Origin of the sequence: Pseudomonas sp. A014 (genome assembly GCF_052378495.1) — a bacterium.
In the GTDB taxonomy this organism is placed as follows: domain Bacteria; phylum Pseudomonadota; class Gammaproteobacteria; order Pseudomonadales; family Pseudomonadaceae; genus Aquipseudomonas; species Aquipseudomonas machongensis.
This window is the reverse complement of sequence record NZ_CP199001.1, coordinates 3,282,797-3,394,210: the sequence shown is the minus strand read 5'-3', so window position 1 is coordinate 3,394,210 and position 111,414 is coordinate 3,282,797. Positions and strand designations below refer to the sequence as shown.

Below are 111,414 nucleotides of genomic sequence, written 5' to 3'. Positions count from 1 at the left end.
GACCTGAAAATCTCTCGAATTGTTTCCGTGTTACCCGATTTTTTGCTGGGTGGACGGGGCCGGGTAACACTTTTGGCACAGTCGTGTGGTCGGGCGCGGCTTACCCCTGTGCGAATGCCTTCAGGCGCTCGCCGTCCAGGCGATAACGTACCCATTCATCTTGCGCTTCTGCGCCCAGCGCCTGGTAAAAACCGATAGCCGGTTCATTCCAGTCCAGTACGCTCCATTCCAGGCGGCCGCAACCTTTGGCTACGGCCTCGCGCGCGATGTGCCGCAGTACCTGGCGACCAGCACCGCCGCCGCGTTGTTCGGGGGTGATGTACAGGTCTTCGAGGTAAATGCCGTTGCGGCCCAGCCAGGTTGAGTAGCTATAGAAGTACACGGCAAAGCCGATGGCCGTGCCGTCGCGCTCGCACATCAGGCTGTGCACGGTGCTGCCTTCATCGAACAGGCTGTGCTCGATATCGGCCAGGGTCGCTACCACTTCGTGGCGCGCGCGCTCGTAGTCGGCAAGCTCGGTGATGAAGTCGAGGATCTTGGCGGCGTCGGCGCGACGGGCAGGGCGGATGGTCAGACTCATGAAGGCTTCCTTGTGGTTGGCGGGCACCATGGTAATGGGCCTGGGCCGGCTTGCCGAGATGTAAAGCAAGCTTGACATGATGCGCGGCCTCGCCTTCAATGTAAAACACACTTTACATCCGAGGCTGTTGGCATGCTGCACAAACGTCATGTGATTTCATTCGTCCTGTTCCTCGTCGCCTATATGGCCTGTGTGCTGGTCAGCAGCCATTTCCTCGCGTCCATGGCGCCAGGCGTTGCCAAGACCCTGGTGGCGCTGGTGCCGGTGCCGGCCATGATCGGTATGGCCTGGGCTGTGGTGCAGCAACTGCGCAGCCTCGATGAAATGGTCCGGCGCATCCAACTGGAGGCGTTGGGGCTGGCATTCGTCGCGACGGCGCTGTTGACCTTCAGCTACGGTTTTCTGGAGACCGCTGGCTTCCCACGTTTGTCGATGTTCATGGTCTGGAGCCTGATGGGGCCGTTGTGGGCGCTGGGGACCTTCATCGGGGTGAGGCGTTACCGTTGAACAACCGCATCCGTGAATTGCGAAGTGGGCGTGGCTGGTCGCAGGCCGAACTGGCCGAGCGGCTCGGTGTTTCGCGCCAGACCGTCAATGCCATCGAGACCGGCCGCTACGATCCGAGCCTGCCGCTGGCCTTCAGCATTGCCGGGGTTTTCGAGTTGAGTATCGAAGAGATCTTCGATCCCTCTGCGGCGGTACAGTGATGTGTACAGGTTTAATTTAAGGTAACTGTACCGGTCTGCGCGAGAGGGGTTCCGCTAGTGTGGCAGGACACGATAATCAGTACCTGACGGAAGTCCCTGCCATGCTCGGCTCATACGATCTGCTCACCGCATTCATCCTGTTCGCCTTCGTTTCTTCGATCACCCCAGGGCCGAACAACACCATGTTGCTGGCGTCCGGCGTCAACTTCGGTGTGCGCCGTTCGATCCCCCATGCAATGGGCATCAGCATCGGCTTCATGCTGATGGTGCTGGGCGTGGGGTTCGGGCTGGGCGAACTGTTCAAGGCCTGGCCGCCGCTGTACAGCATCCTGCGCTACGTGGGGGCCGCTTACCTGCTGTACCTGGCGTGGAAGATCGCAACTTCCGGGCCGATCTCCGGGGATGCCGCAGGGACGCGCAAGCCCCTGAGCTTCTGGGGAGCGGCTGCTTTCCAGTGGGTCAATCCGAAGGCCTGGGTCATGGCGGTCGGTGCGATCACCACCTACACCCCGGCCCAGGGCTATGTGCTCAACGTGATTGTCATCGCCGCGCTGTTCGCCTTGGTCAACCTGCCCAGCGTGGGGATCTGGGTCATGTTTGGCAGCGCCTTGCGCAACCTTCTGCAAAATCCGCGCTGGCTGATGCTGTTCAATGTCCTGATGGCCTTGCTGCTGGTGATTTCGTTGTATCCGCTGCTGTTTGTAGAATCGTCGTTTTCCTAGTTCGATGAGTGCGGTACACGATGCAGCTGATTCCCTGGTCCCATGATTGCTCGGAAGGTTTCACGCTACGGGGTTGGCATTCCGAGCCGAGCGGCAAACCGTTGCTGCATTTTCTGCACGGCAACGGTTTCTGCTGCCTGGCATACGAGCCCATGCTGATGCGCCTGGGGGAACACTTCGACCTGTGGTTGTGCGACGTCCAGGGGCACGGCGACAGCGATCACGGCGGCGCCTTTCGTGGCTGGAACCGCACTGCGGAGTTGGTCCTGGAAGCATTCGAGGCGGGACGCCAGGTGTTTGGCGATGTGCCGCGCCATGCGCTCGGACACAGTTTTGGTGGGGTGCTGACCGGGCTGATCCTCGCCAGCAGGCCTGGGTTGTTCGAGCGTGCAGTACTGCTCGATCCGGTGTTGTTCAGCCGACGCATGATCGGGGTGATGGGCGCGGCGGCACTGGTGGGCCTGCACCGGCGTCATGCCCTGGCGCGCAAGGCCGCAACCCGGCGCAGCCATTGGCCGGACCGCGAGGCGGCGCTGGCGTCGCTGCAGGGGCGGGGGATCTTCAAGGGTTGGAGCGACGCGGCGCTGCACGCGTATATCGGGCATGCCATCGGCGATTGCGGCGAAGGCGTGGTGCTCAAGTGCCGACCCGGCCGTGAGGTTGAGATTTTCAGCACCTTCCCGGCGCGCATGTGGCCAAGTCTGCAGCGCATCACCACGCCGACGCTGATCCTGCATGGTGAAACCACCTACCCATTCGTGCCGCATTCGGTGCGGCGCCTGGTGGCGCTCAATGCCAATGTCAGCGAGCGACAGGTGGCGGGTGGTCATTGCTTCATGCAGGAAGATCCGGTGAGCGCCGCGCAGGCGGTCGAGGCGTTCCTGCGCGGTTGAGTCCGATGGCCTGCGCCGTCAGGCCAGTTCCAGCCAGATGGGGGCGTGGTCCGAGGGCTTCTCCATCGCCCGCAGTTCATAGTCGACGCCCGCCGCCTTCAGGCGTGGAAGCAGTGCCTGCGACGCCATGATCAGGTCGATGCGCAGGCCACGCTTGGGTTCGTCCTCGAAACCGCGGCTGCGGTAGTCGAACCAGCTGAAGCGGTCCGCTACCTCCGGGTGCAGGTGACGGAAGCTGTCCACCAGGCCCCAGCCTTTGAGGCGCTCCATCCATTCACGTTCTTCGGGCAGGAAGCTGCATTTGCCGGTCTTGAGCCAGCGCTTGGCGTTATCGGCACCGATGCCGATGTCGCAGTCCTGGGGCGAGATGTTCACATCGCCCATCACCACCAATGGCTGGTCATTGCGGAACTGACCTTCGAGCAGGGTCTGCAGGTCGCTGTAGAAGCGTTGCTTGGCCGGGAACTTGGTGGGGTGGTCGCGGCTTTCGCCCTGGGGGAAGTAGCCGTTCATGATGGTGATCGGGGTGCCGTCGGCATCGGCGAAGGTGCCCCAGATGAAGCGGCGTTGAGCGTCCTCTTCATCGGTGCTGAAGCCCTTGACCAGCGACAATGGCGCCTGGCGCGAGAGCAGGGCAACCCCGTAGTGGCCCTTCTGGCCATGGAAATGCACGTGATAGCCCAATGCTTGTACTTCGGCCAGCGGGAACTGATCGTCACTGACCTTGGTTTCCTGCAGGCCGATGACGTCTGGCTGGTGCTTCTCGATCAGCGCAGCCAGCTGGTGCGGGCGGGCGCGCAGGCCATTGATGTTGAACGAGACGATCTTCATGGAAAGACGATCCTGGTAAAAGCCTCGGATGCTAGCCGACATCGGCCGTCATCACCAGCGTGGCAGCGTCGCTGGGGCGCTGCTAACGTGCTGGAGGGGGAACGATGTGCGACACGACGCCTCCAAGGCTCTGCTACGTACATTCCAGGAGGATCATCGCAATGTCCGACGCCCCGGCGCATATCAGCCTGCTCGACGATGGCTACAGCCGCGAAGTGCGTTCGCTGCTCTACCATGCGTATCGCCACGAGCCGACCTTCGCCTATCTGTTCGATGCACAGCGGCGGGGTTATGAGCGGCGCCTGCGGGTGATGGTGCGCGAATGGGTGCGCCAGCACTTCTACCTGCAGTTGCCGGCAATCGGTGTGCTGGTCAACGACCGCCTGGTCGGTGCCGCGCTGATCGTGCCGCCGCAACGTCGCCTTGGAGTGGCCGACAGTTGGGCCTGGCGCCTGCGCATGCTGCTGGGGACAGGCCGGCGCTGCACGCGTCGATACCTCGAGTATCAAGCGGCACTGGCGGCGTGCCTGCCCAGTCAGCAAGTCCATGTGTTGCCTCTGCTGGGGGTGCACCCGCAGTTTCAGGGGCAACACTATGGTGAGCAATTGTTACAGGCGGTGCACGACTGGTGCGCCGACGATCCCGATACCCAAGGCGTGATCCTCGACACCGGCAATGCCCATTACCTGGCCTTCTACGAGCGCCAGGGCTATCAGGAGATTGGTGAGGTCGCGGTCGGGCCAATCCGAGAGAGAGTGTTCTTTCATCCGAATCCGCTGTCCTCCAACCCGGCAATTGCTTGATCGCAACCTCCTGCGGCTTACGCTGCCGCTTCGCTCTGGTAGCATGCCCCGCATGACGTATTCAGGAAGACTTGGTTGGGGCGTGCTGTTGCTCGCCGCCAGCTGCACAGCATGGGGCCAGAGCGAACTGTTGGTACGGGTCAAACCGTCCAACAAGACGTTGCAGGCCAATATCGAAGGCTACATCGGCAGCCTGGGCGATCGCGACGAGGAGGCCTTGCTGCGGTTCAGCCGCGGGGCTGAGGAGCAGGCGCGCAAGGCGGCCCAGGCGCTGGGCTACTACCAGGCGCAGATCGATACCGAGGTCAAGCCGCCGAGCAAGGCCGATCAACCCGTACAACTGATCATTCGGGTCGACCCGGGCGAGCCGGTGCGTCTGCGCAATGTGACCGTGCGCATCGAAGGCCCGGCGAGCGAGATGAAGGCCTTTCGCATTCCGGACAGCAAGGCATTGCGCCCGGGCGAGCAGCTCAATCATGGTGTCTACGAGGACGCCAAGCGGCTGATCCAGAACCAGGCTTCGCGCTATGGCTTCTTCGACGGGCGCTTTTCCCGTCAGCGCCTTGCGGTAGACCCGCAAGCAGGCGTTGCGGATATCGAACTGGTGTACCAGAGTGGCCCGCGTTATCGCCTGGGCAAGGTGACCTTCGGTGGCGACGCACCGCTGGACGACGACCTGCTGCAACGCATGGTCGGCTTCAAGCCGGGAACACCCTACGATTCCGAACTGGTGGCCGAACTCAATAACGACCTGCAGTCCAGTGGCTATTTCGAAGGAGTACGTGTCGATGCGGCGCCGACGGCGGCGGTCGATGACGTGGTGCCGGTGGACGTGCGCCTGGATACCCGTAAACCGCGGACGCTGGGGCTGGGCCTGGGGTTCTCGACCGACGTGGGGCCACGGGGCAAGGCCAACTGGACACGGCACTGGGTCAATCCCCAAGGCCACAGTTATGGCTGGGAGACCGAGCTCTCGGCGCCCCGGCAGAACGTCGGCCTGTGGTATGACATCCCGCTGGACCCTCCACTGACCGACAAGCTGCGCTTTGCCGGTGGTTACCAGAACGAAGAGATCGCCGGCACCGACACCCTCAGCAAGCTGCTGACTGTCGGCCCCGAATGGCACAGCAAACTGCCCAGCGGCTGGCAGCGGGTGATCTCGCTGAAGTACCAGCGCGAGGAGTACCGCCTGGGCGACGACTCCGGGCTGAGCAACCTGCTGATGCCTGGGGTGAGCTTTTCCTATTTGCGCAGTGACAACCGCATCGACCCGCACAATGGCTATCGCCTGCAGTTCGACCTGCAGGCGGCCAAGGAAGGGCTGGGCTCGGACACCAACCTGGTGCATGGCAATGTCCTGCTCAAGGGCCTCACCACCCTGGGGCAGAACCATCGCTTCCTCGGGCGCGTGCAGTTCGGTGGCAGCGCTACCAACGGCTACCAGCAGAACGTCCCGCCCTCACTACGCTTCTTCGCCGGTGGCGACCAGAGCGTAAGGGGCTATGACTACCAGACGCTGTCGCCGAAGAACAACAAGGGCGACCGTATCGGTGGCCGCTACCTGGTGGCCGGCAGTGCCGAGTACCAGTATTCGCTCACGGAGAAATGGCGCGTGGCGACCTTCATCGACCAGGGCAATTCGTTCAATTCGCTGGAACTGCCCAGCCTCAAGACCGGGGTCGGCATCGGCGTGCGCTGGGTCTCGCCAGTCGGGCCGCTGCGTCTGGACCTGGCGCGCGCGCTGGACGACGACGGTGGTATCCGGCTGCATTTCTCCATGGGGCCTGAACTGTGATGCGCCTGCTCAAACCTGTGTTGTCGATCGTATTGGGCTTGCTGGTGCTGGTGGGACTTTGCGCAACTTTGGTACTGGGAACGCAAGCGGGCAGCCGCTGGGCCCTGAGCCGGGTGCCGGGGCTTGAGGTCGAAGACTTCCAAGGCCATCTGGGAGGCCAATGGCAGGCCGCCCGTGTGGTCTGGGCCCAGGATGGCAGCCGGGTCGAGCTGCAGGCACCGCAACTGCAATGGTCACCATCGTGCCTGTTGCGCGCCACGCTGTGCGTGCAGCGGTTGCAAGCCGAGCGCATCGACATGGCGTTCGCTGCGAGTGAGTCGCAGCCAGAAACTGGGCCGTTGCAACTGCCCGAACTGCGTTTGCCGATCGCAATCGAGCTGGGTGAGGTCAAGATCGGTCAGTTACGCCTGGATGGCAGTGACCTGCTCGGCGACCTGCAACTGGCCGCCCACTGGACCACCGAAGGCCTGCGTATCGACGCCCTGCAATTGCAGCGTGACGACCTGCACCTGAGCCTGCAGGGCAATCTGCTGCCCCAAGGTGATTGGCCGCTTCAGGCCGATGCCACCCTGCAACTGCCGGCAGTGGATGGTCAGGCCTGGCAATTGGTGCTCAATGCCAAGGGCGACCTGCAGAAGACCTTGGCCCTCGAGGGCACCAGCACGGGTTATCTCGAGGCGAAGCTCGAGGGTGAGCTGCAAGCGCTGGCCGATCACTTGCCCGCGACACTGCAGATCCGCGCCGAGACGTTCCGGCCCTCTGCCTCGTTACCCGACCCGCTGCAACTGAACCAGCTCAACCTTCAGGCCAAGGGTGATCTGCTCAAGGGATACCTGCTCAAGGGTACGGCCAGCCTTCCGGCCGAGCAGGGGCCAGTGGCCCTGGCCCTGAGCGGCAAGGTCGATGCCAAGGGTGCCCGACTCGAGACACTGGACCTCAGCGCCAGTGAGACCCAGCGCCTCACGTTGCAGGCCAGTGCCGACTGGCAGCAAGGGCTGACGGCCGATGCCCGGATCGACTGGCTCGATTTTCCCTGGCTGCGTCTGTACCCGATGGACGAAGCACCGCAAGTCACGCTCAAACGCTTCAACGCCCAGGTGCACTATCGCGACGGTACCTACACCGGTGATTTCAAAGGAGACCTCGATGGCCCGGCCGGTGCGTTCAGCCTGGCCAGCCCGTTCGATGGCGACCTGACCCAGGTGCGCCTGCCACAGTTGGCACTCGTGGCCGGGCAGGGCAGGGCATCGGGTGCCGTGGCGCTGGGCTTTGCTGACGCGATTACCTGGGATGTCGATCTGCAACTGTCGGCGCTCGACCCCGCCTATTGGCTGGCGGAGCTGCCGGGCACCCTGGCAGGGCCGCTGCGCAGCAAGGGTGAATTGAAGAACGAGCGTCTGCAGCTCGATGCCCAACTTGACCTCAAAGGGCGCCTGCGTGGTCAGCCGGCGGTGCTCAAGGCGGATGCCAAGGGTGCAGGTGAGGCCTGGACGCTCGGTGCGCTGGCGATCCAGTTGGGTGACAACCGGATCAATGGCAGTGGCAGCCTTCAGCAGCGCCTTGCCGGTCGCCTCGATCTCGACTTGCCGCGCCTTGGCCAGCTCTGGCCGCGCTTGCAGGGGCAGGTCAAAGGTCGCCTCGATCTGGCTGGCACGCTGGCTGCGCCGCAGGGTGCCTTTAGTCTTCAGGGGCAACAGCTGGCCCAGGCCGACAACCGCATACAGCGCCTGGATCTCGACGCACGCCTGGACAGCGCCCAGCGTGGACTGATCACCCTCAAGGCCGGCAATATCCGCCTGGGCGAAACGGCCTTGGGCAATCTTGATGCCACGGGCAAAGGTGATATCCGTCAGCAGGCGCTGACACTGGCGCTGAATGGCCCCCAGCTCAAGCTCGACCTTGCATTGGACGGCACGCTCGGCAAGGGTGATTGGCGTGGCCGCCTGGCCAGCGGGCGCATCCAGGCGGGCGGTCAGGACTGGCAATTGCAAGCCCCCGCCCGCCTGCAGCGCCTGGCCAACGGCCAGCTCGACTTCGGTGCACATTGCTGGCGCTCCGGCGCTGCCAGCCTGTGTGGCGAGGATCAGCGCCTGGCGCCGGATCCACGTTTGCGCTACCACCTCAAGCAGTTCCCCATCGACAGTCTGGCCCAGTGGCTGCCGAAGGATTTCGCCTGGCAAGGCATGCTCAATGCCGACATCAACCTGGATATGCCGGCCAGCGGCCCCAAAGGCACGGTGCGCATCGATGCCAGCGGCGGCACGCTGCGGGTCCGCGATAACGGGCGCTGGATCGACTTCCCCTACCAGACGCTCCGCCTGGACAGTACCTTGGCACCGCGGCGGGTAGACACGTCGCTGGCGTTTCGTGGCGACCGGTTGGGGGAGTTTAACCTGTCGACACGCATCGATCCCCTGGGCCGGGACAAACCGCTTTCCGGTGAATTTCGCCTTTCCGGGCTGGACCTGTCGATCGCCCGGCCTTTCGTGCCGATGGTCGAGCGCCTGGCCGGGCAACTCAACGGCGACGGGCGTTTGTCGGGTACCTTGCTGGCGCCCCAGGTCAACGGCAACCTGACGCTTAGCGGCGGGCATGTCAGTGGCGCCGAGTTGCCGGTCAGCCTGGAAGACTTGTCGTTGCGAGCGCTCGTCGCCGGGGAGCAGATCCGGATCAGCGGTGACTGGCGAAGTGGCGAGGCCGGTCGCGGGCAATTGGCCGGCGAGCTGGCTTGGGGGCAGGCGTTGGCTGTCGACTTGCGTTTGCAAGGCCAGCAGCTTCCAGTGAACGTCGAGCCCTATGCCGCGCTGGAGGTCGCGCCGGATCTCAATATCCGCCTGTCCGGCGACAAGCTGGCGGTGACGGGCAAAGTTCAGGTACCCAAGGGCAAGATCACCGTGCGCGAGCTGCCGCCTTCGACGGTGAAGGTCTCCGACGACACGGTGATTGTCGGCCACCAGACCGAAGAGGGTACGCCGCCGATGGCGGTCGCGATGGACATCGATGTCGAAGTCGGTCGTGACAAGTTGTCCTTCAGCGGCTTTGGCCTGACCGCCAATCTGCTGGGTCATGTGCACATAGGTGACAACCTGGACACGCGTGGTGAGTTGAGCCTGGCTGACGGTCGTTATCGAGCCTACGGCCAGCGCCTGACCATCCGTCGTGCGCGGCTGTTGTTCGCAGGCCCCCTCGATCAGCCATACCTGGATATCGAAGCGATCCGCAAGGTCGATGACGTGATTGCGGGTATTCGCCTGAGCGGCAGTGCCGAGCAGCCGACTACCCAAGTGTTCTCGGAGCCGGCCATGAGCCAGGAGCAGGCGTTGTCGTATCTCGTGTTGGGACGTCCCCTGGGCAATTCTGGCGAGGATAACAACATGCTGGCTGAAGCGGCCTTGGGCCTGGGCCTTGCCGGTAGCGCCGGGATTACCGGGAGCCTGGCCTCGAGCCTGGGAATCGATGATTTTCAGCTCGACACCGAAGGTTCGGGCAACAAGACCAACGTGGTGGCCAGCGGCAACCTGACCGAACGCCTCAGCCTGCGTTATGGGGTCGGTGTGTTCGAGCCAGCCAACACCATTGCCTTGCGCTACAAACTGAGCAAGAAGGTCTATCTGGAGGCCGCCAGCGGGCTGGCGAGCTCGCTGGACATCTTCTACAAACGCGACTTCTGATCTGATCGGCGGACAGTGGCGGCTTCGATGAACTCGTTGCCGTCTGCGCCTGGCTCCGGGGCGGGCATGGGCGGTGTGCGCACAGGCATGATCAGGTTGGTGTACTCCTCGATCAGCCGGTTGATCGCTTCGGGCGGCTCGCAGGCCTGGAACTGCATGCGGATCTGTACTTCGTCGGGGTCGCGTCCTTCGCCACGGCGCGTTTGGGCGCCGACGGTGACCTTGAAGTGCGAGCACGAGGTGGTGTCGTTGGCCTGCTGCAGCAAATCCTGTCGGGCCTGAGCGTTCTTCACGTGAACCGACAGGTCGACCTGCATGCGCTCCAGGGCCAGGCCCTTGGTGGACACCAGGGCAATCAGCGGGATGCGCAAGGTGTGCGTGTCGTCCATCGCCACTTCTACCATCTTGGCGCGCATCGGCATGCCGGGCTGCTCGGCGTCCACGTCGAAGAACTGATCGAAGAGTCTGAGGTATTGCTGGGCAATCAGGGTATTGGTTGCCGCGGCGGCTTCCTGGAGCCCGCGTGTGATGTCGCGCAGGTCGGTGGATGTCATGGGCGTTGGTTGAGCGTGTTCGCAGGGCTGATCCAATCAACGGTCTCCGGTGCGGATGCCGCAGGTGCCCGGGTGGAGACCTGCGGCAGGTGGGCGCGAGCTAGGCTATAGCGCATCAAGGTGTTGCTGTGGATTTTTCGGCGGCGGGCAGGGTGTCCTCATTCGAGATGCTGTCGCTGCTGCGCAGCTGTTCACTGGCGAGCACGGTAGGTTTGGTTGCGGCATCAGTGAGGAAATCCATCACGCGCATGAGGGCTTCCGGTGGTTGCTGACGGCGCACGGTAGTGTTGAAGGCGTAGCGCGCGCGGGTATCGGTCTTGCGGGTCTGTTCCGACTTGTGGCTTACACTGCCTTTCACATTCAGCTTGAAAGGTCCCCAGCCGAGCGAGGCCTCCATGCTGCCTTCCGCCTCCTTGGAGGATCGGTCCTCGGCCATCTGGTTGATGGTCATCTCGAACTCGATCTTGCCTTCGTCGATGGCAATGTTCGGGTGGGTGATGGCCGCCAGCAGTGGCACCTTCATGCTCTTGGCGACGATACCTTTGTATTCGCCATCCTCACCGACGATGGTCTCGTCGTAGTCGAACTGGATGGCGACTGCCTTGCCATCCTGGATGCAGACATTCATGAGGAAGTCGGCGTACGACTTGCTCGCGGTGACCTGCGCCTGGACCATGGCCTGCAAGGGGCCGGCAATCATTCGGTCCATGGGTAGAGAGTTGATGACAGAACCGATCAGGCTGTTGTCAATGGACATGGGTGATACTCCTTCGGGGGCGGTGAAAGCTCAGGCCCGGTTTTCAGTGGGGGTGGTTGTCCTGGCGCCGGATGTTGCCGATCTGACGCAGGCTCAGTCCGTACTTGTCCGCGAGCAGGCTGCGCGACAGCCCGCTGGCACTTTCTTTCTGGATTTGCAGGTTGCGCAACTGGCGCTGGAAGTGGTCGGCCTTGGGAATCTCCAGGGCAATGCCGGCATAGCGCTTGATCAGTGCGTCCAGCGCGTCGGCTGGCAGAAGATCGGCCAGCCGTGTGCGGTCACGGTGTTTGGGGATGTACTTGGGGCGGCCGCCGTAGGCGCAGGTCAGCCGGTACGCATTTTCAAGGCCGATGCACTCGATCAGCGATTGCAGTGAATGAGGTAGCTGGGCGACATCGATTGCAGTCAGATCTGGCAGTTCCATATTCGATTTCCCTGTGTCTTAGAGGCCAGCACGATGGGTGCCCAGGGATTCTCAGTCACCTCTCCCGATCATTCCTAGGCGCCAAGTGGCCCATGCTCTGTAGTTCCTGTAGAGCGTTTGTTGCAGGCAGATGAGAGCTCTTGCGTAGGAAGTTGAACCGTGATTTTGCAGCAGGTCTTGTTCTTTATCGGTCGACTTCTTAGGTGTGTTCCAAGGATGTCGGTACCCATTTCAATCGCAGGGGTAGGCTTTGCGCAGGCTTGCCAAGCCTAGGTAGCTTTGAGGGCTGGACACCGCTGCGGCGGGCAATGCGCGCCAGTCCACGTCCACGCACAGTGCTTCGAGCGCTTGGCTACCGCGATAGCCGATGACTTGCGGGCTGAATACCCGGCGGTAGCGCGCGTGGGTAATGGAGAAGGGTTCTACATGCTGCGCCTGTGCCAGGGTCAATCTGACCATGGCCGGCAGTTTCGAGGGGGGAGGGACGAAGCGCAACTGGCCTGGCTGGGCCTGTAACAAGCCGTTGCCACGAACCTGTTGCCACAACTGCTGCCATTGGTTGCTGCCGCTGGAGGCTTCGAGGCGGGTGCCGAGCTCGAGCAGTTGTTCGCGGGGCAGGGTGCTGGTATCGATGGCGTGGGCGCAGGTGAGCGGGAGAAACAGCAAGGTGCAAAGCACGAGGGGTTTTGGCATGGTCGCTCCGGGGCACGAGTCGGGCGTCCATGTTTTCAATCTTGAGCGGCGAAGCTCAGCAGGAAATGCATCGCGTGTGGATCTGGCCATGTATCATGTGGCCGGCTCGTGACGAGCTTCTTTTGTCCCTGATGCTCCAAGGAATTGCCGATGACACACATGCAGCGCTTCAAATATTCGATCCTCATCATCGTGGTGATGATGGGTGTGATGTTCGGCCTGAGCTACCTGCAGAAACAGGGCACGATCAGCGAGCAGACCTTCCAGTACCTGGCCATCGGTATCGCCGTGGTCGTCGTGGTGATCAACGGCATCCTGCGGCGCAAGGTCAAGTCCTGACGCAGGCCAGCCGGCCATCCTGGCCGGCCGGGGAATCAGCGCAGGGCGTTCTGCTCCAGTACGGCGCGGGCTGCGGGCTGAAGGCTGTAGCACTTGTCATCGCCCAGGCTGATGACGCCCTCGGTGCAGAGTCGCTTGAGCACTTCGCGCACGCTCAGGAATGACAGCGGGATGTCCAGTTGCTCCAGCTGCGCATGCACGCCGCGTACGCCGATGCTACGGCCACTGCGATCGGCCGAATGCAGCGCATCGATGACTTTCAGGCGAATCAGGCTGGTGCGCAGACCGTAGGCGCGCAACAGTTCGCGGATCTGTTCGTTGCCGATCCGTTCCTGCGCGCCAGTGCTGTCTTGCGGCGATGTGCGCTCAGCGGTGCGCTGGTGCTGCGCCTGCAGTTGCGGGTTGTACATGTGAATGCTCCTTTTCGTGGACTGTCCCGAAATCATGAGTGCCTAACTATTAGGACGAATGAGCGCGGGAAAACTGCAGTTCTGACTGAAAAAAAACTGCCACGTCCTTTTCAAGACGTTCCCGCGTAGCGCAATACGTAAAATTTTCATCCGGCCGCTCGTCTGATCGGGATGACCTCTCATACCCCAGGAGTGCCCGTGATCCCACTATCGCGACCCTTATCCTGCCTTGGCCTGGCCATCGTGCTTGCCACCGTTGCTGCCGGCGCGCAGGCGCTGGAAGCCGCCGGCGATGCTTCGGCGCAGATTCGCCGTACCAGCTTCGGTGTGCCGCACATCCTGGCCAGCAATGAGCGTGGCCTGGGCTATGGCATCGGCTACGCCTATGCCCAGGACAACCTGTGCCTGCTGGCTGACGAAGTGCTCACGGTCAATGGTGAGCGGTCGAAATATTTGGGTGCCGAAGGCAAGACGGTCGAGCAGCGCGACAACCTCGACAGCGATCTGTTCTTTACCTGGCTGAACGACAATGCGGCAGTCAACGGATTCCTCCAGGCGCAGTCGGCACCCATTCGCGATCGCCTGGAGGGCTACGCTGCCGGCTACAACCGAGCGCTTGCCGAACGCAAGGCCCAGGGGCTGCCGGTGGAGTGCGGGGCGGGCGACTGGGTCAGGCCAATCACCAGCCTGGACCTGGTGAAGCTGACCCGCCGACTGCTGGCTGAAGGGGGCATCGGTCAGTTCGCCGAAGCGGTGGTTGCGGCGACGCCGCCGGGGCTGGCCATGCACAGGCCAAAGGCCGACTACAGCGTGGCCCTGGCACGCCAGCAGGCGTTCGCCAGCGAGCGTGGCAGCAACGCCGTGGCCGTCGGTGCGCAGCGCTCGGCCAATGGGCGTGGCTTGTTGCTCGCCAACCCGCACTTCCCCTGGATTGGCGGCCTGCGGTTCTATCAGATGCAGTTGACCATTCCCGGGCAACTGGATGTGATGGGGGCGGCGCTGCCGGGGTTGCCAGTGATCAACATCGGTTTCAACCGTGATCTGGCCTGGACCCATACCGTCGACACCTCCAAGCACTTCACCCTGTACCGTCTGCAGCTCGACCCGAAGGATCCCACCCGTTACCTGCTGGATGGCCAGTCGCTGCCGCTCCAACAGCAGGCAATCACTGTTGCGGTGAAGGGGGCAGACGGAACGCTCAGCCAGGTGCAGCGCCAGATCCACGTCTCCAGGTTCGGCCCTGTGGTGCAGTGGCCGGGGCGTCTGGACTGGGATGGCAAATATGCCTACAGCCTGCGCGATGCCAATCTCGACAACACGCGAGTGCTTGAGCAGTGGTACGGGATCAATCGCGCCAAGGACATCGATGCTGTCAAGACCTCGGTGGCCAAGCTTCAGGGCATTCCTTGGGTCAACACCCTGGCGGTGGATGCCGGTGGCCGCGCGCTGTACCTGAATCAGTCGGTGGTGCCGTATGTCGACAAGGCCATGCTTGCCCAGTGCAGCGATCCATCGCTGGTCGGGCCGTTGGTCGTACTGGACGGCTCGCGCAGCGCCTGCCAGTGGAAGGTCGACCCCGACGCTGCGCAACCTGGAATCTTCCCCGCGCGCCTGCAGCCAAGCCTTGAGCGTGCGGACTTCGTGCAGAACTCCAATGACTCGGCCTGGCAGGTCAACCCGGCCCAGCCGCTGACAGGCTTCTCGCCGCTGATCAGCCGTGAAGACCAACCCTTGGGGATGCGTACCCGCTTTGCCTTGCAGCGCCTGCAAGGTCGCGCCAAGCTCGGCGTAGCTGAGCTGCAGCACATGGTGCTGGACGACGAGGTGTATCTGGCCAGCCAACTGCTGCCAGAGCTGCTGGACTGGTGCAAAGGCACCGAACGCGATCTGCAGGCTGTTTGCGCCAGCCTCGAGGCCTGGAACGGCAAGGCCGGCACCGACAGCGGCATGGGGCTTGTGCATTTTGCCAACATCATGGAAGCGCTGGGCGACCAGCCGCAAATCTGGCGTGTGGCGTTCGATCCGGCAGATCCGCAGCACACGCCGCGTGGTCTTGCAGTAGAGCAAGCAGCAGTACGCGCGCTGCTGCGTGAGGCGGCGCTGGCTTCTTTGGCGCAGGTGCAGGAAGGCGGCATGGCGCAAGAACAGCAGTGGGGGCAGGTACAGCAAGCGCTGGACGGCACGCCGGTGCCGGGTGGCCCGCAGGAGTTGGGGGTCTACAACGCCATGGTCAGTGTGCCCAATGGGGCAGGGAAGCGTCTGGTAGTCAGCGGTACCAGCTACCTGCAGTTGGTCAGCTTCACCGAGCAGGGGCCTCAGGCCAAGGGGTTGCTGGCGTTTTCACTGTCCAGCGAGTCGGCCTCGGTACACGCATTTGACCAGACGCGTGCCTTTGCGGTCGGACAATTGGCGCCCATTCCGTTTACCGAAGCGCAGATCACCTCCGATCCTCAGTATCGCCAGTATGTGGTGAGCGAGCGGGATGAGCAGCCACTGGTCAGCGCGGGGAAATAGTCGAAATCAGTGGCCCTGTGGTGGCACGAGCCACCTCAGGGCCTGCGCGTCAGGAAAATTCGAACGGCGCCAGGTGCATGCCCTGGTCGTCCACCTGCAGCGCCCAGCCTCGGCGATCCCAGTCCCCCAGTACGATGCGCCGAGCCGGCTGGCCCTCGACCACCAGCTTGTGCAGGGCAGGGCGGTGAGTATGGCCATGGATCAGCGTGCGCACACTGTGCTCGCTCATCACCTTGGGCACTTCGTCGGGGGTGACATCGACGATTTCAGTGTTCTTCATCCGCACCTGCGCCTGGCTTTCACTGCGCAGCTTGCGCGCCAGTTTCTGGCGCGTGGATCGCGGCAAGTGACGCAGAATCCAGAGGCTCAGCGGGTTGCGCAGGTAGCGGCGCAGCTTCATGTAGGCCACGTCGCGGGTGCACAGGGTGTCGCCATGCATCAGCAGTACCGGCTCGCCACCCAGCTCAACCACGCTAGGGTCGGTCAGCAGGGTGCAGCCAGCGGCCTTGCAGAAGTCCTGGCCGATGAGAAAGTCGCGGTTGCCGTGCATCAGGTAGATCGCCGTGCCGCTGTCGGACAGCGTGCGCAACGCCTGGCAGATCGATTGCTGGAACGGCGTCATGGCATCGTCGCCGATCCAGGCATCGAAGAAGTCGCCAAGAATGTACAGCGCCTTGGCGTGTCGCGCCCGCCCATCGAGCAGATCAAGAAACGCCCGGGTAATGTCCGGGCGTTCTTCTTGCAGGTGCAGATCGGAGATCAGCAGGATCACTCAATGATCTCGGCTTTCTCGATGATCACGTCGTCCTTCGGCACGTCCTGGTGGCCAGCCTTGGAACCGGTGGCGACTTTCTCGATGGCATCGACCACTTCACGGCCTTCGGTCACTTCGCCGAATACCGCGTAGCCCCAGCCCTGCACGTTCTTGCCGCTGTGGTTGAGGAAGTCGTTGTCGGAAGCGTTGATGAAGAACTGCGCCGAGGCGGAGTGCGGCTCCATGGTGCGGGCCATGGCGATGCTGTACTTGGTGTTCTTCAGGCCGTTGTCGGCTTCGTTCTGGATGCTGGCGCGGGTTTTCTTCTGGTTCATGCCAGGCTCGAAGCCGCCGCCCTGGATCATGAAGCCCTTGATCACACGGTGGAACACGGTGCCGTCGAAGTGGCCGTCCTTGACGTATTGAACGAAGTTCTCGACGGTTTGCGGGGCTTTTTCGGCGTTCAGTTGCAGAACGATGTCGCCGTGGTTGGTGCTCAGTTTGACTTTGGACATGCTGAAATTCGCTCTTTCAAGGCATTCGGAAATAGGGTGCACAGGTCGCGTACTGTACCTGACGCAGGATCTGGCGGCGGCGACACAAGGCGCGCGGCGGCCATTTTGCCAGCTGGCGACAAAACGCTGCGAGAAATCGCGCCAGTTTGTCGGTGCCCGGCTGTCAGCAGCTTGACTGCTTCGGCTATGATAGGCCCTTTGATTCAATCGGCCTACCCGGACCGGACATCTGCATTCAAGGATCCTATGAGCAAGCCCACCGACAACGCGACCAACGCCGCTGCCAAAGGCGCCCCCGCCGTCCCTGCGAACTTCCTGCGACCGATCGTCCAGGCTGACCTGGACTCGGGCAAGCACAGCAGTATCGTCACCCGCTTCCCGCCGGAACCGAACGGTTATCTGCACATCGGCCACGCCAAGTCGATCTGCGTCAACTTCGGTCTGGCCCAGGAGTTCGGTGGCGCCTGCCACTTGCGTTTCGACGACACCAACCCGGCCAAGGAGGATCAGGAGTACATCGACGCCATCCAGCGTGATGTCAAGTGGCTGGGCTTCGAGTGGACCGGTCCGGTGCGCTTTGCTTCCGATTATTTCGACCAGTTGCACGACTGGGCGGTCGAGCTGATCAAGCGCGGCAAGGCCTACGTCTGCGACCTGACCCCCGAGCAGGCCAAGGAGTATCGCGGCACCCTGACCCAGCCCGGCAAGAACAGCCCGTTCCGCGAGCGCAGCGTCGAGGAGAACCTCGACCTGTTCGCCCGCATGAAGGCTGGCGAGTTCAAGGACGGTGAGCGTGTGTTGCGTGCCAAGATCGACATGGCTTCGCCCAACATGAACCTGCGCGACCCCATTCTTTACCGCATCCGCCATGCCCACCACCACCAGACCGGTGACAAGTGGTGCATCTACCCCAACTACGACTTCACCCACGGCCAGTCGGACGCCATCGAGGGCATTACCCACTCGATCTGCACCCTGGAGTTCGAGGGCCATCGTCCACTGTATGACTGGTTCCTCGACAACCTGCCGGTCCCGGCGCATCCGCGCCAGTACGAGTTCAGCCGCCTGAACCTGAACTACACCATCACCTCCAAGCGCAAGCTCAAGCAGTTGGTGGACGAGCAGCACGTCGAGGGCTGGGACGATCCGCGCATGTCCACGCTCTCGGGCTACCGCCGTCGTGGCTACACCCCGGCCTCGATCCGCAACTTCTGCGACATGGTCGGCACCAACCGCTCCGATGGCGTGGTCGACATGTCGATGCTCGAGTTCAGCATTCGGGACGACCTCGACCGCACCGCGCCGCGCGCCATGTGCGTACTGCGTCCGCTGAAGGTGGTGATCACCAACTACCCTGAAGGCCAGGTCGAGCAGCTCGAACTGCCGCGCCACCCGAAGGAAGACATGGGCGTGCGCGTCCTGCCGTTCGCCCGTGAGCTGTACATCGACCGCGATGACTTCATGGAAGAGCCGCCCAAGGGATACAAGCGCCTGGAGCCAGCCGGTGAAGTGCGCCTGCGCGGCAGCTATGTAATTCGTGCCGACGAGGCGATCAAGGATGCCGAGGGCAATATCGTCGAGCTGCGCTGCTCGTACGATCCGGACACGCTGGGCAAGAACCCCGAGGGTCGCAAGGTCAAGGGCGTGATCCACTGGGTGCCGGCCGCCGCCAGCATCGAGTGCGAGGTGCGCCTGTACGACCGCCTGTTCCGCTCGCCCAATCCGGAGAAAACCGATGAGGGCGGCAGCTTCCTTGAAAATATCAATCCGCAATCGCTGCAGGTGCTGACGGGTTGTCGTGCCGAACCTTCGCTGGGCCAGGCCCAGCCAGAAGATCGCTTCCAGTTCGAGCGTGAAGGCTACTTCTGCGCCGACCTGAAAGACAGCCAGCCGGGTCGCCCGGTGTTCAACCGCACCGTGACCCTGCGCGATTCGTGGGGCAGCTAAGGAATCCTCGTGCTTAACATCTACAACACCCTGAGCAAGACCAAGGAAGTCTTCAAACCCCTGGATGGCAACAACGTGCGCATGTACGTCTGCGGCATGACCGTGTACGACTACTGCCACCTGGGCCATGGTCGCAGCATGGTGGCGTTCGACCTGATCACCCGTTGGCTGCGCAAGAGTGGCTACGCGCTCACGTACGTGCGCAACATCACCGACATCGACGACAAGATCATCAACCGCGCCAACGAAAACGGCGAGCGCTTCGATGAGCTGACTGCGCGCATGATCGATGCCATGCATGAGGATGAGCGTCGTCTCAACATCCTCAAGCCGGACCTGGAACCGCGCGCCACCGATCACATCCCCGGCATGCACGCGATGATCCAGACCCTGATCGACAAGGGCTATGCCTACGCGCCGGGCAATGGCGACGTGTACTACCGCGTCGGCAAGTTCGTCGGCTACGGCAAGCTGTCGCGACGCAAGATCGAAGACCTGCGTATCGGCGCGCGGATCGAGGTCGACGAGGCCAAGCAGGATCCGCTGGACTTCGTCCTGTGGAAGGGCGCCAAGCCGGGCGAGCCGAGCTGGGATTCGCCCTGGGGCCCGGGCCGTCCGGGCTGGCACATCGAGTGCTCGGTGATGTCCACCTGCTGCCTGGGCGAGAGCTTCGACATCCACGGTGGTGGCAGCGACCTCGAGTTCCCGCACCACGAGAACGAGATCGCCCAGAGCGAGGCAGCCACCGGCAAGCCTTATGCGGCGGCCTGGATGCACTGCGGCATGATCCGTATCAATGGCGAGAAGATGTCGAAGTCGCTGAACAACTTCTTCACCATTCGCGACGTGCTCGAGAAGTACCACCCGGAGGTGGTGCGTTATCTGCTGGTGGCCAGCCACTACCGCAGCGCCATCAATTACTCCGAAGACAGCTTGCGCGATGCCAAGGGCGCCCTGGAGCGTTTCTATCACGCACTGCGTGGCCTGCCGCGCGTCGCCGCCAAGGGTGGCGAGGCGTTCGTCGAACGGTTCAGCGTGGCGATGAACGATGACTTCGGCACCCCTGAAGCCTGCGCCGTGCTGTTCGACCTGGTCCGCGAGATCAACCGCCTGCGCGACAGCGACGCTGACGCAGCGGCAGGCCTTGCCGGTCGCCTGCGTGAGCTGGGTGATGTGCTGGGTGTGCTGCAGCTCGATGCCGACGACTTTTTGCGTGCCGGTGCTGAAGGCAAGGTCGATGCTGCCGAGGTCGAAGCCTTGATCCAGGCGCGCTTGCAGGCGCGTACGGACAAGAACTGGGCAGAGTCCGATCGCATTCGCGATCAACTGGCTGCCATGGGCGTGGTGCTTGAAGACAGCAAAGGCACCACCACCTGGCGTCTGGCTGACTGATACGACTCGAGGGCTGCCCAGCAGCCCTGTTGCGGGACAAGTCGGGGCACCGAACCGACTTGTCCCGTGATGCTTTTCAGGCCGTCGAGCAGTGCAGCACCAGCTTCGCTCCACCCAGCTCGCTACTGCCCACTTCCAGTCTGAACCCATGCAGGTCGACGATCGCTGCGACGATCGACAAGCCTAGCCCGAACCCTGGGTGACGATGTCCTTCCTCGCTGCGATAGAAGCGCTTGAGCACCGCAGCACGCTCCTGTTCAGGAATCCCCGGTCCGCTGTCCTCGATGGCGATATGCACGCCATCGTCGTCGTGCAGTGCCTGGATCCGTACCTGCCCACCCTCCGGGGTGAACTTGATGCCGTTGCCGACCAGGTTGGCCAAAGCCTCGAATAGCAGTTCGCGGTCGCCGTGCAGCGCGGGCAGATGCGCAGGCTGCTCCAGTTGCAGGCGAATGCTGCCATCCTCTGCGAGCGGCAGGTAGAAGTCGTGCAACTCCACCAGCAAATTGTGCGGATCAAGCTCGACGAAACCTGCGCGGCGCTGGCGGTCTTCCAGCTCGCTGATGCGCAGCAGGCCGCGGAAACGTGCCATCAGGGTGTCGGTCTCGCTAATGGCTTGATCCAGCGCTTCGGCTTCCGGCGAGTTCGCTCCGCTCTGCTGGCGAATGCGGTAGAGCTGGGCGCGCAGGCGGGTCAGCGGTGTACGCAGGTCGTGGGCAATGTTGTCGCAGACACCCTTGACCTCGTGCATCAGCCGTTCGATGCGGTCGAGCATGGCGTTGACGATCGCGGCCAGCATGTCCAGCTCGTCTCGTCGTGCCGACAGCGGCAAGCGGTGGGTGAGATCGCCGGCCACGATCAGCTCGGCGCTCGCCTGTACGGCGCGGATACGCTTGAGCGGGCGCCTGCGTAGCAGGTACCAGCCGGCGAAACCGGGAATCAGCGTCAGCGAAATGCCCCAGAGCAGCGCGTGCAGAATGATTCGGGTCACCACGAACAGCGAGCCGTTGTCGCGCACCAGCACCAGCCAGCGCCCATCGGGGATGCGGATCGCCACCGCATCACAGCTGTCGCGCGGCAGGTGCGGATCGTCGGCATCCAGGCAACGCTTGAGTTCGTGAACCTTGCCGTCCAGGCCCAATTCCGACGGAATCGAGCGGATACGACCGCCGATGGGGTTGAGCTGCGGGTCGAACAGGCCGTACGCGTCGAAGCTGCGTTCCTCGAAGGCCTGGCTGGCGATCAACGCATCGTCCAGCTGCTTGCCGGTCATGTGCGCGAAGAGGTGCTGGCGTTGCAGCATGGAGTGGCGGGTCAGCTTGTTGAGGTAGCTGGTGACCTCGAAGTACAGCACCCCCATGAGGATGCTGCTCCAGGCCACGAACAGGAAGCTGTACAGCGCCAGCAGGCGGCTGGTCGAGGAGCTCCAGCCCTTAGATGGGTTCAGCAATGGCATAACCGGAGCCCCGTACGGTTCGGATCAGCGGTGTCTGGCCGGGTGGGTCGATCTTCTTGCGCAGACGACCGATGTGGACGTCGATCAGGTTGGTGCCGGGATCGAAGTGATAACCCCACACTTCCTCGAAGATCATCATGCGAGTGATGACCTGCCCGGAGTGACGCATCAGGTATTCGAGCAGTTTGTATTCGGTTGGCAGCAGGTTCAGGCTGCTCTCGCCGCGTCGGGCCTCATGGCTGATCAAGTCCAGCTCCAGGTCGGCGACCTGGAGGCGGGTCTGGGTCATGGGCACGCTGTTGCGCCGCAGCAGCACCTCGACGCGGGCCGCCATCTCGTCGGAGGCGAAAGGCTTGGTGAGGTAGTCGTCGCCGCCTGCACGCAGACCGCGCACGCGCTCGTCGACATCCGACAGGGCACTGATCATCAGGATGGGCGTGGCGATCTTCAGACTGCGCAGGGTGGTGACGATGGTCAGGCCGTCGACTTCCGGGAGCATCCGGTCCACGGTGATCAGGTCGTAGCCGCCGGCAATGGCCTTGGCCAGGCCTTCGCGGCCATTGTCTGCCCAGTCGACCTCCAGCCCGTGGCTGGAAAGTTCGGCGACGATTTCCTGGGCGGTGACGGCGTCGTCTTCGATAGTCAGTACGCGGGGCATGCTAATACCTGGGCGGCGATTGGATGGCTGATTGTGCCAAAGAATAGACAAACGGCGATTTAAGAAAAATTCATCTATCAGAGGCAGGGTGCCAGTATCGGTGTTTTCACGCGTTTGGCGTTCAGCGCGACTCCGTTGGGGAGCAGGCTCGCCTGCAAAGAAACCGGCCCTGACAGCAATGAAAACGGGGCGTGCCATTGCTGGCACGCCCCGTTTTCATTGCAAGGCGATGCCTCAGGCGACCTTGATGATCCAGCCCGCCGGTGCTTCGACGTCACCGCTCTGGATGCCGGTCAGCTCGTTGTAGAGCTTCTGGGTGACCGGGCCGACCTTTTCCAGGTCGTGGAACACGTGCAGTTTGCCGTTGTACTCGATGCCGCCGATCGGGGTGATGACTGCGGCGGTACCGCAAGCGCCCGCTTCGATGAAGCGGTCAAGCTTGCTGATTTCGACGTCGCCTTCGATCACGGTCAGGCCCAGGCGCGATTGCGCCAGTTCCATCAGCGACAGGCGAGTGATACCGGGCAGGACCGAGGCCGATTTCGGCGTGACGAACTCGTTGTTGGCGGTAATGCCGAAGAAGTTGGCCGACCCGACCTCCTCGATCTTGGTGTGGGTCAGCGGATCCAGGTAGATGGCGTCGGCGAAGTTGGCTTTCTTCGCTTCGGAACCCGGTTGCAGGCTGGCGGCATAGTTGCCCCCGACCTTGGCTGCACCGGTGCCCTGCGGGGCGGCGCGGTCGAAGCTGGAGATCTGGAAGTTGTGCGGCTTCATGCCGCCCTTGAAGTACGAGCCAACCGGGATGGCGAACACCGAGAAGATGAACTCCGGCGCGGTGCGCACGCCGATGTTGTCACCGGTGCCGATCACGAACGGACGCAGGTACAGGGCACCCTTGCCATGCGGCGGGACGAACTTCTCGTTGGCCTTGACCACCTGCTTGCACGCCTCGATGAACACATCGGTCGGCACGTGTGGCATCAGCAGGCGGGCGCAGCTGCGCTGCATGCGTGCGGCGTTCTGGTCCGGGCGGAACAGATTGATCGAGCCGTCCTTGCAGCGGTAGGCCTTCAGGCCCTCGAAGCATTGCTGGCCGTAGTGCAGGGCAGTCGAGCCTTCGCTGATGTGCAGCACGTTGTCGTCGGTCAGGGTGCCTTTGTCCCACTCGCCGTTGCGCCACACGGACAGGTAGCGCTTGTCGGTCTTGATGTAGTCGAAGCCCAGCTTGTCCCAGTTGATCTCGTTGCTCATGACACCCTCTATTGTCTTGCAGAGGCCCGATCGCTCGGGCTGCTTTTAAATGCGCACCTCGCCACGATAATACATCCGCAGAGGATGGGGAACGGCCAGTCATGAATTGGTTGACTGGCTGTCGGATGATCTGCAGTACAGTGCTGGTGGGGGCTCTGGTCGGGTGTGAGGTATTTTGCGTAGCCGTGTGGCCTGTCCGCAACGCTCGCTATGTGCCGCTGCGCTCCGAGCCCTTTCCCTGATCGGCATCGGAACAATGTTTCGTCTGATTGGCAAGCAAGTGGATTCCTGTGGCGGCCAGAAATATCGGCCATAGGAAATTTGGGGTGCCCAACAATGTTCCATGTCCAAGAAAGAAAAGACTTGCAATGGCACATGACATTAGCGCGATGCCCGTCCACTTGCGCATGTTTGGGTGACGAAGGATTCGGTCTGCTAAGAACGCAATCAGTGACAAGCAGGCGATGCTGGTCAGGTCGTTCATCATGCTGCTCGGCTGTTGATGATCAGGCTATTGATGGTGCGCTCGTGATGACTGACGACTCTATATCTACTTGTAACCTGCAAGCGAAGTTCCTTATTGGTGTCGAATCCATTTCAGGTTCGCGCACAATGCAGAACTTTCGCTGCTGAGCCTATTCACTTGCTTCTAAGTAGTGTGTAGGAGATTTCAGTAATGCTATGCATCCCCTATCTGCTGACAAAACCGCAGCAAATTGCCGAACGGATCACGGATCTGCATTTGCAGCCCCCAGTCCACCCGCTCGGCTTCGGGGCGTGAATAACCGTACTTTTTGGCCTGCAGTTCGCTTTCGAGCGCCTTGAGGTCTTCGACCCGGGCAAACACGGTGGAGCCTGGCGTGGCGTCGCCATAGTGTTCGGACAGGTGCAGGATCAGCCCGTCGCGGTGAATCTGCACATACAGCGGCAGGTCCGGGGCGAAGCGGTGTTCCCAGTCGATGGTGAAGCCCAGGAAATCGAGGTAGAACTCCTTGGCCTTGTCGACCGAGAATATGCGCAGCACGGGAATGGCGGGGGCGAATTGCATGGAGGCATCCTTACCGGGTGGGAGGTCGCCACTCTAGCGCATCGCGGTGGGCCATGGCGATTGGCTGGCTCACAGCCCCACGCTGGCGCGCACCATGGCATAGGCCTGGCGCACCAGCGGGTTGACCGTGTTGGCCCGCACCCACAGGTGGTAGGTGACGTCCGGCAGTGGCGGCAGGCCGTCGCTCTGGCCGAGCACGCGCATGTCCGGGCCGACCATCTCCTGGCTGCGCGCGGTGATGCCCAATCCTGCGCGGACTGCGGCCTTGATGCCGATCAGGTTGGACGCCAGGTAGGCCTGGCGCCACGGTATGCCGGCCTGTTCCAGGGCGTCCAGGGCCAGTCGGCGGTACAGGCTGGGTTCGTCCACCAGCACCAACGGTAGCGGTTCGCCGGGGATGTGCTGGTACTGCGCTGCACAGATCCACCACACCGGCGAGGTGCGCAAGGCGAAACCCTCCACGCCGGGGGCGGTGACGGTGGAAATGACCATGTCGACCTTGCCACGCTGCAGGTCGTCCATCAGGAACGGGCTGCGGCCGACGTTTATCTCCAGGCGCAGGTTCGGCGCCGAACGGGCGATATGGCCGAGCAGAGGTGGCAGGATGGTGTCGGCGATGTCATGCGGCGAACCGATCCGCAGCACGCCGCTCAGGCCGTCCTGACGCAGGCCGGCGAGGGCTTCGTCATTGAGTGCGAGCATCTGCCGGGCATGGCGCAACAACTGGCGGCCGGCATCGGTGAGGGCTTTGTGTCGGCCCTGCTTGCGCAGCAGCGCTACGCCCACCTGCTGTTCCAGCCGTTGCATGTGCTGGGTGACCGAGGCCTGGGTGCGGGCCAGGTGGCGACCGGCTTCGGCGAAGCTTGTGTGATCGACGATGGCGACGAAGGTGCGTAGCAGATCGAGGTCCAGGGCGGGTGCGGTCATCGGCGGGCCTGCGGTTGGAGTGGGGGAGGCGGATCGCCCGTTTTTACATTACTGTCAGTCAATAAACGATAAAGAAGTATTATGTTTTGTTGGCCTAGATTTGCAACGCCTTGATGCAAAACCCATATTTTACGCTGCTTATGCCAAATCAAGCTCCTACTCATTCGATCCAAGTTATAACGATAGTCAATATTTGCATTTCCCCTGATCCCACCAAGTTTCTAGGATGCGCCCTCATTGGCCGGATGTTCCGGCTGCCGGGATGAGGAGCCCCACCATGTCGCTGTCCACCGTTGCCCGTCGCGGCCTGTTTGCCGCGTTGCTCGCCACCACCGGCCTTGCCGCCAGCGGCCTTGCCCAGGCCGATGCCACCCTGGACAAGATCCAGCAGCGCCACAAGCTGGCGGTGGGGGTGGTGCTTTCCGGCGGTCCCTTCGGTGCCATCGACCCGAACACCCGCGAGCCGATCGGTTTCAGCGTCGATCTGGCCCGCGACCTGGCGCGCCAGTTGGGTGTCGAGGTCGATCTGGTCGCGGTACAGCCGGCCAACCGCGTGCAGTTTTTGCAGCAAGGCAAGGTCGATCTGCTGATTGCCAACATGGAATGGACACCTGAGCGCGACAAGCTGCTGGGCCATGTGCCCACGCCGTTCTACCGGGTTGGCGGCACCGCCGCGCTGGCCAAGGACAGCCCGGTCAAGACCTGGGCCGACCTCAAGGGCCAGCCGGTGTGCACCTCCCAGGGCAGCAGCTACACCCAGGCACTGATCGACCTGGGCGCCGACCTCAAGGCCTTCAAGACCTCCGCCGAATCCCTGCTGGCCCTGCGCGGTAACAACTGCGTGGCCGCCGTGCATGACGCCACGCTGATCAATCCGCTGTTGGCCAAGGGGGGAGAGTGGAGCGGCTATCGTGCCCTGACCCCGGAGCTGAACCCCGCGCCCTCGGTGATCTGGACCCGCCTGGGCGAAACCGACACCCAGCAGCGCCTGGACCCCTTCGTCAAGCAATGGCACCGCAGTGGCTGGCTGATCGAACGTGAGCAGGCCAACCACATCACCCCGGCCTCGCCGGCGCTGGTGGAGTTGCGTGCCAAGCTGCAGGGCGAAGGCGCCTGATGAGCGACAGCCTGCACTGGCTGGTGGGGCAGCTTGCCCATCTCGGCCTGAACTATGCGTTCCTGCTCGACGCCTACGCCAGCGGCAAGCTGCTCGACGGTGCGCTGACCACGCTCGGTCTGTGCCTGTTCAGCATCCTCGGCAGCTTGCTGGTGGGTGTGCTGCTGGCTGCTGCGGTCACGTCCGGGCAGCGCTGGCTGGCCTGGCCGGCGCGGGCCTTCATCGAGGTGACGCGTAACACGCCGACCCTGGTGCAGCTGTACTGCGCCTTCCTGGTGTTGAACATGCTGATCAACCAGAGCCTGGGCAGTGCCAACCCCATGACCCCCTTCGCCTGGGTGGTGCTGGTGATCTCCCTGCACAAGGGCGCCTTTCACGCCGAAGCCCTGCGCGCAGGGATCGAGGCGGTGCCGGCAGTGACCCTCGAAGCGGCCAGCTCGCTGGCCTTCAGCCGTCGCCAGCAACTGCTGCAGGTGCAGTTGCCAATGGCCGTGCGCTTCGCCTTGCCGGCGCTGGTCAACAACCTGATCGACCTGGTGAAGATGACCGCCGTGGCCTCGGCCATCGCCGTCAACGACATCACCTATGCGTCGATCATGATCTGGACCCAGGGCGACAACGTCATCGAACTGATGCTGCTGATCCTGGCCTTTTTCGGACTGCTCAGCTTTGCAGTCAACTGTATCGGCCGCGCCCTGGAAGCGCGCCTGAGGATGCCCGGTTATGGCCATTGAGCATTTCGCCACGCTCTGGCAGTGGTCGCCCACCCTGGGCGCGGGCCTGTTGCAGAACATCCAGATCAGCGTCGGAGCCATCGCCCTGGGTACGCTGCTGGGCCTGTTGGTGGGGATGCTGCTGCTGTCGCCGCTGCGCCCCCTGCGCGGCGTGGCGCGGTTGTGGGTGCAGGTGTTTCGCAATGCGCCCTGGTTGGTGCTGATCTACTTTACTTCCTATGTATTCCCGTTCGATGTGCAGATTGCCGGTACCTGGGTGGCCTTTCCCGACTGGCTCAAGGTCACTGTGGGCCTTGCACTGCCAGCCAGCGCCAACGTTGCCGAGATCTTCCGCGGCGCGGTCGCCTCGATTCCGGCGACTCAGTGGGAGGCTGCGCGTTCGCTGGCCTTCAGCCGTGGTCAGATTTTCTGCTCGATCATTCTGCCGCAGTGCCTGCGGCGCATGTTGCCGCCGTGGATGAACCTGTACGCGGTGGTGACCATGGGCACCGCACTGGCTTCGCTGGTGGGCGTGCACGACCTGATCGACAGCGCGCAAATCGCTGCCAACACCGTCAACCGTAGCGGTTTCACGGTGCTGGTGTATTTCAGTGTGCTGGCGCTGTTCTTCGTCTACTGCTACCCGATTGCCCGCCTGACCCAACGCCTGGAGCGTCGCTATGCCTTCTGAACCTTTGATCCAGCTTCGCGATGTGCACCTGGCCTTTGGCGACAATCCGGTGCTGCGCGGTATCGACCTGGACGTGCAGGCCGGGCAGGCGGTGTCGATCATCGGCCCGTCCGGCTCAGGCAAATCGACCATCCTGCGTTGCATGACCGGGCTGTTGCGCCCGCAGCGCGGCAGCATCCGCATAGGCGATACCGCGGTGGAGCAACTGCAGGGCGAAGCCGGGCTGATCGCCCTGCGCAAGCAGGTCGGTTTCGTCTTCCAGCAGTACAACCTGTTTCCCCACCTGAGTGTGCTCGACAACCTGCTGATCGCCCCGACCAAGGTGCTCGGTCGCCCGCGTCAGGAGGTACGTGACGAGGCCCTGGCACTGCTCGACAAGGTTCGCCTGGGCCACAAGGCCACGGCATTTCCCGGTGAGCTCTCCGGCGGCCAGCAGCAGCGCGTGGCGATTGCCCGAGCCCTGGCCATGCGGCCCAAGCTGATCCTGTTCGATGAGGTGACCTCGGCGCTCGACCCAGAGATGGTCGGCGAGGTGCTGGCGGTGATCCGCGAGTTGACCGAGGAGGGCATGACCTGCGTGCTGGTCACCCACGAGATGCGCTTTGCCGAAGAGATCAGCGACCAGGTGTACTTCACCGAGCATGGCCGCATCGTCGAGCACGGCAGCGCCGAGCAGGTGTTCCGTGCCCCGACCCATGCGCGCACCCAGGCCTTCCTCCAGCACGCGCTGGGCGAGAGCAGTCAGCGCCCGAGCCGCCCGGCGCCCGATGTATTGACCAACCTGGGGCGTTACAGCCTCAGCGTGTGATTTCAGCCTCCAGCCAAGAGAGACCGACCATGTCCCGTGATTCCGTGATCCAGCCGTTCCTTGCGCAAGTGCGCGCCATCCATGCGCGCGGCGTCGACCGTGCAGCCCTGCAGCAGATCGTCAAGCTGCTCGAGGGCCTGGCCGAGCGCCGCGAATTGTTCAACTTCGAGCGTTTTCCGGCCCCGGATGCCGCCACCGGCGAAACCCAGTTTCGCTATCGCCTGAATGACGACGGCGAGTCGCCGACCCTGTACGTCAATTCGCTGTTGCCGGGCAAGGCGACCCTGCCGCACAACCATGAGACCTGGGCGATCATCGTCGCCGTCGAGGGCCAGGAGCTCAACCGCGTGTACCGCCGCGAAGACGACGGCAGCGATCCGGCCCGTGCCACCCTGGCGCTGGAGCGCGAGATCGTGGTGCAGCCGGGAACCTCGGTGGCCTTCCTGGGCGAGGACCTGCATGGCATCCGCGTCGAGGGCGATAGCCCGACGCTGCACTTCCACCTCTATGGCCGCCCGCTGGAGTCTCTGGAACACCGCTACGGCGTCAAGGATGACGGCAGCGTGGTGAACTACAACAAATCACAGATGGCGCCTTCGATCGAGGCTTACGGGCTTTGAGATCGGTGTCGCGCTTTTCGCGGGCAAGCCCGCTCCTACAGGTGCCTTACTGGGCAGGAGCGGGCTTGCCCGCGAAAAGCGCGACACCATCTGCCAGCCCTGCACCCCACCAACGACCACGGACTGCGTCCCATGATCCCCAGCATCACCCCCGAGCTCCTGCACACCTGGCTGTTCGACGGCCAGGAAATCGCCCTGTTCGACCTGCGCGAGCACGGTCAATACGGCGAGGCCCACCTGTTCTACGCCGTCAATCTGCCCTACAGCCGCCTTGAGCTCGAAGCGCAGCGCCTGGCGCCCAATCCTGCGGTACGCGTGGTGGTCTACGACGAGGACGGCGGTGCGTTGGCCCAACGCGGGGCCCAGCGTCTGCAAGCGTTGGGCTACACCTGCGTGCAGTGCCTGGAGGGCGGCAGCCTGGGCTGGCAGCGCGCCGGTTTCGAGCTGTTCGCCGGTGTGCACTTGCCCTCGAAGGCCTTCGGCGAGCTGGTCGAGCATGCCTGCCACACCCCGCGCATCAGTGCCCAGGAGCTGGCCGAGTGGCAGCGCCAAGGCAAGCCGTTGGTGCTGCTCGATGGTCGCCCGCTGGAGGAGTTCGCCAAGATGAGCATCCCCGGCGCCACCTGCTGCCCGAATGGCGAGCTGGGCTATCGTCTGGAAGACCTGGTGAGCGACCCGCACACCCCCGTGGTGATCAATTGCGCCGGCCGCACCCGCAGCATCATCGGTGCGCAGACGCTGATCAACCTGGGCATAGACAACCCGGTCTATGCCTTGGAGAACGGCACCCAAGGCTGGTACCTGGTGGACCTGCCGCTGGATCACGGCAGCCAACGCGCGTATCCCGAACACAGCGGCGCCGCACTGCCCAGGCAGCGTGCGCGAGCGCGGCAGCTGGCCCAGCAGGCGGGGGTTGCCTGGGTGGACGCACAGCAGGTCCGGCAGTGGGCCGCCGACGCCGGGCGCAGCCTGTTTCTCTGCGACGTGCGCACCCCTGAAGAATTCGCCGCCGGCAGCCTGCCGGGCGCACAGCATTGCCCAGGCGGCCAGCTGATTCAGGGCACCGACCTGTATATCGGTGTGCGCAAGGCCCGCGTGGTGCTGTTCGACACCGATGGCGTGCGTGCGCCGGTGGTCGCCAGTTGGCTGCGCCAGATGGGCCACGAGGCCCATGTGCTCGAAGGCGGCCTGGACAGCGGCCTGGCTCTGGACGTTGCTGCGCCATTGCCGGTGACCCTCGCCGAAGCTCGCGCCGATGAGCTTGCAGAGGCGTTACTGATCGACCTGCGCTCCAGCACCGCCTACCGCAAGCGCCACCTGCAAGGCGCCCGGTGGTCGATCCGTCCGCAATTGGCGCAGCAGGTGGGCGGAGCTGGGCAGCGCCTGGTGTTCATCGCCGACGATCCGCGCGTGGCACAGTTGGCGCTCGCCGAGCTGACACCTGCCCAGCAACAGGCTGCGCGGCTGTTCCCCCGTGCATCGCTGGACGACTGGCCGCAGGTGGACAACGACCTGTCGTTGCCGGATGCGGACTGTATCGATTTCCTGTTCTTCGTCCATGACCGGCACAGCGGCAACAAGGACGCGGCGCGCCAGTACCTGGCCTGGGAAACCGGCCTGATTGCCCAGATGAACGAGGCCGAAACCCGTAGCTTCAGCCCATTGACCGCTGTCGACCCGGTGGCCACGCGCCTGGTGCACGGTGGGCGAGGCGAGCAGGGCGTGGGTGCCCATGGCGTCAATCCGCCGGTCAGTCGCCTGAGCACGGTGTTGTTCGACAGCGTCGCCGACATGCGCCAGGCCCGTAGCCGTCGCGACCAGGAGCGCGTGCTCAGCTATGGTGCCCGTGGCAACCCCACGGCCTTTGCCCTGGAAGACCTGGTCAGCGAACTGGAAGGGGGGTATCGCACCCGGCTGTTTGCCACCGGCCTGCAGGCAATCGCCCAGACGTTCCTGGCCTACTTGCGTCCGGGAGATCATCTGCTGATCAGCGATGGTGTCTACGATCCGGTGCGGCGCCTGGCGCGTGAGCTGCTCGAACCCTTCGGCGTGCAGGTGCAGTACTTCGCCGCCGACGGTCGTGACCTGGAGCAGGCGCTGCGCGCCGAAACACGCATGGTCTACAGCGAAAGCCCCAGCTCGTTGCTCTACGAGCTCAACGACCTGCCGGCCATGGCTGCCCTGTGCAAGGCCCGCGGCGTGCTGCTGGCCGTCGACAACACCTGGGGCTCGGGCTACCTGCACCGGCCGCTGACCTTGGGCGCCGACATTTCGGTCATGGCCTTGACCAAGTACCTGAGCGGACACAGCGACGTGATGATGGGCAGTGTCTGCACCACCCGCGAAGCCTTTGCCGCGCTCTCGCGCATGAGCGACAACTGCGGCTGCACCGTAAGCCCCGACGATGCCTGGCTGGTGTTGCGTGGTGCGCGCAGTCTGGCCAGCCGCATGGCCGTGCACGAGCGTCAGGGGTTGGACATCGCGCGCTGGTTGCAACAGCGCGAGGACGTGGCGCAGGTGTTCCATCCAGCCTTGCCGGAGCACCCTGGGCACGCCTTGTGGCAGCGCGATTTCAGCGGTAGCAATGGCTTGCTCAGTTTCACCCTGGCGAATCCATCGCTGGCGAGTGCCGAGGCCTTTGTCAATGGCCTGCGCCTGTTCGGGATCGGTGCATCCTGGGGCGGCTACGAAAGCCTGGTGACCTTGGCCGGCACACGCGAGCGCCAGTTTGCGCCGACCCTGGGCGGGCCCCTGGTGCGCCTGCACGTGGGGCTGGAGGACGTGCGTTCGTTGCAACGCGATCTGGACCAGGCCCTGCGCCAGGCGTATTGAGTCAGAGCGTCGGCGGTCCCTCACGCCGATGCTGCGCCCACAGGCATGCCGCAGCACACAACCCGCCGCCGCAGGCGGCGGTGACCATCAGCGCGATGAACATGCTGCCGGGCATGCCTGTCCCCAGCAGGTAGCCGCACAGTACCGGGCTCAGTGCGCCGCCGACTGCCGCCAGGTTCTGGAATCCGTAGTAACTGCCCTTGAGGTGTTCAGGGGCAATGCTGTCGATGAACAGGAATTCGCTGGGCAGCAGGATCATCTCGCCCAGGGTGAAGACGAACATTGCCAGGCACCAACTGATCAGGTTGTCGGCATACAGGAACCCCGCCAGCCCGCCGATGAACAGCACCGCACCGATGCTCATCCAGCGCCCCAGGTTGTCACGGCTGAGCAACCGGCCGAACTGGAATTGCAGCACGATCACCACCAGGGCGTTGCAGGCCAGCAGCGCCGAGAGGGTGGTCATGGCTTGCGCGGGTGGGTATTTCACCAGCAGGTACTGCGACAGGTAGATGGTGAAGCGTCCGTGCACCAGTGCGTTGAGCAAGCTGCCCGCGGTGAACAGCAACAGGATGCGGTCGGTGCGCACAGCCGCCAGTACCGCCATGAAGCGGGTTGGCGGCTGCGCGGACGGGGCGCTGCTCGCCGTGCTCGCGGGAACCGCGCTCATCACCCACAGGCTCAGCAGTGCCACCGCACTGGCGGTCCAGAAGGGCGCCAGCGGGTGCACCCCGACCAGCACCACGCCGAGCATCGGGCCGGTCGCATAGCCGATATTGGTAAGGGTGTAGCGCAAGGAGAAGGCCTTGGCGCGCTGCTCGACGGCCAGGTACTCGCCGAGCATGGCCTTGGAACCGATGACGAACAGCGCCGAGGCCGATTCGGTCAGCACCAGGGTCAGCACGGCCTGCCAGGCGTCCTGGGCGAAGGTCAGCAGGAGGAAACCGATCGCGGTCGAAAGCATCGCCAGGCCCAGCAGGCGACGCTTGTCGAAGCGGTCGATCACGTAGCCGCCGTAGAGGCCGAACACCGTGCCCGACAGTGCGGCGACACTGATCAGCAAGCCGACGTCATGCTGGGCCATGCCCAGTTGTGTCGTGAGGAACAAGGCCAACAGGGGGCTGGTGAGCGAGCGGCTGATTACCAGGGTCAGCGAGCTCAGCATCAGGCGGCGGATGACGGGGGAGTAAGTGGCCACAGTCCATTCTCGGGCATTGGGAAATGTCGGTATGGGCCTTTTCGCGGTTTCACCCGCGAAAAGTACGCCGCAATTTCAACCGGTCGAATCACTTCCCGCCGTTGATGGTGATCGGGTTCAGCACGCCATCGGCTGCGCCCCATTTCTCCAGGATCTTGCGGTAGCTGCCATCGTCGACCATCGCCTGCAGTTCGCTGCGAATCGCAGCCGACAGCGCAGCGTTATCCTTGGCCACGCCCAGTCCGGTGAGCTGGGTGGTCAGCGGCGTGCCAAGGCTCTTGAAGGTACCTTTCTCCAGGTCCTGGATATACGGCAGCGTTTCGCTGCCTTGCACGGCGGCATCAAGGCGCCCTTGGCGCAGTTGCGCACGCGCGTCGGCACTGCCTTCGGAGCCGAGCACGATCACTGCCGGCTTGCCGTTGGCCTCGCAGTTGGCCTTGCTCCAGGTAGCGACATCGTTGGGCCAGGTGGTGCGGCGGCTGGTGCCGACTTTCTTGCCGCACAGGTCGGTCATCTCGTTGATCTCGCCGCGGCTTTGCAGGGTGTAGAACTGTGGGCCGCTGGTGAAGTAGTCGACGAAGGTCACCACTTGCTGGCGTTCCTTGGTGTCGGTCATGCCCGAAAGGATGATGTCGACGCGCTTGGTGACCAGGGCGCTGATCATCTGCTCGAAGGCGGTCTCCTGCCACTTGATCTTCACCCCCAGGCGTTCGGCCAGGGCGTTGCCCAGGTCGACATCGACGCCGGTCAGCTGGTTGGTGGCCGGGTCCTTGAAATCCATCGGTGGGTAGTTGGGGACGATTGCGGCGACGATTTCGCCCTTGGCCTTGATCGAGGCCGGAAGTTCCGTGGCGGCCTGGACGTTGAAGGCCAAGGCGGTCAGTACGCTGCACGCAAGAAGGGTTTTTTTCATGCCTAGGGTTCTCTTTATGGTTGTGGGCGGCAGTCAGGTACGAACCGCGGAAATGAAGTTCTGGGTCCGCGGGTTCTGGGGGGCCAGGAGCACCTCTTCGGGGCTTCCTGCTTCTACGATCTGTCCGGCGTCCATGAATACCACTCGATTGGACACCTCGCGGGCAAAGCCCAGCTCATGGGTGACCACGACCATGGTCATGCCGGACTTGGCCAGGTCACGCATGACCGATAGCACCTCGCCGACCAGCTCGGGGTCCAGCGCGGAGGTGGGTTCGTCGAACAGCATCAGTTTCGGACGCATGGCCAGGGCGCGGGCGATGGCCACACGCTGTTGCTGGCCACCGGAAAGCTGGATCGGGTAATGGTCGCGCTTGTCGCTCAGGCCGACCCGGGCCAGCAGTTCGAGGGCATCCTCGGTAGCTTCCTTGGGCGAGCGGCGCAGCACCTGGCAGGGGCCTTCGATGATGTTCTGCAGCACCGTCAGGTGCGGGAACAGGTTGAAACGCTGGAACACCATGCCGGTGGCCAGGCGCTGGCGGGCGATCTGCGATTCGGTCAGTTCGTGCAGCTTGTTGCCGGCCATGCGGTAGCCGACCAGCTCCCCGTCGACCCACAGGCCGCCGCCATCGACTTTTTCCAGCTGGTTGATGCAGCGCAGGAAGGTGCTCTTGCCGGAGCCCGAAGGGCCGATCACGCAGAGCACTTCGCCTTGCTCGATTTCCAGGTTGATGTCGTTCAGCGCGTGGTAGTCGCCGTAGTATTTCTGCAGGCCGACGGCCTTGACGATGCTTCTCATGGGCATGTTCTCTCTATGGCCGATCAGGAGCGCTTGCCAGCGCCCTTGGCGAAGTGACGTTCCAGGCGGCTCTGGCCGAACGACAGCAGGGTGACCACTGCCAGGTACCAGATGCCGGCAACGATCAGCAGCTCCATCACTCGGGCGTTGGCGTAGTAGATGTTCTGCGCGTTGTGCAGCAGCTCCGAATACTGGATGACGCTGGCCAGGCTGGTCATCTTGACCATGCCGATGAACTCGTTGCCCACCGGCGGGATGATGATGCGCATGGCCTGGGGCAGGATGATCCGGCGCAGCGCCTGCAGGCGCGGCATGCCGATCGACTTGGCCGCTTCGTACTGGCCAGTGTCCACCGACAGCAAACCGGCACGCACCACTTCGGCGGTATAGGCGCCCTGGTTGATGCTCAGGCCCAGCAGCGCGGCAACGAAGGGGGTCATCAGCGTCACGGTGTCGAACTGGAACAGGCCAGGAATGCCGATGGTGGGGAAGATCAGCGCCAGGTTGAACCACAGCAACAGTTGCAGGATCAGCGGCGTACCCCGGAACAGCCAGGTGTAGGCCAGCGCCACGTACTGCAGGATCGGGTTCTGCGACATGCGCATCACCGCCGTGATGACGCCGAAGACGATGCCCAGGGCCATGGCGATCACCGACATGACGATGGTATTGCCCAAGCCCCAGAGGATCGCCTCGGAGGTCAGGAACTGGCCGACGAAGGCCCATTCGATCTTGCCATTGGCAAAGGCATTGGCCAGCCCCAGCAACAGCACGACGATCAGCGTGGCGAAGAACATGCGCCCGTAATAACGGCGCGGGACATGCTCGTAGCGGCTGATGTCGAACTCGTTTTCCTGTTGCCTGCGCTCATCGGCGAGGCGTTTGGCGTGTATCTGACTCATGGTGTGGCTCCGCAGTCGGCGCAGGGCGCCTGGGCGTGTCGATCGGTGGCGGGCAGCAGGTCCTTGCGAAACCGCTGCCCACAGGTCTTCAGGTGCGCGGCCCTTGGTAATGGGCAGCCCAGGCCTGCTGTGCTTCAAGGGCGACTTTCAGGCGCGCGATCTGCTCGCGCACGCGTTGTGGGGCGGTACCTCCGTGGCCGCTGCGCATGGCGATGGCAGCTTCCAGGGTGAGGCTCTCGCGCACCTCGGGTGTCAGGCGCGGGTCGATGTCGGCGAGCATCGCCGGGCTCGCCTGCCACAGCTCCATGTCCTGCGCCTCACACGCGCGCACCAAGGCCCCGGTGATCTCGTGGGCTTCCTTGAACGGTACGCCGCGCATGGCCAGCCAGTCGGCGACCTCGGTGGCCAGGGTGAAGCCCAGCGGCGCCTGGCGGCGCAGTTCGTCCACGCGCACCTGCATGGTCCGCACCATGCCGGCCATGGCCGGGAGCACCAGGCCCAGCGTGTCGAGCGTGTCCATCACCTCGCTCTTGTCCTCGGCCAGGTCGCGGTTGTACGACAGCGGCAGGGCCTTGAGGGTGGACAGCAGGCCGGTCAGGTTGCCGATCAGGCGCCCGGCCTTGCCGCGAGTGAGCTCGGCGATGTCCGGGTTCTTCTTCTGCGGCATGATCGAACTGCCGGTGGCATAGGCATCGTCCAGCTCGACCCAGCGGAACTGGCGCGACGACCACAGGCAGAATTCCTCGGACAGGCGCGACAGGTTGATGCCGAGCATGCTGGCGATGAACAGGAACTCGGCGACATGGTCGCGGCTGGCCACGGCGTCGATGGAGTTCTCGCACGGGCCGCTGTAGCCCATCTCCAGCGCCGACTGCTGTGGCTGGCGGGCGATGGCCGAGCCCGCCATGGCCGCGGCGCCCAAGGGCGACAGGGCCGTGCGTGCATCCCAGTCGACCAGGCGTTGCACGTCACGCAGCATGGCTTGCGCATGGGCCAGCAACTGGTGGGCGAAGCTGATCGGCTGCGCCTGTTGCAGGTGGGTGAAGCCTGGGCACAGTGTGTCGACGTGCTGTTCGGCCTGGCTCACCAGGGCGTCCTGCAGGGCCAGCACCTGCTCGGCGAGCTTGCGTGCGTGATCGCGCAGGAACAGCCGCAGGTCGTTGGCCGCCTGGTCATTGCGCGAGCGCCCGGCGCGCAGCTTGCCGCCCAGCGCGCCAAGACGCTCGGTCAACACGCGCTCGAGGAAGGTGTGCACGTCCTCGTCGTCCTCGATCGGCTGCACGCGGCCGGCACGAAAGTCGGCGTCGAGGGTGTCGATGGCGGCCAGCATGCGCGTGGTCTCGTCGCTGTCCAGCAGCCCTGCGCGCTGCAGCTCACGGGTATGGGCACGGGAGCCTGCGAGGTCGTACGGTGCCATCTGGAAATAGCGTTGCGGCGAGCGCGACAGGGCGGCGAGGGCGGCTGCAGGGCCTGAGGCGAAGCGGGCGCCCCAGAGGCGATCGGTGGGCTGAGTCATTGTTGTCGTTCCTCGAAGGAGAATCTTCTGTCAGCAGGTTCGGGCCGTCATGAGGCCTGCGAAAGCAGGTTTCACATAGCTTGGGGCAGGGTATAAAAATGAATTAAATCAATCGCTTGCGACTGAAATGGGGATTGCGGAGAGTCTTGCAATATGCCGTTGCATAAGGTCATGATGGCGAGGCCGGCTGATTTCTTGTTGTGCTATCCAGCCTGTTGAAAGCCGAGCGCGAGGTAAATACTTACAATGGAAACCTCACTTTCCACTGCGGGAAACCTGCCGGAAAAAACCCGCATTCGTGCGCCACTGGCCTTGAGTGGCCAGGACTTCAAACTGCTCAAGGTGTTCAAGGCAGTGGTCGAGGCAGGAGGCTTCAGCGCGGCGCAGAACGAATTGAACGTGGGCCTGGCAGCCATCAGCAAGCAGATTTCCGATCTGGAAATCCGTATCGGCATGCGGTTGTGCAGCCGCGGGCGCGAAGGTTTCAGCCTGACCGAAGAAGGGCAGGTGGTGTACCAGGCCTCGATCGAGCTGTTCAACTCGGTCGACAACTTCCGCGACCGCATCAGCAGTGCCCAGAACGAGCTGATTGGCGAACTGGGCGTAGGCGCCATCGACAACACCCTGTCCGATCGCGGCTCGCCGCTGATCGCTGCGATCCGGCAAATTTCCAGCGATCACCCGAAGGTGCGTGTCCGCCTGAACGTGGCACAGCTGGACGAGGTGGAGCGCGGCGTCATCGAAGGTCGGTTCATCGCCGGCATTGTCCCGCTGTACCAGCGCCGGGAAGAGTTCGACTACTTCGAGATGTATCAGGAAGCCTCGGCGTTGTATTGCGGCGAAGGCCATCCATTGTTCGCCCGAAGCGATGCGGACATCCCCCTCGACAGCCTGCGCGAACACAACTTCGTGCACCATCGCTATGCCATGCACACGGTCAAATGGCAGTTCTTCGAACAGGAGAACAACCAGACGTCGGCCACCCAGGTCGAGGCGGTGGCCATGCTGCTGCTCACGGGCAATTTCATCGGTTTTCTGCCCTGTCACTTTGCGCAATCGCTGGTCAGCCAGGGCCGCTTGCGTGCGATCCATCCCGAGATGGTGCGTTTTCATACACCGTTCTGCCTGATCCTGCGGCACAACACCCCACGCAGCCCACTGGTGAAAACCTTCGCCCAGGCCATGGGGGTGGATCTGCGTTTGCCCGGCACTTGAGACATAGCTACCACGTGCGCTTCTGCACTCGCTGGCTTCATGCGCGTTTTCAATGCGATGGAGCAGTATCATGTCGACCCAACCCCTTCCCGATGAAACGATCGATACACTGATCGCCAGCCGTCTGCCCAATTGGTTGAGCGCAGCCAAGCCCGAACAACTGGACGCTCTGCATCGGGCGTTGCGCGCCCAGCAGCGTACGCAGCATGAGGTGCGCGCCTTGCTTGGGCAGATCCAACCGCTGGACGAATTCGCCGCGCCCCTGCTGAGCGAAGCGTTGGACAAACGGGTGCAACCCTCGCTGGATGTGCGTCGCAGCATGCTGCGGCGCGAAGTCCAGATCCGCTTCCCGTCAGGCGTCGGCTGGGTCCCGGATGGCATCGTCACTCGCAGTTTCGAAAACAGTCTGCTGGCCTCGGCACTGCATAATTTCGATCGTGCCGAAACATCGAAGGTCGCCTGGCAGGCAGCGTCGGCAGTGGTCGATGCGCAAGGCAACAGGCTTGCCCTACAGCCCCGGGCCTTTGCGGGCCTGTGTCGCTCCCTGGATCTGGGGGGGCTTTACCAGCAGCATCTCAAGGGCGTGCTGTTTGGCAACGATGCCGTACGCCGAAACAATGAAGCCTTGCTCGAGCGGGGCTGGCGAGAGGGGCTGGAGGCTGCAGCATGGCTGGCGCGGCTCAAGGGCGATATCGACGAGCACATGCTGGCGGAGCTGCAAAAGGTCTGCGCTGCGACGCCCCAGTCAGCCACGTTGACGGCACTGGACATGCGCCTGCTTGGCCGCAAGATCCAGGGGGTGGTGGTGTTCCAGATGCCCGTAAAAGAGGGCGCAGATGCTCAGCTTGCGCAGTTGATTGCCTGGATACCGGACGATCCGCAGGGCGTACTGAGTGTCCACCGCTCCTGGTCCGAGCTGTTCAAAGCGTTGGGCAAGCGTTTTCGTAAGGCTGATTACTGGTCGTTCTTCCAGCGCTTCGTCAGCGCAAAGGATCGCGTGCATTTTGCTCAGGTGCTGAAACGGTTGCTGGCCGAAGGCGGCCCGCAGGATACCATCGAGCTGGATGGTCGGTGGCAGTCTGTCGGCGGCGCGCTGTTCGCCCACCTGCGCCAGGTGCAGGTCGATACCCTGCTGGACGATGCAAAGGTGCTGGCCGTACCGACCAGCCTGGTCGACAGCGTCGAGCGTGATCGTCGCCTGCACTGGCTCAAGGGCCTGGGTCTCGACATTCTGGGCATTGCCAGTTTCTTCGTTCCAGAACTTGGCTTGCCACTGCTGGCGATCACCGCCGAGCAGCTGACCGAAGAAGTGTATGAGGGCTACCGTGACTGGGGGCTCGGTGATCGCGAGGCTGCGCTTGGCCATCTGGTGGCCGTGGCGCAGAACGTTGCGATGCTCGGCCTCACGGTCGGCGCCAGCAAGGTGCTTGAGCGGGTAGCGCAGGTCGACGAGCTGGCACCCATACAGAGTGCCGATGGTGAACTGCGCCTGGCGCGTGCCGATCTTCCGGGTTATGCCACGCAAGAGTTGGCGCTGGCGCCCGGTGAGCGTGCAATCCACGAAGGACACGCGTATCAAGGGGTCGAGGAGATGACCTACCGGTTGGGCGACGACCCGGATGTAGCCGCAGTGGCGCATCCGAACCGGCCCGAGGCGCCGACCATCGCACTTGAGGACAACGGCGCCGGTGGCGTGCGTCATGCCCTGGAGCCTGCCCAACAATGGCAGGGGGAAGGCATGCTGATACGCCGCCTGGGCAGAGGGTTGCGTCAGGTGAGTGACGATATGGCCGGTCCGCTGCTGCGCAGCATTGGCATGGATGAGTCGCAGCTACGGCGCCTGCACCTTGAAAATGCACCTGCGCCAGCGCGCCTGTACGATGCGGCGCAGCGTTATCAGCTGCACGCCAGCTTCCCCAAATTGCGTGGCGCCGCCTTCGAAGCTCACGTCCAGGAGCAGCAGGCCACACCCGTCCCGGCGGCGCAGCCCTTGCACCGTGATTTTCCCTCCCTCACGACGCGTGCCGGGCAGGAGCTGCTGGACCAGGCCAATGCTGACCAGCTCCAGCAACTGCTGGAGCAAGGGCGGGTGCCACTGGGGGTGGCCGAGCGTGCGCGATGGCAGTTGCGTGACGCCCGTCTTGATCGGGCCTGTGCAGGTTTCGAGCAGGCCGCCGCGGTGGTTCAGGATACCGAACAACTGGCGTTGGGACTGTTGCAGGCCTGGTCGCCCTGGGACAGCTCTGTATGTATCGAGGTGCGTGACGGACAGTTCGACGGCCAGGTGCTGGCACAGGTAGGCGATTCGCTTGCCAGCCAGACGCGTCGAATGATCAAGACCGCGAAAGGCTACCTGGCAGTCGATGCGCAAGGGACGCCCATGCCGGGTGCCTACGCCACGGACGATCTGTTCCAGGCCCTGCTGTGGCATCTGGATGCCCCGCAACGCCTGCAGTTGGGCGAGGCGGCCAGTTCTGCCCGGCACCTGGCCAGTGCCCTGGCCGAGCGCGCCTTTGCCCAGCGCGAGCAGGCGGCCCGCCTCATTGGCATGGCGCCCATCGGTACAGGGCTGCGCCCTCCACAACGGTTGGGCGACGGACGCATCGGTTACCCGTTGAGCGGCCGGCCCGAAGGGTCACGTCTTGCGCTGCTGCGGGGCTACCAGCAAGTCTTTCCGACCCTGTCGGACGTCGAGGTGGAAGCCTACCTGGAGACTGTGCGTCAACGCGGCGATGGCCTGTGGGATCACCTGCGCAACCTGCAACAGCTAATGACTCGCCTCAACCAAAGCCTGGGCACCTGGCGTCGCGAGGCAACCCGGGTGCCCATGCTCGAGCGGCGTCGCCTGGTCGCCCGGCGCATCCGCCATTGCTGGCGGCGCAAGCGTGCCGAGCAGGATGGCCAATACCGGCTGATCATCGACAGCGAACGGCTCGACAGCCTGCCCATACTCCCCGAGGGCGTGACGTTCGAGCATGTCACCCAACTGACGTTGCGCCGCTTGAACCTGGCGACAATCGGCGCAGATTTTCTCTCGCGCTTTGCCAACCTGCGCAGCCTCGATCTGCGTGACAACCTGATCAACAGTATTCCTGACGGGCTGCAGGTGCTGACGCAGCTCACCGAACTGCGCCTGGCCGGCAACCAGATCGTCATCGACGAAGCCGGCATGGCCAGGCTGAGCGTGTTGACGCAGCTGCGTACCCTGGACCTTGCGCACAATCCTATCGGTCGACTGCCGCCGCTTGGCCCCCTGGAGAACCTGCAGCGTCTGTCATTGCGTGGTACTGGTCTGGCCGAGCTGCCGGTCGAGGTGTACATGCATCCGCAGCTCGAGGATATCGACCTGCGCGACAACAATATCAACGACATGAGCCCGTCGCTTGCCCGTTCGCGTCGTCGCCTGGCAGGCCTGAGCCTGCATGACAATCCGTTGCCGGAAGCAACGCAGGCCGCACTGCGTACCACAATCGGAGAGGATGCTGCGGTGGCTTTGCCCCTGCGTCGACATGTCCCGGGAGGGCAGGAGTCGCTCGAACTCTGGCTGGCAGGCTCCACCGATGTGGAGAGAACGGTACGAGAGGTCCAATGGACTGGACTGGTGCATGAACCGGGCAGCAGTGACCTGATGCGCTTTCTTCATGATCTTGGCCGTTCCCGTGACTACGCACTGCAGGGATTGGACCTGCGGCGCAGGGTCTGGCAAGTGATCGACGCCTGCGTACAGAACAGCGAGGTTCGCGAGGCGATCTTCCAGCAGGCTGCCGGGCCACGAACCTGCTCGGACCAGATGCTGCTGATTCTCAGCCTGCTGGAAGTCCGCGCGCTGGTCGCCACACGCACTGCCGGGCTGGCCCCCGCTGCGGTCGGCCCCGCATTGACACAATTGGGCCGCGAGCTGTATCGGCTGGACGAGGTCGACAGAATCGCCGCGCAGCACATTCAAAAGGCGCGTGCCACCAACCCCTATGGTTTGCTCGACGAGGTAGAGGTGCATCTCGCATACCGGGCCGGGTTGGTCAGGCCGCTCGGGCTGCCGGCCCAGTCACGCTACATGTACCACCGGATGTTCTCGGATGTAGGGGACACGCAACTGCGTGCGGCGAGCACGGCGATCCTGCAGGCGGAAACGGATACTCGCATTGCCGCATCGTTGGTACAGCGCAGCTTCTGGCAGGACTATTTGCGCAACACGCAGCCCGACGCATTCGAAACGCTCAACCAGCCCTACCATGATCGCCTCGAAACACTGATGGCCGAGGTCGAGTCCGCGCCAGAGCAGAGTGTGCTGGAAAATATCGAGGCGTTGGCCGAGGAGCGCAGTGCTGCCGAGCACGAGTTAGTCCTGGCGTTCACCCTGAGCATGCTGGACGCGCATCCGTGGGTTAAAGGCTAAAGGTTCAATGCGCCATGAGCTGCTCGAGCAGGCGCTGTTTCAGGATCTGAAGGGCGGGATGGGTGCGCTCGCGTGGATGTGCCAAGTCGATAGGCAGGTCTTCGCGGATACGCCCCGGGTGGGCATCCATCACGATCACGCGGTCACCCAGGTACAGCGCTTCTTCGATGTCATGGGTGACCATCACCACGGTGCAGCGCTCGCGCTCGCGGATGCGCTGCAGCTCCTGCTGCAGGCGTACCCGGGTCAAGGCATCGAGCGCGCCCAGGGGTTCGTCGAGCAGCAGCACCTTGGGTTTGTTCACCAACGCCCGGGCAATCGCCGCGCGCTGGGCCATGCCGCCGGACAACTGGTGTGGATAGGCCTGCTCGAAACCGTGCAGGCCAACCAGCTCGATATGCTCGGCAACCAGGCGCTGCTTTTCATCGGCAGGCAGCGCGTGGTTCTTCAGGGCCAGGGCGATGTTTTGCTGCAGGGTCATCCAGGGAAACAGGCGGTGGTCCTGGAACACGATGCCGCGCTCAAGGCCCGGGCCGCGTACCGGTTGGCCGTCGAGCACGATCGTGCCCTGGTGATCGGTGTCCAGGCCGACGATCAGCCGCAGCAGGGTCGATTTGCCGCAGCCGCTGACACCGAGGATGCTGATGAACTCGCCGGGGCGAATGTCCAGGTCGATGTCCTGCAGTACCTGGAGGGTCTGGCCCTTGAGCCGATAGGCCTTGCTCAGGCGGCGGATCTGCAGGGCGCCAGCCTGCACGGCAGGCGGGTGGGGATGGGCGATGGCATTCATGGTCGCGGCCTTCAATCAGTGGTGCGCCAGCGCAGCAGGCGCCGGCAGAAACGGGTGCACAGCCAGGTCATCAGGTAGCCGCACAGGCCGATGCACAGTACACAGACGATGATCACTTCCATCCGTGCGCCGGCTTCGGCGTTCATCATCAGGTTGCCAAGGCCGGCGCCAGAGGCGAGGAACAGCTCGCTGCCAACGGCCGTGACCCAGGCGAAGGCCAGGGCCTGCAGCACGCCGGTGGCGATGCTTGGCAGGGCACCGGGCAGCAGGATCAGGCGCAGTTGCTGCCAGCGATCGAGCATCAGCACCTGACCGACCTCACGCTGGCGGATGTCGACCTGGCGCAGGCCTTCGTAGGTGTTGAGCACCATCGGATAGAACGCCGCCACACTCACGATCAGCAACTTGGCCGGCTCGCCATTGCCGAACCACAGGGCGATCAGCGGAATCCAGCCGAGCATCGGGACCTGGCGCAGGGCATGGAACAGCGGTGCGGTCAGGCGGTTGGCCAGCGGCGACAAGGCCATCAGTGCGCCGAGGGCGATGCCGGCCAGCATGCCCAGGGCGAGGCCGCTGCTGGTGCGCGCCAGGCTCGCCAGCAGGTTGACCGGCAGCTCGCCGTTGCCAAGCAGCTCGAGCAGTGCCGAGCCGACCTTGGACAAGGACACGAAGGCATAGGCGCCGGCTGCATCCTGGCGCGAGGCATACTCCCAGGCCGCGAGCAGCAGCAGCGGCAGTAACAGGCCACGCAAGTGTCGGACAGTCATCATTCGCTCCTCAACTGCGCTGCCAGGCGGACAGGCGCCGCTCCACACGTCGCAGCGAACAGTCCAGGGTGAAACCGATCACCCCGGTGATCACCACGCCGACCATCACCACATCGATGCGCAACATCTGGCGCCCCATTTCGATCATCTGCCCCAGGCCGCTGTCGGCGGCGAGCAGTTCGCAGGCCACCAGCACCACCCAGGCGCGGGTCAGCGCCACGCGTACGCCGGTGACGATGGCCGGTACGGCGGCGGGCAGGGCGATGCGTGCGACCAGGGTCGGCCAACCCAGGCGATATACCGCCGCCACCTCGAAATGGCTGCGCGGGATGGCACGGATACCGTCGCCGGTGGCCAGGGCCACGGGGAAGAACGCGGTCTTGGCGACGATGACGATCTTGAAGGTCTCGTCGATACCGAACAGCAACACGAACATCGGGATCAAGGCGATGCTGGGGACCTGGCGCAGTGTATGGAACAGCGGTGCGCAATAGGCCTCGACAGTTTTCGACAGGGCCATGGCCGTGCCCAGGGCCAGGCCCGACAGAGCGCCGAAGGCAAAGCCAAGCCCCAGCCGCGAGAGGCTGCCGGCCAGGTGCTCCTGAAGCTCGCCGGTGTCCAGCAGCTCCTGGAAGCTGCGCCAGACCTCCAGCGGCGATACCAGCAGGTTGGCCGGAAACACCCCGGCAGCGGCCACCGAGGCCCACAACGCGAGCAGGGCCAGGGGTGAGATCAACCAGGAAAGAGGAACGAGCAGGGCGCGCATGGAAGGCCTTGAGTGATCGGTGATACGGGGATATCGCAAGACCTGTGCCAGTGTGCCGAGCCCCGTGTTTTCGGGGCTCGGCCATGGGCGCTGATGATGACGCAGCAGTACGCTGCTGCTGGGGCAGCAGTCGATCAGCAGTGGGGCGCGCGCCGATTCAGAAGTCGTAACTCAGGCTGGTGTAGTAGAACGCCCCCTGTGCGCCCTCGGGGCTGGTGATCGAATACTTCGGCACACCATACAGCTGCGCGCCTTCGAGCTTGTCCGGGTGGCTGTCGAACAGATTGATCGCACCGACCGACAGGGTCAGCCCCAGGTCAAGGCGGTACGACACGTCCAGGTCGGTCACCCACTGCGGGCTGAACGTCTGGTCCAGCGTCGGGTTGCTGGCGTTCAGGCTCTTCCATTCACCATAGCGACGCTGGGCCAGGGTGATGCTCCAGCCGTCGTACAGCCAGTTGGCGCTCAGGGTCAGCTTGTCCTTGGGCGTGCCGTCTTCGATCAGGCCCTGGGTGTTGCGACCGATGATCTGGTTGCCGGGAATGCCGCCGACACTGTCCAGGCCGGTGATGCGGGTGTTATTGCGCGCATAGCCACCGTTGAGGTTGACCCGGCCCCAGGCACCCAGGTCCAGGTCGTAGTGCCCGGCCAGCTCGATGCCATCGGTGCGGGTGTCGGCGATGTTGCTGTAGAACGCAGCGCTCTGGATATTGGCGTAGGGCGTACCGGCGAAGATCGGCGAGACCACCGAGGCCGGCAACTGGTCCGACAGGGTGATGCGGTTGTCGATGTCGATGCGATAGGCATCGAGGGTCAGCGAGGCGTTGGGCAGCGGGCGCCAGACCAGCCCCACGGAGAAGTTGGTCGACTCCTCGGGCTTGAGCGCCTTGCCCCCGAGCAGCTGTGCCTCAGGGCTGTCGGCACGCAGGGTACGTTGCTGCACCTCGACCCAGTTGCCGCTGCCAGGCGGCTGTTCGACGACTTGTACGCTGAACGACGACAGCCCGCTCTGCACCAGGGACGGTGCTCGATAACCGGTGCTGGCGCTGGCCCGCGCGGCGATCTGCGGCGTGAAGTCATAGCGTAGCGACAGCTTGCCGTTGGTGGTGTCACCGAAGTCCGAATAATGCTCGCTGCGCACGGCCAGTCCGGCCTGGAATTTCTCGGTGATCTGCCCTTCGAGGTCGAAGTAGGCGCCGATCACCCGACGATCCAGCGAAGCGGCATCGACCTGGGTGATCCCCGAGTAGTAGCCCGGCAGGCGACGGCCGGTGATCGGGTCGAGGGTGTTGAACAGCGGGCCGTTGGACCAGCCGGCGGCGTCGCCAGCGGTTAGCTCGTAGTTCTCCTTGCGCCAGGCCAGGCCTGCAGAGACCGTCAGCGGCTTGAACAGCAGGTCCGTGGCGAAATCGCGGGTCCAGTCCAGGGTCAGGTTGGTCTGGTCGGCTTCACGTCGGCCGGTATGGATGGTCGACGGGCTGGCCGCGCCCCAGCTGGGGTTGATGGCGTCGCGGTCGGTGGAGTCGAGGCGGTTGTTGCCGTAGTTCAAGGCCAGGTCGAAGTTGCCCAGGGTGGCGTCTTCGAAGCGCAGGCCACCGGTGGCGGCGTAGTCCTCCAGGCCGTAGCGAGTGATCGGCAGGCGACCATCGGGATAGCGGGCCAGGGCTGTGCTGCCGTAGTTGTTGCGCAGGGTGGTGGGCGGGTCGAAGAAGCCCTCGGCATCGGTGTTCTTGTGCGCGTAGCTGGCAAAACCGTAGGCCGTCAGCCCGGCGCCAAGGCCGGTCTCGGCGTTGGCCGTGAAATTGTACTGATCGGACACATTGCCTGAGCCCCAACGCCAGTTACGGTAGCGGTTGTTCTGCTCGCGCGGGGTGTTGATGCTGGTGTCGCCGGGGTAGAAGATCCGGTTGTCATCGCGGGTGTCGCTGGCCGGGTCCTGGCTGCCGGCATCGAAGGCCAGGGTGAGGAAACCATCGTTGGGCAGGGCAAAGCCTTTCCAGCCGCTGAGCTTGCGCTGCAGGCCGTCGCCCTTGTCGTAGCCGCCGAAGCGATAGCCGATGTTGCCGCCGTCGTCGCGTTCCTTGAGCACGATGTTGATCACCCCGGCGATGGCGTCCGAGCCGTACTGGGCGGCGGCGCCATCGCGCAGGATCTCGACCCGCTCGATAGCGCTCAGCGGGATCAGGCTCAGGTCCACGGCGGCGGCGCCACGGCCATTGACCAGGCCCTGGCGGGTGACGTTGGCGCTGGTATGGCGGCGTTTGCCGTTGACCAGCACCAGCACCTGGTCGGAGGCCAGCCCGCGCAGCGAGGCGCCTTGGGCGATGGAGCCGGCGAAGGCACCCTGTGGCGATTGCGGGAAGCTGAACGACGGCGACAACGCGGTCAGCGCGCCAGACAGGTCGCTGGCGCCGGTCTCGCGCAGTTTCTCGCCGCTGAGCACGTCGACCGGGGCGGCGCTTTGCAGGGCGGTCACATCGCTTCTATGGGTGCCGACGACGACCACGGTGTCGAGTCGGTCGTTGGGTTCGGCAGCGAAAGCGGGCACGGCGAAGCCGGCGATGGCCACGGCGATGGCGCGTGCCAAGGGGGTGTGGTGGGGCATCTGGGGTTCCTGCTGGAAGTGTGTGTTGGTTGTGCTGACCCTATCGCTTGTGGGAGCGGGCTTGCCCGCGATAGGGCCCGCAAGAGCGACCTAGAACCGGCTGGTGACACTAAGCCCTACGGTGCGCGGATCGCCGTAGGTGATCACGTACTGCCCGGCGGTGCCGTTGGGCCGGCCGTGCACCTGGTAGCGGCGGTCGGTGAGGTTGTTGACGAAGCCGGTGACGCTGAGCTTGTCGTCGGCGCTGAACCAGCTCAGGCGCGCGTTGGCCAGGGTGTAGTGGGGCTGGCTGAGGGTTTCGTCGGCGCCGCTGCTCTGGCGGTCGGCCAGGAAATATTCCTTGTCGCGAAAGCTCACGTCGCCGCCGGCCACCACGCGCCCTGGCACATCCAGGGGCAGCGTGTAGTCGGCGCCCAGCGAGACCACGTTGCGTGGCGAACGCACGAAGCTGTTGCCGCTGTAGTCGGCAGTCACCGCGCCGGTGGCGGGGTTGACGTTCTTGAAGTCGGTGTACTCGGTGTCCAGGAACGACAGCGCTGCGCGCAGGTGCAGGCGTTCGGTGGGCTGGCCCTCGATCTCCAGCTCCGCACCCTTGACCTTGCCCTTGGCGCCGTTGGTCAAGGCGGTGGTCAGCACGCCGTTGTTGACCGTCAGCAGGTTCACCTGGATATCCGAGTAGTCGTAGTAAAAGACGTTGGCGTTGACCGTCAGGCGCCGGTCGAACCACTCGGATTTCAGGCCCAGCTCGTAGGCGTCGAGCTCCTCCGGATCCACCGTGGTCAACTGCGCCAGGCTGGTGGACAGCCCGGTGTTGAAGCCACCAGAACGGAAGCCATGGGCATAGCGGAAGAACACCCGCAGGTTGTCGTTGATGCGGTACTCGGGCGTGAGGTCGTAGGTCCAGGCCTCCCAGGTCTTGTCCTGCTGGCGATTGCCATTGCTGCCAGCGCCTGCGATGGGGATCAGCGGTCCATTGGCGGTGGCGCGAGTCAGTTGCACCAGGTCCAGGTCGATATCCTTTTTCTCCTGGGTCCAGCGCAGGCCGCCGGTCAGGCTGAAGGCATCGGTGAAGTCATAGGTGACGTTGCCGAACAGCGCATAGCTGTCGGTGCGGTGGTCGAAGTCCTGGTTGCGATAGGCGGTGCTGCCGACCTGGTTGGAACCGGTGCCGTTGGGCGTCGGGCCAGGCGCGACTATACGCTGGGCCGAGCTGTCGAGGTTCTCGTGGAAATAATGCGCGCCGGCCAGCCAGTGCAGGGGGCGGTCCTGCGGCGAGGCCAGGCGCAGCTCCTGCGACCACTGGCGATAGGCGTTGTCGGTGATCGAGGCGCCGTTGACTTCATAGGGGGTGTAGTCGGCGTCGGTGGTGGAGCGGTTGCGGATGTAGTCGTAGGCGCTGATCGAGGTCAGGGTGTAGTCGCCCAGGTACCAGTTGAAGGTCAGCGAGGCGCCATCGTGGTCGAGGCGATAGTCCTCGTTGACGTTGAGCGAAATGTCGCGGCCATTGGGGCGCTGGTAGCCGACGTTGTAGTAACGGCCCACTGGCAGCGAGCCGTTGCTGCCATCGCCCTTGAACTGGCGACTGTGCAGCTTCAGCAGGGCATCCAGATCGGGGTTGAGCTGGGCGAGGAACTGCAGGCGAATGGCCTTCTTGTTCACGTCGCCATAGGTATTGCCATCGAAGTCGTTCTTCTGGAAGCCGTCGCGCTCCTCGGAATACAGCGACACCCGGCCGGCGAGCTTTTCATCCACCAGGGTGCCGCCCAGTGCACCGTTGAGAATGCGCTCGTTCTTGCTGCCGAAACCGACGGTGCCGTAGCCGTCGGTGTCGAAGGTCGGCTTCTTGGAAATGACGTTCACGGCGCCGGCCGTGGTGTTCTTGCCGTACAGCGTGCCCTGTGGCCCGCGCAGGATTTCGATGCGTTCCAGGTCGAACAGCGGCCCGCCGCCAGCAATGGGCGCGTTGAGGTAGACGTCGTCGGCATAGATGCCCACTGGATAGACCGTCGCCGCACCGGTGTCGCCGGTGCCCAGGCCACGGATGTACCAGCGTGGGCGGCCGTCGCCATCGGGGTTCTTGGCCGAGGCGTTGGGCACGAAGGTGGTGATGTCACCCATCGAGCGAACGCCGTCGGCGGTGAGCTGGGTGCCCTTGATCGCCGAGACCGCGACGGGCACTTCCTGCAGCGTCTGTTCGCGGTGCTGGGCAGTGACGGTGACGGTTTCGAGGGCGGGTTCGGTTTTCTTTTCTTCGCTGGTTTCGGTGGCGGCGTAGGCCTGGTTGCCGGCACCGGCCAGCAGCAGGGCCAGGCCTATCTGGCGGGCCAGAGGATTGAGCTGGTGCATGTGGTTCTCCCCGTGTTTCAAGTGTTGTTGGGGAGGGGTAGAGCAGGGACTGTGCCAGTATCTGCAAGTGATTGATTTATATTGATTTTCTTTGATTGAAAGAACGCTTTTCGGCGCGGTTGCGGGCGGGGCAGCAAGGGGCTGTTTGCGGGGTGCTGCTGGGGCAGCAATGGGGCGGGGGGATGTTGCTTGGGCAGCAGGTCGGCGTGGCCCTTGTAGGAGCGGGCTTGTCCCGCGAACACGGGCGTAGCCCGTGCCAGGCAGCGCGGTGTCTTTTTCGCGGGCAAGCCCGCTCCCACAGAGGGTGGGCTGGCCTTTAGATTTTGAACAAGACAGGCACAGCCCCCGGTGCTCAGGGCCGTTACGCCCTATGTGGACCTACGCTCAGACCGCCAGCCGCGACGTCGAGCCGATCACCTTCTCCAGCACACTGAAATCGATCCACTCGCGCACGTCGAAGCGCTGCGGGATGAACCCCCAGCGGTGGAGGAATTCGGTGAAGTCCTGCAGCGCCTCGATCGAGCGATTGTCCAGGGTGGTGCGCAATCGCCGGTGGGCATCCTCGCCATAGGCGGCTGCCACCCAGTACTCGCTGGTGTTCAGCTCACGGGCCAGAAAACGCCGGGTCTCCTCGGGGTTGGCCCAGGCCCATTGCTCGGTGCGCAGCACCGTATCGACCAGGGTCACGCTGGCGTCGAAATGCTCGTGCAGCAAGTGCGTATCGACCGTCAGGGTCCGCGCCGTGCCGTTGTTGCTGCGAATCAGCGGATCGGGATGGCTGCCAGTATCGACCACCACGCGCAGGCCGAACTCGTGGGCCAGGCTGACCGCGTGCGCACCCTTGAGGAAGATGGCGTCGATATCGCCGCGCAGCAGGCCGATCAGTTCGTTGTTGCGCCGACTGAAGCGGCTGGTGCCCAGGCTGACGGCGGAGCCGTGCAGGTGGTGTTTGGGGTCGTCGCTGTAGGTGCCGCCGTAGGGATAGTCGACCAGCTCGACATCGGCCACCGACAGGCCTTCGAGCTTGAGTGCGTTTTCCAGGCCGCGCAGGGCCTGGGCGCGGGTGAAGTCGATCTGCACGTTGGCCCATTTCGGCAGGCCGAAGCGGCGATTCTTCAGGTCGCGGATTGTGCGCACGCTGCTTTCTTCGGTGGTGAGAATCAGCTGGACCTCGTCGATCCACGACAGCCCCAACACCCGGGTCTGGACGCCGCTGGCATAGGCCCAGATCGCCGGGATGCTACCGCCGTGGCGCACCGAGTTCTGCAGGTGATGGTCGTAGTGGGCTTCGCGTACCTCCCGTTCGCTGGACTCGCGCAGTGATTGGATATTGGTGCCGAACGGTTGAAACGCCTGGGCCAGGCGTCCGGACTGCACGGCGATGCCGAGCCCGGTGGGCACCGGGCTGTGGGTGTACCAGAGGGTTTCCAGTGGCTTGCTCATAGGGCGACGGAGGTCCTTTCCATGGCAGGGGTGTTGGCCAGCAACGCGTCCAGTGGGCCGCGGTCGATCCAGTCGCTGACCGTGAAACTGGCGGGGATGAAGCGCCAGCGCTTGAGGAAGTGGACGAAGTCCTGCAGGGCGGCGAGGGCCTGCTCGTCCAGGGCTGTACGCAGGCGCAGGTGGGCATCGTTGCCATAGGCGACGCTGACCCAGTACTCGCTGCTGTTGGTTTCGCGGGCCAGGTAGCGGCGGGTTTCGTCAGGGTGTCGCTGGGCCCAGTCTTCGGCGCGCAACACGGCGGCGAGGATCGTACGGGCGACCTGCGGATGCTGGGCGAGCAGGTGGCTGTCCACCGCCAGGGTGCGCGGGGTGCCGTTATTGCTGCGCACCAGCGGGTCGGGATGGGCACCGGTGTCGATCACCGTGTGCAGGCCAAAGGCATGGGCCAACTGTACGGCGCTGGCACCCTTGAGGAAGATCGCGTCGACCTCGCCACGCAGTAGCCCGGCCAACTCCAGATTGCGTCCGGCCGTCTGGGTGGTGGAGACCGGCGTGCCGGCCACGTTACGCACCGGGCGGTCGCTGAAGGTGCCGTCGTAGCGGTAGTTGACCAACTGTACATCCCCCACCTGCAGGCCCTCGAGGCGCAAGGCGTTTTCCAGCCCGCGCAGGGCCTGGGCGCGGGTGAAGTCGATCTGTGCCGCGGCCCAGTCGGGCAGGCCGAAGCGCCGCCCGGCAAGGTCCTTGACCGTGCGGATGCCACTGCCCGGAAGGCTCAGGATCAACTGCGCCTCGTCTGCCCACGACAGGCCGATCACGCGGGTTTCGCGGCCTTGGGCGCGGGCCCAGATCGCCGGGATGCTGCCGCCATGGCGCACCGAGTTGCGCAGGCTGTGGTCGAAGTGCGATTCGCGCACGGCCTGGTCGTCGGCTTCGCGCAGCGACTGGACCTGGGTGCCGAGGGCAGACAGGTCGGCCTGCAGCCAGCCTTGCTGGACGGCGATGCCAAGCCCGGTGGGAACCGGACAGCGGGTGTACCAGAGGGTGTCGAGGGGATGGCTCATGGTGGGGTCTCTGCAAGGATTCAGGCGCGGGCCTTGAAAGGGGTGGAGGCCGGTTGCTGCACCAGCGGCAGCACTTCCTGGCCGATGCGCAGCGCCTCTTCAAGGTGCGGGTTGGCGGCCAGGATGAAGGTGGAGAAACCGGCATCGCGGTATTCGGCCAGGCGTTCTGCAATGTTCTGGTGGCTGCCGACCAGGCCTACGGTCGGGCCGGGCTTGGCCTTGGCGAAACCGGCCCAGAGGTTGCGGGCCAGGATCAACTCGTCGAAGCCTTCCAGGTGCTGGTGATAAGCGGCCTGGCGTGCGCCGCCGACAGAATCGGAGCCGGTGATGAAGCGTTTCGCCGTGCTGCTGGCCGTGCCCTCCAGGCGCTCGAACTGCTGACGCAGCTCGCGCCAGGCCTGGTCTTCGGTCTCGCGGGCGAACAGGTCGACACGCAGGCCGAAGCGCACACTGCGCCCTTGCTTGTCGGCCAGTTCGCGAACCCGCTCAAGGTGCGGCTTGAGCTTGTCGATCGGCTCGGCCCAGTTCAGGTACACGTCGGCGTGACGCGCGGCGACCTCCAGTGCCGCGTCGGAGAACCCGGAGAAATACACCCCCGGCTTGCGCTCGTGCTGCAGGCCCGGCGGCAGGCTGCCGTGCTCCAGGCGGTAGATGTCACCCTGGTAGGAGAAGCTGTCGTTGGACCACAGGCCCTGGATCACGTCGAGGAATTCGCCAGTGCGCTTGTAGCGCAGGTCGTGCTCGAGGAAGTCGCCATTGGCGCGCTGGCTGGCGGGATTGCCGCCGGTGATGATGTTCCAGTCCAGCCGCCCACCGCTGAGGTTCTGCAGGATCGCAGCCTGTTGCGCAGCGTAGGCGGGCAGGGTCCAGGTGGCCTGGAAGGCGATCAGGAAGCGAATGCGTCGGGTCTCGCGCGCCAATGCCGCCGCCGCGATCCACGGCTCCGGCCCCGTGGGCAGCAGCGCCCCTTCGAAACCGGCCAGTTCGGCGGCCTTGGCCACCTGGGCGATGTAGTCGATGTAGCTGAAACCGTCGGCCTCGCCACTGTGCAGGCGCCCCGGCGCGATGTTGCCGGGGCGGTGCCGGGGGGCGCCACGGTTGTGGCGGTCGGTGGACAACTGCGGGCCGTCGGTGCCCAGCGGCAGGCGCCAGAAGAATTCGGTGGACATGGGGGCTCCTGTGAGCAATGAGCGAATGGATGCAGCGGTGCAACGGCTGTGCCATTGCCGCGGCGCACCCCGTGGGGCGCGGGCTCGGGCGATGCGAGGGGCGCGGGGTGCGTCTGTGGCAACACCCCGCCAGCAATGGTTGCTGGGGGAGCAGCAGGGCGCTGCGGTGCGCCGTTGCCATCCCCCGAGGCCCTGCACGTGCGACTTCAGGGTTGCGAGGGTGTTTCGAGCGCTGCGGCGCTGCGCATGTAGGCGTCATGCAGCGCTGTATAAGCACCATCCAAGGCTAGCAACTGGCCGTGCGATCCGTGCTCCACAACCCGTCCATGGCGCACCACGGCAATCCGGTCGGCATCGCGGATGGTCGCCAGGCGGTGGGCGATGACGATCGCCGTGCGCCCTTCGCACAGGCGTCGCAGCGCCTGCTGGATGCGCCGCTCGGTATGCACATCCACCGCCGAAGTGGCTTCGTCCAGCACCAGTACCGCCGGGTCGGCCAGGTAGGCCCGCACCAGGCACACCAGTTGGCGCTGGCCATGGCTCAGGTGAGAGCCCAATGCGCCGACTTCGGTGTGGTATTGCTGCGCCAGGCGCTCCAGCACCTCGTCAGCGCCCAGCTCGCGCGCCGCGGCAATCAGCTGGGCGTCATCAGCCTGCGGTGCGGCCAGGCGCAGGTTGTCGAGAATGCTGCCGCTGAACAGTACGTTGTCCTGCAGCACCACCCCGACATTGCGCCGCAGGTCGTGCTGCGACAGGTGGCGCAGGTCGATGCCGTCCAGCTTCACCGCGCCAGCGTGCACGTCGTAGAAGCGCGTCAGCAACTGCACCAGGGTGCTCTTGCCATGTCCGGAGGGGCCGACGATGGCCAGCACCTGGCCTGCGGGCACGTGCAGGTCCAGGCGGTCGATCACCGGCCTTGTGGCCTGGGGGTGATAGGCGAATTCGACCTGCTCGAAATCCACTTGCCCGCGCGCCCGGCCCAGCGGTCGAGGGCGGTCCGGGTCGAGCAGTTGCGGGCGGGTGTCGAGCAGCAGAAAGATTCGCTGGGCCGAGGCGGAGCCTGTGGCGTAGCGTTCGAACAGGTCCGACAGCTCCTGCAGCGGGCCGAGGAACAGGAACACATAGAACAGGCTCTCGGCCACCTGGCCGACGCTGACCGTGCCTTGCGCCAGGCCATGGGCGCCGACCAGCAACAGAACGGCCATGCCGGCGGTGCTGAGCAGCGCGGTGAAGGGGGCGAACCAGCCCGCGCGCAAACTCCCGCGGATCAGCGCCTGGTTGAAGTCTTCCAGCAGGCGCCGGTAACGCTGCGCATTGGCCGTTTCCTGACCGCACTGCTGGATCAGCCGCACGCCGTTGACGCTCTCGACCAGGTGCGCCGTGAAGCGGCTTCGCTGCTCGGCAACCTTTGCCCAGTTGCGCTGGGAGATGCGCTTGAAGCGCCAGGTCGCCAGCACCAGCAGCGGCACCGTACCTGCCAGGCTGAAGAAGAAGCTTGGCTCGATGCGCCACAGCATCACCGAGGCCAGGCCGCAGCGCAGCAGGGCGCCGAGCAGCTCCGGCGGACCTTGTACCAGCAACGGCTCCAGGGCATCCACGTCACGGTCGGCGCGGGAGATGATGCGCCCGGCGCGGGTCTGGTCGAAGTAGCTCACCGACAGTGCCTGGACATGGCTGAACACCTTCACCCGCAGATCGTTCAGCACGCGTATCGCCGCGGAGCCTGCGATGAACTGCGACACCCCCGCGAGCAGGAAACGCACCAGCCAGCTGGCCGCCAGGGCCAGGCCCAGCCACAGCACCAGGCGTTCGTCCAGCAGCCAGTGGTCGCCGTCGTGGATCAGCCCACGGTCGAGCAGCTCGCGCACGAACCAGGGCCGCAGAAACACGGTGAACACCAGCAGCAGCTCGATACCGATCACGGTCAGGATCGCGCTGCGGATCGGCTGCATCAGCGGCAGCAGGCGGTGCAGCATGCCGCGGTCCAGGGCCTGGCGGGCGAGGGTCTGTTCGATCTCGAGGTCGCTCGGGGTCTTGCGTGGCTCAGTCATGCTCGATCCCCAGCAGGTCGCGGTAATGGGCGTTGTGCGCGCTGAGTTCGGCGTGGCTGCCGCTGGCGGCGATACGGCCGTTGTCCAGCACCAGCACGCGGTCGGCGAGCAGCAGGGTGGAGAGGCGGCTGGTGATCAGCAGCAGGGTGGGGGCGTGGCCCTGATCGCCGCGCAGGCGGCGGATGTTGTCCAAGACCCGGCGCTCGGCGTGGGCGTCGAGGGCGCTGGTGGCGTCGTCCAGGCAGAGGATGTCCGGGGTGCCGAGCAGCGAGCGGGCCAGGCACAGGCGCTGGCGCTGGCCGCCGGAGAGCGTTACACCACGGTCGCCCAGCGGTGTATCCAGGCCATGGGGCAGACGCTCCAGGATGTCCTCTGCCGCAGCCAGTCGCAGGCCCTCGCGCAGTTGCTGGTCGCTGGCGTGGGGGGCTGCCAGTCGCAGGTTGGCCGCCAGGCTGTCGGAGAACAGGAAGCTTTCCTGGGGCAGCACCTGCACGCGACGACGCAGTTCTGCCAGGTCCAACCCACGCACATCCTGCCAGCCGTGGTGCTCGGAGCCGATCAGCACGGCACCGCCCTGAACATCGGCCAGGCGTGGCAACAGGCTGGCCAGCAGGCTTTTGCCGGTGCCGGTGGCGCCCACCAGCGCGACCACTTCGCCGGGCTGAAGGGTGAGCGAGCAGTCGTGCAGGATGTCACGTCCGCCGTTCGGCGCGCCGACCCGTACCTTCTCGAACTTCAGGCCCAACGGCCCTCGGGGCAAGGCCTGAGGGCCGCTGCTGATCGCTGGCGGTTCGTCGAGCAGTTGCCAGATGCGCTCGGCGCTGGCACGGGCGTCGGCGAAGGTCTGCATGACCCGGCCGATGCCCTCGATGCGAAATACCAAGGTCGTGGCCAGCAGCAGCGAGGTCACCAGCTCGCCGATTCCCAGCCGCCCGTTCGCCACCAGGTGAGCGCCATGGACCAACACCCAGGCGTGCCCCAGCGCCACCACCGCCTGCGGCAGGGGAATGCGCGAGGCGGCGTAGGCGAGGGCGGCACGGGCATGCCCGGAGAACACCGCCACCTGCGCGGCAAAGCGTTCGATGCGTGTCTGTTCCAGGCCGAAGGCCTTGATCACCCGCACGCCGCCGATGCCTTCGGCGAGGTCCTGGCTGACCTGGTCATAGGCGGCACCTACGGCGCGGTCGAGGGTGACCAGGCGCTCGGTCTGTACCACGAACAACCACAGGCCGACACCGGTCAGCAGCAGCGGTACCAGGCCCAGCAGTGGGTCGTACCAGGCCAGCAGGCCGACCACCGCCAGCACCACCAGGGGTGTTTCGACGATCTGCCGCCAGAAGGTGATCAGCGCATCGCGGACCTTGTCGGCATCGCGGGTGGTACGGGTCACCAGTTCGCCCATGCCGTGCTGCCAGTGGTAGCCCAGGTGCAGGGCCTGTACCTGTTCGAGGATACGTTCGCGCAGGCGCGTGAGCAGCGCCTGGCTGAGCACCAGCGACAGGACGGCAGCCGCGTACTGCAGCAGGCCACGGCCGAGGGCGATGGCCAGCAACAGGCATAGCCAGTACCAGGCGACACTGGCGTCGAGGCTGCCGTCGGCCTGGCGAACCACGGCCTGACCGGCGCTGACGTCGTTGACGGCATGGCCGATCAGCCATTGCTGCCAGACCAGGCCGAGGTTGCCGGCGATGTAGAGCAGGGCGACCAGAAGAAAGCGCCAGGGCATCTCGCGGTAGATGGCCAGGGCGCGCAGCAGAGGGTGGGGCATACAGGTGTCCGAAGGGAGTGGATGTGCCGGCCACGGCACGGGCTTGCCCAGCGACGTGGCCGCTGCGGATTCAGCGGCGCGTCGCGCCCTGGGCCTCCTTGGCATTGAGAATGGCGGTGTACTCGCCGGGATCCGCGCCATTGAGGTAGTAATTGCCGACGTTGTGCAGGCGCCAGCGGATCGGATCGTGAGTGGTGTGCACCCGCGCGTTGCGCCAGAAGCGATCGAGGTTCCACTTGCTCAGGCTGGCGCTGGCACCCAGCAGCGAGAACAGGTCGCTGGCGATTTTCAGCGAGGCGCTGTCGGCGTGGGCGCGGGCGGTGGCCACCGAGAGGATCAGTTCGTCCTGCAACGCCTTGTTCTCCGGGTCGCGCTCGTGTTCGTCGAACACCCGTGCGGCATCGCGCAGCACCGACTCTGCCCCGCGCAGGGCCACGGCGTATTCGCCAATCTGGCGGATCACATGGGGCTCGTCACTGGCCCGTTCGACGCCGCTTTCAACCCAGGCCCGGGCATGCTCGCGCAGGTAGGCGGTGGCCGCCTGCAGGGCGCCGGCGGCGATGCCGGTGTCGATGGCCGCGTGGAGGATCTGCGGGAAGGTCAGGCCGGTGCGCTTCATCGGCCCGTTACGGCGCGAGAGATAGCGCTCGTCGAGGACGATGTCTTCGAAGTTGACGGTGCCGCTGACCGAGTTCTGCTGACCGAAAGCGTCCCAATCGTCGATCAGTGTCAGGCCTGGCGTATCGCGCTGCAGCAGCACGCCAACGCCGCCGTCGTCGCTGGCGGCGGTCAGCGAGATCCACTCGGCCAGATAGGCGCCGGTGGAGTAGAACTTGCTGCCGTTGAGCACCAGCTTGCCGTCTGCGCGGCGCTCGACGCGGGTCTTGAGGGCGAACTTGTTCTTGCCGCCGACCTCGGCCAGGGCATTGCCCAGGCGCTTTCCAGCCAGCAGGTCGGCGACCAGGCGATCGCGTACTTCATCCGGATAGCCGCTGACGACGCCGCGCAGCATGACGTTGTGAATCTGCAGCAATTGGCCCACGCCACCGTCGGCGACCGAGATCAGGCGCACGGTTTCGACAAGGGTGGCGACGGAGACACCGAGCCCGCCGAGTGCCGCAGGCACGCCGATGGCGGTGAGGCCGCTGCTGGACAGCAGCTCAGCCTGGCGGCGAGGGAGTTGGCCGTTGTTGCGTGGGTCGGCAGCGATGGCGGCGATTTCCTCGGCAACCTGGCGGGCGACTTCGATGGCCTCGGTTTCGCTGGTGAGGCGGCGGTGGGTGGGCGTTGTCATGGGGTTTCCTCGATGGGGGTCTGGGGGCCGCTGCGCAGTTCATCGCGGGACAAGCCCGCTCCCACAGGTACGGCGCCGCTTCCAACGACGCTGGGGTTCCTGTGGGAGCGGGCTTGTCCCGCGATGGGTCGCGCAGCGGCCCCACGCTCTGCCAGACCTAGAGCAACTTCTTTGCCACACCGCTGAAACCCCTGCGGCACAAGGCTTACAGCTCTACTCACAACGTCTGTTGCTGCCCCAGCAACACCTCTATCCCGGCCACTGCTGATCTGGCAGCACTCACCCCGCAATCCTGCCCGCCAACCAGCACCCGTCCCCCCGACGCCCTGGCCTGGGCCCCGAGATTCGCGGCCTGCAGCCGTTGGCACGGGCGCTGCAATAGCGCTGTCACGACCCTCAAGGAGCGACCCCATGACCCTCGCCACTGCCCCTGTACTGCCAGCCGCCGACACGCGTCTGGAGCGCATCTGGTTCACGCGCTGCCCCGTCCCGACCGCTTCGGGTATCGCCTACAAGCTCGGCTGGCTAAACGAAGAATTCGCCGCCGACGGCCTGCCGGTGGAAACCCTGCAGGAGGCCCGTCAGCTCGGCCAGCATCACTATGATCACCAACTCCCCGGGCTGTTTCGCGAAGGCGGCAACCTGCCGGCGCTGGCGGCTCGTGCTGCCGGTGCACCGAGCCGGCTGATCGGCCTGACCTGGATCGAGGAATGGCAGACCATCCTGGTACGCCCCGACTCGGGCATTCGCAGCGCCGCCGACCTGCGCGGCAAGCGCCTGGCACTGCCGGCCTGGGGCGACAATCGCCCCGGCAGCATCGCTCGGGCCATGAGCCTGCATGGCTACAAGGGGGCCCTGGCCTCGGCCGGCCTGAGCCTGGACGACGTACACCTCAAAGAGGTGGCGCTGCTCGACCAGACTCGGGCCGAAACTCCGCAACTGGGCCTGCAGCGCCTGTGGTCGGGCCTTGATTACCTGGCCCGCGGCGAGGTGGATGCGGTGTACGTCAAGGGCGCAGCCGCCGCTGATGCCGCGCGGCGCCTGGGCCTGGTAGTCGGTGTCGACCTCGACGCACTGCCTGATCCGCGCCACCGCATCAACAACGGCACGCCAAGGCCGATCACCGTGCACCAGAGCCTGCTCGACGATCACTTCGATCTGGTGGTGCGCTTTCTCGCCCAGACCCTGCGTGCCGCCCAATGGGCTGCAGGCAACCGCGATGCGCTCAACGCCATTCTCGAGGAGGAAACCCGCGCCGGCAGCCAGGGCGTGGCCGAGGCGTACCGCGGCGATTTCCACACCACCCTGGCGCCGGACCTCTCGGCGCAACGCCTGGACTACCTGGACGTGCAGAAGACCTTTCTCAACCTGCATGGCTTCCTCGAACGCGACTTCGACCTCGCCGACTGGGTCGACCATCGCCCCCTGCAAGCTGCCCATGAATTGCTGGCCCAGCGCCGCGCCTGATACCGGAGACCTGAGATGACCGTACTGATCAACGAGCAAATCGACCTGGACACCTTCGTCGACCAAGTGGTGGCCGAGGCCGAAGCGGCCTTCACCGTGTTCCGTGAAACCCACACCATCACCGCCAATGGCACCGTCGGCTTCATCGAGCGGGTGCCTGGCCAGGAGCTGCTGGTGTCGGTGAACTATGGCGGGCCGTGGAAGCGCCACCAGCCGCTGCAGGCCAGTGTCAGCGACTTCGCCGGCAATGTGGTTCGCGGCAAGGCCAAGGGCGGGCTGGGCCGCTACACCAAGCTGTTCCAGACCCACGCCGATGTCACCACCGTGTCTCACGTGCACAGCCCCTACCTCGGCGCCTGGGCCCAGACCCACCGCACCTTGCCGTTCCACTACGTGCCGGTGCAGCGCTACCAGTTGGCCCGCGAGCTGCCGGTCTACATCGACCGGCGCCAGGCCGAGGTGGACTTCATCCTCGACAAGATCGCCGAGAACCCCTTCAACCTGGCGATCCTGGAGGCCAACGGCGGCGCTACGGTATGGGGCAAGCAGGGCCTGCGCGCCACCGCCGAGTTCATCCTGCTGCTGGAGGAGGGCGCGCAGATCCAGTTGCTGGCCGACGCGCTCGGTGGCTCACGTCCCTATGGGCCAGGGGTGCTGACCCAGCAGTGGAAGATGAGCGGTCTGTACGAGCGCGCCACCGAGCTGGGCCTGGTGCCGGGCATCGATCGTCGCAACTGAGCCCTTCACTTTCTCGCAAGGAGCACGCCCATGGCGGTCAAGATCCTCTGGTACCTCACCACCCCCGACGGCCCCTATCCCTGGGAGCCCCAGGGGCGCTGGAACACCGATTTCCAGCACCTCAAGCAACTGGCCGTGGCGGCCGACCGTCTTGGCTACTATGGCGCGTTGCTGGGCTCGAGCCCGAACGAAAGCCTGGCGGTGTCGGCTGCGCTGATCGATGCCACCGAGCGCTTGCGTTTTCTGGTGGCCCAGCACCCCGGCGAGCTGTCGCCTGCGGTGTTGGCCAAGTGGGCGCTGACCTTCGACCAGTTTTCCAATGGCCGTCTGCTGTTCAACGTGGTCAATGGCAACGATGCGGGCCTGGCGACCTTGGGCGTGCATTACCCGCACGATGAGCGCTACGACTTCAGCCTGGAGTACTGGCGCGCGTTCCAGGGTTTCTATGCGGGCGAAACGGCAGGCTACCAAGGGCGTTACGTCAAGCTCTCGCCGCGCTCGCCGGCAGCGGCCAGCCACCCGCTGGGCGGCTGGCATCCACCCAAGCAAAAACCGGGCATCCCGCTGTGGGGCGCTGGCACCTCGTCGCCTGGAGTGGCCCATTCGGTGCAGTTGCTCGACGTCTACCTGAGCTTTGCCGATACCCCGCAAAGGCTGGGGGACAAGTTCCGCCGCGTGGCCGCCGAAGCGGCGAAGATCGGCCGCGAACTCACCTATGGCACGCGCCTGCAGGTGATCGTGCGCGAAACCGAGGAAGAGGCCTGGGCCCACGCCGAACGACTGCTGCAACGCACGTCGCTGGCCACTGCGCGGGCCTCCATCGAGCGCCAGTTGCCGCCGGGGCAGACCCTGGAAAGCTTCGTCAGTGACGACCCACGCATCCAGCGCAACCTCGACAGCATTCGTGCCGGGCGCCTGCCGAGCGCGCGGGAGCTGGAGATTCACCCCAACGTCTGGCTCGGCCCGAGCCTGTTCGGCTTCAACATTCTTGGCCCAGCGGCCGGCACGTACCTGGTGGGCAGCGCCGAGCAGGTCGCCGAGCGTATCCGCGAGTATGAGGCGCACGGCACGTCGGCCTTCATCCTTTCCGGCTTCCCGCTGATCGATGAAGCGCAGCGGGTCGCCGACCTGCTGTTCCCGTTGCTGGACCTGGACCACGGCTTCGAAGTGCCGCGCCTGGGCGCCGCACGCCAGGCGGCGGTGGCGCAACCGGCATGAGGACTGAGCGATGACTGAGTTTTCCCGCCGGGTCTTTCTCGGCAACAGCCTGGCGGTCGGTGGTGGCCTGTTGCTTGGCGGCAGCCTGCTCGGTGGCTGCGATGCCGGCCAGCCAGCGGCGGTTGGTGGTGCACTGCCGGGGGCGCCGGTACGCGGCGGTCGCCTGCGGGTCGGGATCATCGACGGTGACCAGGCAGGCAACCTCGACGCCCACAAGCCGGTGGGCGGCGGGATCATTCGCGGCTGGGCGCTCTATGCCAAGTTCTGGGAATGGAACCCCGATGTCAGCACGCGCCTGGCCCTGGCCGAGTTCGCCGAGCCCAACCGCGATGCCAGTGTCTGGACCATCCGCTTGAAGCCGGGGCTGGAGTTCCACCACGGCAAGAGCATCACCGCCGACGACATGCTGTTCTCGATCCTGCGCCTGACCGACCCGAAGCTGGCCTCGCCCTATGCCGGGCTGGTCGGTGCCATCGACCGCGATGCCCTGCGCAAGGTCGACGAGCGCACCCTTGAAATCCGTTTCAAGGGCGGCCAGAGCTTCTATCCGCTGGATGAAACCCTGATCAGCTTTGGCGGCATCGTGCCCACCGACTATCACCCGGTCACCAATCCGGTGGGCGCCGGGCCCTATCGGCTCAAGAGCTTCATCCCCGGGCAACGCTCGCTTTACACCCGCTTCGAGAACTACTACAAGCCCGAGCGCCCCTACACCGATGAACTGGAGATCATCGAATTCAAGGACCAGGTCTCGCGCGCCGCCGCGCTGCGCGCCGGGCAGATCGACGTCGCCAGCGGCGTGCAGGCCGAACACAGCGCATTGCTCAAGGCCGACCCGCGCCTGCGCCTGTATGTGTCGCCCACCACCTCGTTCAGTGGCTTCAACCTCAACCTGGCCAAGGCGCCGTTGCAGGATGTGCGCGTGCGCCAGGCTCTGCGCTTGCTCGCCGATCGTCAGGAACTGGTGGCCCGCGGGCTCAACGGCTTCGGTCGAGTGGCCAACGATCTGTATGCGCCGCACGATCCTACCTACAACCATGACCTGCCCCAGCGCCCGTACGATCTGGATCAGGCCCGCGCACTGCTGCGCCAGGCCGGCCACAGCGACCTGCGCCTTGAGCTGACCACGCCTGCAGGCCCTGGGGTGAACGCCGCCTTGGTGTTCGCGCAGCAGGCGCAGAGGGCGGGGGTTCAGGTCAAGGTCACCCAGGTCGATGGCTCGGTATTCAACGGGCCGCAGCGCGAGCACTGGCAACTGTCGCCAGGCTCGACGCCAGCGCGCGGTTTTCTGGCCTCGGCGCTGCACAATGATGCACCGCAGGCAATCTACAACCGCAGCAACTTCCACGATCCGCGCTTCAGCGAACTGTTCGGCCAGGCCTTGGCCGAGCCCGACCTTGCCCGACGCAAGGCCCTGGTGCACGAGGCCCAGGCGATCCAGCACGCGCGCGGTGGCCTGCTGATCTGGGGCTTCAGTGATGTGCTCGATGCCGCCAGCGCACAGGTCGGCGGGCTCACCCCGGAGCAGACCACCTTCGCCTCCTGGCGCTTCGACGAGTTGTGGTTGAACCATGCCTGATCCTCATCACTGCACACCGCGCACGCCGGCCTGGCTGTCGTGGTTCATCGGCCGCCTGGGTTACGGCCTGCTCACCGCCTGGGTCATCAGCCTGGTGGTGTTCATTGCCACCCAGGCGCTGCCCTCGGACCCGGCGCGGGTGATCCTTGGCCCGGACGCGCCACTGGAAAGCATCCTCACCCTGCAGCGGCAACTGGGGCTGGACCAGCCGATCCTGGTGCAATACCTGCGCTGGCTCGGCGCCGCACTACGCGGCGACCTGGGCATTTCGCTGGACTCCCAGGTGCCGGTGGCCGACCTGTTGTTCGGCCGCCTCGGCCACACCCTGGCGCTGTTGGCCGGTGTGCTCGTGCTGGTGGTGCCGCTGGCGCTGCTACTGGGCGTGGCCCTGGCGCTGCGGCGCGACAGCCGCCTGGACCGCTTCGGCCTGTCGGCGCTGATCCTGTTCAAGGCCACGCCCGGATTTCTCCTGGCCATCGGCCTGGTGCTGCTGTTCTCCATGCCCGGCATGGGCTGGCTGCCGGCAGTGTCGATCCTCGATCCGCAGCGGCCATTGTGGGCGCAACTGCAGTACCTGGTGCTGCCGGTGATTGCCCTGGGGCTTTCGGCCTTGCCCTACCTGACACGCATGGTGCGCGCCGCGATGATCGAAGCGCTGGAGTCGGACTATGTGATCGCTGCGCGCCTGCGCGGCATTCCCGAGCGGCGCATCGTCTGGCGGCATACCTTGCCCAACGCGCTGACTCCAGCGATCCAGGGCGTGGCCCTGACCCTGCGCACCTTGGTTGGCGGTGGGCTACTGGCCGAGGTGATCTTCAGCTATCCCGGTATCGGCACGGCACTCAATGCGGCGATCCAGATGCGCGACCTGCCGATGATCCAGGGCATCGTCCTGGTCATCACCTTGGCGGTGGTGCTGATCAACCTGCTCGCGGACCTGCTCACCGTGCTGCTGACCCCCAAGCTGCGTACCGCGCGCCGGGTGCGGATGATCCGGCGCAACCGCCGCGGCATCCTGCCCTGGTGGCGCCGCTCGCGCAGCGTACCTGCCCAGGAGGCGAACCATGATTGATACCCCTTGGCATGCCGATCGGCAGATCCGCCGTGGTGCCTTCATCACTTTGCTGGTGGCCGGGTTGGCGCTGCTGGGCCCCTGGCTCGCACCGCATGCACCGACGGCCATGGTCGGCCCGGTGTACGGCCCACCGGCGGCCGGTGCGCCGCTGGGCCATGATTTCCTGGGGCATGACCTGCTCTCGCGGCTGCTCAGCGGCGGGCTCTCGGTCCTGTGGATGTCAGTGGCGGCTGCGACCCTCGCGCTGCTGGCCGGTGGCAGCCTGGGCCTGCTGGCGGGTTTTTCGCGGCGACGCCTGGACCAGGCGATCAGTTGGGCGGCGGATGTTTCGCTGGCATTTCCCGACCTGATCCTGGTGCTGCTGATCGTGTCGATGCTGGGGCGTGCGCCTTGGCTGATCGTGCTCACCGTGGCCATCGCCTTCACCCCTGGGGTGATCCGCCTGGCGCGCGGCAGCGCGGTGGCGGTGGCCGGGCAGGAGTTCGTCGAGGCGGCGCAGATGATGGGCTATTCGCGCTGGCGCATCCTGTTCAGGGAGATCCTGCCGAACATTCTCACGCCGCTGCTGGTGCATTTCGGCAACATGCTGACCTGGGCCGTGGGCATGCTCTCGGGCCTGGGTTTCCTCGGATACGGGGTGGCACCGCCGGCCGCCGACTGGGGCCTGATGATCAACGAGAACCAGGCCGGCCTGCTGGTGCAGCCCTGGGCCGTGCTGGCCCCGGCGTTGCTGATCGGCGTGTTCGCCTATGGCACCAATATCCTGGCCGAAGGCATTGGTCGCGCCAGTGCGCGGATCGGGGAGAAACAACCATGAATGCGGTCGTGCAGAGCGTCGCCGAAGTGCTGCGGGTCAGCGACCTGCGGGTGGAACTGGCCGGTCGGGTGGAGGTGCTGTCGGGCGTGTCGTTCAGCCTGGCGGCAGGGGAGATCGTCGGGCTGGTCGGCGAATCCGGTTCGGGCAAGACCACCCTGGCGACGGCCTTGCTGCGTCATGCCCGCCAGGGCGCGCGGATCGTTGCCGGGCGTGTCGAGGTCGCCGGTCACTCGCTGCTGGAGCTCGAAGGCGAGGCATTGCGCCTGGCTCGTGGTGGGCTGGTCGGCTATGTTGCCCAGGACCCGGCCACGGCCTTGAACCCGGCGCTGCGCATCGGTGGGCTGCTACGCGAAACCGTGCTGGCCCATCAGCCGCGCCTGGCCCGCGAGGCCCTGCAACAGCGCATCGCCACGACGCTCGAGGAGGTCGGGCTGCCGTCTGACGCCGGATTCCTGCGCCGTTTCCCGCACCAGCTGTCCGGCGGGCAGCAACAACGGGTGATGCTGGCCCTGGCGTTCGTCCTGCGGCCGCGCTTGATCGTGCTCGACGAGCCGACCACGGCGCTGGACGTCACTACCCAGGCCCATGTGCTCGGCACCCTCAAAGACCTGTGCCGCAGCCACGGCGTGGCGGCGCTGTACGTCACCCATGACCTGGCCGTGGTGCGCGACCTGGTGGACCGGGTGATGGTCATGTATGCGGGGCGCCTGGTCGAGGTCGCCGCGCGCGAGGCGTTGTTCGCGGCGCCAGCCCATCCCTATACGCGTGCGCTGCTTGGGGCGATCCCGGATGTTGCGCGGCGTCAGCCGTTGCAAGCCATCGGCGGTCATGCCCCGGCACCCGGGCAGAGGCCTGAGGGTTGTGCCTTCGCGCCGCGTTGTGCGCGGCGGCAGGCGCAATGCGTGGTGCTGGAGCCCGCGCTGGTGCGCCTGGGCCGCGAGCAGCAGGTCGCCTGCCTGGTGCCGCATCAAGAGCCGCTGGTCTTGATCGATAGCGCAGCGGGCGAGGGGCCCGTCGAAGCGCTCACTGCGGCGCCGCTGCTCGAGGTCCAGGGTCTGGACGTAGCCTACGACCGCCAGGTGCTGTTCGACGTTTCGCTGCAGGTGGGGCAGGGCGAGTGCCTGGCGTTGGTCGGTGAGTCCGGCTCGGGCAAGACCAGCCTGGCGCGGGCCATTGCCGGGCTTGGCGAGAACGTGCAGGGGCACCTGCGCTACGCCGGACAGCCGCTGCCCTTTGCCGCCCGCCAGCGTGATGCCGGGTTGCGCCATCAGATCCAGTACATCTTCCAGAACCCCTACCGGGCGTTGAATCCTCGGCAGACGGTGTTGCAGACCCTGAGCGCGCCGTTGGCGCATTTCTTCGGTATTCGCGGCGACGAAGCCAGACGTCGGGTCGAGGCGGTGCTCGAGCGGGTATCGCTGCCGGCACGGGTGGCTGGCCTGTATCCGCACAGCCTTTCGGGCGGCGAGCGCCAGCGCGTGGCGATTGCCCGGGCGCTGGTGTGCGAACCTCGGCTGCTGGTGTGCGACGAGATCACTTCGGCACTGGATGTGTCGGTCCAGGCGTCGATCCTGGCGCTGCTGCGGCGTTTGCAGGGCGAGGGACTGACCGTGCTGTTCGTCACCCACGACCTGGGCGTGGTGCGTGCGATTGCCGACCGGGTGCTGGTGTTGAATCGGGGCAGGGTGGTGGAGCAGGGCGCGGTGGACGCGGTGTTCGAGCGACCTCAGCAGGGGTACACCCAGACATTGCTCGCACATTCGCCGCGTTTGCACCCCTGACCTGCCGCGGTACCGGCTCACCTCTGTCGTAGCGGACTTCAGGAAAAAATCATCAAGCGCGGAATTATTTAGTGTCCATTTGTATCTGACCCCATAGGGCCCGTTGCCACTATTGCTTTGGCTGCGTGGCCGAAAACTGTTCGCCCGCCCGATCTGCCCCGGGGACAGCGGATTGTCACGACAGGTCAGCTACAGAGTAAGCACTTATGAAATCACGCAAGAGAGTCAAGCCGATCGGCTTGAAAGACATCACCATCGTTGACGACGCCAAGATGCGCAAGGCGATCACTGCCGCAGCGCTCGGCAACGCCATGGAGTGGTTCGACTTCGGCGTCTACGGCTTCGTCGCCTATGCGTTGGGCAAGGTGTTCTTCCCCAACGCCTCGCCCAGCGTGCAGATGATCGCGGCCCTGGCAACCTTCTCGGTCCCTTTCCTGATCCGCCCGCTGGGAGGGCTGTTCTTCGGTGCCCTGGGGGATCGCTATGGCCGCCAGAAAGTCCTGGCGGCGACCATCGTCATCATGTCGCTGAGCACCTTCGCCATCGGCCTGATACCGTCCTATGCCTCGATTGGCATCTGGGCGCCGATCCTGCTGTTGCTGGCCAAGATGGCCCAGGGCTTCTCGGTCGGCGGCGAATACACCGGTGCCTCGATCTTCGTCGCCGAATACGCCCCTGACCGCAAGCGCGGCTTCCTCGGCAGTTGGCTGGACTTCGGCTCGATCGCAGGCTTCGTGCTCGGTGCCGGCATGGTGGTGATGATCTCGGCCATCGTCGGCGAGGAGCAATTCCTCGACTGGGGCTGGCGCCTGCCGTTCCTCGTCGCGTTGCCGCTGGGCATCATCGGCCTTTACCTGCGCCACGCCCTGGAGGAGACGCCAGCCTTCCAGCAGCATGTCGACAAGCTCGAGCAGGGTGATCGCGAAGGCCTGGCCTCGGGGCCGAAGGTGTCGTTCAAGGAGGTCGCCACCAAGCACTGGCGCAGCCTGCTGACCTGCATTGGTGTGGTGATCGCGACCAACGTCACCTACTACATGCTGCTCACCTACATGCCCAGCTACCTGTCGCACAACCTGCACTACAGTGAAGACCACGGCGTGCTGATCATCATCGCGATCATGGTCGGCATGCTGTTCGTGCAGCCGGTGATCGGCTTCCTCAGCGACAAGGTCGGGCGTCGCCCGTTCATCGTGGTGGGCAGCGTCGGCCTGTTCGTCCTGGCGATCCCGGCGTTCATGCTGATCAACAGCGGCAGCCTCGGGGTGATCTTTGCCGGGCTGCTGATCCTGGCGGTGCTGCTGAACTTCTTCATCGGCGTGATGGCCTCGACCCTGCCGGCGATGTTCCCCACTCACATCCGCTACAGCGCCCTGGCCAGCGCCTTCAACATCTCGGTGCTGATCGCCGGCCTCACCCCGACCATCGCCGCCTGGTTGGTGGAAAGCACCGACAACCTGTACATGCCGGCCTACTACCTGATGGTCATCGCCGTGATCGGCCTGCTCACCGGGCTGACCATGAAAGAGACCGCCAACAAGCCCCTGCGCGGAGCGGCGCCTGCGGCCTCGGACCTGGAAGAAGCCAAGGAACTGCTGCAGGAGCACCACGACACCATCGAGCAGAAGATCGAGGACATCGACGAGCAGATCGCCGAGCTCGAGGCCAAGCGCAAGGTGCTGGTGCAGCAGCATCCGCGGATCGAATGAGGCCCCGCGCGATGCCGTACGCGCGTGGGCTTATTAAGGTGATACGAAAGCGTTTCATGCGATGATGGCCAGCCGCCTCCAGCCAGACACCTCGGGCGCAGGGCGGCTGCCTTCGACCAACCATGGATGATCATCGTGTTCAAACCGCTACTCCCTCTCGCCCTGAGCGCCCTGTTCCTGGGCGGCTGTGCCGGCCACGCGCCGAGCAAGGACAAGGTTTCCCTGCGCACCGACAAAAGTGCGATCGTCGGTATCTGGGCGATGATGCCGCTCAAGAGTGGTATCGCCAACGTCGCCGAATACAAGGCCGACGGCAAGGTGCTACTGCACCCGTTCAACTGCGCCGAGCCCAAGACCCAGGCCGTCGAGATTTCCGACTACAAGGTCGCGGAGGACGGCAGTTCGATCCACGTTCAGTCCGAGGCGCGTGCGTTCGACCTGAAGGTATTGGGTTTTGCCCCGACGGTCATGATGTTGAGCATGCCAGTCGCCGATGCCCAGCTCACCTTCCTCTACCGCAAGGTCGACCAGGTGGCGCCGCTATGTGACCTGTACGTCGATGCCAAGGGTGAGGCGGCACGGCGAACCCCGTTCCAGGCAAGTGACTTCGCCCCGGCGCCGGCAGTACCAGCAGGCCATGCGGGGCTCGAACGCTATATCGGCAAGTGGGCGAGCAAGGCCGGCGCGGTGCAGATCGAGGTCGTTCGTGACGCCAGTGGCGTCTACCTCTATCACCGCCCGGACGAGAACTGGCGCTACCTGTACAACAACGTGCGCTGGACGGGCGATGCCCTGGCCTTCAACAGCTACGCCTACACCGAGAAGCCGGCGCTGTTCCGCCATCCCTACCACAAGACCAATACGCCCATGACCCTGGAACCGCTGGAAAACGGCCAGGCGCGCCTGACCTACCTGATCGACGGCAAGCGCTTCGACAGCCTGCTGCACAGGGCCAAGGACTGAGCCGAGCCCAGCAGAGACGGGCTTGCGTCATGGCGGCTCGTCCCTGCCGGGATTTGGAATCTAAATTAATTTGCATATTAGGTTATTCCTAAAATCAATTTAATTTATCTATGGCGACTCGGTACAGTCAGTGCTCCAACGCACGTACCTTCCCGAGGAGCTCCATGCCGATCCGTTCCCGCCTACTGTTGATTGCCGCCAGCCTGCTGCTGGCAACCCAGGCCTTTGCCGCCGAGCGCCTCACGCTGCGCGTCGGTGACCAGAAGGGCAACATGCGCGCCCAGCTCGAGGCTGCCGACGCACTGCGCGACCTGCCCTACGACATCCACTGGGCAGAGTTTCCGGCCGCCGCGCCACTTGCCGAGGCGCTCAACGCAGGCGCCATCGATGCAGGCATCATCGGCGATGCCCCGCTGCTGTTCGTGCTCGCCTCCGGGGCGCCGGTCAAGGCCATCGCGGTGGACAAGTCCGACCCCTACGGAACCGCGGTGCTGGTGCGCCCGGAGTCGCCCCTGCGCAGTGGCGCCGACCTCAAGGGCAAGCGCATCGCCACCGGCCGCGGGTCGATCGGCCACCACATTGCGCTCAAGGCTCTGGAGCAGGCCGGCCTGAGTGAGAAGGACGTGGAGTTTCGCTTTCTAGGGCCGGTGGACGCCAAGATCGCCCTGGCCAACGGCTCGGTGGACGCCTGGGCGACCTGGGAGCCTTACACTGCGCTGGCCGAGACCAGCGGGCAGGGCAGGGTGCTGGTGAACGGTCGCGGCCTGTCCAGCGGCAACAGCTTCCTGGCGGTCACCGACCAGGCGCTGCAAGACCCTGCGCGACATGCGGCCTTGCAGGACTACCTCAAGCGCCTGGCTGGCGCCCAGGTGTGGGCCAACCAGCACCTGGACAGCTATTCCAAGTCCCTCGCGGCGATCATCGGTTTTCCCGAAGAGGCCGCGCGGTTGCAGTTCGAGCGGCGCAAGCTGCACTGGCAAGGCATCGATGAGCACACCGTGGCCCAACAGCAGGAGACCGCCGACTTCTACCACGCCCATGGCCTGATGACGCAACGGCTGGACGTTGCCCCAACCTTCGCCAAGGATTTCAGCGTACCTGCCGAGTGAGGCATGCGGCGAGGTTCACACCCCTCGGGTCAGTCCACCATCGACCTTGATGTTCTGCCCGGTGATGTAGGCCGCGCCTTCGCTGGCCAGGAAGGCGATGGTCGCGGCGATTTCCTCGCTCTTGCCGTAGCGCTTGAGCGGCACGCTGTCGCGGCGTTGCTCGGTGGCCGGCAGGCTGTCGATCCAGCCGGGCAGAACGTTGTTGATCCGCACGTTATCCTTGGCGTAGGTATCGGCGAAGATCTTGCTGAAGGCTGCAAGGCCGGCACGGAACACGGCCGAGGTCGGGAACAGGTCGCTGGGCTCGAAGGCCCAGGCGGTGGAGATGTTGATGATCACGCCACCTTGCTGTTTCTGCATGGTCGGGGTGACCAGGCGGGTCGGGCGGATGACATTGAGCAGATAGGTGTCCATGCCCTTGTGCCAGTCGTCGTCGCTGATTTCCAGGATCGGCGCACGCGGGCCGTGGCCTGCGCTGTTGACCAGCACATCGATGCGCCCCCATTTCTCCAGCACGGTGTCGACCAGGCGTTGCAGGTCATCGTTGGACTGGTTGCTGCCGGTCACGCCGATGCCGCCCAGTTCGTTGGCCAGGGCCTCGCCCTTGCCCGATGAAGACAGGATTGCCACCTTGAACCCGTCTGCGGCCAGGCGCCGTGCCGCCGCTGCACCCATGCCGCTACCGCCGGCGGTAATGATCGCTACTTTTTCTACTGACATGTGACCTCCAATGCAATGCTTGGCTGATGTGAGGGGGTCAGCCTAGCACCCGTGCACCGCTGGCAGGGAGGCAGCAGGGGTTTGTCGATTCAGTAGAAAATCTATTGCCTCAGAGGGCTTCCACCTGCTCCAGCAGCCAGCCGCGAACCACGTCCAGTGCGGTCGGTGTGCTGCCCTTGCGGGGCCAGACCAGGTAGAAGTGCTTGTCCATCTCCAGCGCCTGCTCGAATACCTGCACCAGCCGCCCGGCCTGCAGGTCTTCCTGCACGAACAGTTCGCTGGACAGCGCCAGCCCTTGCCCGGCCACGGCGGCCTCGATGGCCAGCGAGGTCTGGTTGAAGCGTACGTTCTTCGGCATCGGCTGGGTCGGCTGGCCGAACAGCTGGGTGATGAACTCGGGCCAGAAATTATGCGCATCGTGCAGCAGCAGAAAATGCTGCAACTGCTCGAGGCTGTGCGGTTTACCCCACTGCGCCAGCAGTGCGGGGCTGGCCACCGCGACCACCCGCTGCCTGAGCAGCAGTTCGGTGTTGAGCCCTGCGCCGAAGGGCGGGTGGCCGTAGCGCACGGCAAGATCCACGCCGTCGGCCTGGAAGCGCGACAGGCGATCGGTGGCCAGCACCCGCAGGTCGATCTCGCCATGGGCCTCGGTGAACGAACTCAGCCGGGGGATCAGCCATTTCGAGGCGAAGGTCGGGGTGACGCTGACGGTGAGGTGACGGTTGTCCGGGCGCAGTGCCGCAGTGGCTTCGCCGATCAGGGCCAAGGCGTTGCGGATACTGTGGCTGTAGCCCAGCCCCGCATCGGTCAGGCGCAGGCCACGTGGCAAGCGTTCGAACAGCCTGATGCCCAGGCTCGCCTCCAGCCCCCGTACCTGCTGGGCCACGGCTGCCTGGGTGACACCCAGCTCCTCGGCCGCCAGGCGGAAATTCAGATGGCGCGAGACAACCTCGAACACGCGCAGGGCATTGAGCGGGGGGAGGGCGGTCGGGCCTTCGGTCATGGTCGTGCCTGCTGGTGGGGATCGCTGGAGGATAACAGTTTGCGCAGCCTGCTCTGTTGCAGGATCGGTGTAACCGGTACCCTCGACGCCCCATCGTTTTCAGGACCATGCCCATGTCTCGAGGTGCCGTGATTGCAGCCGGGCTGCTGCTGTTCGCCAGTGTTCGGGTGTTCGCCGAGCCGCCCACCGTGATGCAGCGCTACGCCTGCAGCGCTTGCCACCAATTGGATGCGCGGGCCGTGGGTCCGTCCTGGCGAGAGATTGCTGCGCGTTATCGCGACGGCAGCAAGGACGCCGGGCAGTTGGTGCAAAGCGTCCGACAGGGCAGCCGGGGGCAATGGGGAGTGGTGCCGATGCCGCCACAGTCGCAAGCCCGCGAGGAAGATTTGCAGGCCATTACCCAGTGGATTCTCGAACAGCATTGAAAGCTGGGTTCACTATCCTGAAATTCGCAATGAATCATCCTGATCTGTCCTGCTTATCGCGACGGACCTGAACGCATAACCTGTGCCTCACCGACACCCGGCGAGGCCGTCCGCCCATGCAGCAAGTCCCTGTCTCACGTGCCCTCGCGGCACGCCTGCTCCGCCACTTCCCGGGCCAGTGCGAGAAACGCGGTCATGCCTGCCGAGGGATTGCGCCGCCCGGCGTAGTACAGGCACAGCCCCGGCAACGGTGGCGTCCAGTCGTCCAGCACACGCACCAGGCGCCCGGCCGCGATGTCCTCGCGCACGTCCTGTTCCATGAAGTAGCCAAGGCCCACGCCAGCCATGACGGCAGCACGTGCCAGGCTGGCCTCATCCAGGGTGATGGGGCCCTGCACGTCGATCTGCTGCGCGCTGTTGCCGTTGGCGAAGCGCCAGCGGAACAGCGCGCCATCCGGCAAGCGCACGCGGACGCAACTGTGGCGCTGCAGGTCGGCCGGCAGCCTTGGCGTGCCCCGCGCGGCCAGGTAGGCGGCGGAGGCGACCACGGCATAGCGCTGCGGCCGGCCGAGGGAAAGGCTGATCATGTCGCTGGGCACCAGGTCGGCGACTCGCACGCCCAGGTCGAAACCATCGGCGACGATGTCCACCAGGCGCCCCTCGGTGACAAGGTCCACCTGCATCTGCGGATAGCGCCGCAAGAACTCCAGTACCAGGGGGCCGATGATCTCGCGTGCGGCGAAGGCCGCAGCGTTGATGCGCAGCATGCCACTGGGCTGATCGCGCTGGGCGCGCACCACTTCCAGGGCGCCTTGCACCTCGCCCAACGCCGGGGCGACGTGCTCGACGAACAGGCGCCCGGCATCGGTCAGGGACACGCTGCGCGTGGTGCGGTTGAACAGGCGCACGCCAAGGTTCGCCTCGAGCTTGCCGATGGCGTTGCTCAGGGCAGTGGTGGACATCCCCAGGTCGATGGCCGCCGCGCGAAAACTGGCGCGCCGGGCGATGGCGAGGACGGCATCGAGGTCGTTGAGGCTGACGCGCTCCATGGTTCGGCTCGTTCGGACAAAAACACGATTCTATCCGCAACCCAGGTTGCTACCACCGGAGAATATCCATGAGTCATCCGTCAGAGACCCTGCGTGGCAAGCGCGTACTGGTCACCGCTGGCACCAAAGGCCTGGGCAAGGCCACGGTCGAGCTGTTCCTCGAGCTGGGCGCCCGTGTACTGACCTGCGCGCGCACAGCGCCCGTCGATGCCCCTCAGGCGTCGTTCGTCAAAGCCGATCTGACCACCCTCGAGGGGTGCGAGCAGTTGGCGGGCGAGGTCGAGCGGCAGCTGGGCGGTGTCGATGTCATCGTTCATGTGCTGGGCGGTTCCAGCGCACCGGCCGGGGGCTTTGCCGCCTTGGGCGAGGCGCATTGGCAACAGGAGCTGGACCTCAACCTGCTGCCCGCCGTGCGTCTGGATCGGGTCTTGCTGCCCGGCATGCTGGCGCAGGGCGGCGGGGTGATCGTTCACGTCACCTCGATCCAGCACCAACTGCCGCTGCCGGAAGCCACCACCGCCTATGCGGCGGCCAAGGCGGCGCTGTCGACCTACAGCAAGAGCCTGTCCAAGGAAGTCGCACCCAAGGGCGTACGCGTGGTGCGGGTCGCGCCCGGCTGGATCGAGACCGAGGCCTCGGTAGCCCTGGCCGAGCGCCTGGCCAGCGAGGCGGGCACCGACTACGAGGGCGGCAAGCGCATCATCATGCAGGCCTTGGGCGGCATCCCCCTGGGTCGGCCCGCCAGCCCGAAGGAGGTGGCCAACGTCATCGGCTTCGTGGCCTCGCCAGCAGCTGCGGCGGTGACCGGCACCGAGTTCGTGGTGGATGGGGGCACCGTCCCTACCGCTTGAACCGCGTCATGAGGCGGTCCACACGGCCAGTTCGTAGCCGTCCGGGTCGATGAAGTGGAAGCGCCGGCCGCCAGGGAAGGCGAAGGTGGCGCGGCTGATGCGCGCGCCTGCTGCTTCTGCACGTCGCTGGGTGGCTTCAAGGTCGTCGGCGTAGAGGATGACCAGCGGGCCACCCGGTCGTACCGCTTCGCCGGTGGTGAAGCCGCCGCTCAGGCGGCCATCGGAGAACTCGGTATAGGTGGGGCCGTAGTCGGTGAAGGACCAGCCGAACACTGCGCCATAGAACGCCTTGCTGCGGCCGATGTCGGTGACGTTGAACTCGATGTTGTCGATCTGTCGATCCTGCCCGCGAATACCCATGTGGCCTCCTTGCGTGATGGAGCGCGCAGTCTAGCGCATCAGCGCAAGCGCAGAGGCTTGATCACGGTCTCTCCCAGCGTATCGCCGGCTCACCTGCTCGTGGCTTGCTCAAGCTCCAGGGCCTGCAACGATCGTCCACGGACGATATACTCCGCGGCCCATGTCGTCCCCCGGAGAACCCCATGCGGCAGGCTTTGCTTATCGTCGATGTCCAGTCCACCTTCAGCCCTCCTGAGTGGCTGATCGACGGAATCCGCGCGTTGGCCGCGAAACTCCCCGCCATCGCCTCGGTCGAGTTGCACGACGAGCAGGTCACGCCGTTCCAGCAGCAGCTTGGCTGGCATCCGGCGCGCGAGGACGAGAGCCTGATCGAGGCAGACGAAGTGTTCGTCAAGCACGGCTACGGGCAGACCGCCGAGGCCATCGACTACCTCAAGCGACTGGGGGTGGAGCGTGTGCTGGTCTGCGGCCTGCAGACCGAAACCTGCGTACTGGCCGCCGGCTTTGCGCTGTTCGATGCCGGGCTGAACCCGACCTTGATCACTGACCTGACGGTGGGCTCTTCACTGGACCGCTCGGGCAAGTTGGGTATCGAGCTGTGGACCCATCACTTTCGCCAGGTGACCACGGTGGCGCAGGTGGTCGAGGGGCTGCAAGGCTGAAGGGGCTGCACGCCAGCCCCTTGCACCTACACCACCGCGATCAGGTCAATCTCCACCGCGGCATTCTTCGGCAACTGATACACCCCCACCGAGGTGCGGGTATGCTTGCCGGCGTCGCCCAGCACTTCATGCAGGATCGCCGACGCGCCGTTGGCCACTTCGCTCTGCTGGGTGAAGTCTACCGCCGACTGCACGAATACATTGATCCGCGCGATACCCTTGACCGCGTCCAGCGAGCCCAGGCTTTCGCTCAGCAGCTTCAGGCAGCGCAGGGCGCTGATCTTGGCGGCAGTCTGCGCCTCGGCGAGGCTGACGTCCTCGCCCACCCGCCCCGGGTGCACCACGGTGTCGTTGACCCGCGGGATTTGCCCACTGATGTACACCTGGTCGCCCAAGTGCAGCACCGGCACGTAGTCGCCGCCGATCTTCAGCGGGCCATCGAACGAATAACCCAGCGCCTGCAGAGCGGCTTCATAGCGGTCGTTTCTGGACATCGGTAGTGCTCCCAGTGTGATCGAGGCGATGGCCAAGCCTAATCAAGTGCCCGCATGGCGACCAGTGGTTCAACCCTCCCAGCGCTTGAAAATCACGCTGGCATTGACGCCGCCGAAACCGAAGCCGTTGGACAGCGCGTATTCGGTATCCAGGGGCCGCGGCTGGCCTGCGGCAATGTCCAGCCCGGCGGCTGCGGGGTCAGGCTCGACCAGGTTGAGCGTGGCCGGCGCCTGTTGGTCGCGCAGAGCAAGCACGGTGAAGATCGCCTCGATACCGCCGGCGGCGCCCAGCAAGTGGCCGGTGGCAGACTTGGTCGCGCTGATCACCGGTGAGGGCACGTCGGCGAACACCGCCTTGATCGCTGCGAGCTCGCCCTTGTCGCCCACCGGTGTCGAGGTGGCATGGGCATTGAGATGGCCGACCTGTTGTGCACGGATACCGGCCTGGCGCAGGGCCAGGGTCATGGCGCGTCGCGCGCCGTCGCCGTCTTCCGGTCCCGAGGTGATGTGATAGGCGTCGGCGCTGGTGCCGTAGCCCACCAGCTCGGCCAGCGGCGTGGCGCCGCGTGCCAGTGCATGCTGCAGTTCTTCGATCACCAGCAGGCCGGCGCCTTCGCCCATGACGAAGCCGTCGCGGCGGGTGTCGAACGGGCGCGAGGCCTGTTCCGGGTGCTCGTTGAAATCGCTCGACAAGGCCCGCGCGGCGGCAAAGCCGGCCAGGCTGACACGATGAATGGCCGCCTCCGCGCCGCCGCACAGCGCCACGTCCGCTTCACCGGCCAGGATCATTCGCGCGGCGTCGCCAATCGCCTGCACCCCGGCAGCGCACGCCGTGACCGGAGTACCCAGTGGGCCTTTGAGCCCGTGGGCGATCGACACCTGGCCGGCGGCCAGGTTGCCGAGGAAGGAGGGAATGGTGAAGGGTGACAACTTGCGTGGGCCTTTGCTGTCGGTGGTGCGCACGGCCTCGGCGATGGCCGGGAAGCCGCCCACGCCGGTACCGATGATAGTTGCCGTGCGTTCCTGCTGTTCGGCGCTTTGCGGTTGCCAGCCGGCCTGCGCCAGGGCCTCCTGTGCGGCGCCCAGGGCGAACAGGATGAAACGATCGACCTTGCGCTGCTCCTTGGCTGGCAGTACGCGGTCTGGATCGAAGCCGGCCTCGCTGTCCTGCTGCAGGTCCGGCACCTGGCCGCCGATGCGCACCGCCAGGTCGCCGATCAGCGATTCCGGCAACTGCGTGATGCCCGAGCGCCCCGCCAGCAGGCGTTCCCAGACCCGCTCCACGCCACACCCCAGCGGTGTGACCGCTCCCATTCCGGTAACGACGATACGCTTGTTCATGAAGGTCTCACTCCTATGGAGGTTTGCTACTATTCAGCTGAAGAGACGTTACTATCATTATAGAAGTAACATCCAGCCCGAATATTTCACAAACCCGTGGTGAGCCTGCCTGATGCAACGCAAGACGCTTGTGGATTCCGAATGCCCTATCGCCCTGAGCCTTGAACACGTGGGGGAGTGGTGGAGCCTGTTGATCATGCGCGATGCCTTGCAGGGCCTGAGCCGCTTCGACGATTTCGCCAAGAGCCTGGAGATCGCTCCGAGCATGTTGACCCGCAGGCTCAATGCGCTGGTGGAGGCCGGCCTGCTCGAGCGCCATGCCTACAGCACCCGGCCCCTACGCCACGAATACCGGCCCAGTGCTCGGGGGCGCGACCTGCAGGGCGTGCTCTATGCGCTGATCGCCTGGGGTAATCGGCATTTTGCGCCTGAGGCCATCAGTGTGCAGGTGGTGGAAAAGGGCACGGGCAAGGCCTTGCAGCCGATGATGGTGGACGTGGAGTCCGGGCGCGTGGTGCCCTGGTCGGCGTGCGAGCTGGTGCAGGGCCCTGGCGCCAGTGAGGGGATGCGGGCGCGGCTGCAGCGCAGTCGCGAGGGCTGATCAGCCGCGCAGGGCAGGGGCCTGGCGCAGGCCGTCGCCGGCTACTTCCACCTGGTCGGCACGCAGGATTGCAGCGCGCTGATGTTCGTATTCCTGCTGCGACAGGCCTCGGCGTTGCAGCGCCTCGAGCTGCAACTGGCGCGTTTCCTCGGCAGTGTAGGGACGTTGTTCGGGATGGCTGGCACAGCCGGCAAGTGCGGCGATACCAAGGGCGGCCAGGGCAGCGAGCAGCAGGCGGGCGGTGGCGTTCATCGGCGGGTTTCCTGGTTCGAGGATTCGTCTGGCGAGTCGGTGAACACAGGTTATCGAGCACGGCCGCCGGGCAGAAATCGTCGTGCTCGATAGTCACTATCGATGAACGCGCCCGGCTCAGATCACCCGCGCACTGTGCAGGGCTTCCAGCGCCTGGCCGCGCAGGCGGGCCAGGCGTTCGTCCTGGCGTTCGCGCGGGTAGCCGAGGCCGACCCTCAGCTCGCGGCAGACAGTGCCCGGCCGGTTGCCGATCACCAGCACGCGGTCGCTCAGGTACAGCGCCTCGTCCACGTCATGGGTGACCACCAGCAGGGCGATGCGGTGGCGGCGTGCGAGGTCCAGCAACAGGTCCTGCAGCTTGAAGCGGGTGAAGGCATCCACGGCGCTGAACGGCTCGTCGAGCAACAGCAGTTGTGGTTGGCCGTACAGCCCGCGGGCAATGGCCACGCGCTGGGCCATGCCGCCGGACAGCGCCTTGGGCAGCGCATCGGCGAAGCCGCCCAGGCCCACCTCGTCGATCAGGCCGTTGACCCGGGCACGGTCGTAGCGCCGGTCCTCACTGAAGCCGATATTGTCGGCCACGCTCAACCAGGGCATCAGGCGCGGCTCCTGGAACACGAAACCGACCTGTTCCGGTCGTTGCTGCAGACGGCCAACGAAGTCGCGGTCCAGTTGCGCCACCAGGCGCAGCAGGGTGCTTTTGCCGCAGCCACTGGGGCCCAGCAGGCTGACGATCTCGCCGGGTTGCAGTTGCAGCTCGACCGCCCCCAGTACCGCAGTGGCACCGAATGCCTTGTGCTCGACGCGCAGGTCGAGCAAGGGTGCAGGTGTCGGTGCGGCAACGCGCAAGGGTTGGTTCATGGATTCAGGCTCCTCGGTCCGTGCCGTCGAAGGTGTCGCGCCAGTTCAGCCAGCGCTGTTCCAGCCCGGCCAACAGGCCATCGCTGAGTTTGCCGAGCAGGGCCAGGACAATGATCGCCGCGAGCACTAGGTCCGGTCGTGAAGTCTCCCGGCCGTCGCTGAGCAAATAACCCAGGCCGCGGGTGGCGGCGATCAGCTCGGCGGCGACGAGAAACATCCAGCTCAGGCTCAGGGCGCTGCGCAGGCCGGTGAATACGCCGGGTATCGCAGCCGGCAGCAGGATGCGCCGGGCCAGGCGCAATGGGCCGAAGCCGTACATGCGCCCGACCTCGACCAGCTTGCGGTCGATGTTGCGGATCGCGGCCACGCCGTTCAGGTACACCGGGAAGAACGCGCCGATGGCGATCAGTGTCACCTTGGAGGTCTCGCCGATGCCCAGCCACAGCAGCAACAGCGGCACCCAGGCCAGGCTCGGGATCGCCCTCAGGCTGGCGAAAGTCGGTTCCAGCCAGGCCTCGGCTTCACGGCTCAGACCCACCCAGGCGGCGAACAGCAGCCCCAGGGCGGCGCCGATGGCAAAGCCGGCCAACACCCGCGACAGGCTGGCACCGATGTGTTTCCACAGCGCGCCGTCGGCCAGTTGCACCAGGGTCTGCGCCACTTCGCTGGGGGCGGGCATCTGGTAGGAAGCGATCCAGCCCAGGCGCACGACGGCCTCCAGCAGCAGGATGATCGCCAGAGGCAGCGCCAGGCCCTTGAGCCGACGTGGCCAGGGCGAGGCGGCAGTGGCGGGCGCCGGCGCGCTCACGCTGCGAGTGTGCGTGGAGAGGCTCATCGCTCGATGCTGGCCTTGCCGAAGGACGGGTCGATCAGCTGGTCGATCACGGCGTTGACGTCGGCGCCACGCTTGACCAGCTCCTCCGACACCAGGATCGGCGCCGCGGCCTTGGAGGCTGCTACGTCCTGTTCGGTCAGTTGTGGCGCCGAGAGGTCGGTACGCGACAGCTGCAGCTTGGCCACATCCAGCGGGAGCTTGGATTCATCGGCCAGCAGGCGGGCGAACTCGTCCGGGTGTGCGACTGCCCAGTGGCGTGCCTGCTCGTAGGCCTTGATCACCGTGGCGATGGTTTGTGGATGCTGCTTGGCGAAGGTCTCGGTGACACTGACCACGCCATAGCTGTTGAAGTCCTTGTTGCGGTACAGCAGGCGTGAGCCGGCTTGCAGTTCGCTGGCGGCCATGTGCGGATCGAGGCCGGCCCAGGCATCGACATCGCCTTTCTCCAGTGCGGTGCGGCCATCAGGGTGCTGCAGGTGCAAGAGCTCGACGTCATCCTTTTTCAGCCCGGCCTTTTCCAGTGCACGCAGGGTGAACAGGTACGGGTCGGTACCTTTTGTGGCGGCGATCTTCTTGCCCTTGAGGTCATCAAGTGTCTTCAGCGGCGAGTCCTTGGCCACCACCAGCGCGGTCCATTCGGCGCGGCTGTAGACGTACACCGACTTGATCGGGCTGCCGTTGGCCCGGGCCAGCACCGCCGAGAGGCTGGCCGAAGAGCCGAAGTCGGCACCGCCGCTGTTGAGGTATTCCAGCGAGCGGTTGCTGCCCTGGCTGAACACCCAGGTGACCTTGGAGTCAGGCAGGGCTTTTTCCAACCACCCGAAATGCTTGAGCACCAGGCTTACGGGGGAGTAGTAGGCGTAGTCCAGGCGGACTTCCTTGGGCGCGGTTTCGGCGTGGGCGACGGGATTGAAGGCCAGGGCAACGAGGCCGGCAATAGACAGCGACTTCAGGGCGCTGGGCAGGGCTTGGGCAAACAGACGCATGGGGCGATCCAGTCGAGAAGAGGGATCAGGACCGGTTGCAGGCAGCGTGCCATCTCGCCAGGCCTGGTTTTGCGCAGATGGGCGCGCAAATCAGGGCTGACAGCTGTACTGAGTCGGGCAAAGTGTTGTCCTGCTGTTGCAGGGCGAACAGTTGGAGGGGCAGCAGGTCAGCGCTGCGCGAACCGTGCCATCAACGCCGGATAATCCTGTGGGTCGGGAAAGCCTTCGAAGCTGACGACAGCACCGGTACAGGCCCATGGCAGCTTCTCCTGTGTCCAGGTTTCCATGAACGGTGCGTAGTGCTGCGGGTTTTCCAGCAGGCTGCTGCGCACGCCCACGACCGCGTCGTTACCGGCGGGCCGGGTGAACAGCCAGCTCATGCAGTGGGGGCAGAACTCATGACGGGTTGCGCCCCGAAGACCTCCAGGCACCGGCGCCCCGCGCGTGACCCTGAACCCTTCGGCTGGGAACAGCGCCGTCAGCGAGAACGCACTGCCCGACATCTTCTGGCAGCCCGTGCAATGACAGGCGCTGGTCATGATCGCGGGGTGATCGGATTCGAACGTCACCTGCCCGCAACGGCACCCACCTTGAATCTTCATGCAACGGACCTCGTGTCGGTATGGCAGGCCGTTTGACGAACGGCCTGGATACGTGAAGCATGCGCGAGTATCAGCCTGGTTAAAACTGATCAAACCTGCCGAGCTGCTCATAGGAAATGTATGAACACCCCTCAACTGCAATGGGAAACCCAGCGCGTGTTCCTGGCGGTCTTGCGCACGGGCAGCCTCTCTGCCGCCGCGCGCATGCTGGGCATTGCCCAGGCCACCGCGCGTCGGCGTATCGACGCGCTGGAGCAGAGCGTGGGCATGAGCCTGTTCGTGCGCTCGCCGGCAGGCTTGATGGCCACGGAAACGGCGAAGGAGCTGATCGGCCATGTCGAGTCCATGGCCCTGGCAGCGGAAGCCTTTGCCCGCGCCGCGTCTGCCGAGGCCCAGGTGCCGGGAGGCACGGTGCGCGTCACCAGCAATCAGTTGCTGGGGGTGGAGGTGCTGCCGGCGATGCTGGGTGAGATCCGCACGGCCCGGCCGGAGCTGACACTGGAGCTGAGCATCTCGAACCGGCTTGAGGCCCTGGCACTGCAGGAGTCTGACGTGGCGGTGCGGATTCGCAGGCCTACCGAGGCGGCAGTGGTCACCCGGCATGTGGGGGACCTGCGGATAGGCCTGTATGCGACCCCTGAGCTGCTGCTGCGCCATGGCGTGCCGAACACCCATGCAGACCTTGCGCGCTATCCGCTGATCGGGCCTGATCGCAACCTTGCTGAAGTGATGTTTCTCGAGCAGAACGGCTTTGTCTGTGTGCCGGACCGCATGGCGCTGCGCACCGACGATCACCTCGCCCAGTTCGCGGCACTCAGGGCTGGTGTGGGGGTTGGGGTGTGTGCCGAGCAACTGGCGCGGCGGCATGGGCTGGTGAGGGTGTTGCCGCAGGCCGTGGCATTTTCGGTGGATGTCTGGGTGGCAATGCACGGCGATCTGCGACGGGTTCGGCGGATTGGCCTGGTGTTCGAGGCGCTGGGGGCGGCGCTGTCGGCGTTTCTGGCCGCCCCGCGTGTCAACTAGTTCTGCTGCAGGGCATCGACAATAACCTGCCGCAGCCAGCGATGCCCTGGGTCCCGATGTACCCGCTCCGGCCACAGCATCAGCATCTCGAATCCCTGCACCGCCAGGGGCGCCTCTACCACCTTGAGCCTGGGGTCGCTGACCACCAGCCGCTGCGGAAGCATGGCTACCAGGTCCGAGCCGACCAGCATCGCCGCCAGCAGCATGAAATGCGGCACCGACAGCACCACGTTGCGCGCGAGCCCTTGCGCGGCTAGCGCGGCGTCCGTAGGGCCATGGAAGCCGCCGCCGTCGGGTGAGACGATCACCTGCTCCAGCGCACAGAACTGCTTGAGTGTCGGCTTGCGCCTGAGCCCTGGATGTTCGACTCGGCCGACCAGCACGTAGCGCTCGACGAACAGGCTGCGCTGGCGCAGCTCTGCCGGCACCTGCCGGGCAATGTGAAAGGCCATGTCGATCTCGCCGAGCTCGGCCTGGCGGAGCAGGGCCGAAGGCTGCAGGTCGAGCACCGCCAGGCGTGTGCCCGGGGCGGCGCTGCGTAGCCTGGCCAGGGCGGGCAGCAGGATGGTCGAGGCACTGTAGTCGGTGGCGGCCACGCGCCAGGTCTGGCGGGCGGCGGCCGGGTCGAAGGGGTGCGGCGCAGCGATGGCAAGCTGCAACGCCTCCAGCGCCTGGCGCAACGGTGCGCGCAAGGCGTCTGCCCGCGCGGTCGGGCGCATGCCCCTCGGTCCGGGTAGCAGCAGCGGGTCTTCAAGCAGCTCGCGCAGCCGCGCCAGCTGCACGCTGACGGTCGGTTGTGCCAGATGCAGGCGCTGCGCCGCGCGTGTCACATTGTGCTCGCTGAGCAGGGCGTCGAGGGTCACCAGCAGGTTGAGGTCGAGGCGACGCAGGGAATCGTGCAAGGCAATACCTGGAATAGTGGATATTCATTTCTACTATACCGTGCGGCCGCCCATCATGGCCCGCATCCCTTTACGGAGTGCCACCATGAATGTGCTGATCGTCTACGCCCACCCTGAACCCCGCTCGCTCAACGGCTCGCTCAAGGACCATGCGGTTGCGCACCTGCAGCGCCAAGGTCACGTCGTGCAGGTTTCGGACCTCTACGCCATGGCCTTCAAGCCGCTGATCGATGCCAGCGACAATACCGCCGGCCAACCCGGCGTGCGCTTTCGGGTTTCGGAAGATTCACGCCAGGCTTTCGCCGATGGCACGCAGAGTGCCGACATCGCCCTGGAGCAGCAGAAACTGCGCTGGGCCGATGCGGTGATCCTGCAGTTCCCGCTGTGGTGGTTCGGCCTGCCGGCAATCCTCAAGGGCTGGGTCGAACGGGTCTATGCCTATGGCTTCGCCTACGGCGTGGGCGAGCATTCCGACCAGCACTGGGGTGACCGCTACGGTGAAGGCAGCATGGCCGGCAAGCGCGCCATGCTGATGGTCACGACCGGTGGCTGGGCCTCGCACTACGCGCCGCGGGGCATCAATGGCCCACTGGAGGCGATCCTGTTCCCCATCCAGCACGGCATCCTGTTCTATCCAGGGTTCGAGGTGCTGCCGCCGTTCGTGCTCCATCGCACCAGCCGCATCGACGATGCAGCATTCGCCGATGCCTGCATGCAACTGGAGCGGCGCCTCGATGATTTGTGGGTCGATACACCGATCCCATATCGGCGCCAGAATGGCGGCGACTACCTGATTCCCGAGTTGACCTTGAGGCCGGAACTGGCGCCGGGGGAGGAGGGGTTGGGGGTTCATTTGCGTGGCGATTGAATATGCAAGTATTTGTATCCCGTGTGCGAAGGCCCGGGATTTCAATCGACATTCTGCAGATAACACGGGTACTCGTATTTCTGCCGCCGAGCCTGCTCCAGGTCAATCCGTACAACCTGCAACAAGGCGTGGTCGTCAGCCTTGGCGGCGACGGCCAGTGGCAGGCCCGCGGGGGAGTACGCCATGCCGTGGCCGCCAAAGCGCTGACCCTGTGCAGCCTGCCCGGTGCGGTTGGCGCTGATCACGTAGGCGCCGGAAACGATCGCGGCCATGCCCGCGGCGCAATCCCAGTAGCGATGGTCGGTGCCGGAGGCGCGGGGGACGACGATCAGGTCGGCACCGTCGCGTCCATAGTGGCGGGCGCGTTCATTGAACATCAACTCGGTACACAGCAGCACACCGAGCTTGAGCTTGCCCACCTCGATCACGTCGAACCCCTGCTCGACAGTGGTGAACCAGGTCTGCTCATGAAAGCCCGGCTCCTCGGGGAAGAAGTGTTTCTGGTGGACGAAGCGGTAGCCTGTGGTATCCAGCACGAAGGCTTCGTTGACCAGGCGCCCGGCCGCGAGCAGCGGCCTGCTCGACAGCACGGCAGGTACGTCGAGCCTGGCCAGGGCGTCGAGGGCGGATTCATGCAGGGCCACACTGTGCTGCGCAGCCTGAGTGTCGAAGGTGGCGTGCTCGGCCAGCCAGGGGCCGAAGGGCATTTCGTTGGTGATCAGCAGATCGGCCTCGGCGGCACGGACCTGCTCGGCGATCTGTTGCCACTGCGGACTGTCAGGGGTCAGGCCTTCTGGCCATTGGGCGTAGGCCACGGTGATCAGGGACATCTGCAAACCTCGAGGGGCTGGGCGGGTGCGGCCAGTCTAGGCAACGAGCAGAAGAAGCACTTGCAGATTCTTGCGCTTGAGTCAGTGTCTCAACCCGCTTGCGACCGACGTCGCTTGACCCGGTACATCTCGCCGTCAGCATGGCTGAGCAGGGCATCGGCATCGCGCCCGTCGGCGGGGTAGCAGGCGACGCCGATGCTGCAGGTCGGCATGGCGAGGCCGCCGAAGTCGGCATCCAGCGGCTCGACCATGACGGCCAGGATCTGTGTGACCTTGTCGAATACGGCGCTGTGCGACGGCAGGTCGGTGAGCAGGATGGCGAACTCGTCGCCGCCCACCCGCGCTACCGTGGCATGCGCGCCGGCACAGCGCTCCAGGCGCTGGGCCACCAGGCGCAGCACGCGGTCGCCGGCACTGTGGCCGTGGGTGTCGTTGATTTCCTTGAAGTCGTCGATGTCGACGAATAGCAGCGCCAGGGTATCGCCGTGCTGCTGCGCCGCCTTCAACGCAGCGTCCAGGCGGCTGTTGAACAGGGCGCGATTGGCCAGCCGGGTCAGCGGGTCGTGGTGGGCGAGAAAGCGCAGCTCTTCTTCGGCCTCGGTGAGGGCGGTGACGTTGCGCGCCACGCCGATGCGTGCGCCGACCTCTTCTGACCAGAACGCCGCCCAGAGGATATGGACGACACCGCCATCCTTGCGGATGTAGCGATTGCGAAAATCGAAATGCGCCTGGCCGGACATGACCCGGACGATCGAGGCCCGAGTGGCGGGCAGGTCGTCGGGGTGCATGTAATGCGTGATCGGCGTGCCGATGAGCTCCTCGGCGCGGTAGCCCAGCAGCGCTTGGCAGGCATCGCTGACGAACACGATCTGGTCGTCCTGGTCGACCACGAAGACGGTGTCGAGCATCAGGTGGATCAACTTGGGATAGAGCGCTTGCAGGTCGACGGGCATGGTGCGGGTGTCCGGGTCGTAAGGCTCGATCAGGGCCAGATCGCAGAAGGGCCGACGAGTCATCCTGCGCGCGCCCGGCACCCGGGCGGTACCGGCCGATCGTTCGCGGCCACAGCACAGCCTACAGGGTATGGCCGTTATGGCCAGCAGGGCGGTGAAAAATAGTCGCAGGCGCAGCCGAACGGGTTCGGTGATGGCATGATGCGCCGACGAATGGCATCTTGCAGCGGTCATTGCTGGCAGCTGACGGTTTCTGGTCCAGACTGTGTTAAGCCTGTCGCTGTTCATGTCGCCTGTCGGTCAGTCATCGCTTTTTCCCTGCTGTTCTATTCAGACGAGGGCCATCAATGATCGAGCGCCGTTCCTGTCGGGCCTTGCTGCTGTCGCTGACCTTCGCGGTATTGCCGCAGGTGGCGCTGGCGGTCGATGACTGCACGCGCCTGACCGCCACCGGCAACCCCGAGTATCCACCTTACCTGTGGCGTGACCCGCAGGACCCGCAGCACCTCGTCGGGGCCAATGCCGATCTGCTCAAGTACATGGCAGGTGAGCTGGGGCTGGATGTGGAAGTGAAATATTCCGGGCCCTGGGGACGCGCCCAGGAAGAAGTGCGTACCGGGCGGGTCGATCTTCTGGCGGGCTACTTCCTGACCCGCGCGCGGCAGAACGAGGTGAACTTCATCGAGCCGCCGTTCCTGCACACCCCAAGCGTGGTCTGGGTGCGCAGCGACAGCGCTTTCGCCTATAAAGGCTGGGACGATCTGCGCGGGCTCAAGGGTGGGGTACTGGTCAACAACAGCCATGGCGAGCAGTTCGACGAGTTCGCCCGGACCAACCTCAACCTGGAGGCAGTGCCCGGCGCCAGGCAGGCGTTCGAGAAGCTGCTGCACAAGCGTAGTGACTATGTGATCTTCGAGCAGTTTCCAGGCATGGCCCTGGCGCGCGTGCTGAAGGTGGACGAGCAGGTGCAGGTGCTCGAGCCTCCGGTGTCCAGCGAGGGGCTGTACCTGGCGATGTCCCACGACTCGCCGTGCAACCGGCCACAGTTGCGTGAGCAACTGGCCGCGAAGATGAGGGAAATCGTGTCCAGCGATCTGCCGCAGCGCCTGGTTGCACGAAACCTGGCGCTTTGGCGCCAACAGCAGGAGAACGTGGCGGCGCCTTGACCAGGGCGGTGTGGCTGCGGCAAGACTTCCCAGCGAAAAACCCGGATAATGGCGCCCATTTCGTTTTACGCGCTGGTGTGCCCGCATGGAAATCAAGGTCAATTTTCTCGACAATCTCCGACTTGAAGCCAAGTTCGACGACTTCACGGTGATCGCCGATCAGCCCATTCGCTACAAGGGCGACGGCTCGGCGCCTGGTCCGTTCGACTACTTCCTGGCCTCCTCGGCGCTGTGCGCGGCGTACTTCGTCAAGCTCTACTGCCAGACCCGCGACATCCCCACCGAAAACATTCGCCTGTCGCAGAACAACATCGTCGACCCGGAAAACCGCTACAACCAGATCTTCAAGATCCAGGTCGAGCTGCCCGAGGATATCAGCGAGAAGGACCGCCAGGGCATCCTGCGCTCCATCGACCGTTGCACCGTGAAGAAAGTGGTGCAGACCGGCCCCGAGTTCATCATCGAGGAGGTCGACAACCTCGACGCCGATGCCCAGGCACTGCTGATGCCGGTGTCCGACACCACCACCTACATTCCCGGCAAGGACCTGCCGCTGGAGCAGACCATCGCCAACATGTCGGCGATCCTGGCCGATCTGGGGATGAAGATCGAGATCGCCTCCTGGCGCAACATCGTGCCCAACGTCTGGTCGCTGCACGTGCGCGACGCGCAGTCGCCGATGTGCTTCACCAACGGCAAGGGCGCCACCAAGGAAGCTGCGCTGGCCTCGGCACTGGGCGAGTTCATCGAGCGCCTGAACTGCAACTTCTTCTATAACGATCAGTACTGGGGCGAGGACATCGCCAACGCACCGTTCGTGCACTACCCGAACGAGCAGTGGTTCATGCCTGGCCCGAAGGACGCGCTGCCGCAGGAGATCCTCGACGAGTACTGCCTGGAGATCTTCAACCCCGATGGCGAACTGCGCGGCTCGCACCTGTACGACACCAACTCGGGCAACAAGGCCCGGGGCATCTGTTCGCTGCCGTTCGTGCGCCAGTCCGACGGGCAGACGGTGTATTTCCCGTCCAACCTGATCGAAAACCTCTACCTGAGCAACGGCATGAGCGCCGGCAACACCCTGGCCGAAGCCCAGGTGCAGTGCCTGTCGGAAATTTTCGAACGGGCGGTCAAGCGTGAAATCCTCGAAGGCGAACTGTGCCTGCCGGACGTGCCGCAGGATGTGCTGGCCAAGTACCCGGGCATCGTCGCCGGTATCCAGGGGCTGGAGGAGCAGGGCTTCCCGGTGCTGGTCAAGGATGCCTCGCTGGGCGGCGAGTTCCCGGTGATGTGCGTGACCCTGATGAACCCGCGCACCGGCGGGGTGTTCGCCTCGTTCGGCGCGCATCCAAGCTTTGAAGTGGCGCTGGAGCGCAGCCTCACCGAATTGCTCCAGGGTCGCAGCTTCGAGGGTCTGAACGATCTGCCGCAACCGACTTTCGAAAGCCACGCGTTGACCGAGCCGAACAACTTCGTCGAGCATTTCATCGACTCCAGCGGCGTAGTGTCGTGGCGCTTCTTCAGTGCCAAGGCCGACTTCGAGTTCGTCGAGTGGGACTTCTCGGGCCAGGGCGAAGACTCCAACGAGCAGGAGGCGCAGACGCTGTTCGGCATTCTGGAAGGGCTGGGCAAGGAGGCGTACATGGCGGTATACGACGACCTCGGTGCCACCGCTTGCCGCATCCTGGTGCCGGGCTATTCGGAAATCTACCCGGTCGAGGACCTGATCTGGGACAACACCAACCGCGCGCTGGGCTTCCGTGCCGACATCCTCAACCTGCACAACCTCGACAGCCGCTCGCTGAAGTTGTTGTACAAGCGCCTGGAACAGGTCGAGGTGGACGAATACACCACCATCACCACGCTGATCGGCGTCGAGTTCGACGACAACACGGTGTGGGGCCAGCTGACCATCCTCGAGCTCAAGCTGCTGATCCAGCTGGCGCTGCAGCGTTTCGAGGAGGCCAAGGAACTGGTGGAGATGTTCCTGCAGTTCAACGACAACACCGTCGAGCGCGGGCTGTTCTACCAGGCGCTGAACGTGGTGCTGGAAGTGGTGCTGGACGACGAGCTGGAGATGGACGACTACGTTTCCAACTTCCGGCGCATGTTCGGCAATGAGCGCATGGATGCGGCACTCGGCTCGGTGGACGGCAGCGTGCGCTTCTACGGGCTGACCCCAACCAGCCTGAAACTTGAAGGTCTGGACCGCCACCTGCGTCTGGTCGAGAGCTACAAGAAGCTGCATGCGGCGCGTGCCCGCGCGGCGGGCTGAGGCCCGCTTCAGCCCAAGAGAGGGTACATAGCGACCCTCTCGTCTATTTTTTTGTACCAATCCCCTCAGCCATGTGTCCATTTGGCTGAACTTGGCGTCAGATTTGCCTGTCCATCATGTAACAAAACTGTCATATATCCGTGACAAGTGTGACGAGCTAATCCGATGCCGCTGACAACCCCTCCCGCCAAACACAGAGCGACGATCATCTGCTTCGACAAAGGAAGGGTCTTGCTCGTGCGCAAGAAAGGCGGCAAATGGAACTTCCCGGGCGGCGTCATCGAGCGAGGCGAACAGCCGCATGAGGCGGCAGCCCGAGAGCTGCATGAGGAAACCGGCCTGAGCGACCACGGTTTGCTGCATCTGTGCACCTTGGAAGTGGCCGGGATTCTCCATTACATCTTCACCACCCACCTGCACCCCGGCGATCGCCCCTGTGCGCGGAGAGAAATTGCCGCGTGTACATGGATCGAGCGCCGTGGGCTGGCGCGTGCGCCGCTCAATCCAGCAGCCGAGGCGTTGCTCGCCTGCCAGATTCCGGCGCTGTCGGCCTGGGCAGCCTGATACCGAGCGCCGCTTGGCTTGGCGATGGCAGCCGAGGCTTGTGACGTGGCCCGCATTACTGCATCTTCACCGTTCATTTCTGTAGGAGGTATCCCATGGACTGGAATGACCTGCGCGTCTTCCTGGCGATTGCCCGCAGCGGCTCGCTCGGGGCGGCCGCCAAGCAGTTGGGCGTCAGTCATCCAACCGTAGGTCGGCGCCTGCAGGTGCTCGAGCAGAGCAACGGTCATGCTTTTTTCCGTCGCACCAGTGAAGGGTTGGTACTCACCGCAGCGGGGGAGAGCATCCTGAGTCTGGCCGAAGACATGGAACGCAGCGCCTTGGCCATCGAACGGCGTATCGCGGGCGTGGGCGAACAGCCGGAGGGCTTGCTGCGCATCGCCTGTGCAGACTGGTTCGCAGGATTCGTGCTGGCACCTGTACTGCATGAGTTGCACCGCCGTTATCCGTTGATCGTGGCCGAGGTGATCCCCAGCCATCGATTGTTCGACCTGGCGCGCCGGGATGCCGAAATCGCTTTTCGCATCGTCCCGTTCACCGAGCCGGACATCGTTCAGCGTCGGCTCATGACCCTGCACTATGGGCTGTACCAGGCCGAGCACCAAGCCTTCGATCCCGGCGAGGGCGGTGAGGCGCTCGGTCTTGTCACCATGAATACGGCCCAATCCCATTACCCTGACGTCCACTGGTTGCAGTCGCACTTCCCCAAGGCGCGGACTGTGTTCACCAGCAGTAGCCGCAGTGTACAGGCGCGGCTATGTGCATCAGGGCTGGGTGTTGCAGTGCTGCCGCGAGCGATCGGCGACCAGTCGCCGTTGCTACGCCGGCTGGATATCGGCGAGCCGCCACCAGACCGTGAGATCTGGATGGGCTATCACCAGGACATGCGCCAGATGGACCGGCTGCGGGCATTGGCCGATCTGGTGGTAGAGAGGCTTGGCGATGCTCCATGAGCGCAGGCACCGCTACCGGGCAGCTGTGGGGCGGCGCGCCAGGGTAAAACTCAAGCCTGCGCCCAACACCAGGCAAGCGGCCATGCACATCAGCGCAATGGTGAAGGCATGACTGATGGCGGTCGGGTCGGTGCCAGCGCCCAGCACGCCATAGAATATGCCGCCGATCACCGCCACGCTGAGCGCCGTGCTCACTTGCAAGGTCGAACTGGTGACACCGGCCATCATCCCGGACAACGCTGGGGCGACGCGCCCTGTGATCATGCGCATCAGGGTCGGCATCGCCAATCCCTGGCCGAAGCCGATGACGAATAGCACGACGGCAAAGATCGCGGGCTGCGGGCCAGGGTTGCCCGGTGTGAGGGTAATGAGACCTGCGAGTGCGACCAGGCCTGCAACCATCAATGCCAGGCCAACGGCGTTGGTGTAGAGGCCCAGCACGCGTGTGCACAACGGTGCGGTCAACGGCCCGATGAGAAAACCCGCGCCGAAGGGCAGGAAGACCAGGCCTGCATGCAGCGCGCTTACATGCAATGCACCTTGCAGGTAGATCGAGAAAAGCAGGAAGAAGGCACCGATCGTGTAGAACGACAGGGCGACCAGCAATGCCCGGCGCAGCCCCGGCACGCGCAGCGCGGCCGGATCCAGCAAGGGCGCTCCCCCCGCGCTGGCCAGGCGGGCCTGGTGGCGCCAGAAGGTCCAGCCAAGCAATGGACAGGCGATCAGCGACAGCCACGCCCACAGCGGCCAGCCGGCCTCACGACCTTCGATCAACGGCACGATCAGCGTGGCAAGTGTGAGCATCGACAGCGCCATGCCGCCGAGGTCAAGCCTGCGCGCATGGCTGGCGCGAGTCTCCTTGATCAAGGGAATGCCGAAGAGGATGACCAGCAGCGCGACCGGAAGATTGATGAGAAAGATCATCCGCCAGCCAAGCCCGAACAGATCGAGCGAAATCAGGATACCGCCCAGTGCCTGTCCGATCACGCTGGCCAGACCGAACACCGCACCATACAGGCTCAGCGCCAGGGGCTTTTCCGCCTCGGGGAAGATCGCCTGTACCGAGGCCAGTGCCTGTGGCGCCATCACTGCCGCGGTGATGCCTTGCAGCGCACGGCCAGTGATCAGCATCCAGGGCGTGGCAGCGAACCCGCAGAGCAACGAGGCGGCGGTGAAGCCGACAAGGCCGATGAAGAACATGCGTCCGCGGCCATGCAGGTCGCCCAGCCGGCCACCGGTGATCAGCGTTACCGCATAAAGCGCGGCATAGGCGGAAATGACCAGTTGCTCGGCCGATGCCGAAGCATTCAGGTCGCTGCGTATCGATGGCAGCGCCACATTGACGATGAAGAAGTCCAGCGGTGGGAGGAATGCCCCGACAAGCAGGACCACGAACATCGCCCAGCGGCGTTGGTCGGGGCCGGCTGCCCTGTCGTCAGGTGCCAGGGTGAGTGAGTGCTCAATATCAGGTGGGTTTTTCATACGAGGCCCTCGTAAAAGATGGGGCCATGCTAGGAAGCGCTTGCAGATGGGGTCAACGCTTTACCCCCTTACAAAAATGAACGTTGAAACTGCAGGAATGACAGTCCCGTCAATGCCTTGCGACTCGCACAATGGCTCGGACAACCGGCTGTGAACGCCGGCTCCCCAGACCTGCAGGAGATCGTTGCAATGAACCTTGAGACTTTGGAAAAACGCCTGGACCGCATCGAAAGCCGCCTGGCGATCGAGTCGCTGATCTGGACCTACGCCCAGGCCTATGACCGCGTGGATGAGGCACTGCTGGAAAGCATCTGGCATGTCGATGCAACCCTGGACTTGCCGGCATTCGGGCACGGAACCGGGCGCGAGGGCATTCTGGCCATGGCTCGGGAATCGTGGCGGAAAATGCCGCACATGCATCACTGGATGGCCAACCCGCTGATCGAGCTTGACGGCGAAAGCGCCACCGCGGTCTCACAGGCCGACTGTCTGTTCCATGACATCGAACAAGGCCCTGTGCAGGCCGCTGGTTTGTACCATGACCGCTTCGAGCGACGCGATGGAGAATGGCGTTTTACTGAGCGCCGCTTCGAGCTGATGTTCCTGGTGCCACTGCAAAACTGGAAACCCATTGCCGGTTCGCAGGCGTTCGCCCGCTCATGAAATCAATAGCCTTGCTCGGAGGTGGCAACTAGCTCGAACTCGTGTAGGCGCGGCGGTTCGGCGCCCCGACTTGTCCCGCGAACACGGGCGTAGCCCGTGCCAGGCAGCGCGGTGTCTTTTTCGCGGGTAAACCCGCTCCCACAGGGACCCGCGCTGCTTTTGTAGGAGCGGCCTTGTGCCGCGATCGGGCGCGAAGCGGCCGCAAGCCAGGCAGCCGAAATTTTCCTGATAGGTCTGAGGGCCTGGTTTCACGGCCGCTTCGCGCCCGATCGCGGCACAAGGCCGCTCCCACAGGGGATTGGGCTGGTCTTTAAATTTTGAGCAAGACAGTTGCTTCTACAGGTGCGATGGGCACCTGTAGAAGCGGTTCAGGGTGTTCCTTGGAGCAGCAAGACAGCGCCCGCCAGCTTGCGAAAACACCTTCACTCCTTCACCACCGCCAGCCCCGCCTCCTGGGGTGTTTCGGCCTCCAACTTCAAGCGGTCGGCCTTGCTGATGTACTTGGGCTTGTTGCTCTTGGGCGCCAGCTTGGCGTTGGCTTTCTTGGCGTGAGCCTTCAACAGCTGTTTGATCTTTTTCTGACGATTCATGTTTTTCGCGCCCCTTGAGCGCATCCACTGGCAAAACGCGGCGAGCTTAGCGCTGCCGATCCTGATGGACAAGGTTATCGATGTGCCGCCAACGAGAAGGGTGCATCGCTCTCGTGCGGCCGGCCTTGAAGGATCTGCCGGGTGATCATCTCGCCGCTGGCGCACGCAAGGGTGAAGCCCAGCGCGCCATGGCCGACGTTAAGCCACAGGTTCTCCAGCCCCGGCGCCCGGTCGATGATCGGCTTGCCCAGCGCAGTGGCAGGACGCAGGCCCGCCCATGCCTGGGCCTGGCGCAGGTCCAGGGCGGGGAACAGTTCCGCCACCTGTGCCTTCAGGAGGTCGATGCGCCGCTTCGGGGCCTCGGCCGAACGCACGCCCATGTCCACCATCGCGGCGATCCGCAGGGTGCTGCCCAGCGGTGCGTAGACAATCTTGCGACTGGCGTCGGTGACGCTGAGCCGGGGCAGGGCGTTGGCATCGGCAGGCTGCACGCTGAGGCTGTAACCGCGCAGCCCATAGAGCGGCAGGCTGATCCCCAGCGGTTTGAGCAAGCCGACACTGGCGATGCCTGAGGCGATGATGAAGGCGTCAGCCTCAAGGGTTTCGTTACCCAGCTTCAGCGCAGTAATCCGCTTGCCCACCTTGGTGAAACCGCTCACGGCCTGGCCCAGCTTGAAGCGCACATTCGCCAGGCCATCCAGATGACGTTTGAGCCCCTCGCAGAACAACCGGCAGTCTGCGGTGGCTTCGCCGGGGGTGAAGATGCCGCCGGCAAGCTGCCCGACCACCCCTGACAGGGTGGGCTCAAGGTCGCTGCATTGGCTGGGCGTCAGCAGGCGTTGCTGCGACCCCGCCTGTTGCTGAAGTTCGGCCAGCCTGACTGCGGCGCTCAGCGAAGCTTGGCTGCGATGGATGATCAGCTTGCCGGTCTGGCGCAGGTTGAAATCGATCGGTGTCTGTTGCAGCAACTGCTCCAGCAACGCCTGGCTGCGTTGGGACAGCCTGAGCATCTCGCGTACCGTGCGCTCGACCCGGCTTGCCCGGCATGCCCGCAGGAAGGCCAGGCACCAGCGCCATTGCTGCAAATCCAGGCGCGGCTGCAGGCGCAGTGGCGAGTCGCTGGCGAGCAACCACCTGGGCAGGTTGGCGAACACCGACGGGTCGGCCAGGGGCGCCACGTAGTTGTAGCTCAGTTGCCCGCCATTGGCGAAGCTGGTCTCCAGGGCGATATCCTCGTTGCGTTCGACCAGCGTGACCTGAAGCCCTTCGCGCGCCAGGTACAGCGCACTCGCAAGGCCAATGACCCCACCCCCCACGACCACCACATGCATGTGCCTTCTCCTGAACTCGTGCCACTGCGCTCAGTATCCAGCCTTGCCGTTCACGTCCGCCAAGGCCTATAACTGCAGCTTCCATAACCTTGGGCTATGACCATGCGTATCCGTCACATCGAAGTGTTCCAGGCAATCCTGCGGACCGGTTCCCTGACGCGCGCAGCACAGGCGCTCAACATCACCCAGCCTGCGGCCAGCAAGCTGCTGGCCCATGCAGAGGCGAGCCTGGGTTTCGTCTTGTTCGAGCGGGTCAAGGGGCGTCTGCAGCTCACCCGCGAGGCCGAAATACTGATCCCGGCCATCGACAAGGTGTTCCGCGACCTGGACGATGTGCGGCGGCTGTCGCGCAGCCTCAGGCATCAGTCCAGGGGCGCGCTGCGCATAGGCTGCATTCCGTCACTGGGCTTGAAGGTGCTGCCTCACGCCCTGGCTGCAAGCCAGCGCGCCAATCCCGAGCTGTCCCTGGACCTGATCACCGCCCACAGCGATCAACTGGCGCAGGCGCTGCTGGCGCGCGAGATCTCGATTGCCTTCACCTTCAATGCCCAGCCACGACCCGGCTTGAAAGTCATTGACCTGCACGAAGTCGAGCTGGTCTGCCATGACGACACGCAAGACCAGGGGCCGGTGTCACTGGATGCCATCGACCCTGCGCGAATCATCGGCCTGCCGGCCTCGGACCCCCTCGGTGAGCTGGTCCGGCCATGGCTTGGCGGCGTGGACAGCCGCACCCAGGTCCAGACCTACTATGTGGCTTGCGCCCTGGCCCAGGCGGGGGCAGGTATCGCCTTGATCGATGAGTTCACCGCCGACGCCTTGCTCCCGCCAGGGCAACGCGCGCGACGGATCACGCCACGGCTGCCCGTGGTGCTGACAGCGGTGGTGCATGAGAATGCGGTGTTGTCGAAGCTTGAGAAAGACTTCATGGCCTCGGTCAGGCTCATGGCTGCCGGGGCAGCCATAACCTGAACTCATGCTTTGCTGCGTTTGCCTGCCTGGCGAACCAGGCGTTCAGCGCGTTGGACCAAGTTTTTTCTCGAAGTACACCCGGTTGAAGCCGTCTTCGCTGCGCCGTGCGACCTCGACATAGCCAAGCCTGGGGTAGAGGCCGAGGTTGTCGGTCATTCGCTCGTTGGTGTAGAGCTGCACTGCATTCAGCCCGAGTTGGCGCGCGCGGCTTTCGCACAGGTTGATCAGCGCCTTGCCGATACCACGTCCGGCGGCACTGGGCAGCACGGCCACGTTTTCCAGCAGCATGTGGTTGTCGTGGGGGTAGAACACGATGAAGCCCTGCAGGCTGGCCTGCTCGTCCAGGGCCACGTGGACCCAGCCAGTCGCGATCTGGCTGGCGTAGTCGGCCAGCATGGGGGCGGGCTTGCGGCCTATCAAAGGGATGTAGCGGGCATAAGCCTGTTCGGCGCAGGCCTGGATGGCGGATTGGTCGGCGGGGGTGGCGGGGCGGATCATCGTGCGCTCTCCTTGGGGCGGATGCGGGCTGAACCCGCGGGCGCGATCAGGCGCCCGCAGGCTTGCAACCTAGTGAAGATCCTTGAGCAAGGCAACGAGGCTGTGCATTTGCTCCACAGCTTCGGTTGCCGCCTTGGCCGGTGGCAGGCTTTCGCTGCGACGGATGGTGAAATAGCCGTCGTCTTGTGACGTTTTGCGAATGCCGCGCCGTGCCCGTTCGGTGTTGACAATCTCAATCAATGGCTGACGGTATGCGGTTACGACGCTGCTCAAGGAAATATACGATGTGATCACGAAATGGTCGCCTTCCTGGCGGACTTTGACTGCCGCTGGCCACATCCCTCCCAGGTCCGGGTCCAGGAAACGCCCGAACTCCACCAGACAGAAGAAAGTAACCACCCGCCGAGGCTCCGTGACGACATGACCAAAGGCCTCCTTCATTGCACTGTGGAACCTGGCGAACTTGCGTTCTTTCAGGCACCTGTCCCAAACCTGCGGTCGACGCGCATAGAGCTGGAACAAGCGCACATTGGCCTTTGCATCATTGCCCGTCGGCCCGTTGACCAGGGCTGCCAGGTCCTTGGCGCGCGAACTCGGTGCATTGGGGGTGAGGATCTTGTGCAGGGCGTCGAGTGCCTCCTGATGCTTGCTTGCCACCGTGGTGACCAGCTTGCCCAGGCCGTCGCCTTCGGCGATCTCCTCTTCTTCCTGGATGGCCTTGCGAAACTGCGCCAGGGTGGATTTCACGTGAGGCGCGGTCCACTCCAGTTGTTCGATCTGGGTGAGGAATTCGGTTAGCCAGGTGTAGCCGACCGGAATCCACTGGTCGTGCTCCGGGTCGTTCTCGTGGCCGTCGAGGAAGATATGGATGCCGCGGTAGTTCGGGTAGAGATTGTTCAGGGCTTCGTAGTAGGTCTTGGTCTGGTCTTCCCCCTCGTGATGACCAAACTTGTTCTCGATGGCGATGTAAATCTTGGCCGCGGGGTCCAGCGCGAGCACGTCGATATAGCGCTTCTGGTTGCGCAGTCCCAGTTCGGCCTCCGTCATCACCATGAGCGAGGAGAAGGCCAGGGTCTGTACGTTCGAGGCGGCCAGGAAGCGGCGGTCATTGAGGCTCAGGTTTTCGATATGGCTGGATTGCCCTGCCCGGGTCAGCAGCGACTTGATCGCCTGGTCACCCAGCCCGTGGCCCTGGGTCGGATCGATCAGCCAGGCGAGGAAGCGGGAGACGTTCACTTCCTTGGGGAAGCAGATCTGAAGAGCGTCGCTGTGGGTGGAAAGTGCGAGCATCCGTTGCACATCCGAGTCGGCGTAAAGAGCGTCGACCAGATATTCCAAAGTCATACGAGTCCTGCAATGAAGGTGGGATGTTGGGAGGGTTTACGATCAGCAAGCCTCGATCGGGCTGCGCTGTTGCTTGAGGAAGTCCAGGCAGTTCTTGCCTGCCTGCACGTCGATGTCACCGCGCTCGATATCAACGCATACGGCTTTGAGTGTTCTGACCGGTTGTTGCATCGGCGGGTCCTGTATCCGATGGTGGAAAGGTGGATGGAGGCATTGTGCCACTAATTTTATATGCCGTGCCATTTTGGGCGGTTGCGCTGCCAGGACCTGTAGTTGCATCGATGATTGCGTGATACGTATCACGGTACGTTATATGGCTCGTGGGAGCGCTGGTGCGCCGTTGCGACTTGCCCGCAAAGCAGAGACCGCGGTGTATTTTTCGCGGGCGAGCCCGCTCCCACAAAGCGTCGGTGCTGGGCGGCTCAGTGAACGGCGCTGAATCCCGACTCCGGCACCTGTCGCAACGCTCCGACCAGCGCATCGGCCTGCCCGATCGCAACTTCAAGGCTGCGCATGCTGGCACTCATCAACTGGCGCACCTCGACATCGGCACAGGTATCGTGGGCATGGTACGCATCGGTATAGGCGTGGAGCATGAAGTGGCAGGCGTTGGACAGCACTTCCTCGATGGGGACCAGACCTTCGAGAATGGCGGTGGAGAGGGATTTGCCGGCGGGGACTGCGAATTTGCGGAGAAGATTTTCGGGTGGGTCGGGAACGATTTTTTTCATGTGATTTCCTGAATGCAGTGAGTGCTGCACCATCCGTTTCCACACGAAAGGGTGGCAGCCATACGCGGGGTGGAAACCCGAGAGCATTCAGGAAAGCTCGGTAGGCACAGGGCCTCCCGCGCATAGCTGCCATAACGACACAACGCTGAATACTCTTCGGGTTTCCACACCCGGTCGCTGAACACCAGCGACCGGGGAAGCCTATGGGCCAGGCTTCCCCGGGACAATCAGACGGGAGTCGACAGGTTGCGTAGGGTATTTCCCTGTGGCCATTGCTCTCTGTCAGACGCGGAGTAGTCCGCTGTAGGAATCAGCCCTTTATCGCGGTGCTTACGGCAAGTCCAGGCTGTGCTCAGCGGCCGCGCTCCAGCGCATCCGGATTGGCCACGTTCATCGGCGCACCCTCGAAAAACGCCAGCACATTGTCGAAAGCATCACCGAAGTACAGCTCGTAACCCGCCTTCTCCGCATACCCCAGGTGCGGCGTGCACAGTACGCGCGGGTGCTGGAGCAAGGGGTGGGCAGGGTCGAGCAGCGGTTCGCTCTCGTACACATCCAGGGCAGCAAAGCCCGGGCGTCCATTGTTCAGTGCCGCGAGCAGGGCACCCGGGGCGATCAGCTCGGCGCGGCTGACGTTCACCAGCAGGGCATCGGGCTTCATGTGTGCCAGGTCTTCGCCGGTCACGAGGTGGCAAGTGCTGTCGGACAGGCGCAGGTTGAGGCTGACAATGTCGGCTTCGGCGAAGAACGCCTCGCGCGAAGCTGCAGCCCGGTGGCCATCGGCCTGGGCAGCTGCGCGGCTGCTCTCGCTGCCCCACACCAGCACCGGCATGTCGAAGGCCTGGGCGTAGCGCGCCAGGCGTTGGCCGATCTTGCCGTATCCCCAGATCCCCAAGGTCTGCCCCGCCAGGGCCTGCCCCAGGTTGACCTGCCAGCGCCCTTGCCTGAAGGCATCGATGGCCGGCACTAGCTGACGGCGGGCGTTGAGGATCAGCGCCCAGGCCAACTCAGCCGGCGCTACCGGCGAGCCGCGGCCTTCGGTCACGACAACGCCGCGTGCGGTGCAGGCAGCCAGGTCCAGGTGGCTGGATACCTTGCCGGTCTGGCTGATCAGCTTGAGCTTGGGCAACCGGTCGAGCAGCGCCGCGTCGATGCGCGTGCGTTCGCGGGTGAGCACCAGCGCGTCGGCATCGGCGAAGCGCTCGACGAGCTGGTCCTCGGTGGCCGGTTGCAGTTGGTGGAGCACAGTGACCTGGTGCTTGCCCAGGCGGGCGAAGCAGTCGAGCGTGCTGATCACATTCTGGTAGTCGTCGGGGATGACAATGTGCATGTGCGGCGGTCCGAGCGGGTCTGGGGGAGGTCAGACGATAGCCGAATTCGCCAGCGGTGCACGAGCCCTCTTCAGGTATCGCCACCGCGCGATAGCGCCTGGAGTACGGCCATCGCCTGTGCAGCGTCGTCACTGGCGACAAAGATATGGTCGTGATAGTAGGCGGCGATCACGTTGCAACTGATGCCCGCTTCCCCAAGTGCGCTGGCGAAGGCCGCAGTGAGGCCGACGGCATCGAGCGCGGAGTGAATGGTCAGGGTGATCCAGGCCGCGACGAAGCTGTATTCCAGGCCCAGCGCATCGGCGCGTGAACGGTCGAGTATCGCGGTCAGACCTTCCTGCTCGCGGAAGCTGCCGAGCACTTCGCTGCCCTGCAAAGCTGCGCTGTCGGCCACGGTGCAGAACACGTATTCGCCGGGGTTGAGTTTGGGGCTCATGCCGCGCAGCAGCGCGGTGATGGATTTTTCGCCTGACATGGGGGAGCTCTGTGTCTGAAAAGTTTGCCAGTGTGCCTGGCCCGCACTGATCAGTAGAGCGAATGTTGCTGATAGCCGATTAGCCTGGCTTATGTAAACAACCATGGACGCAGGGTTGCGGCCTGTGGAAGATTGATTCCCCTTTGGCGCCAGACTGTTCCCCCGCAAAGCGAGTCAAGCAATGGATCTGAAATTCAGTCATGTCGATGTACTGGTGAGCGACCTCGAGGCCGCGTGTGCGTATTACGCACGGATACTCGGTGCGCGGATCTCGAAAACCCAGGTCTGGGAGCGCGGCGGCCTGCATGTGCACTACGCCGTCGTGCTGATGGGGGCGGAGCGTTTCATGCTGGTCCAGCCGCTGGCAGGCAATCTCAAGACGCTGCTCGAGACCCAGGGCGAGGGCACCATCTACCGCCATTGCTACTCGACCCCGGACATCGAGGTGGTGTACGACCAACTGATGGCGCAAGGTGTTCAGCCCGAGGACGAAAATGGCAACCCGCTGGACCGGAATGACCTGCAAGCGCCGGGAGGCGGGCGGATCATCTGGCTACCCAAGCAGTTCGGACATTTTTCGATCGAGATCCTCGAGGCCGAGGGGCTGGAGCGCTTTATCGAAGAGGTGTTTGCCTGAGGCACTGTCGAACTCGGTCGTTCACCGCAAGATCAGTGGGCGATAGGCGAAGCGTCTCGTAACCTTGGCGGTGTCGATCGATAATTCACGCACTTGTGCCGACGACTGCCCTCCCATGAGAAACGACACCCGTCTGGCGCTGCCGCTCGAGCGCCTGGGGAGCGTGACCCAGGCGCAGTTGGCAGACGATTTCGAACGGCGTTACCCGGGCCGTGTGCCGTTGGCCGAAGCGTGATTTGCCGGTATCGATCGATACCGGCACCGGTCACCAAAGCACGATATCGTAGGTCAGGTAGAGCCGATTGCTATCGCGGCCACGGGCGAAATCCGAGCGGTACACGTAGTTGCGCAGTTTGGCACCCAGCCCCTTGAACGGTCCGGATTGCACAACGTAGGCCAGTTCCGCGTCGCGCTCCCATTCGCGCAACCCGTCTTCGCCTGAACGGTGGTTGTCGCCACTCAGGTAGCGGGTCATGAAGGTCAGTCCCGGCACCCCTGCGGCAGCGAAGTTGTAGGCATAGCTGGCCATCCAGGTCTTCTCGTCTTCCTCGATGAATTTTCCGATACCGACGTTGCTGAACGAATACACGGTCGCGCCGCTGATGTAGGGCAGGCCGGCGTCGCCGCGCAGCACCTGGTAGCCGGTGCCGAAGGCATGGCCGCTGTGGCTGTAGGTCAGTTGCCCGCTGAGCATGTGGTTGTCGATGCGTCCGGCCTGAGCCGCGCCCTCGTCGCGACTCCTGAAATAGCGCAGGTCGCTGGCAAGTGTGCCACCGGCCAGCGGTAGGTCATGCTGGATGCCGGCGAAGTCCTGGCGGTAGAAGTCGCTCAACTCACCGTGGAAATAACTCAGGCGCAGTTGCTTGCTGACCGCGTAGTCGGCGCCGCCGTAGCTGAAATCGCCGGATTCACGACCGCTGTAGCCGTCCACAAACAGCCCGGTGCTGTTCGATGAGTCGCGCTGCTTGAAGCGATCCAGATGCCCGAACGTGAGGGTGAGGTTGTCAAGGTCGTTGCTGACCAGTTGGCTGCCCTGGTAGATCTGCGGCAGCAGGCGGGCGTCGTTGTAGACCAGTACGGGTGTCTTGGGCAGCAGTGTGCCGTGCTTGACGACTGTCTTGCCCAGGCGTGCCTTGGCAGTGACGCCGGCGCTGGCGAATTCTTCGGCGGCGTGGCCGTCGTCGTGTACCGGCAGCAAGCCGGTGCCACTGCGTCCGGGGCCTGAGTCCAGGCGCACGCCAACCAGGCCCGATGCGTCGATGCCAAGCCCCAGGACACCCGGGGTATAGCCGGATTGATAATCGAGCAGAAAGCCTTGCGCCCATTCCACTCGCTCGCTTTTGGCGTTGGCGGCGGCGCGGCTGCTCATGCCCTGTTCGTCACGGAAATTCTCGTTGAAATAGACGTTGCGCAGTTGCAGCTTCAGTGTGCTGTTGTCGATGAAACCGGCAGCGTCGACAACAGGCATGCAACCGCAGAGCAGGGCACAGCCGGCCCCTCGCAGAACGATTCGAGACATGATCGGTACTCTAATGTGGGACGCGCAGAGGGCGGGCGCCAGTGGGCGCCGCGCAGCGGTTCAGACGAAGAACGACAGGGCGCCGGTGAGCAGCGCCAGTGCGGTGATCACCAGTGAGGTCAACACCGCCCATTTCACCGTGGCCTTCTGGAAGTCGCCGATGTCGCGGTCGACCATGCCCACCAGCAGCAGGGTCGAAGCCACCAGTGGGCTCATCAGGTGCACCGGTTGGCCGAGTACCGAGGCCCGGGCGATCTCCACCGGATCGATGCCGTAGGCTGCCGCAGCGTTGGCCAGGATCGGCACCACACCGAAGTAGTAGGCATCGTTGGAGAGCACGAAGGTCAGCGGCATGCTGGTCAGCGCCACCACCAGCGGGAACCAGTGGCTCCAGGCCTCCGGGATCCAGTCCACCAGCGTCTGGGCCAGCGCATCGACCATCTTGGTGCCGGAGAAGATGCCGGCGAAGATGCCCGCTGCGAACACCAGCAGCACCACGGTCATGGCGTTGCCGGAGTGAGCGAGGATGCGTGCTTTCTGCACCTCGAGCTGCGGGTAGTTGATCATCAGTGCGGCGACGAAGCCAATCATGAACAGGATCGCGGCGTGCATCAGGCCCATGACCAGGGCGCTCATCACGATGATGACCAGCACCAGGTTGACGTAGGCCAGGCGTGGGCGCTTGTGCGGGTTATCGCCGAGGATCTCCTTGATGTAGCAGTTGCCGCCCCCGGACTCCAGCGCCACGTTGCCGATGCGCCGGCGTTCGGCACGACCGAGCAGGAACGCGGTGAATACCACCCAGGCGGCACCTCCGATCACCGTCGGCAGCATCGGGATGAAGTATTCGGTCGCATCCAGGCCAAGTGCGGCGATGGCGCGGGTCGCCGGGCCACCCCAGGGGCTCATGCCGCTCATGATGCTCAGCGACAGCATGGAAATGGTGGCGAGGATCATCGGGTTCATGCCGATGCGCTTGTACAGCGGCAGCATCGCCGCGCAGGTGATCATGTAGGTGGTGGTGCCGTCGCCGTCGAGGGCCACCAGCAACGACAGCAGCGCGGTGCCGATGGCGATCTTGATCGGGTCACCATTGACCCGCTTGAGGATCTTGCGAATCAGCGGGTCGAACAGGCCGGCATCGATCATCAGGCCGAAGAACAGGATGGCGAACAGTAACAGGGCGGCCGATGGTGCGACCATTTTCAGGCCGTCGAGCATCATCTTGCCCAGGTCCGGGGCGAAGCCGCCGATAATGGCGAAGACGATCGGCACCACGGTGAGTGCGACGATCGGTGACAGGCGTTTGCTCATGATCAGGTAGGTGAAGGTCACCACCATGACCAGGCCAAGGAGTGCAAGCATGGGTCGTTTCTCTTGTTTTTATTGTCGTCATGGTCGCCTGGCGCGCAGGCGTCCGCCAGCCCCCGCCCGAGGCGGGGGATCAAGTGAGGTGAATGTCAGTGAGTACGATGGGGTGGGGTTGCAGCCTGGGTAGGCTGCCAGGCCTGCTCGGCCGGGGTGTCGGCTTTGCCGCTGGCCAGGGTGCGCATGAGCGTTTCCCGGTCGCAGGCGTTCTCCGACAATGAAATGACCACGGTGGCCACCGCGTTGCTCGCCAGGCTGGTGAGGGCTCGCGCCTCGGACATGAAACGGTCGATACCGATCAGCAGTGCAAGGCCGGCCAGCGGGATGTCGTGGATGACCGTGAGGGTCGAAGCCAAGGCGACGAAACCGCTGCCGGTAACACCTGCAGCCCCTTTGGACGACAGCAGCATGATCGCCAGCATGGTCAGGATCTGGCCGAGGCTCAGGTCGATGTTGCAGGCCTGGGCGATGAACACCGCGGCCAGCGACAGGTAGATCGCGGTGCCGTCGAGGTTGAACGAGTAGCCGGTCGGTAGCACCAGGCCCACCACGCCTTTCTTGCAGCCCAGAGCCTGAAGCTTTTCCAGCATGCGTGGCAGCACCGGCTCTGTGGACGAGGTCCCCAACACCACCAGGAACTCTTCGCGCAGGTAGCGCAGCAGCCTCCACAGGCTGAAGCCATGCGCCCGGCAGATGCCGCCCAGCACCACCATGACGAAGAAGGCGCAGGCGATGTACAAGGTGCCGATCAGCTTGGCCAAGGCACCGAGCGAGGTGATGCCGTACTGGCCGACGGTGAAGGCCAGTGCGCCGAAGGCACCGATCGGGGCGAAGCGCATCAGGTAGCCAAAGATGCGGAACACCATCTGCGACGCGGACTCCAGCACCTCCAGCACCGGCCTTGCGGATTCGCCCATGGCTGAGAGGGCGAAACCGCAGAGCACGGCGATGAACAGCACCGGCAGCACTTCGCCTTTGTCGAAGGCACCGACGAAGGTCTCGGGGATGATATGCATGAAGAAGTCCACCACGCCCAGTTTGGCGGCGGAGGTGGTGTATTGGCTCAGGCCCGCAGTACTGAGGGTCGCCGGGTCGATGTTCATGCCCACGCCTGGACGGAACAGGTACACCGCGACCAGGCCGATGATCAGGCTGACCACGGTCAACACCAGGAACAGTAACAAGGTCTTGCTCATCAACCGACCCAGCGAACGGCGGTCGGTCATGCCGGCGATGCCGGTGACGATGGTGCAGAACACCACGGGCGCGATCATCATCTTGATCAGCTTGATGAAGGCATCGCCCAGCGGCTTGAGCGCAACGGCCTGTTGCCCCCAGAAGTGACCGACCACCACGCCTAGCAGGACGGCGCAGAGAATCTGAAAGTACAGCGATTTCATGAGTTTCATAAGGCATCACCCATTATTGAAGTTGTGCGGATGCGCTGGATGGAGCTGGATCGGGCTTAGCCCGCGAGTCGCCGCGTGGACGGTGCGTAGACGAACCCCGAGAACAATCGGCGTGCGGTGCGTACCACCGAGGCTTGCAGTGTCTGGCCATCGGCACCGGAACGCGACAGGGCGATGTCGATGGCCCCGCTTGGATGCTCCAGACGTACCTCACGCAGGGTCAGGGCCTGTTCACCGAGCAGGTCGCCGATCACTGTGCCGGGGCTGACACAGGCAGTGGCCAGTCCGATCGCACCGGTGATCGCCAGCGCCCGGTGGCAGCTGTGCGGCATGAAGTAGCGAACCTGCAGAGTGCCATCGAAGCGTGGTGCGGATACCACGACCGGCTTCGGGATCACCATGTTGCTTACATCTCCCAGGCCCATGGCCCGGCCGGCCTTCAGCCGCAGGGCTTCGAGGCGTTTGAGCAGCTTTGCATCGGCGTCCAGTTGAGCCGGGCTCTCGCTGCCCTCAAGCCCCAGATGACGGGCGTCGACGATCATCATCGGCATGGCCATGTCGATACAGGTGACCGGTACGCCATCGATTACCTGCTGGGACTGGCCAGTGGGGAACAGGCTGCCGGTCTTGCTGCCGACGGCATCGAGGAATGTAAGGTGCACAGGGGCCGCGGTCCCAGGAACGCCGTCGATGGCGGTACGGCCCTCGTAGCGCACGATCCCGCCAGGCGTCTGTACAAGCGAGTTGACGAATGTGCCGGTATTGAGGTTGCGGATGCGGACCAGCGTCTGGCCGTCGTTGCCCTTGACCAGCCCTTGTTCGATGGCGAAGGGGCCGACCGCGCAAAGCATGTTGCCGCAGTTGGGCGCAGTATCGACACGGCGCTCGGCGACCATCACCTGCACGAACAGATAATCGACATCGGCATCGGGGTGCAGTGAGGGGCTGATGATCGCAACCTTACTGGTCTGCGGGCTGCCGCCGCCAATGCCGTCGATTTCCAGTTCATGGCCCGAGCCCATCAGGGCGATCAGCATCTCGTTGCGCTCGACGATATTGGACGGCAAGTCCCAGGCATGGAAGAAGGGGCCCTTGGAGGTCCCGCCGCGCATCAGCACACAAGGAATTCGTTGCATGAAGTCTAGCTCTTGTTGATCAATGGACATCATTGATGTGTATGGGACAAGAGTGACAGGGGTGGATAAATCAATCCAATGCAAATATCGTCGCTATTATTGCGCTATACACATAAATTGTCGGCCAGTGTCTGAAAGAGAATCAGCATGGAATATGAGCTTCAAGACATACGATCTTTCGTGAAAATCGCCGAACTGGGCAGTTTCCACGAGGCAGCAGAGGTTTTGCACTTGTCGCAGCCAGCCCTGAGCCGCCGCATCAAGAAGCTCGAGGACGGCCTTGGGACGCCCCTGCTCGAACGCACCACGCGGCGCGTCGGACTGACCAGTGTCGGGCGTGACTTTCTACCCAAGGCCCGGCGCCTGCTGGACGATTTCGAGGATTCGATCCTGAGCATTCGCGAGCTGGCCGAGCGCCAGACCGGGCAGGTGACTTTGGCCTGCATCCCTACCGCAGCGTTCTATTTCCTGCCCTCGGTCATTCGCCTCTACAACGAACAGTACCCCAAGATTCGCATTCGCCTGCTCGACCTCAGTGCCAACGACGGGCTCGAGGCGGTGCTGCGTGGCGAGGCCGATTTCGGGATCAACATGATGAGCGGGCAGCACCCGGACATCGAGTTCGTTCCCCTGGTGCAGGAGCAGTTCGTGCTGGCCTGTCGGCGCGACCATGTGCTGGCCGGGCGCGTGTCGGTGAGCTGGACGGAACTGGCCGAGCACCGGCTGATCGGGGTAGGGCGGCTCAGCGGCAACCGCATGCTGCTCGACCACGCGCTGTCGGGATTGGGGCTGCGGCCCAAATGGTTCTACGAGGTACAGCATCTGTCGACCTCGCTGGGCATGGTCGAGGCCGGGTTGGGGGTGTCGGCGATGCCGAGCCTGGCGATGCCGGCGGCCGATCACCCGACCCTGGTCAGCGTGCCGCTGATCGAGCCCGAGGTGACTCGCACGCTGGGCCTTGTGTATCGCCGCGGCGCTTCATTGTCACCAGCGGCGGAGAAATTCGTCTCGATCCTGCTGGAGCAGTGGCCGAACGTGTGAGCCGCCCTGTAGACAGGGCGGGCTGCTGCGCCTCGGTCAGCGAATCGCCACCGGGTTGATGTTCACCTGGGTCGAACCTTTGTAGAGCGGCTGGCCAAGCACGAACATGAACTCGAAGGCCTTGTCCTTGACCAGCGCCCGAGTGTCGATCAGCTCGAGGTTGTAGATCCCGCGCTTGGCCAGCATGAACTGGTTGACCGGGAACTCTTCGCCCGTGGGGTTCGGATACACCTCCGAGGCCCAGGTATCACCGCCGAAGGCGACGATGCCCTGGTCGGCCAGCCATTGCGCAGCCGGCAGGTCGATGCCGGGCTCGGTGGCGAGAAACTGCGCGTTATCCTTGCCGATCAATTCCAGCCAGCCGGTGTTGAACAGCACCACATCGCCTTTGCGCAGGGTGATGTGCTGCTTTTTCAGCACGGCCTGTATGTCGGCGACGGTAAACGCGGTGCCGCCGGGGACGATGGCCTTGCCGTAGTGTGCGGTCATGTCCAGCACCACGCCGCGGGTCACCATCGGCGGTACCTTTTCGATCCCAAGCTTCGTCACGCCTTCGACCGTGACGAAATCGGGAGCCTTGTTGCCGTTGTAGTAGACGTTGTCGATGCCGATGTGGCCGATGCCGTTGAGCTGGGTGCCGACGCCGGTCCAGCCGTTGACCAGTTCATCGTTGAAGGTGAACTTGTTGCGACCGAGGGTCTGGCCGGCCTGTTCGCCGGGCTGGATGTTGTAGAGGTGGAAGCTGCGGTGGCGGAAGGCTGGCAGGTCCTTGCTCACCGGCACGGCAAGGGGGTAGGTCTTGCCGGTCTTGATCAATTCGGCGGCCTGCTTGACCACGTCGGGGGTGAGCAGGTTGGCCGCGCCGATTTCATCCTGCGCGCCATAAGGCGAGGCTTGCCAGTCGGCGGCCAGTGCACTGTGCGCAGTGGCGGCCAGTGCGGTGGCCAGGAGCAGGGGTTTGAACGCGTTCATGGAATCTCCGAGGTGTGAAATGCAGTCGGGAGATTCTCGGCAGCGGGCGCTCTGGGAAAAAGTAGCGGTCGGGACAATCACTTTTGCCTGTGGGGCAACAGGGTTGCCCATCGCGGGACAAGCCCGCTCCCACAGGAATTGAGCTGGCTTTTAGATTGATGGATGAGGCCGTTGCTCATGCCATCACGGTGTCCAGCTACCTGAGAACACTCGACAATCACACCTCCAGGCACCGCTGCAACGCCTCGATAAACACCTCCTCTGCCCGACTCAAGCGTTGCTCGCGGTTCCACAGCAGGTGGATATCCACATCGGCAATCCCTTCATGCGGCGCCAGCTTCCATAGCAGTCCGGCCTGCACATCCGCGGCCACCACATGCTCGGGCAGGCACCCTATACCGAACCCTGCGATCACCAGCCGACGCACTTCTTCAAGGCTCGGGGAGGACGCGACGATCCTGCCGGAAAACCCTTGCTGGTCGCGGAAGATGGTCAATGGCGAGAGCATGCCGCCAATCTGGTCGCTGGTGAAACTGACGAAATTCTCCCGTTGCAGGTCGCCTTCCTGGGCGCCGAACAGCGCATGGTGCTTGCCGCAGAAGAAGGCATAGCGCTGGCGCAGGAACAGGCGTTGCTCCAGGCGCGGTTGAGCACGGCGGTTGAGGCTCAGGCCTGCGGTGGCGGTCTTTTCCTGCAGGGCGGCGACGATGTCGGAGCTGCGCATGACGTCGATTTCCAACTCCACCCGTGGGTGCTGGCGATGAAATTCGGCGAGAAAGTCGTCGAAGCGCTCGCTGACGATACGGCTGATCATCAGCAGGCGCACCTTGCCCACCACTTCGTCAGCCGGCTGCTCCAGCAGCCCACCGATCTGCGACATCTGCCCATATACCTCGCCCGCGAGCTGGAACAGTTGCTCGCCCGTTTCGGTAAGCACGAAGCGTGGGCCACGGCGGGCGATGAGCTGGCGGCCGAGTTGTTCTTCCAGGCGCTTGAGCGCCTGGCTCACGGCAGGTTGCGTAAGGTGCAGGCGAGCGGCTGCGCGGCTGATGGAGAGTTCCTGGCCGATCACGCGGAAGGTGCGCAGCAGGTTCCAGTCGAGGCGGTCGTTGAGCAGGCGGTCGGACATGATGGGCTCGAATTATAAGTGCGTCTAATAGTTCGAATAATAAATAGAAAATTGACTAATCATAGCCCCGGGCCGATAAATCAAGGGCATGCAGGGGCCAGTGGGAGCGGGCTTGCCCGCGAAACGGCCACCCCTGCAGCAAGACCAAGCGCCAAAGAGCGCCACCGTGACCCTCAACTCCTGCCAGAACAACAAGCAAAGGAGCCACCCCCATGCAGCCTTCCGCTTCGCCCCAGCCACGCCGGGCCGCGGCCGCCGCGTTCATCGGCACCATGATCGAATGGTACGACTTCTACATCTACGCCACTGCCGCCGCCCTGGTGTTCGGTGCCTT

General features: G+C 64.4%; 104 protein-coding genes (1 of these 104 running past the window's edge). 44 read left to right on the top strand and 60 right to left on the bottom strand.

From position 1 onward, the window contains the following. Positions 1-100 precede the first annotated feature (100 nt). Positions 101-580: a GNAT family N-acetyltransferase gene (locus ACTYOL_RS15385; protein WP_065862946.1), complete on the bottom strand. Its 480-nt coding sequence runs from the start codon at positions 578-580 to the stop codon at positions 101-103. Between the two features lie 132 nt (positions 581-712). Between ACTYOL_RS15385 and ACTYOL_RS15380 the strand changes: the two genes are divergently transcribed. The 4 genes from ACTYOL_RS15380 to ACTYOL_RS15365 all read left to right on the top strand — a co-directional run bounded on the left by ACTYOL_RS15380 (position 713) and on the right by ACTYOL_RS15365 (position 2,902). Next, complete coding sequence (locus ACTYOL_RS15380; RefSeq protein ID WP_153772723.1) at positions 713-1,087, top strand: hypothetical protein; 375 nt, start codon at positions 713-715, stop codon at positions 1,085-1,087. Next, the gene (locus ACTYOL_RS15375; protein ID WP_054891534.1) at positions 1,084-1,287 is read left to right on the top strand and encodes a helix-turn-helix transcriptional regulator; all 204 of its coding nucleotides are present in this window, start codon (positions 1,084-1,086) and stop codon (positions 1,285-1,287) included. Before ACTYOL_RS15380 ends, ACTYOL_RS15375 begins: the two co-directional genes overlap by 4 nt. A gap of 101 nt (positions 1,288-1,388) precedes the next feature. Next, positions 1,389-2,009, top strand: coding sequence for a LysE family translocator (locus ACTYOL_RS15370; RefSeq protein ID WP_054891533.1), 621 nt, complete (start codon positions 1,389-1,391; stop codon positions 2,007-2,009). A 20-nt stretch (positions 2,010-2,029) separates the two neighbouring features. Further along, entirely contained in the window at positions 2,030-2,902 is an 873-nt protein-coding gene (locus tag ACTYOL_RS15365; RefSeq protein WP_153772722.1) for an alpha/beta fold hydrolase, read from the top strand. An 18-nt stretch (positions 2,903-2,920) separates the two neighbouring features. Here ACTYOL_RS15365 and xthA read toward each other — a convergent pair whose 3' ends face one another. Next, positions 2,921-3,733, bottom strand: coding sequence for an exodeoxyribonuclease III (gene xthA / locus ACTYOL_RS15360; protein ID WP_054891531.1), 813 nt, complete (start codon positions 3,731-3,733; stop codon positions 2,921-2,923). A gap of 161 nt (positions 3,734-3,894) precedes the next feature. Between xthA and ACTYOL_RS15355 the strand changes: the two genes are divergently transcribed. The 3 genes from ACTYOL_RS15355 to ACTYOL_RS15345 are packed head-to-tail and all read left to right on the top strand — an operon-like array spanning position 3,895 to position 10,002. Next, positions 3,895-4,536 carry a GNAT family N-acetyltransferase gene (locus ACTYOL_RS15355; RefSeq protein WP_153772721.1) on the top strand — a complete coding sequence of 214 codons (642 nt, stop codon included), beginning with the start codon at positions 3,895-3,897 and terminating at the stop codon, positions 4,534-4,536. A 52-nt stretch (positions 4,537-4,588) separates the two neighbouring features. Then, on the top strand, positions 4,589-6,331 hold the full coding sequence (locus tag ACTYOL_RS15350; RefSeq protein ID WP_444756533.1) for an autotransporter assembly complex protein TamA: 1,743 nt from the start codon (positions 4,589-4,591) through the stop codon (positions 6,329-6,331). Continuing rightward, on the top strand, positions 6,331-10,002 hold the full coding sequence (locus ACTYOL_RS15345) for a translocation/assembly module TamB domain-containing protein (protein ID WP_444756532.1): 3,672 nt from the start codon (positions 6,331-6,333) through the stop codon (positions 10,000-10,002). The genes ACTYOL_RS15350 and ACTYOL_RS15345 overlap by 1 nt, the downstream gene beginning before the upstream one ends. Here the strand turns inward: ACTYOL_RS15345 and ACTYOL_RS15340 are convergent. The 4 genes from ACTYOL_RS15340 to ACTYOL_RS15325 form a co-directional block, all read right to left on the bottom strand. Then, positions 9,984-10,556 (bottom strand): DUF2589 domain-containing protein, encoded by a 573-nt coding sequence (locus tag ACTYOL_RS15340; RefSeq protein ID WP_151924919.1) that lies wholly within the window; start codon positions 10,554-10,556, stop codon positions 9,984-9,986. The genes ACTYOL_RS15345 and ACTYOL_RS15340 overlap by 19 nt on opposite strands. A 115-nt stretch (positions 10,557-10,671) precedes the next feature. Beyond that, positions 10,672-11,313 (bottom strand): DUF2589 domain-containing protein, encoded by a 642-nt coding sequence (locus ACTYOL_RS15335; RefSeq protein ID WP_153772718.1) that lies wholly within the window; start codon positions 11,311-11,313, stop codon positions 10,672-10,674. A gap of 43 nt (positions 11,314-11,356) precedes the next feature. Continuing rightward, a complete protein-coding gene (locus tag ACTYOL_RS15330) occupies positions 11,357-11,737 on the bottom strand; it encodes a Mor transcription activator family protein (RefSeq protein WP_054891525.1) in 381 nt (126 codons plus the stop codon). A gap of 231 nt (positions 11,738-11,968) precedes the next feature. Continuing rightward, a complete protein-coding gene (locus tag ACTYOL_RS15325; protein WP_153772717.1) occupies positions 11,969-12,430 on the bottom strand; it encodes a hypothetical protein in 462 nt (153 codons plus the stop codon). 150 nt (positions 12,431-12,580) lie between these two features. Here ACTYOL_RS15325 and ACTYOL_RS15320 point away from each other — a divergent pair, with 150 nt between their 5' ends. Continuing rightward, complete coding sequence (locus ACTYOL_RS15320; protein ID WP_054891523.1) at positions 12,581-12,769, top strand: hypothetical protein; 189 nt, start codon at positions 12,581-12,583, stop codon at positions 12,767-12,769. Positions 12,770-12,804: 35 nt separating this feature from the next. On the opposite strand, the gene ACTYOL_RS15315 is transcribed toward ACTYOL_RS15320, so the two are convergent. Beyond that, entirely contained in the window at positions 12,805-13,179 is a 375-nt protein-coding gene (locus ACTYOL_RS15315) for a hypothetical protein (protein WP_063545229.1), read from the bottom strand. 198 nt (positions 13,180-13,377) lie between these two features. On the opposite strand from ACTYOL_RS15315, the gene pvdQ reads away from it, so the two are divergent. Further along, complete coding sequence (gene pvdQ / locus ACTYOL_RS15310) at positions 13,378-15,693, top strand: bifunctional acylase PvdQ (RefSeq protein WP_444756531.1); 2,316 nt, start codon at positions 13,378-13,380, stop codon at positions 15,691-15,693. Between the two features lie 49 nt (positions 15,694-15,742). Here the strand turns inward: pvdQ and ACTYOL_RS15305 are convergent, their stop codons facing one another. Both ACTYOL_RS15305 and ACTYOL_RS15300 read right to left on the bottom strand, forming a co-directional pair. Then, positions 15,743-16,465 carry a UDP-2,3-diacylglucosamine diphosphatase gene (locus ACTYOL_RS15305; protein ID WP_054891520.1) on the bottom strand — a complete coding sequence of 241 codons (723 nt, stop codon included), beginning with the start codon at positions 16,463-16,465 and terminating at the stop codon, positions 15,743-15,745. Further along, a complete protein-coding gene (locus ACTYOL_RS15300; protein WP_063545226.1) occupies positions 16,462-16,962 on the bottom strand; it encodes a peptidylprolyl isomerase in 501 nt (166 codons plus the stop codon). Before ACTYOL_RS15300 ends, ACTYOL_RS15305 begins: the two co-directional genes overlap by 4 nt. Before the next feature lie 246 nt (positions 16,963-17,208). Between ACTYOL_RS15300 and ACTYOL_RS15295 the strand changes: the two genes are divergently transcribed. Both ACTYOL_RS15295 and cysS read left to right on the top strand, forming a co-directional pair. Continuing rightward, the gene (locus tag ACTYOL_RS15295) at positions 17,209-18,909 is read left to right on the top strand and encodes a glutamine--tRNA ligase/YqeY domain fusion protein (protein ID WP_054891518.1); all 1,701 of its coding nucleotides are present in this window, start codon (positions 17,209-17,211) and stop codon (positions 18,907-18,909) included. A gap of 9 nt (positions 18,910-18,918) precedes the next feature. Further along, entirely contained in the window at positions 18,919-20,301 is a 1,383-nt protein-coding gene (gene cysS, locus ACTYOL_RS15290) for a cysteine--tRNA ligase (protein WP_153772715.1), read from the top strand. A gap of 76 nt (positions 20,302-20,377) precedes the next feature. On the opposite strand, the gene ACTYOL_RS15285 is transcribed toward cysS, so the two are convergent. From ACTYOL_RS15285 to ACTYOL_RS15260, 6 genes are all read right to left on the bottom strand, one after another. Continuing rightward, the gene (locus ACTYOL_RS15285; protein ID WP_065862604.1) at positions 20,378-21,757 is read right to left on the bottom strand and encodes a sensor histidine kinase; all 1,380 of its coding nucleotides are present in this window, start codon (positions 21,755-21,757) and stop codon (positions 20,378-20,380) included. After that, positions 21,735-22,415 (bottom strand): response regulator transcription factor, encoded by a 681-nt coding sequence (locus ACTYOL_RS15280; protein ID WP_054891589.1) that lies wholly within the window; start codon positions 22,413-22,415, stop codon positions 21,735-21,737. The genes ACTYOL_RS15285 and ACTYOL_RS15280 overlap by 23 nt, the downstream gene beginning before the upstream one ends. A gap of 234 nt (positions 22,416-22,649) precedes the next feature. Continuing rightward, on the bottom strand, positions 22,650-23,666 hold the full coding sequence (locus ACTYOL_RS15275) for a branched-chain amino acid aminotransferase (protein WP_054891515.1): 1,017 nt from the start codon (positions 23,664-23,666) through the stop codon (positions 22,650-22,652). A gap of 208 nt (positions 23,667-23,874) precedes the next feature. Next, complete coding sequence (locus tag ACTYOL_RS15270) at positions 23,875-24,150, bottom strand: hypothetical protein (RefSeq protein WP_444756530.1); 276 nt, start codon at positions 24,148-24,150, stop codon at positions 23,875-23,877. A gap of 195 nt (positions 24,151-24,345) precedes the next feature. After that, a complete protein-coding gene (locus ACTYOL_RS15265) occupies positions 24,346-24,714 on the bottom strand; it encodes a glyoxalase superfamily protein (protein ID WP_444756529.1) in 369 nt (122 codons plus the stop codon). Between the two features lie 69 nt (positions 24,715-24,783). Further along, on the bottom strand, positions 24,784-25,641 hold the full coding sequence (locus ACTYOL_RS15260; protein WP_054891512.1) for a LysR substrate-binding domain-containing protein: 858 nt from the start codon (positions 25,639-25,641) through the stop codon (positions 24,784-24,786). Between the two features lie 277 nt (positions 25,642-25,918). On the opposite strand from ACTYOL_RS15260, the gene ACTYOL_RS15255 reads away from it, so the two are divergent. The 6 genes from ACTYOL_RS15255 to metC all read left to right on the top strand — a co-directional run bounded on the left by ACTYOL_RS15255 (position 25,919) and on the right by metC (position 32,422). After that, a complete protein-coding gene (locus ACTYOL_RS15255; RefSeq protein ID WP_125929664.1) occupies positions 25,919-26,758 on the top strand; it encodes a transporter substrate-binding domain-containing protein in 840 nt (279 codons plus the stop codon). Then, on the top strand, positions 26,758-27,492 hold the full coding sequence (locus ACTYOL_RS15250; protein WP_444756528.1) for an amino acid ABC transporter permease: 735 nt from the start codon (positions 26,758-26,760) through the stop codon (positions 27,490-27,492). Before ACTYOL_RS15255 ends, ACTYOL_RS15250 begins: the two co-directional genes overlap by 1 nt. Beyond that, complete coding sequence (locus tag ACTYOL_RS15245) at positions 27,482-28,162, top strand: amino acid ABC transporter permease (protein ID WP_200603450.1); 681 nt, start codon at positions 27,482-27,484, stop codon at positions 28,160-28,162. Before ACTYOL_RS15250 ends, ACTYOL_RS15245 begins: the two co-directional genes overlap by 11 nt. Next, complete coding sequence (locus ACTYOL_RS15240) at positions 28,152-28,970, top strand: amino acid ABC transporter ATP-binding protein (protein ID WP_112898504.1); 819 nt, start codon at positions 28,152-28,154, stop codon at positions 28,968-28,970. Before ACTYOL_RS15245 ends, ACTYOL_RS15240 begins: the two co-directional genes overlap by 11 nt. A gap of 29 nt (positions 28,971-28,999) precedes the next feature. Then, entirely contained in the window at positions 29,000-29,590 is a 591-nt protein-coding gene (locus ACTYOL_RS15235; RefSeq protein ID WP_063545217.1) for a cysteine dioxygenase family protein, read from the top strand. A 132-nt stretch (positions 29,591-29,722) separates the two neighbouring features. Then, positions 29,723-32,422, top strand: coding sequence for a cystathionine beta-lyase (metC, locus tag ACTYOL_RS15230; RefSeq protein ID WP_444756527.1), 2,700 nt, complete (start codon positions 29,723-29,725; stop codon positions 32,420-32,422). Position 32,423: 1 nt separating this feature from the next. Here the strand turns inward: metC and ACTYOL_RS15225 are convergent, their stop codons facing one another. From ACTYOL_RS15225 to argH, 5 genes are all read right to left on the bottom strand, one after another. Next, positions 32,424-33,620 (bottom strand): MFS transporter, encoded by a 1,197-nt coding sequence (locus ACTYOL_RS15225; protein ID WP_197890954.1) that lies wholly within the window; start codon positions 33,618-33,620, stop codon positions 32,424-32,426. An 88-nt stretch (positions 33,621-33,708) separates the two neighbouring features. After that, positions 33,709-34,533, bottom strand: coding sequence for an ABC transporter substrate-binding protein (locus ACTYOL_RS15220; RefSeq protein ID WP_197890956.1), 825 nt, complete (start codon positions 34,531-34,533; stop codon positions 33,709-33,711). Between the two features lie 33 nt (positions 34,534-34,566). Next, positions 34,567-35,331, bottom strand: coding sequence for an amino acid ABC transporter ATP-binding protein (locus ACTYOL_RS15215; protein WP_054891503.1), 765 nt, complete (start codon positions 35,329-35,331; stop codon positions 34,567-34,569). 23 nt (positions 35,332-35,354) lie between these two features. Then, entirely contained in the window at positions 35,355-36,233 is an 879-nt protein-coding gene (locus ACTYOL_RS15210; RefSeq protein WP_054891502.1) for an amino acid ABC transporter permease, read from the bottom strand. An 88-nt stretch (positions 36,234-36,321) separates the two neighbouring features. Beyond that, the gene (gene argH / locus ACTYOL_RS15205) at positions 36,322-37,749 is read right to left on the bottom strand and encodes an argininosuccinate lyase (RefSeq protein WP_063545213.1); all 1,428 of its coding nucleotides are present in this window, start codon (positions 37,747-37,749) and stop codon (positions 36,322-36,324) included. Between the two features lie 246 nt (positions 37,750-37,995). Between argH and ACTYOL_RS15200 the strand changes: the two genes are divergently transcribed. Both ACTYOL_RS15200 and ACTYOL_RS15195 read left to right on the top strand, forming a co-directional pair. Further along, positions 37,996-38,964 carry a LysR family transcriptional regulator gene (locus ACTYOL_RS15200; RefSeq protein WP_197890960.1) on the top strand — a complete coding sequence of 323 codons (969 nt, stop codon included), beginning with the start codon at positions 37,996-37,998 and terminating at the stop codon, positions 38,962-38,964. Between the two features lie 70 nt (positions 38,965-39,034). Beyond that, positions 39,035-43,360, top strand: coding sequence for an NEL-type E3 ubiquitin ligase domain-containing protein (locus ACTYOL_RS15195; RefSeq protein WP_444756526.1), 4,326 nt, complete (start codon positions 39,035-39,037; stop codon positions 43,358-43,360). A 4-nt stretch (positions 43,361-43,364) separates the two neighbouring features. Here ACTYOL_RS15195 and ACTYOL_RS15190 read toward each other — a convergent pair whose 3' ends face one another. From ACTYOL_RS15190 to ACTYOL_RS15140, 11 genes are all read right to left on the bottom strand, one after another. Next, positions 43,365-44,150 (bottom strand): ABC transporter ATP-binding protein, encoded by a 786-nt coding sequence (locus ACTYOL_RS15190; RefSeq protein ID WP_444756525.1) that lies wholly within the window; start codon positions 44,148-44,150, stop codon positions 43,365-43,367. Between the two features lie 11 nt (positions 44,151-44,161). After that, positions 44,162-44,917, bottom strand: a complete 756-nt coding sequence (locus ACTYOL_RS15185) for an ABC transporter permease (protein ID WP_156343722.1) — start codon at positions 44,915-44,917, stop codon at positions 44,162-44,164. Positions 44,918-44,927: 10 nt separating this feature from the next. After that, on the bottom strand, positions 44,928-45,683 hold the full coding sequence (locus ACTYOL_RS15180; RefSeq protein ID WP_444756524.1) for an ABC transporter permease: 756 nt from the start codon (positions 45,681-45,683) through the stop codon (positions 44,928-44,930). Positions 45,684-45,840: 157 nt separating this feature from the next. After that, complete coding sequence (locus tag ACTYOL_RS15175) at positions 45,841-48,288, bottom strand: TonB-dependent receptor plug domain-containing protein (protein WP_197890968.1); 2,448 nt, start codon at positions 48,286-48,288, stop codon at positions 45,841-45,843. Between the two features lie 90 nt (positions 48,289-48,378). Then, entirely contained in the window at positions 48,379-50,634 is a 2,256-nt protein-coding gene (locus ACTYOL_RS15170; RefSeq protein ID WP_063545207.1) for a TonB-dependent receptor, read from the bottom strand. Between the two features lie 384 nt (positions 50,635-51,018). Further along, a complete protein-coding gene (locus tag ACTYOL_RS15165) occupies positions 51,019-52,077 on the bottom strand; it encodes an ABC transporter substrate-binding protein (RefSeq protein ID WP_054891493.1) in 1,059 nt (352 codons plus the stop codon). Next, positions 52,074-53,141: an ABC transporter substrate-binding protein gene (locus tag ACTYOL_RS15160; RefSeq protein WP_063545205.1), complete on the bottom strand. Its 1,068-nt coding sequence runs from the start codon at positions 53,139-53,141 to the stop codon at positions 52,074-52,076. Before ACTYOL_RS15160 ends, ACTYOL_RS15165 begins: the two co-directional genes overlap by 4 nt. 20 nt (positions 53,142-53,161) lie before the next feature. Continuing rightward, positions 53,162-54,310 carry an LLM class flavin-dependent oxidoreductase gene (locus tag ACTYOL_RS15155; RefSeq protein WP_444756523.1) on the bottom strand — a complete coding sequence of 383 codons (1,149 nt, stop codon included), beginning with the start codon at positions 54,308-54,310 and terminating at the stop codon, positions 53,162-53,164. Positions 54,311-54,516: 206 nt separating this feature from the next. Further along, positions 54,517-56,361, bottom strand: coding sequence for an ABC transporter ATP-binding protein (locus tag ACTYOL_RS15150; protein WP_444756522.1), 1,845 nt, complete (start codon positions 56,359-56,361; stop codon positions 54,517-54,519). Continuing rightward, a complete protein-coding gene (locus ACTYOL_RS15145; RefSeq protein ID WP_444756521.1) occupies positions 56,354-58,129 on the bottom strand; it encodes an ABC transporter ATP-binding protein in 1,776 nt (591 codons plus the stop codon). Before ACTYOL_RS15145 ends, ACTYOL_RS15150 begins: the two co-directional genes overlap by 8 nt. Before the next feature lie 70 nt (positions 58,130-58,199). After that, entirely contained in the window at positions 58,200-59,423 is a 1,224-nt protein-coding gene (locus tag ACTYOL_RS15140; protein WP_444756520.1) for an acyl-CoA dehydrogenase family protein, read from the bottom strand. A gap of 411 nt (positions 59,424-59,834) precedes the next feature. Here ACTYOL_RS15140 and ACTYOL_RS15135 point away from each other — a divergent pair, with 411 nt between their 5' ends. From ACTYOL_RS15135 to ACTYOL_RS15090, 10 genes are all read left to right on the top strand, one after another. Further along, the gene (locus ACTYOL_RS15135; RefSeq protein WP_414155622.1) at positions 59,835-60,890 is read left to right on the top strand and encodes an ABC transporter substrate-binding protein; all 1,056 of its coding nucleotides are present in this window, start codon (positions 59,835-59,837) and stop codon (positions 60,888-60,890) included. 15 nt (positions 60,891-60,905) lie between these two features. Then, the gene (locus ACTYOL_RS15130; RefSeq protein ID WP_063545200.1) at positions 60,906-61,628 is read left to right on the top strand and encodes a class II aldolase/adducin family protein; all 723 of its coding nucleotides are present in this window, start codon (positions 60,906-60,908) and stop codon (positions 61,626-61,628) included. Positions 61,629-61,658: 30 nt separating this feature from the next. Beyond that, positions 61,659-62,846: an LLM class flavin-dependent oxidoreductase gene (locus ACTYOL_RS15125; RefSeq protein ID WP_444756519.1), complete on the top strand. Its 1,188-nt coding sequence runs from the start codon at positions 61,659-61,661 to the stop codon at positions 62,844-62,846. 10 nt (positions 62,847-62,856) lie between these two features. Next, positions 62,857-64,425, top strand: coding sequence for an ABC transporter substrate-binding protein (locus ACTYOL_RS15120; protein ID WP_444756518.1), 1,569 nt, complete (start codon positions 62,857-62,859; stop codon positions 64,423-64,425). Further along, entirely contained in the window at positions 64,418-65,497 is a 1,080-nt protein-coding gene (locus ACTYOL_RS15115; protein WP_444756517.1) for an ABC transporter permease, read from the top strand. The genes ACTYOL_RS15120 and ACTYOL_RS15115 overlap by 8 nt, the downstream gene beginning before the upstream one ends. Beyond that, positions 65,490-66,317 (top strand): ABC transporter permease, encoded by an 828-nt coding sequence (locus tag ACTYOL_RS15110; protein ID WP_063545196.1) that lies wholly within the window; start codon positions 65,490-65,492, stop codon positions 66,315-66,317. Before ACTYOL_RS15115 ends, ACTYOL_RS15110 begins: the two co-directional genes overlap by 8 nt. Then, complete coding sequence (locus ACTYOL_RS15105) at positions 66,314-68,098, top strand: dipeptide ABC transporter ATP-binding protein (protein WP_444756516.1); 1,785 nt, start codon at positions 66,314-66,316, stop codon at positions 68,096-68,098. Before ACTYOL_RS15110 ends, ACTYOL_RS15105 begins: the two co-directional genes overlap by 4 nt. 206 nt (positions 68,099-68,304) lie before the next feature. Further along, on the top strand, positions 68,305-69,804 hold the full coding sequence (gene proP, locus ACTYOL_RS15100; protein WP_054891480.1) for a glycine betaine/L-proline transporter ProP: 1,500 nt from the start codon (positions 68,305-68,307) through the stop codon (positions 69,802-69,804). A 126-nt stretch (positions 69,805-69,930) separates the two neighbouring features. Next, on the top strand, positions 69,931-70,767 hold the full coding sequence (locus ACTYOL_RS15095; protein WP_234465228.1) for a hypothetical protein: 837 nt from the start codon (positions 69,931-69,933) through the stop codon (positions 70,765-70,767). A gap of 164 nt (positions 70,768-70,931) precedes the next feature. Further along, the gene (locus tag ACTYOL_RS15090; protein WP_200603940.1) at positions 70,932-71,876 is read left to right on the top strand and encodes an ABC transporter substrate-binding protein; all 945 of its coding nucleotides are present in this window, start codon (positions 70,932-70,934) and stop codon (positions 71,874-71,876) included. A gap of 15 nt (positions 71,877-71,891) precedes the next feature. Here ACTYOL_RS15090 and ACTYOL_RS15085 read toward each other — a convergent pair whose 3' ends face one another. Together ACTYOL_RS15085 and ACTYOL_RS15080 are read right to left on the bottom strand one after the other, a co-directional pair. Further along, entirely contained in the window at positions 71,892-72,596 is a 705-nt protein-coding gene (locus ACTYOL_RS15085) for an SDR family oxidoreductase (RefSeq protein WP_153773891.1), read from the bottom strand. 109 nt (positions 72,597-72,705) lie between these two features. Beyond that, positions 72,706-73,599 (bottom strand): LysR substrate-binding domain-containing protein, encoded by an 894-nt coding sequence (locus ACTYOL_RS15080; RefSeq protein WP_054891476.1) that lies wholly within the window; start codon positions 73,597-73,599, stop codon positions 72,706-72,708. A 113-nt stretch (positions 73,600-73,712) separates the two neighbouring features. Between ACTYOL_RS15080 and ACTYOL_RS15075 the strand changes: the two genes are divergently transcribed. Next, positions 73,713-74,024 (top strand): c-type cytochrome, encoded by a 312-nt coding sequence (locus ACTYOL_RS15075; RefSeq protein WP_197890981.1) that lies wholly within the window; start codon positions 73,713-73,715, stop codon positions 74,022-74,024. Between the two features lie 134 nt (positions 74,025-74,158). Here the strand turns inward: ACTYOL_RS15075 and ACTYOL_RS15070 are convergent, their stop codons facing one another. Next, the gene (locus tag ACTYOL_RS15070) at positions 74,159-75,073 is read right to left on the bottom strand and encodes a LysR family transcriptional regulator (protein ID WP_063545182.1); all 915 of its coding nucleotides are present in this window, start codon (positions 75,071-75,073) and stop codon (positions 74,159-74,161) included. Positions 75,074-75,141: 68 nt separating this feature from the next. Here ACTYOL_RS15070 and ACTYOL_RS15065 point away from each other — a divergent pair, with 68 nt between their 5' ends. Beyond that, a complete protein-coding gene (locus ACTYOL_RS15065; RefSeq protein ID WP_063545181.1) occupies positions 75,142-75,924 on the top strand; it encodes an SDR family oxidoreductase in 783 nt (260 codons plus the stop codon). Between the two features lie 6 nt (positions 75,925-75,930). On the opposite strand, the gene ACTYOL_RS15060 is transcribed toward ACTYOL_RS15065, so the two are convergent. Continuing rightward, positions 75,931-76,284 carry a VOC family protein gene (locus ACTYOL_RS15060; RefSeq protein ID WP_153773887.1) on the bottom strand — a complete coding sequence of 118 codons (354 nt, stop codon included), beginning with the start codon at positions 76,282-76,284 and terminating at the stop codon, positions 75,931-75,933. 182 nt (positions 76,285-76,466) lie between these two features. On the opposite strand from ACTYOL_RS15060, the gene ACTYOL_RS15055 reads away from it, so the two are divergent. Beyond that, positions 76,467-76,946: an isochorismatase family protein gene (locus ACTYOL_RS15055; protein WP_063545179.1), complete on the top strand. Its 480-nt coding sequence runs from the start codon at positions 76,467-76,469 to the stop codon at positions 76,944-76,946. Between the two features lie 26 nt (positions 76,947-76,972). Here the strand turns inward: ACTYOL_RS15055 and ACTYOL_RS15050 are convergent, their stop codons facing one another. After that, entirely contained in the window at positions 76,973-77,440 is a 468-nt protein-coding gene (locus ACTYOL_RS15050) for a RidA family protein (protein ID WP_444756515.1), read from the bottom strand. Between the two features lie 69 nt (positions 77,441-77,509). Continuing rightward, positions 77,510-78,781 (bottom strand): beta-ketoacyl-ACP synthase II, encoded by a 1,272-nt coding sequence (gene fabF / locus ACTYOL_RS15045; protein WP_444756514.1) that lies wholly within the window; start codon positions 78,779-78,781, stop codon positions 77,510-77,512. A gap of 112 nt (positions 78,782-78,893) precedes the next feature. Between fabF and ACTYOL_RS15040 the strand changes: the two genes are divergently transcribed. Continuing rightward, positions 78,894-79,382 carry a winged helix-turn-helix transcriptional regulator gene (locus tag ACTYOL_RS15040; protein ID WP_054891462.1) on the top strand — a complete coding sequence of 163 codons (489 nt, stop codon included), beginning with the start codon at positions 78,894-78,896 and terminating at the stop codon, positions 79,380-79,382. Here the strand turns inward: ACTYOL_RS15040 and ACTYOL_RS15035 are convergent, their stop codons facing one another. The 5 genes from ACTYOL_RS15035 to ACTYOL_RS15015 all read right to left on the bottom strand — a co-directional run bounded on the left by ACTYOL_RS15035 (position 79,383) and on the right by ACTYOL_RS15015 (position 82,918). Beyond that, positions 79,383-79,634 carry a hypothetical protein gene (locus ACTYOL_RS15035; RefSeq protein WP_054891461.1) on the bottom strand — a complete coding sequence of 84 codons (252 nt, stop codon included), beginning with the start codon at positions 79,632-79,634 and terminating at the stop codon, positions 79,383-79,385. A gap of 117 nt (positions 79,635-79,751) precedes the next feature. Beyond that, entirely contained in the window at positions 79,752-80,495 is a 744-nt protein-coding gene (locus tag ACTYOL_RS15030) for an ABC transporter ATP-binding protein (protein WP_153773883.1), read from the bottom strand. A 4-nt stretch (positions 80,496-80,499) separates the two neighbouring features. Beyond that, the gene (locus tag ACTYOL_RS15025; RefSeq protein ID WP_153773882.1) at positions 80,500-81,330 is read right to left on the bottom strand and encodes an ABC transporter permease; all 831 of its coding nucleotides are present in this window, start codon (positions 81,328-81,330) and stop codon (positions 80,500-80,502) included. Continuing rightward, positions 81,327-82,316 carry an aliphatic sulfonate ABC transporter substrate-binding protein gene (locus tag ACTYOL_RS15020; protein WP_323452263.1) on the bottom strand — a complete coding sequence of 330 codons (990 nt, stop codon included), beginning with the start codon at positions 82,314-82,316 and terminating at the stop codon, positions 81,327-81,329. The genes ACTYOL_RS15025 and ACTYOL_RS15020 overlap by 4 nt, the downstream gene beginning before the upstream one ends. A 167-nt stretch (positions 82,317-82,483) precedes the next feature. Continuing rightward, on the bottom strand, positions 82,484-82,918 hold the full coding sequence (locus tag ACTYOL_RS15015; protein WP_197890989.1) for a GFA family protein: 435 nt from the start codon (positions 82,916-82,918) through the stop codon (positions 82,484-82,486). Positions 82,919-83,038: 120 nt separating this feature from the next. Between ACTYOL_RS15015 and ACTYOL_RS15010 the strand changes: the two genes are divergently transcribed. Continuing rightward, positions 83,039-83,941, top strand: coding sequence for a LysR family transcriptional regulator (locus tag ACTYOL_RS15010; protein WP_197890991.1), 903 nt, complete (start codon positions 83,039-83,041; stop codon positions 83,939-83,941). Here ACTYOL_RS15010 and ACTYOL_RS15005 read toward each other — a convergent pair. Further along, on the bottom strand, positions 83,938-84,843 hold the full coding sequence (locus tag ACTYOL_RS15005; RefSeq protein ID WP_153773878.1) for a LysR family transcriptional regulator: 906 nt from the start codon (positions 84,841-84,843) through the stop codon (positions 83,938-83,940). The genes ACTYOL_RS15010 and ACTYOL_RS15005 overlap by 4 nt on opposite strands. Before the next feature lie 85 nt (positions 84,844-84,928). Here ACTYOL_RS15005 and ACTYOL_RS15000 point away from each other — a divergent pair, with 85 nt between their 5' ends. Further along, entirely contained in the window at positions 84,929-85,711 is a 783-nt protein-coding gene (locus ACTYOL_RS15000) for an NAD(P)H-dependent oxidoreductase (RefSeq protein ID WP_444756513.1), read from the top strand. A gap of 41 nt (positions 85,712-85,752) precedes the next feature. Here the strand turns inward: ACTYOL_RS15000 and ACTYOL_RS14995 are convergent, their stop codons facing one another. Then, positions 85,753-86,541 (bottom strand): carbon-nitrogen hydrolase family protein, encoded by a 789-nt coding sequence (locus ACTYOL_RS14995; RefSeq protein WP_444756512.1) that lies wholly within the window; start codon positions 86,539-86,541, stop codon positions 85,753-85,755. Positions 86,542-86,630: 89 nt separating this feature from the next. Next, positions 86,631-87,494: a sensor domain-containing diguanylate cyclase gene (locus ACTYOL_RS14990; protein WP_197891121.1), complete on the bottom strand. Its 864-nt coding sequence runs from the start codon at positions 87,492-87,494 to the stop codon at positions 86,631-86,633. A 347-nt stretch (positions 87,495-87,841) separates the two neighbouring features. Here ACTYOL_RS14990 and ACTYOL_RS14985 point away from each other — a divergent pair, with 347 nt between their 5' ends. The 4 genes from ACTYOL_RS14985 to ACTYOL_RS14970 all read left to right on the top strand — a co-directional run bounded on the left by ACTYOL_RS14985 (position 87,842) and on the right by ACTYOL_RS14970 (position 92,452). After that, a complete protein-coding gene (locus tag ACTYOL_RS14985; RefSeq protein ID WP_112898480.1) occupies positions 87,842-88,660 on the top strand; it encodes a substrate-binding periplasmic protein in 819 nt (272 codons plus the stop codon). 85 nt (positions 88,661-88,745) lie between these two features. Next, positions 88,746-90,935 carry an OsmC domain/YcaO domain-containing protein gene (locus tag ACTYOL_RS14980; protein WP_151924866.1) on the top strand — a complete coding sequence of 730 codons (2,190 nt, stop codon included), beginning with the start codon at positions 88,746-88,748 and terminating at the stop codon, positions 90,933-90,935. A gap of 165 nt (positions 90,936-91,100) precedes the next feature. After that, positions 91,101-91,499, top strand: coding sequence for an NUDIX domain-containing protein (locus ACTYOL_RS14975; protein WP_153773874.1), 399 nt, complete (start codon positions 91,101-91,103; stop codon positions 91,497-91,499). A gap of 95 nt (positions 91,500-91,594) precedes the next feature. Further along, the gene (locus ACTYOL_RS14970; protein ID WP_444756511.1) at positions 91,595-92,452 is read left to right on the top strand and encodes a LysR family transcriptional regulator; all 858 of its coding nucleotides are present in this window, start codon (positions 91,595-91,597) and stop codon (positions 92,450-92,452) included. 12 nt (positions 92,453-92,464) lie between these two features. Here the strand turns inward: ACTYOL_RS14970 and ACTYOL_RS14965 are convergent, their stop codons facing one another. Further along, on the bottom strand, positions 92,465-93,934 hold the full coding sequence (locus tag ACTYOL_RS14965; RefSeq protein ID WP_444756510.1) for an MFS transporter: 1,470 nt from the start codon (positions 93,932-93,934) through the stop codon (positions 92,465-92,467). A 189-nt stretch (positions 93,935-94,123) separates the two neighbouring features. Between ACTYOL_RS14965 and ACTYOL_RS14960 the strand changes: the two genes are divergently transcribed. Further along, complete coding sequence (locus tag ACTYOL_RS14960; RefSeq protein ID WP_153773872.1) at positions 94,124-94,597, top strand: nuclear transport factor 2 family protein; 474 nt, start codon at positions 94,124-94,126, stop codon at positions 94,595-94,597. Between the two features lie 422 nt (positions 94,598-95,019). Here the strand turns inward: ACTYOL_RS14960 and ACTYOL_RS14955 are convergent, their stop codons facing one another. Then, the gene (locus ACTYOL_RS14955; RefSeq protein ID WP_065862662.1) at positions 95,020-95,187 is read right to left on the bottom strand and encodes a DUF2986 domain-containing protein; all 168 of its coding nucleotides are present in this window, start codon (positions 95,185-95,187) and stop codon (positions 95,020-95,022) included. 74 nt (positions 95,188-95,261) lie between these two features. Then, positions 95,262-96,518 carry a D-amino acid dehydrogenase gene (locus tag ACTYOL_RS14950; RefSeq protein ID WP_444756509.1) on the bottom strand — a complete coding sequence of 419 codons (1,257 nt, stop codon included), beginning with the start codon at positions 96,516-96,518 and terminating at the stop codon, positions 95,262-95,264. 102 nt (positions 96,519-96,620) lie between these two features. On the opposite strand from ACTYOL_RS14950, the gene ACTYOL_RS14945 reads away from it, so the two are divergent. After that, positions 96,621-97,490 (top strand): LysR family transcriptional regulator, encoded by an 870-nt coding sequence (locus ACTYOL_RS14945; RefSeq protein ID WP_178117553.1) that lies wholly within the window; start codon positions 96,621-96,623, stop codon positions 97,488-97,490. 42 nt (positions 97,491-97,532) lie between these two features. On the opposite strand, the gene ACTYOL_RS14940 is transcribed toward ACTYOL_RS14945, so the two are convergent. The 6 genes from ACTYOL_RS14940 to ACTYOL_RS14915 form a co-directional block, all read right to left on the bottom strand. Then, positions 97,533-97,988, bottom strand: a complete 456-nt coding sequence (locus tag ACTYOL_RS14940) for a GNAT family N-acetyltransferase (RefSeq protein WP_054891450.1) — start codon at positions 97,986-97,988, stop codon at positions 97,533-97,535. A 69-nt stretch (positions 97,989-98,057) separates the two neighbouring features. Further along, a complete protein-coding gene (locus ACTYOL_RS14935) occupies positions 98,058-99,332 on the bottom strand; it encodes a PDDEXK-like family protein (protein WP_444756508.1) in 1,275 nt (424 codons plus the stop codon). A 42-nt stretch (positions 99,333-99,374) separates the two neighbouring features. Beyond that, complete coding sequence (locus tag ACTYOL_RS14930; protein WP_267912167.1) at positions 99,375-99,503, bottom strand: hypothetical protein; 129 nt, start codon at positions 99,501-99,503, stop codon at positions 99,375-99,377. Between the two features lie 251 nt (positions 99,504-99,754). Continuing rightward, positions 99,755-100,063, bottom strand: a complete 309-nt coding sequence (locus ACTYOL_RS14925) for a hypothetical protein (RefSeq protein ID WP_197891006.1) — start codon at positions 100,061-100,063, stop codon at positions 99,755-99,757. Positions 100,064-100,415: 352 nt separating this feature from the next. Then, positions 100,416-101,393 (bottom strand): D-2-hydroxyacid dehydrogenase family protein, encoded by a 978-nt coding sequence (locus tag ACTYOL_RS14920; protein ID WP_444756507.1) that lies wholly within the window; start codon positions 101,391-101,393, stop codon positions 100,416-100,418. A gap of 71 nt (positions 101,394-101,464) precedes the next feature. After that, a complete protein-coding gene (locus ACTYOL_RS14915) occupies positions 101,465-101,869 on the bottom strand; it encodes an ACT domain-containing protein (protein ID WP_414155604.1) in 405 nt (134 codons plus the stop codon). Between the two features lie 181 nt (positions 101,870-102,050). On the opposite strand from ACTYOL_RS14915, the gene ACTYOL_RS14910 reads away from it, so the two are divergent. Then, positions 102,051-102,506, top strand: a complete 456-nt coding sequence (locus ACTYOL_RS14910) for a VOC family protein (protein WP_444756506.1) — start codon at positions 102,051-102,053, stop codon at positions 102,504-102,506. A 265-nt stretch (positions 102,507-102,771) separates the two neighbouring features. On the opposite strand, the gene ACTYOL_RS14905 is transcribed toward ACTYOL_RS14910, so the two are convergent. The 4 genes from ACTYOL_RS14905 to ACTYOL_RS14890 all read right to left on the bottom strand — a co-directional run bounded on the left by ACTYOL_RS14905 (position 102,772) and on the right by ACTYOL_RS14890 (position 107,938). After that, positions 102,772-104,025: an OprD family porin gene (locus tag ACTYOL_RS14905; RefSeq protein ID WP_444756505.1), complete on the bottom strand. Its 1,254-nt coding sequence runs from the start codon at positions 104,023-104,025 to the stop codon at positions 102,772-102,774. A gap of 60 nt (positions 104,026-104,085) precedes the next feature. Further along, positions 104,086-105,390, bottom strand: a complete 1,305-nt coding sequence (locus tag ACTYOL_RS14900; RefSeq protein ID WP_054891438.1) for a CitMHS family transporter — start codon at positions 105,388-105,390, stop codon at positions 104,086-104,088. A 95-nt stretch (positions 105,391-105,485) separates the two neighbouring features. Further along, on the bottom strand, positions 105,486-106,802 hold the full coding sequence (gene dctA, locus ACTYOL_RS14895) for a C4-dicarboxylate transporter DctA (RefSeq protein WP_444756504.1): 1,317 nt from the start codon (positions 106,800-106,802) through the stop codon (positions 105,486-105,488). 56 nt (positions 106,803-106,858) lie between these two features. Then, positions 106,859-107,938 carry a 4-oxalomesaconate tautomerase gene (locus ACTYOL_RS14890; protein ID WP_444756503.1) on the bottom strand — a complete coding sequence of 360 codons (1,080 nt, stop codon included), beginning with the start codon at positions 107,936-107,938 and terminating at the stop codon, positions 106,859-106,861. Between the two features lie 147 nt (positions 107,939-108,085). Between ACTYOL_RS14890 and ACTYOL_RS14885 the strand changes: the two genes are divergently transcribed. Beyond that, on the top strand, positions 108,086-108,979 hold the full coding sequence (locus ACTYOL_RS14885; protein ID WP_054891435.1) for a LysR family transcriptional regulator: 894 nt from the start codon (positions 108,086-108,088) through the stop codon (positions 108,977-108,979). A 36-nt stretch (positions 108,980-109,015) separates the two neighbouring features. On the opposite strand, the gene ACTYOL_RS14880 is transcribed toward ACTYOL_RS14885, so the two are convergent. Both ACTYOL_RS14880 and ACTYOL_RS14875 read right to left on the bottom strand, forming a co-directional pair. Further along, a complete protein-coding gene (locus ACTYOL_RS14880; RefSeq protein WP_444756502.1) occupies positions 109,016-109,951 on the bottom strand; it encodes a cyclase family protein in 936 nt (311 codons plus the stop codon). 217 nt (positions 109,952-110,168) lie between these two features. After that, positions 110,169-111,080: a LysR family transcriptional regulator gene (locus ACTYOL_RS14875; protein ID WP_444756501.1), complete on the bottom strand. Its 912-nt coding sequence runs from the start codon at positions 111,078-111,080 to the stop codon at positions 110,169-110,171. A 212-nt stretch (positions 111,081-111,292) separates the two neighbouring features. Between ACTYOL_RS14875 and ACTYOL_RS14870 the strand changes: the two genes are divergently transcribed. Continuing rightward, positions 111,293-111,414, top strand: partial view of an MFS transporter gene (locus ACTYOL_RS14870; protein WP_054895603.1) — the beginning only. Its footprint extends 1,183 nt past the window's final position; 122 of the gene's 1,305 nt are visible here — the first part of the coding sequence; it begins with the start codon at positions 111,293-111,295; the stop codon falls past the right edge of the window.

What these genes read in the sequence shown, in the direction of transcription:
- ACTYOL_RS15385 (WP_065862946.1), bottom strand. Translation starts at nt 580, where the DNA reads ATGAGTCTGACCATCCGCCCTGCCCGTCGCGCCGACGCCGCCAAGATC.
- ACTYOL_RS15380 (WP_153772723.1), top strand. Translation starts at nt 713, where the DNA reads ATGCTGCACAAACGTCATGTGATTTCATTCGTCCTGTTCCTCGTCGCC.
- ACTYOL_RS15370 (WP_054891533.1), top strand. Translation starts at nt 1,389, where the DNA reads ATGCTCGGCTCATACGATCTGCTCACCGCATTCATCCTGTTCGCCTTC.
- ACTYOL_RS15365 (WP_153772722.1), top strand. Translation starts at nt 2,030, where the DNA reads ATGCAGCTGATTCCCTGGTCCCATGATTGCTCGGAAGGTTTCACGCTA.
- xthA (WP_054891531.1), bottom strand. Translation starts at nt 3,733, where the DNA reads ATGAAGATCGTCTCGTTCAACATCAATGGCCTGCGCGCCCGCCCGCAC.
- ACTYOL_RS15355 (WP_153772721.1), top strand. Translation starts at nt 3,895, where the DNA reads ATGTCCGACGCCCCGGCGCATATCAGCCTGCTCGACGATGGCTACAGC.
- ACTYOL_RS15350 (WP_444756533.1), top strand. Translation starts at nt 4,589, where the DNA reads ATGACGTATTCAGGAAGACTTGGTTGGGGCGTGCTGTTGCTCGCCGCC.
- ACTYOL_RS15345 (WP_444756532.1), top strand. Translation starts at nt 6,331, where the DNA reads ATGCGCCTGCTCAAACCTGTGTTGTCGATCGTATTGGGCTTGCTGGTG.
- ACTYOL_RS15340 (WP_151924919.1), bottom strand. Translation starts at nt 10,556, where the DNA reads ATGACATCCACCGACCTGCGCGACATCACACGCGGGCTCCAGGAAGCC.
- ACTYOL_RS15335 (WP_153772718.1), bottom strand. Translation starts at nt 11,313, where the DNA reads ATGTCCATTGACAACAGCCTGATCGGTTCTGTCATCAACTCTCTACCC.
- ACTYOL_RS15330 (WP_054891525.1), bottom strand. Translation starts at nt 11,737, where the DNA reads ATGGAACTGCCAGATCTGACTGCAATCGATGTCGCCCAGCTACCTCAT.
- ACTYOL_RS15325 (WP_153772717.1), bottom strand. Translation starts at nt 12,430, where the DNA reads ATGCCAAAACCCCTCGTGCTTTGCACCTTGCTGTTTCTCCCGCTCACC.
- ACTYOL_RS15320 (WP_054891523.1), top strand. Translation starts at nt 12,581, where the DNA reads ATGACACACATGCAGCGCTTCAAATATTCGATCCTCATCATCGTGGTG.
- ACTYOL_RS15315 (WP_063545229.1), bottom strand. Translation starts at nt 13,179, where the DNA reads ATGTACAACCCGCAACTGCAGGCGCAGCACCAGCGCACCGCTGAGCGC.
- ACTYOL_RS15300 (WP_063545226.1), bottom strand. Translation starts at nt 16,962, where the DNA reads ATGTCCAAAGTCAAACTGAGCACCAACCACGGCGACATCGTTCTGCAA.
- ACTYOL_RS15295 (WP_054891518.1), top strand. Translation starts at nt 17,209, where the DNA reads ATGAGCAAGCCCACCGACAACGCGACCAACGCCGCTGCCAAAGGCGCC.
- ACTYOL_RS15285 (WP_065862604.1), bottom strand. Translation starts at nt 21,757, where the DNA reads ATGCCATTGCTGAACCCATCTAAGGGCTGGAGCTCCTCGACCAGCCGC.
- ACTYOL_RS15280 (WP_054891589.1), bottom strand. Translation starts at nt 22,415, where the DNA reads ATGCCCCGCGTACTGACTATCGAAGACGACGCCGTCACCGCCCAGGAA.
- ACTYOL_RS15275 (WP_054891515.1), bottom strand. Translation starts at nt 23,666, where the DNA reads ATGAGCAACGAGATCAACTGGGACAAGCTGGGCTTCGACTACATCAAG.
- ACTYOL_RS15270 (WP_444756530.1), bottom strand. Translation starts at nt 24,150, where the DNA reads ATGAACGACCTGACCAGCATCGCCTGCTTGTCACTGATTGCGTTCTTA.
- ACTYOL_RS15265 (WP_444756529.1), bottom strand. Translation starts at nt 24,714, where the DNA reads ATGCAATTCGCCCCCGCCATTCCCGTGCTGCGCATATTCTCGGTCGAC.
- ACTYOL_RS15260 (WP_054891512.1), bottom strand. Translation starts at nt 25,641, where the DNA reads ATGACCGCACCCGCCCTGGACCTCGATCTGCTACGCACCTTCGTCGCC.
- ACTYOL_RS15255 (WP_125929664.1), top strand. Translation starts at nt 25,919, where the DNA reads ATGTCGCTGTCCACCGTTGCCCGTCGCGGCCTGTTTGCCGCGTTGCTC.
- ACTYOL_RS15250 (WP_444756528.1), top strand. Translation starts at nt 26,758, where the DNA reads ATGAGCGACAGCCTGCACTGGCTGGTGGGGCAGCTTGCCCATCTCGGC.
- ACTYOL_RS15245 (WP_200603450.1), top strand. Translation starts at nt 27,482, where the DNA reads ATGGCCATTGAGCATTTCGCCACGCTCTGGCAGTGGTCGCCCACCCTG.
- ACTYOL_RS15240 (WP_112898504.1), top strand. Translation starts at nt 28,152, where the DNA reads ATGCCTTCTGAACCTTTGATCCAGCTTCGCGATGTGCACCTGGCCTTT.
- ACTYOL_RS15235 (WP_063545217.1), top strand. Translation starts at nt 29,000, where the DNA reads ATGTCCCGTGATTCCGTGATCCAGCCGTTCCTTGCGCAAGTGCGCGCC.
- metC (WP_444756527.1), top strand. Translation starts at nt 29,723, where the DNA reads ATGATCCCCAGCATCACCCCCGAGCTCCTGCACACCTGGCTGTTCGAC.
- ACTYOL_RS15220 (WP_197890956.1), bottom strand. Translation starts at nt 34,533, where the DNA reads ATGAAAAAAACCCTTCTTGCGTGCAGCGTACTGACCGCCTTGGCCTTC.
- ACTYOL_RS15215 (WP_054891503.1), bottom strand. Translation starts at nt 35,331, where the DNA reads ATGAGAAGCATCGTCAAGGCCGTCGGCCTGCAGAAATACTACGGCGAC.
- ACTYOL_RS15210 (WP_054891502.1), bottom strand. Translation starts at nt 36,233, where the DNA reads ATGAGTCAGATACACGCCAAACGCCTCGCCGATGAGCGCAGGCAACAG.
- argH (WP_063545213.1), bottom strand. Translation starts at nt 37,749, where the DNA reads ATGACTCAGCCCACCGATCGCCTCTGGGGCGCCCGCTTCGCCTCAGGC.
- ACTYOL_RS15200 (WP_197890960.1), top strand. Translation starts at nt 37,996, where the DNA reads ATGGAAACCTCACTTTCCACTGCGGGAAACCTGCCGGAAAAAACCCGC.
- ACTYOL_RS15195 (WP_444756526.1), top strand. Translation starts at nt 39,035, where the DNA reads ATGTCGACCCAACCCCTTCCCGATGAAACGATCGATACACTGATCGCC.
- ACTYOL_RS15190 (WP_444756525.1), bottom strand. Translation starts at nt 44,150, where the DNA reads ATGAATGCCATCGCCCATCCCCACCCGCCTGCCGTGCAGGCTGGCGCC.
- ACTYOL_RS15185 (WP_156343722.1), bottom strand. Translation starts at nt 44,917, where the DNA reads ATGACTGTCCGACACTTGCGTGGCCTGTTACTGCCGCTGCTGCTGCTC.
- ACTYOL_RS15180 (WP_444756524.1), bottom strand. Translation starts at nt 45,683, where the DNA reads ATGCGCGCCCTGCTCGTTCCTCTTTCCTGGTTGATCTCACCCCTGGCC.
- ACTYOL_RS15175 (WP_197890968.1), bottom strand. Translation starts at nt 48,288, where the DNA reads ATGCCCCACCACACCCCCTTGGCACGCGCCATCGCCGTGGCCATCGCC.
- ACTYOL_RS15170 (WP_063545207.1), bottom strand. Translation starts at nt 50,634, where the DNA reads ATGCACCAGCTCAATCCTCTGGCCCGCCAGATAGGCCTGGCCCTGCTG.
- ACTYOL_RS15165 (WP_054891493.1), bottom strand. Translation starts at nt 52,077, where the DNA reads ATGAGCAAGCCACTGGAAACCCTCTGGTACACCCACAGCCCGGTGCCC.
- ACTYOL_RS15160 (WP_063545205.1), bottom strand. Translation starts at nt 53,141, where the DNA reads ATGAGCCATCCCCTCGACACCCTCTGGTACACCCGCTGTCCGGTTCCC.
- ACTYOL_RS15155 (WP_444756523.1), bottom strand. Translation starts at nt 54,310, where the DNA reads ATGTCCACCGAATTCTTCTGGCGCCTGCCGCTGGGCACCGACGGCCCG.
- ACTYOL_RS15150 (WP_444756522.1), bottom strand. Translation starts at nt 56,361, where the DNA reads ATGACTGAGCCACGCAAGACCCCGAGCGACCTCGAGATCGAACAGACC.
- ACTYOL_RS15145 (WP_444756521.1), bottom strand. Translation starts at nt 58,129, where the DNA reads ATGCCCCACCCTCTGCTGCGCGCCCTGGCCATCTACCGCGAGATGCCC.
- ACTYOL_RS15140 (WP_444756520.1), bottom strand. Translation starts at nt 59,423, where the DNA reads ATGACAACGCCCACCCACCGCCGCCTCACCAGCGAAACCGAGGCCATC.
- ACTYOL_RS15135 (WP_414155622.1), top strand. Translation starts at nt 59,835, where the DNA reads ATGACCCTCGCCACTGCCCCTGTACTGCCAGCCGCCGACACGCGTCTG.
- ACTYOL_RS15130 (WP_063545200.1), top strand. Translation starts at nt 60,906, where the DNA reads ATGACCGTACTGATCAACGAGCAAATCGACCTGGACACCTTCGTCGAC.
- ACTYOL_RS15125 (WP_444756519.1), top strand. Translation starts at nt 61,659, where the DNA reads ATGGCGGTCAAGATCCTCTGGTACCTCACCACCCCCGACGGCCCCTAT.
- ACTYOL_RS15120 (WP_444756518.1), top strand. Translation starts at nt 62,857, where the DNA reads ATGACTGAGTTTTCCCGCCGGGTCTTTCTCGGCAACAGCCTGGCGGTC.
- ACTYOL_RS15115 (WP_444756517.1), top strand. Translation starts at nt 64,418, where the DNA reads ATGCCTGATCCTCATCACTGCACACCGCGCACGCCGGCCTGGCTGTCG.
- ACTYOL_RS15110 (WP_063545196.1), top strand. Translation starts at nt 65,490, where the DNA reads ATGATTGATACCCCTTGGCATGCCGATCGGCAGATCCGCCGTGGTGCC.
- ACTYOL_RS15105 (WP_444756516.1), top strand. Translation starts at nt 66,314, where the DNA reads ATGAATGCGGTCGTGCAGAGCGTCGCCGAAGTGCTGCGGGTCAGCGAC.
- proP (WP_054891480.1), top strand. Translation starts at nt 68,305, where the DNA reads ATGAAATCACGCAAGAGAGTCAAGCCGATCGGCTTGAAAGACATCACC.
- ACTYOL_RS15095 (WP_234465228.1), top strand. Translation starts at nt 69,931, where the DNA reads ATGATCATCGTGTTCAAACCGCTACTCCCTCTCGCCCTGAGCGCCCTG.
- ACTYOL_RS15090 (WP_200603940.1), top strand. Translation starts at nt 70,932, where the DNA reads ATGCCGATCCGTTCCCGCCTACTGTTGATTGCCGCCAGCCTGCTGCTG.
- ACTYOL_RS15085 (WP_153773891.1), bottom strand. Translation starts at nt 72,596, where the DNA reads ATGTCAGTAGAAAAAGTAGCGATCATTACCGCCGGCGGTAGCGGCATG.
- ACTYOL_RS15080 (WP_054891476.1), bottom strand. Translation starts at nt 73,599, where the DNA reads ATGACCGAAGGCCCGACCGCCCTCCCCCCGCTCAATGCCCTGCGCGTG.
- ACTYOL_RS15075 (WP_197890981.1), top strand. Translation starts at nt 73,713, where the DNA reads ATGTCTCGAGGTGCCGTGATTGCAGCCGGGCTGCTGCTGTTCGCCAGT.
- ACTYOL_RS15070 (WP_063545182.1), bottom strand. Translation starts at nt 75,073, where the DNA reads ATGGAGCGCGTCAGCCTCAACGACCTCGATGCCGTCCTCGCCATCGCC.
- ACTYOL_RS15065 (WP_063545181.1), top strand. Translation starts at nt 75,142, where the DNA reads ATGAGTCATCCGTCAGAGACCCTGCGTGGCAAGCGCGTACTGGTCACC.
- ACTYOL_RS15060 (WP_153773887.1), bottom strand. Translation starts at nt 76,284, where the DNA reads ATGGGTATTCGCGGGCAGGATCGACAGATCGACAACATCGAGTTCAAC.
- ACTYOL_RS15055 (WP_063545179.1), top strand. Translation starts at nt 76,467, where the DNA reads ATGCGGCAGGCTTTGCTTATCGTCGATGTCCAGTCCACCTTCAGCCCT.
- ACTYOL_RS15050 (WP_444756515.1), bottom strand. Translation starts at nt 77,440, where the DNA reads ATGTCCAGAAACGACCGCTATGAAGCCGCTCTGCAGGCGCTGGGTTAT.
- fabF (WP_444756514.1), bottom strand. Translation starts at nt 78,781, where the DNA reads ATGAACAAGCGTATCGTCGTTACCGGAATGGGAGCGGTCACACCGCTG.
- ACTYOL_RS15040 (WP_054891462.1), top strand. Translation starts at nt 78,894, where the DNA reads ATGCAACGCAAGACGCTTGTGGATTCCGAATGCCCTATCGCCCTGAGC.
- ACTYOL_RS15035 (WP_054891461.1), bottom strand. Translation starts at nt 79,634, where the DNA reads ATGAACGCCACCGCCCGCCTGCTGCTCGCTGCCCTGGCCGCCCTTGGT.
- ACTYOL_RS15030 (WP_153773883.1), bottom strand. Translation starts at nt 80,495, where the DNA reads ATGAACCAACCCTTGCGCGTTGCCGCACCGACACCTGCACCCTTGCTC.
- ACTYOL_RS15025 (WP_153773882.1), bottom strand. Translation starts at nt 81,330, where the DNA reads ATGAGCCTCTCCACGCACACTCGCAGCGTGAGCGCGCCGGCGCCCGCC.
- ACTYOL_RS15020 (WP_323452263.1), bottom strand. Translation starts at nt 82,316, where the DNA reads ATGCGTCTGTTTGCCCAAGCCCTGCCCAGCGCCCTGAAGTCGCTGTCT.
- ACTYOL_RS15015 (WP_197890989.1), bottom strand. Translation starts at nt 82,918, where the DNA reads ATGAAGATTCAAGGTGGGTGCCGTTGCGGGCAGGTGACGTTCGAATCC.
- ACTYOL_RS15010 (WP_197890991.1), top strand. Translation starts at nt 83,039, where the DNA reads ATGAACACCCCTCAACTGCAATGGGAAACCCAGCGCGTGTTCCTGGCG.
- ACTYOL_RS15000 (WP_444756513.1), top strand. Translation starts at nt 84,929, where the DNA reads ATGAATGTGCTGATCGTCTACGCCCACCCTGAACCCCGCTCGCTCAAC.
- ACTYOL_RS14995 (WP_444756512.1), bottom strand. Translation starts at nt 86,541, where the DNA reads ATGTCCCTGATCACCGTGGCCTACGCCCAATGGCCAGAAGGCCTGACC.
- ACTYOL_RS14990 (WP_197891121.1), bottom strand. Translation starts at nt 87,494, where the DNA reads ATGCCCGTCGACCTGCAAGCGCTCTATCCCAAGTTGATCCACCTGATG.
- ACTYOL_RS14985 (WP_112898480.1), top strand. Translation starts at nt 87,842, where the DNA reads ATGATCGAGCGCCGTTCCTGTCGGGCCTTGCTGCTGTCGCTGACCTTC.
- ACTYOL_RS14980 (WP_151924866.1), top strand. Translation starts at nt 88,746, where the DNA reads ATGGAAATCAAGGTCAATTTTCTCGACAATCTCCGACTTGAAGCCAAG.
- ACTYOL_RS14975 (WP_153773874.1), top strand. Translation starts at nt 91,101, where the DNA reads ATGCCGCTGACAACCCCTCCCGCCAAACACAGAGCGACGATCATCTGC.
- ACTYOL_RS14970 (WP_444756511.1), top strand. Translation starts at nt 91,595, where the DNA reads ATGGACTGGAATGACCTGCGCGTCTTCCTGGCGATTGCCCGCAGCGGC.
- ACTYOL_RS14965 (WP_444756510.1), bottom strand. Translation starts at nt 93,934, where the DNA reads ATGAAAAACCCACCTGATATTGAGCACTCACTCACCCTGGCACCTGAC.
- ACTYOL_RS14960 (WP_153773872.1), top strand. Translation starts at nt 94,124, where the DNA reads ATGAACCTTGAGACTTTGGAAAAACGCCTGGACCGCATCGAAAGCCGC.
- ACTYOL_RS14955 (WP_065862662.1), bottom strand. Translation starts at nt 95,187, where the DNA reads ATGAATCGTCAGAAAAAGATCAAACAGCTGTTGAAGGCTCACGCCAAG.
- ACTYOL_RS14950 (WP_444756509.1), bottom strand. Translation starts at nt 96,518, where the DNA reads ATGCATGTGGTGGTCGTGGGGGGTGGGGTCATTGGCCTTGCGAGTGCG.
- ACTYOL_RS14945 (WP_178117553.1), top strand. Translation starts at nt 96,621, where the DNA reads ATGCGTATCCGTCACATCGAAGTGTTCCAGGCAATCCTGCGGACCGGT.
- ACTYOL_RS14940 (WP_054891450.1), bottom strand. Translation starts at nt 97,988, where the DNA reads ATGATCCGCCCCGCCACCCCCGCCGACCAATCCGCCATCCAGGCCTGC.
- ACTYOL_RS14935 (WP_444756508.1), bottom strand. Translation starts at nt 99,332, where the DNA reads ATGACTTTGGAATATCTGGTCGACGCTCTTTACGCCGACTCGGATGTG.
- ACTYOL_RS14930 (WP_267912167.1), bottom strand. Translation starts at nt 99,503, where the DNA reads ATGCAACAACCGGTCAGAACACTCAAAGCCGTATGCGTTGATATCGAG.
- ACTYOL_RS14925 (WP_197891006.1), bottom strand. Translation starts at nt 100,063, where the DNA reads ATGAAAAAAATCGTTCCCGACCCACCCGAAAATCTTCTCCGCAAATTC.
- ACTYOL_RS14920 (WP_444756507.1), bottom strand. Translation starts at nt 101,393, where the DNA reads ATGCACATTGTCATCCCCGACGACTACCAGAATGTGATCAGCACGCTC.
- ACTYOL_RS14915 (WP_414155604.1), bottom strand. Translation starts at nt 101,869, where the DNA reads ATGTCAGGCGAAAAATCCATCACCGCGCTGCTGCGCGGCATGAGCCCC.
- ACTYOL_RS14910 (WP_444756506.1), top strand. Translation starts at nt 102,051, where the DNA reads ATGGATCTGAAATTCAGTCATGTCGATGTACTGGTGAGCGACCTCGAG.
- ACTYOL_RS14905 (WP_444756505.1), bottom strand. Translation starts at nt 104,025, where the DNA reads ATGTCTCGAATCGTTCTGCGAGGGGCCGGCTGTGCCCTGCTCTGCGGT.
- ACTYOL_RS14900 (WP_054891438.1), bottom strand. Translation starts at nt 105,390, where the DNA reads ATGCTTGCACTCCTTGGCCTGGTCATGGTGGTGACCTTCACCTACCTG.
- dctA (WP_444756504.1), bottom strand. Translation starts at nt 106,802, where the DNA reads ATGAAACTCATGAAATCGCTGTACTTTCAGATTCTCTGCGCCGTCCTG.
- ACTYOL_RS14890 (WP_444756503.1), bottom strand. Translation starts at nt 107,938, where the DNA reads ATGCAACGAATTCCTTGTGTGCTGATGCGCGGCGGGACCTCCAAGGGC.
- ACTYOL_RS14885 (WP_054891435.1), top strand. Translation starts at nt 108,086, where the DNA reads ATGGAATATGAGCTTCAAGACATACGATCTTTCGTGAAAATCGCCGAA.
- ACTYOL_RS14880 (WP_444756502.1), bottom strand. Translation starts at nt 109,951, where the DNA reads ATGAACGCGTTCAAACCCCTGCTCCTGGCCACCGCACTGGCCGCCACT.
- ACTYOL_RS14875 (WP_444756501.1), bottom strand. Translation starts at nt 111,080, where the DNA reads ATGTCCGACCGCCTGCTCAACGACCGCCTCGACTGGAACCTGCTGCGC.